57 protein-coding genes and 3 pseudogenes are annotated in these 87443 nt (G+C 65.0%); 20 read left to right on the forward strand and 40 right to left on the reverse strand.

The features are described 5' to 3' along the window. Window positions 1-143 precede the first annotated feature (143 nt). From BM052_RS14090 to BM052_RS14135, 10 genes are all read right to left on the reverse strand, one after another. Window positions 144-599, reverse strand: a complete 456-nt coding sequence (locus BM052_RS14090) for an EF-hand domain-containing protein (protein WP_091147913.1) — start codon at window positions 597-599, stop codon at window positions 144-146. A gap of 75 nt (window positions 600-674) precedes the next feature. After that, window positions 675-1364, reverse strand: a complete 690-nt coding sequence (locus BM052_RS14095) for a hypothetical protein (RefSeq protein WP_091147915.1) — start codon at window positions 1362-1364, stop codon at window positions 675-677. Between the two features lie 43 nt (window positions 1365-1407). After that, entirely contained in the window at window positions 1408-2793 is a 1386-nt protein-coding gene (locus tag BM052_RS14100; RefSeq protein ID WP_091147916.1) for a pyruvate dehydrogenase complex E1 component subunit beta, read from the reverse strand. Then, entirely contained in the window at window positions 2793-3878 is a 1086-nt protein-coding gene (gene pdhA, locus BM052_RS14105) for a pyruvate dehydrogenase (acetyl-transferring) E1 component subunit alpha (protein ID WP_091147918.1), read from the reverse strand. The genes BM052_RS14100 and pdhA overlap by 1 nt, the downstream gene beginning before the upstream one ends. A gap of 134 nt (window positions 3879-4012) precedes the next feature. Then, the gene (locus BM052_RS14110; RefSeq protein ID WP_091147920.1) at window positions 4013-4333 is read right to left on the reverse strand and encodes an FtsB family cell division protein; all 321 of its coding nucleotides are present in this window, start codon (window positions 4331-4333) and stop codon (window positions 4013-4015) included. Between the two features lie 45 nt (window positions 4334-4378). Beyond that, on the reverse strand, window positions 4379-5878 hold the full coding sequence (locus tag BM052_RS14115) for an efflux transporter outer membrane subunit (RefSeq protein ID WP_091147922.1): 1500 nt from the start codon (window positions 5876-5878) through the stop codon (window positions 4379-4381). A gap of 19 nt (window positions 5879-5897) precedes the next feature. After that, window positions 5898-7022, reverse strand: coding sequence for an ABC transporter permease (locus BM052_RS14120; RefSeq protein ID WP_255406152.1), 1125 nt, complete (start codon window positions 7020-7022; stop codon window positions 5898-5900). Between the two features lie 91 nt (window positions 7023-7113). Then, on the reverse strand, window positions 7114-8244 hold the full coding sequence (locus BM052_RS14125) for an ABC transporter permease (protein WP_091147923.1): 1131 nt from the start codon (window positions 8242-8244) through the stop codon (window positions 7114-7116). Then, complete coding sequence (locus tag BM052_RS14130) at window positions 8241-10016, reverse strand: ATP-binding cassette domain-containing protein (RefSeq protein ID WP_218151558.1); 1776 nt, start codon at window positions 10014-10016, stop codon at window positions 8241-8243. The genes BM052_RS14125 and BM052_RS14130 overlap by 4 nt, the downstream gene beginning before the upstream one ends. Beyond that, window positions 10013-11014 carry an HlyD family secretion protein gene (locus BM052_RS14135; RefSeq protein ID WP_091147925.1) on the reverse strand — a complete coding sequence of 334 codons (1002 nt, stop codon included), beginning with the start codon at window positions 11012-11014 and terminating at the stop codon, window positions 10013-10015. Before BM052_RS14135 ends, BM052_RS14130 begins: the two co-directional genes overlap by 4 nt. Before the next feature lie 223 nt (window positions 11015-11237). Here BM052_RS14135 and BM052_RS14140 point away from each other — a divergent pair, with 223 nt between their 5' ends. Continuing rightward, the gene (locus BM052_RS14140) at window positions 11238-13112 is read left to right on the forward strand and encodes an ABC-F family ATP-binding cassette domain-containing protein (RefSeq protein ID WP_091147997.1); all 1875 of its coding nucleotides are present in this window, start codon (window positions 11238-11240) and stop codon (window positions 13110-13112) included. Window positions 13113-13331: 219 nt separating this feature from the next. Here the strand turns inward: BM052_RS14140 and BM052_RS14145 are convergent, their stop codons facing one another. Further along, the gene (locus BM052_RS14145; RefSeq protein WP_091147927.1) at window positions 13332-15170 is read right to left on the reverse strand and encodes a DEAD/DEAH box helicase; all 1839 of its coding nucleotides are present in this window, start codon (window positions 15168-15170) and stop codon (window positions 13332-13334) included. Between the two features lie 229 nt (window positions 15171-15399). Here BM052_RS14145 and BM052_RS14150 point away from each other — a divergent pair, with 229 nt between their 5' ends. The 5 genes from BM052_RS14150 to BM052_RS14170 all read left to right on the forward strand — a co-directional run bounded on the left by BM052_RS14150 (window position 15400) and on the right by BM052_RS14170 (window position 20254). After that, entirely contained in the window at window positions 15400-16173 is a 774-nt protein-coding gene (locus BM052_RS14150) for a DUF2334 domain-containing protein (protein ID WP_177198484.1), read from the forward strand. 187 nt (window positions 16174-16360) lie between these two features. Continuing rightward, window positions 16361-17527 carry a glycosyltransferase gene (locus tag BM052_RS14155; protein WP_255406153.1) on the forward strand — a complete coding sequence of 389 codons (1167 nt, stop codon included), beginning with the start codon at window positions 16361-16363 and terminating at the stop codon, window positions 17525-17527. Window positions 17528-17553: 26 nt separating this feature from the next. After that, window positions 17554-18480 (forward strand): hypothetical protein, encoded by a 927-nt coding sequence (locus tag BM052_RS14160; RefSeq protein WP_091147930.1) that lies wholly within the window; start codon window positions 17554-17556, stop codon window positions 18478-18480. Then, window positions 18477-19022, forward strand: coding sequence for a DUF2141 domain-containing protein (locus BM052_RS14165; RefSeq protein ID WP_369821539.1), 546 nt, complete (start codon window positions 18477-18479; stop codon window positions 19020-19022). The genes BM052_RS14160 and BM052_RS14165 overlap by 4 nt, the downstream gene beginning before the upstream one ends. After that, complete coding sequence (locus tag BM052_RS14170) at window positions 19019-20254, forward strand: glycosyltransferase (RefSeq protein ID WP_091147932.1); 1236 nt, start codon at window positions 19019-19021, stop codon at window positions 20252-20254. The genes BM052_RS14165 and BM052_RS14170 overlap by 4 nt, the downstream gene beginning before the upstream one ends. A gap of 54 nt (window positions 20255-20308) precedes the next feature. Here the strand turns inward: BM052_RS14170 and BM052_RS14175 are convergent, their stop codons facing one another. After that, window positions 20309-20449, reverse strand: a complete 141-nt coding sequence (locus BM052_RS14175) for a hypothetical protein (RefSeq protein ID WP_255406154.1) — start codon at window positions 20447-20449, stop codon at window positions 20309-20311. Window positions 20450-20697: 248 nt separating this feature from the next. On the opposite strand from BM052_RS14175, the gene BM052_RS14180 reads away from it, so the two are divergent. From BM052_RS14180 to BM052_RS14190, 3 genes are all read left to right on the forward strand, one after another. Further along, window positions 20698-22476 carry a tetratricopeptide repeat-containing sulfotransferase family protein gene (locus BM052_RS14180; protein ID WP_091147936.1) on the forward strand — a complete coding sequence of 593 codons (1779 nt, stop codon included), beginning with the start codon at window positions 20698-20700 and terminating at the stop codon, window positions 22474-22476. Window positions 22477-22617: 141 nt separating this feature from the next. After that, on the forward strand, window positions 22618-25005 hold the full coding sequence (locus BM052_RS14185; protein ID WP_369821541.1) for a TonB-dependent receptor: 2388 nt from the start codon (window positions 22618-22620) through the stop codon (window positions 25003-25005). A 31-nt stretch (window positions 25006-25036) separates the two neighbouring features. Continuing rightward, entirely contained in the window at window positions 25037-26359 is a 1323-nt protein-coding gene (locus tag BM052_RS14190; RefSeq protein WP_369821540.1) for an amino acid permease, read from the forward strand. On the opposite strand, the gene BM052_RS14195 is transcribed toward BM052_RS14190, so the two are convergent. After that, window positions 26356-26952 carry a TetR family transcriptional regulator C-terminal domain-containing protein gene (locus BM052_RS14195; protein WP_091147941.1) on the reverse strand — a complete coding sequence of 199 codons (597 nt, stop codon included), beginning with the start codon at window positions 26950-26952 and terminating at the stop codon, window positions 26356-26358. The two genes, BM052_RS14190 and BM052_RS14195, sit on opposite strands and share 4 nt — an antisense overlap. 36 nt (window positions 26953-26988) lie before the next feature. Between BM052_RS14195 and BM052_RS14200 the strand changes: the two genes are divergently transcribed. Beyond that, window positions 26989-28158, forward strand: coding sequence for an aromatic ring-hydroxylating oxygenase subunit alpha (locus BM052_RS14200; RefSeq protein WP_091148001.1), 1170 nt, complete (start codon window positions 26989-26991; stop codon window positions 28156-28158). Continuing rightward, the gene (locus tag BM052_RS14205; protein WP_091147944.1) at window positions 28155-29759 is read left to right on the forward strand and encodes a phytoene desaturase family protein; all 1605 of its coding nucleotides are present in this window, start codon (window positions 28155-28157) and stop codon (window positions 29757-29759) included. Before BM052_RS14200 ends, BM052_RS14205 begins: the two co-directional genes overlap by 4 nt. Before the next feature lie 454 nt (window positions 29760-30213). On the opposite strand, the gene BM052_RS14210 is transcribed toward BM052_RS14205, so the two are convergent. Together BM052_RS14210 and BM052_RS14215 are read right to left on the reverse strand one after the other, a co-directional pair. Further along, entirely contained in the window at window positions 30214-31500 is a 1287-nt protein-coding gene (locus BM052_RS14210; RefSeq protein ID WP_091147946.1) for a DUF3422 domain-containing protein, read from the reverse strand. Between the two features lie 106 nt (window positions 31501-31606). Further along, a complete protein-coding gene (locus tag BM052_RS14215) occupies window positions 31607-33010 on the reverse strand; it encodes a M20/M25/M40 family metallo-hydrolase (protein ID WP_091147948.1) in 1404 nt (467 codons plus the stop codon). 179 nt (window positions 33011-33189) lie between these two features. Here BM052_RS14215 and BM052_RS19565 point away from each other — a divergent pair. The 3 genes and pseudogenes from BM052_RS19565 to BM052_RS19975 form a co-directional block, all read left to right on the forward strand. Then, window positions 33190-33392: pseudogene (locus BM052_RS19565) on the forward strand (ISAs1 family transposase); the annotation flags it as partial. A gap of 307 nt (window positions 33393-33699) precedes the next feature. Beyond that, a complete protein-coding gene (locus BM052_RS19570) occupies window positions 33700-33888 on the forward strand; it encodes a hypothetical protein (RefSeq protein ID WP_177198485.1) in 189 nt (62 codons plus the stop codon). A gap of 65 nt (window positions 33889-33953) precedes the next feature. Further along, entirely contained in the window at window positions 33954-34118 is a 165-nt protein-coding gene (locus tag BM052_RS19975) for a hypothetical protein (protein ID WP_177198486.1), read from the forward strand. Window positions 34119-34286: 168 nt separating this feature from the next. On the opposite strand, the gene BM052_RS14220 is transcribed toward BM052_RS19975, so the two are convergent. From BM052_RS14220 to BM052_RS14240, 5 genes are all read right to left on the reverse strand, one after another. Beyond that, window positions 34287-36392: a phosphocholine-specific phospholipase C gene (locus BM052_RS14220; protein WP_091147950.1), complete on the reverse strand. Its 2106-nt coding sequence runs from the start codon at window positions 36390-36392 to the stop codon at window positions 34287-34289. Between the two features lie 39 nt (window positions 36393-36431). Next, window positions 36432-37430, reverse strand: a complete 999-nt coding sequence (gene phnE, locus BM052_RS14225) for a phosphonate ABC transporter, permease protein PhnE (RefSeq protein WP_091147951.1) — start codon at window positions 37428-37430, stop codon at window positions 36432-36434. After that, window positions 37427-38206, reverse strand: coding sequence for a phosphonate ABC transporter ATP-binding protein (gene phnC, locus BM052_RS14230; protein WP_091147952.1), 780 nt, complete (start codon window positions 38204-38206; stop codon window positions 37427-37429). The genes phnE and phnC overlap by 4 nt, the downstream gene beginning before the upstream one ends. Before the next feature lie 8 nt (window positions 38207-38214). Next, on the reverse strand, window positions 38215-39141 hold the full coding sequence (locus tag BM052_RS14235; RefSeq protein ID WP_091147954.1) for a phosphate/phosphite/phosphonate ABC transporter substrate-binding protein: 927 nt from the start codon (window positions 39139-39141) through the stop codon (window positions 38215-38217). A gap of 157 nt (window positions 39142-39298) precedes the next feature. After that, the gene (locus tag BM052_RS14240; protein WP_091147955.1) at window positions 39299-41467 is read right to left on the reverse strand and encodes a TonB-dependent receptor plug domain-containing protein; all 2169 of its coding nucleotides are present in this window, start codon (window positions 41465-41467) and stop codon (window positions 39299-39301) included. A 320-nt stretch (window positions 41468-41787) separates the two neighbouring features. Between BM052_RS14240 and BM052_RS14245 the strand changes: the two genes are divergently transcribed. Continuing rightward, a complete protein-coding gene (locus BM052_RS14245; protein WP_255406156.1) occupies window positions 41788-42687 on the forward strand; it encodes a MurR/RpiR family transcriptional regulator in 900 nt (299 codons plus the stop codon). Between the two features lie 2 nt (window positions 42688-42689). On the opposite strand, the gene BM052_RS14250 is transcribed toward BM052_RS14245, so the two are convergent. Next, complete coding sequence (locus BM052_RS14250) at window positions 42690-43460, reverse strand: HAD-IIA family hydrolase (protein WP_091147958.1); 771 nt, start codon at window positions 43458-43460, stop codon at window positions 42690-42692. Window positions 43461-43624: 164 nt separating this feature from the next. Between BM052_RS14250 and BM052_RS14255 the strand changes: the two are divergent. Then, a pseudogene (locus tag BM052_RS14255) lies at window positions 43625-44243 on the forward strand (transposase); the annotation flags it as partial. A 42-nt stretch (window positions 44244-44285) separates the two neighbouring features. Here the strand turns inward: BM052_RS14255 and BM052_RS14260 are convergent. From BM052_RS14260 to BM052_RS14290, 7 genes are all read right to left on the reverse strand, one after another. Then, window positions 44286-45158, reverse strand: a complete 873-nt coding sequence (locus BM052_RS14260) for a 4'-phosphopantetheinyl transferase family protein (RefSeq protein ID WP_091147960.1) — start codon at window positions 45156-45158, stop codon at window positions 44286-44288. Next, entirely contained in the window at window positions 45097-46407 is a 1311-nt protein-coding gene (locus BM052_RS14265; protein ID WP_091147961.1) for a lysine N(6)-hydroxylase/L-ornithine N(5)-oxygenase family protein, read from the reverse strand. The genes BM052_RS14260 and BM052_RS14265 overlap by 62 nt, the downstream gene beginning before the upstream one ends. Window positions 46408-46467: 60 nt before the next feature. Continuing rightward, on the reverse strand, window positions 46468-47565 hold the full coding sequence (locus tag BM052_RS14270; RefSeq protein ID WP_218151559.1) for a GNAT family N-acetyltransferase: 1098 nt from the start codon (window positions 47563-47565) through the stop codon (window positions 46468-46470). Between the two features lie 76 nt (window positions 47566-47641). Beyond that, window positions 47642-49312: a cyclic peptide export ABC transporter gene (locus tag BM052_RS14275; protein ID WP_091147963.1), complete on the reverse strand. Its 1671-nt coding sequence runs from the start codon at window positions 49310-49312 to the stop codon at window positions 47642-47644. Beyond that, window positions 49309-52524, reverse strand: coding sequence for a non-ribosomal peptide synthetase (locus BM052_RS14280; RefSeq protein WP_177198487.1), 3216 nt, complete (start codon window positions 52522-52524; stop codon window positions 49309-49311). Before BM052_RS14280 ends, BM052_RS14275 begins: the two co-directional genes overlap by 4 nt. A 4-nt stretch (window positions 52525-52528) precedes the next feature. Beyond that, window positions 52529-53950 (reverse strand): diaminobutyrate--2-oxoglutarate transaminase, encoded by a 1422-nt coding sequence (locus tag BM052_RS14285; protein WP_091147966.1) that lies wholly within the window; start codon window positions 53948-53950, stop codon window positions 52529-52531. A gap of 38 nt (window positions 53951-53988) precedes the next feature. Beyond that, window positions 53989-54204, reverse strand: coding sequence for an MbtH family protein (locus tag BM052_RS14290; protein WP_091147968.1), 216 nt, complete (start codon window positions 54202-54204; stop codon window positions 53989-53991). 241 nt (window positions 54205-54445) lie between these two features. On the opposite strand from BM052_RS14290, the gene BM052_RS14295 reads away from it, so the two are divergent. Genes BM052_RS14295 through BM052_RS14310 form a run of 4 tightly spaced genes read left to right on the forward strand, consistent with a single transcriptional unit; the run spans window position 54446 to window position 72222 of the window. Further along, on the forward strand, window positions 54446-55462 hold the full coding sequence (locus BM052_RS14295) for a TauD/TfdA family dioxygenase (RefSeq protein ID WP_091147970.1): 1017 nt from the start codon (window positions 54446-54448) through the stop codon (window positions 55460-55462). 26 nt (window positions 55463-55488) lie between these two features. After that, a complete protein-coding gene (locus tag BM052_RS14300; RefSeq protein ID WP_091147972.1) occupies window positions 55489-64401 on the forward strand; it encodes a non-ribosomal peptide synthetase in 8913 nt (2970 codons plus the stop codon). Further along, the gene (locus tag BM052_RS14305; protein ID WP_091147973.1) at window positions 64398-66245 is read left to right on the forward strand and encodes a non-ribosomal peptide synthetase; all 1848 of its coding nucleotides are present in this window, start codon (window positions 64398-64400) and stop codon (window positions 66243-66245) included. Before BM052_RS14300 ends, BM052_RS14305 begins: the two co-directional genes overlap by 4 nt. Before the next feature lie 58 nt (window positions 66246-66303). Beyond that, window positions 66304-72222: a non-ribosomal peptide synthetase gene (locus BM052_RS14310; protein WP_091147975.1), complete on the forward strand. Its 5919-nt coding sequence runs from the start codon at window positions 66304-66306 to the stop codon at window positions 72220-72222. On the opposite strand, the gene BM052_RS20450 is transcribed toward BM052_RS14310, so the two are convergent. From BM052_RS20450 to BM052_RS14365, 12 genes and pseudogenes are all read right to left on the reverse strand, one after another. Continuing rightward, entirely contained in the window at window positions 72152-72625 is a 474-nt protein-coding gene (locus BM052_RS20450) for a DUF3325 domain-containing protein (protein ID WP_369821542.1), read from the reverse strand. The two genes, BM052_RS14310 and BM052_RS20450, sit on opposite strands and share 71 nt — an antisense overlap. Then, entirely contained in the window at window positions 72511-72882 is a 372-nt protein-coding gene (locus BM052_RS19985; protein ID WP_177198489.1) for a hypothetical protein, read from the reverse strand. The genes BM052_RS20450 and BM052_RS19985 overlap by 115 nt, the downstream gene beginning before the upstream one ends. Beyond that, window positions 72879-74015, reverse strand: a complete 1137-nt coding sequence (locus tag BM052_RS14320; protein ID WP_091147978.1) for a PepSY-associated TM helix domain-containing protein — start codon at window positions 74013-74015, stop codon at window positions 72879-72881. The genes BM052_RS19985 and BM052_RS14320 overlap by 4 nt, the downstream gene beginning before the upstream one ends. Further along, a complete protein-coding gene (locus tag BM052_RS14325) occupies window positions 74012-74296 on the reverse strand; it encodes an iron transporter (protein ID WP_177198490.1) in 285 nt (94 codons plus the stop codon). Before BM052_RS14325 ends, BM052_RS14320 begins: the two co-directional genes overlap by 4 nt. Continuing rightward, the gene (locus tag BM052_RS14330; RefSeq protein ID WP_218151560.1) at window positions 74293-76479 is read right to left on the reverse strand and encodes a TonB-dependent siderophore receptor; all 2187 of its coding nucleotides are present in this window, start codon (window positions 76477-76479) and stop codon (window positions 74293-74295) included. The genes BM052_RS14325 and BM052_RS14330 overlap by 4 nt, the downstream gene beginning before the upstream one ends. 609 nt (window positions 76480-77088) lie before the next feature. After that, window positions 77089-78156 (reverse strand): hypothetical protein, encoded by a 1068-nt coding sequence (locus tag BM052_RS14335; RefSeq protein ID WP_091147983.1) that lies wholly within the window; start codon window positions 78154-78156, stop codon window positions 77089-77091. Between the two features lie 172 nt (window positions 78157-78328). Then, entirely contained in the window at window positions 78329-80554 is a 2226-nt protein-coding gene (locus BM052_RS14340; protein ID WP_177198492.1) for a TonB-dependent receptor, read from the reverse strand. A 311-nt stretch (window positions 80555-80865) separates the two neighbouring features. Next, entirely contained in the window at window positions 80866-81948 is a 1083-nt protein-coding gene (locus BM052_RS14345) for a FecR family protein (protein WP_091147986.1), read from the reverse strand. Next, window positions 81945-82484 carry an RNA polymerase sigma factor gene (locus tag BM052_RS14350; protein ID WP_091147988.1) on the reverse strand — a complete coding sequence of 180 codons (540 nt, stop codon included), beginning with the start codon at window positions 82482-82484 and terminating at the stop codon, window positions 81945-81947. Before BM052_RS14350 ends, BM052_RS14345 begins: the two co-directional genes overlap by 4 nt. Before the next feature lie 156 nt (window positions 82485-82640). Continuing rightward, window positions 82641-83972 (reverse strand): spinster family MFS transporter, encoded by a 1332-nt coding sequence (locus tag BM052_RS14355; protein ID WP_091147990.1) that lies wholly within the window; start codon window positions 83970-83972, stop codon window positions 82641-82643. A gap of 64 nt (window positions 83973-84036) precedes the next feature. After that, complete coding sequence (locus BM052_RS14360) at window positions 84037-86664, reverse strand: TonB-dependent receptor (RefSeq protein WP_177198493.1); 2628 nt, start codon at window positions 86662-86664, stop codon at window positions 84037-84039. Window positions 86665-87227: 563 nt separating this feature from the next. Continuing rightward, window positions 87228-87443, reverse strand: a pseudogene (locus BM052_RS14365) (IS701 family transposase); the annotation flags it as partial.

Consider the following 87443-nt stretch of genomic DNA (forward strand, 5'->3'; position numbering starts at 1 on the left):
GCGGCTCACGAAAGCAAATGTCGCGATGGGTTCCCGGATACGTCAAACTATGATGGTCTCCCCGGCATAGCCGGGGGATTACCTTTGGGATTTATTGTCTTCAGGGTGATGTCGTCACGTTGCGACGCACTTCCCCCACCCGATCAGCACGAGCACTTTGGCTTCGGCCGGGGCGGCGGCGCGGTGCGGGCGAATTCGCGGGGGGTGAGCCATTGGTCCCGGTCGGCGTCGGCCTGGTCGAACTTGTCGGCCGTCGCCACCGCCCACTCCTCGAACGTCAGCAGGTTGTTGCCGTCCTTGTCGAGTTTGCGGAAACCCTCGCTGCGGGTCGAGAGCATCTCGTTGCGCGAAACCCGCCCGTCCCTGTCACGATCGTAGCGACCGAAGCGGCGCTGTTCGCGGGTCAGCGCGGTCGCCTCTGGCGGGGCGGGCCCAGCGAGATCACCCGCATCGGCGCTCGGCAAGTCCTCGGGCGCGGCCGAAGGCTGGGCTTCGGGCGGCGGCGCCGCGTCTTCCACCGCGGCGCGGCCCTGGAGCCAGAACAGGCCCACGCCGAGCATGACCAGCACCGCCAGGCCACCAAGCAGGAAACGATTCACTTGGGGACTCCTTTCATGAGAGCCCTGATAGAACCGCACCTTTCCCTTGTAGAAATTACATGTTCTTCATCGCCGTCAAAAACCCAGCAATCCCAGCCGCATCGCCTTGAGCAGGGCGGCGGGTGAGAACGCGGCCGCTTCCTCTCCCTTGTCGAGCCGCCGGTGGGCCAGTGCATGCAGGACCAGCAGCGGGCGCAGGCGGCGCGAGAGGCGCGGCCGGGGCCCCTTCCCGGCGCCGGCCAGCGCCGCCGCCTCGGCACGCTCACGCGGATCGCCGAGGCGCACGGCCAGGTCGGCCAGCCCCCATTGCTCGCCCAGCCGGGATGCAGCTTCGGCTTCCGCTTCCCGTCCCAGCGCGCGGGCGAGAGCGGCGAAAGCCTCTCCCCGGCCGCGCGCCATGGCCGCCAGCGCCTCGCCCGGCAGCGGCGCCGGGCCGGTCAGCGCCTCCCAGCCATCGACCAGCGCGGTCAGCGCCTTGTGCTCGCCGTTCCAGCTGCGCAGCGCCGCCAGCAGCGGCTCGCCTTCCGGCCACTCGCCCTGATCGCGCCCCAGCGACTCGCGCCACCACGCCAGCCGCAACTGCGCGAGCATCGGTTCGCGCGAGTGGCGCAGCAGCCCGGCCAGCCGCGCATCGAGCCCCAGGAGCGCGAGCGTCGGCAAGCGGGCCGGCCCAGGCGCATAGGCCAGCGCCAGCCGCGAGATCGTGGGCAGCGACGCGACGAGGATCTGTTCGTTTCCCGGCATCATTTCAGCTGTTTCCGTCATCCCGGCATTCGCCGGGACGACGAGGCGCCCAAGAGGCGCCCGATCAGCGGTAGCAGACTTTCCTCACCGCCTCGATCACGCGCGCGGTATCGATCAGCGCCGCTTTCTCCAGGTTGGCGGCATAGGGCAGCGGCACGTCCTCGTTACAGACGCGCACGACCGGCGCGTCGAGGTGGTCGAAGCCTTCCTCCATGCAGATCGCCGAGATTTCCGAGGCGATCGAGCAGACCGGAAAGCCTTCCTCGGCCACCACCAGCCGGTTGGTCCTGGCCAGGCTGTCCAGCACCGCCTGCTTGTCCAGCGGGCGCAAGGTGCGCAAGTCGAGCACTTCGGCCTCGATGCCCTCGGCCGCGAGGGTCTCGGCCGCTTCGAGCGCGATGCCGACGCCGATCGAATAGGATACGATCGTCACGTCCTTGCCCTCGCGCATGATCCGTGCCTTGCCGATCGGCAGGACGTGATCGTCAAGCTCGGGCAGTTCGAACGTGCGGCCATAGACCAGTTCGTTCTCCAGGAAGACCACCGGATCCTCGCAGCGGATCGCGGCCTTGAGCAGGCCCTTGGCATCCGATGCATCATAAGGCGCGATCACCACCAGGCCAGGGACGCTGGCGTACCAGGGGCCGTAATTCTGCGAATGCTGCGCGCCCACGCGCGCCGCCGCGCCGTTGGGGCCGCGAAACACCACCGGGCAGCGCATCTGGCCGCCGGACATGTAGTTGGTCTTGGCCGCCGAATTGATGACGTGGTCGATCGCCTGCATGGCGAAGTTGAAAGTCATGAATTCCACGATCGGACGCAGGCCGCCCATCGCCGCGCCGGTGCCGATGCCGGCGAAGCCATATTCGGTGATCGGCGTGTCGATCACGCGCTTGGGCCCGAATTCGTCGAGCAGGCCCTGGGTGACCTTGTAGGCGCCCTGGTATTCGGCCACTTCCTCGCCCATCACGAAGACGCGGGGATCGCGGCGCATTTCCTCCGCCATGGCATCGCGCAGCGCCTCGCGCACGGTCGAGGTCTTCATGTTGGTGCCATGGGGGATTTCAGGGTCCGTCCGGGGCCGGACCGCGCCGGCCGGCGGGGCCGAGCCGCCTGGGGGCCCCTTCTTCGTTTCCTGGGCCGCGGGAGCCTCGCTCACCAGCGGCTCCGCCTTGGCCGGCGGGGCCGCGACGCTGGCCGCATCCTCGTCCTCGCCCGCGAGCATGGCGATGACGGTGCCGACCTTCACGCCCTCGGTGCCTTCGGGCACCAGGATCCTGCCCATGGTGCCTTCGTCGACGGCTTCGAATTCCATCGTCGCCTTGTCGGTCTCGATCTCGGCGAGAATGTCTCCGGAAGTGACCTCGTCGCCTTCCTTGACCAGCCATTTCGCGAGCTTGCCCTCTTCCATCGTCGGCGAGAGCGCGGGCATCTTCAGTTCGATCGCCATCAGTAGCGCTCCACCAGCACGTCGGTATAGAGTTCGGACATTTCCGGTTCGGGCGAATTCTCGGCGAAGTCGGCCGCCTCGGCCACTTGCGCGCGCACCCGCTTGTCGATTTCCTTGAAGCTCGCTTCGGAGACGCCCATTTCCATCAGTTCGTTCTTGGCATGTTCGATGGGATCGCGCTTTTCGCGCACGCCCTGCACTTCCTCGCGGCTGCGGTACTTGGCGGGATCGGACATCGAGTGGCCGCGATAGCGATAGGTGTTGAGCTCCATCAGCACCGGCCCGTTGCCGCCGCGCACATGCGCCAGCGCGATCTCCGCCGCCTTGCGCACTTCCAGCACGTCCATGCCGTCCACCTGCATGCCGGGAATGCGGAACGCGGTGCCGCGCCGATAGAAATGGGTCTCCGCCGAAGAGCGATTCACGGCGGTGCCCATGGCGTACTGGTTGTTCTCGATCACGAAGATGATCGGCAGCTTCCACAGCGAGGCCATGTTGAAGCTTTCGTAGACCTGGCCCTGGTTGGCGGCGCCGTCTCCGAAATAGGCCAGCGTCACGCCGCCGTCCTCGTTGTACTTGTGGGCAAAGGCCAGGCCCGCGCCCAGCGGCACCTGGGCGCCGACGATGCCGTGCCCGCCGTAGAACCGGTGCTCCACGCTGAACATGTGCATCGAGCCGCCCTTGCCTTTGGAGATGCCCGAATGGCGCCCGGTCAACTCGGCCATGATGACCTTGGGATCGATCCCGTAGGCCAGCATGTGGCCATGATCGCGATAACCGGTGATGACCGAATCGAGTCCACCCTCGAGCGCGGACTGCAAGCCCACCGCCACCGCTTCCTGCCCGATGTAGAGATGGCAGAAGCCGCCGATCAGCCCGAGCCCGTAAAGTTGCCCCGCCTTCTCCTCGAACCGCCGGATGAGCAGCATCTGCTCATAGAGATGCAGCAGTTCCTCCTTGCCCGCCTTGTGACGGCGATCGGCCGCATGGGCTTGCTGGAGGCTGCGCAGGGCGAAGTCGTCCTCCTCCGCCGGAAGGGCAGCGGCGCCTTCGCCGTTCGGTTCATTTCTCGTGGCCTTGGGCAACGGGGACTCCCCATTCTTGGTGCGATCGATTCACACGCGATATAGCAAGGCCCCGCGAAAGCGGAAGCCGCGCGAGGGGAAATAGGCATGGTAAGCCAAATGCAATAGCCCCTTGACGGGCCATCGACCGGCGGTCAGCGCCCTTCGGGCAGCAGCATCACCATTTCGTCTGGACGCGCGACATTGAGGTTGCCGCGCAGCAACTCGCCCGCCAGGTCCGGATCGACCTTGTTCGGCGCGAGGAGATTGACACGGTTCTTGAGCCGATCGCGCTCCGCCATCAGTTCGACAAGCTTGACCCGGCGCTGTTCCAGCATGCGCTGGTTTTCGCTCCAGGCGATCAGGCCGCTGGGACCGGCGACCACGAAGAGACCCATCAGCAGCAGCACGGCAAGCGCCAAGCCCTGCACGAGCCGCTCCTTCGCCAAGCTGGAATCCTGCCGCATGGTTCTCATCAAATCGATAGAATCACAATTGCTTGCGCATTGCAAGGCGGGGTTTCACGAAGCCGCCGAAGCGATCCGGGGCGGAGCGTTGCCGATCGCCTTGTTGATGGCGACGAAGCGTGTGCGCAGGCGGCCTTCGGTGTCGGCCAGATCGCGCAAGGCTTGCACATGCGCGCGGCGGGCGTCGATGACCGGCAGGTAGTTGGTCGTCCCGGCCCGGTATCGGGCCTCGGCGAGTTCGAGCGCAGCGGCGGTGTTGCCCACCCGGGCGGCCAGGCTATCCCGCTGTTGCCGGTCGGCGGTGTAGCCGCTCAGCGCGTCGTCGATCTCCTGCCATGCCGTCAGCACGGTGCGCTGGTAATTGACCGCCGCCTCGCGCGCTTCCAGCTTGCGCAGCCGCACCACGCTGCGGCGGCGGCCGCCGTCGAACAGCGGGAGGTCCAGGCTGGGCCCGATCGACCATGTGCGGCTGGCCCAGTCGAACAGGTTCTGGCTGCGATAGGATTCGAGGTTGAAGCCGCCGCCCAGGCGAATGCCGGGATAGAGATCGGCCACCGCGATGCCGATGCCGGCGGTCGCGGCGTGGAGCTGCGCCTGCGCGGCGCGCACGTCCGGCCGGTCCAGCGCCACTTCGGAAGGCATCCCCAGCGAAAGGTCGGGCATGGCGCCTTCGACGGGCCCCGCCACCGGACGCAGTTCCTCGTCGATCTCCCCGGGGTGCCGGCCCAGCAGCACGGCGACGCGGTTGACCTGCAGGGCCTCGCGCGCCTGGAGCCCGGGCAGGCCCGCCTCCAGCGCATGGAGCGCGGCGCGTTCGCGTTCGATCTCGGATTCGTCCCCGAGCCCGCCCTTGACCCGGGCGGCGACCAGTTCCGCATGGTCCCGCAGCAGGGCGATGTCCTCGCTGGAAAGCGCGATCTGGCGCTGCGCGGTCCGCAAGTCGAAATAGGCCTGCGCCACTTCGCTGGCGACGCTGAGCCGCGCGAGGTCCAGCAGGGCCTCCTGCTGCGACGCCCGCGCCCCCGCCTGCTCGATCGTGCGCCGCACTTTGCCCCACAAGTCCAGCTCCCACGACGCGTCGAAGCCGCCGTGGTACAGCGTGTAGGGCTGGGACAGGAACTTGGCGAGCGTCGCCCGGTCGGCCCCGAGCACGTCGAACAGCCGCGTCGAGGCGCCATACTCGCTCTGCCGGGTGCGGGCGACGTCGGCCCGGGCATCGACCTGCGGCAGCCCCAGGCCCCCCGCACCCTCCAGCTGGACGCGCGCCTGGGCATAGTGGAGCGCGGCGGTCTCGATGTCGGGACTGGCGGCAAGCGCCTCCTGCTCCAGCCGGTCGAGCACCGGGTCTCCCAGCAGGGTCCACCAGTCGGCCGGCATGCGCGCGCCGGCCGCGACCGGCGAGACCAGCGCGGGATCACCGCTGCGCCAGCTTGACCAGTCGTCCGGCGCGGCCGGCTGGGGAGCGGCGAAATCGGGCCCCACCGTGCACCCCGCCGGCAAGGCGGCAAGACCGAGTGCGAGACCGAAGAGAGGGGCGGCGCGGGCGGCGTTCATGGCGTGGATTCCATCTTCATCAGGCCAGGCGATTGCGGAACAGCCAGGCGGCAAGCGGCAGGGTCACGCCTGCCACCGCCACCATCGGAAGGAAGTCGAAGACGACATCGCCCAGCCCGGCGCCTTCGAGATAGACTCGCCGCACCAGGTCGACGCCGAAGCGCAGCGGGTTCGCGTAAGTCGCGATCCGCAGCACGTCGGGCATGTTGCGCACCGGCGTCAGCAGGCCCGAGAGCAGCGTGAGCGGCATGATGACCAGGAACGTGTGCAGCATCGCCTGCTGCATGTTCAGCGACAACGCCGAAATCGACATGCCGATCCCCACCGACGCCCCGGTGAAACCCAGCAGCCCGAGGTAGAGCAGCCACGGCGAGCCGGCCATCGGTATCTGGAACCAGAAGCGCACCACCAGCAGCACGAGCGTCGACTGCATCACGCCGACCATGATGGCGGGAACCGCCTTGCCGACCAGGATCTGCAGGGGTGTCAGCGGAGTTACCAGCAACTGGTCGAAAGTGCCCTGCTCCCGCTCGCGCGCGATCGAAAGCGCGGCCAGCAGCAGGGTTTGCAGCATGCTCAGCGTCGCGATCATGGCGGGCATGATCTGCCAGCGCGAATCGAGATTGGGATTGAACCAGGCGCGCCGCTCCACGGTGATCGGCGAGGCCGCGCCCCGCGCCTTGTTGAAGGCCATCGTCACCGCGGCGACATAGCCCGCCGCCGCGCCCGCCGTGGTCGAATTGCGGCCGTCGAGGATGACTTGCAGCGGCGCCTCCCGGCCGGCCGCGAGGCGCGTCGCGAAATCGGCGGGAATGCTGATCGCCAGCAGCACCTTGCCGTCTTCGATCACCTCGGCGATCTGGCCGGGACTGGCCAGCGTCGCCTCGCGCTCGAACACGCCGGTGCCATCCAGCCGCGCGAGGAACGCGGTCGAGGCGGCGCTGCGGCTCTGGTCCAGCACGGCATAGGGCACGTGCTTGAGGTCGAACGTGGCGGCGTAGCCGAACAGCATCGACTGGATCATGATCGGGGCGGCCAGGATCACGCGGTTCGCCGGATCCTTGAGCAGCGCGATGATCTCCTTGCGGCACAGCGCGAGGATCTGCGCGAGGCTGGCGACGAGGCGCTCCATCGGCCCGGTCATCCGAATGCGCCGTTCGTCGTCACAATGGATGCCGCAGCACGTTCGGCATGACGGCCCGAAAGTGGCCCGAACTTCGTCACCGCCACCACCTTCAATCCAGCCGCTTGCGCAAGGTGCGCCAGGTCAGGGTGAGCAGGACCAGCGAATAGCCCAGCATGATGGCCCCGTTTCGCAGCACCATCGCCCAGTCGGTCCCTGCCAGGAACAGCGTCTTGACGACGCCCACGAAGTGCGTGGCCGGCACCAGCTGGCTGACGATCCTGACCACCAGCGGCACGTTGCGAAGATCGAAGACGAAGCCGGAGAGCATCAGCGCCGGCATGAAGCTGACGAGCAGCGCCATCTGGCTCGCCGCGAACTGGTTGCGCGTGATGCCGGAAATGAACAGCCCCATCAGCAGCGACACGATCAGGTAGAGCAGCGATGCCGCCAGGATCACCAGCAGCGATCCGCGGATCGGCACATTGAACAGGACCCGCGCCGCGACGATGCACATCGCCAGGTCGATCAGCCCCACCACCAGATAAGGCGCGATCTTGGCGAGCACGAGTTCGAGCGGGCGCACCGGCGTGACGAACAGCGCCTCCAGCGTTCCGCGCTCCCACTCGCGCGCGATCAGCATCGAAGTCAGGAACGCGCCGACCAGGGTCATTATCAAGACCACGAGGCCCGGCACCAGATACCAGGTGCTGTCCCCAGCCTCGTTGAACCAGATCCGCTGCACCAGCACGACATTTCCAACACCTGCCCCAACCACGCCGCCCCGATCCATCCGGCGCTGGACGACCGTGCCGATGGCGCCGTTGACATAAGCTTCCAGGCTGGTCGCCATCGTCGTATCAAGGCCGTTGAGGATCAGCTGGACTCGCGCGTCGCCCTGTCCCTGCCGGCGCGCGAAGTCGACCGGCACGCGCACGATCGCATCGACCTTGCCCGACCGCAGCATCGCTTCCGCTTCGGCCATCGTCCCGACCCGGACCGGCACCATGTATGGCGAGCCTTCGATCCCCGAGACCGCTTCCCGGGCGACGGCCGAATTGTCCTCCAGCACCATCGCCACCGGGGCATCGGTGACATCGAACGAGAGCCCGTAGCCGAACAGCAGGATCAGGCCCATCGGCAGCAGCAGACCCACCAGCAGGTTGCTGCGATCGCGCAGCATCTGGCGGCTTTCCTTGCGGATCAGGGCGATCAGGCGCCTGAGGAAGGGAGCGCCGTTCATGCCGCCACGCGCGCGTGGCCTTCCGCGGCGCGGGCCTGCTCGACGATGGCGATGAAGGCCTCGTTCATATGGCCCGCCGCAGTGCCCGAGCGCGCGCGCACTTCCCGGGGCGTGCCGAGTGCCAGCAGGCGCCCGGCATCCTGGATGGCGACCCGGTCGCAGTATTCGGCCTCTTCCATGAAGTGGGTGGTCACCACGATCGTGACGCCCGCCTGCGAAAGCGCGGTGATAGTGCGCCAGAACGCCCGCCGCGCAAGCGGATCGATGCCGCTGGTCGGCTCGTCCAGGAACAGGATCTCCGGTTCGTGCAGCAGGCCGGCGGCCATCGCGAGGCGCTGCTTGTAGCCCAGCGGCAGGTTGCCGCTGGGGGCCGAGGGATCGAGGTCGAACTGGCGGATGATCTCCCTGACGCGGTCCTGCCGCCGCTTGCCGCGAAGACCGTAGGCACCGCCGAAGAAATCCAGGTTCTCCCGGACCGTCAGGTTCGAATAGAGCGAGAATTTCTGCGCGACATAGCCGATCCGCGCCCGCGCCGCCGCGCGCGCCGTGCGCAAGTTGACGCCGGCCACCCGCAGTTCCCCGCTGCTTGCTGGCAACAGGCCGCAGAGCATCCGGAACGTGGTGGTCTTGCCCGCGCCGTTGGGACCCAGCAGTCCGAAGATCTCGCCGCGCCGGACGTCGAAGCTGGTGTTGGCGACCGCCGTGAAATCGCCGAAGCGCCGCACCAGGTCGCGCACCAGGATCACCGGCGCCCCGTCATCGCCGGGGATCGGCCCATCCGCCCGTCCGGCGGCCAGCGGCGGCGGAACCGAAGCTTCCCGCGCCGGCCCCTCGTGCTCGTGAAGCAGGAGCATGAAGGCGTCCTCCAGTTCCGCCTCGCGCGGCTGCGCGTCGCAGCCGTGCAGCAGTTCCTTCAGCCGGGCATCGTCGCAAGCCGGCTGCCGGATGAAGCGCACTTGCCCGCCGCTCGGCACGGCATCGACGACAAGGCCCGGCGCGTCGATCAGCCGCGCCTGCAAGTCCCGCGCCGGCACGTCCGCGTCCGGCGTGACCACATAAGTCAGTCCGTCCGCCCGCGCCGTCAATGCCGCCGGCGTGCCTTCGGCCAGGAGCGCCCCCCGGTTGAGAACGAAGACCTGGTCGCAGCGCTGGGCTTCGTCCATGTAGGCGGTGCTGGCGATCACGCTCAGCCCCTCGGCCTCGATCAGTTGCTCGATGATCCGCCACAAGTCGCGGCGCGAGAGCGGGTCGACCCCCACGCTCGGTTCGTCCAGCAGCAGCAGGTCCGGAACGCGAACAAGCGTGCAGGCCAGGCCCAGCTTCTGCTTCATGCCGCCGGAAAGCTTGCCGGCCGGGCGCTGCGTGAAGCTGGCGAGATCGGTCATCGCCAGCAGACGGGAGAAACGCTCCGCGCGCACGGCCGGCGGCACGCCGTGCAGGTCCGCGTAGAGATCGAGGTTCTCCTGCACCGAGAGATCCTCGTAGAGGCCGAAGCGCTGCGGCATGTAGCTGATGCGGTTCTGCACCGATTGCGGATCGACCAGCAGGTCGATGCCCAGCACCGACAGCTTGCCGCCATCGGGCCGCAGCAGCCCCGCCATCATCCGCATCAGCGTCGTCTTGCCGGCGCCGTCGGGCCCCACGAAGGCGGTCAGCGTGCCGGGACGGATCGAGAGCGAAATGCCTGCGACAGCGTCGAACGGCTTGCCGTCGGGGCCACTGAACGTCTTGCGCAAGCCTTCGATGACGACGCTCGGAGGTGCGTCGATCACCGCGGCGCCCCGGTCTGGAGGCGGACCGTGACGGGCTGGCCAAGCCGCAGCAGGCCCGCCCGATCATCCACCCGCACCCGCACTTCGTAGACAAGGCTGGTGCGCAAGTCCTCGGTCTCCACCGACTTGGGCGTGAATTCGGCGACCGAGGAGATATAGCCCACTTTGCCGGGCACCGGCCGGTCGGGCGCGCTGTCGGTGGTCACCCGCGCGGCCATGCCCGGCTTTACCCGCCCCAGGTCGGCCTCGCCCACATAGACGCGAATCCACTTGGGGCTGGCCAGGGCCAGCTCGAACACCGCCCGTTGCGGAGAGGCCATGTCCCCCACCTCCAGCAGGCGGGAACGCACCACCGCGTCTTCGGGCGCGCGCAGTTCGCCTTGCGCGATCCGGTGGCGCGCCAGCGCCAGCGCCGCCTGAGAAGCCTTGAGCTGCGCCTGCGCGCCCGCCACGTCTTCCGCGCGCGGCCCCTTGATCGTGAGCCGCAAGGCCTCGCCCGCTTCCTGCGCTTGGGCGCCGGAAGCCTTGGCGGCGCTGGCGGCACGGTCGATCTCCTGCCCGGACACGCCGCGCCCCTGCGTGCTCGCCGCCACCTCGCGCAGGCGCGCCAGGTCGGCGGCGGCGCGCGCGGCGTCCGCCTGCGCGGCGGTAAGGCGTTCGCGCGCCTGCCGCACTTCCTCGGGCCTTGCGCCATTGCGCATGCGCAGGAGATTCTGCTGGTCGGCAGCGGCCCTGGCCTCGGCCTGCTCGGCTTCGAGCCCAAGCGTGCTGGTATCGAGCACGGCGAGCAGGTCTCCCGCCTTGACCAGATCACCCTCCTCGGCCTTGAGCGCCGCGACACGGCCACTGCCGTCGAACGCAAGCGAGACCTGGCGCACGTCGACATTGCCGTGCAGGACAAGCGTGCCCGCATCCCCGCCACCGCGCGACAGCCACCAGAGCGCCCCTGCGGCGACGAGCGCGGCAAGCACGAGAGCACCGATCACGGATTTCTTCATCGACACTCCCGGCCTTGCTGGGTGAAACCTTTACTGCCGCCTGTGCCAAATTCCATTGGTTCGAACTCATGTTCCACGAAACTTGGTATTGTGCTTATACGATCCTGTCATCGCATTGCAGCAGGTCAAACTCCAGGGAAGTTGACCTTCGTCAGATAAAGTTCGCCGGATGGGGGCGTATCGCGGTTTTGCTTTCGCCCGCGTCCTGCTAGGCGCACCCACCATGCTGACGATCCGCGACATCACCGTGCGCCTTGGCGGGCGCACCATCCTCGACGGCGCGAGCGCCACGCTTCCGCAGGGCGGCAAGATCGGCCTGATCGGCCGCAACGGCGCCGGCAAGTCGACGCTGGTCAAGACCATCATCGGCGAACTCGAGCCGGACGGCGGCGCGATCGACATGCCCCGCCGCGCCCGGTTGGGCTACATCGCGCAGGAAGCGCCGAGCGGCAGGCGCACGCCTTTCGAGGCGGTGCTGGAGGCGGACACCGAACGCACCGCGCTGCTGGCCGAATCGGAAACCTCCGTCGATCCCGATCGTCTGGGCGACGTGCATGAACGCCTGATCGCCATCGACGCCTATTCCGCCCCGGCCCGCGCCGCCCGCATCCTGGTGGGCCTGGGCTTCGACGAGGCGATGCAGGCCCAGGCGCTGGACAGCTTTTCGGGCGGGTGGAAGATGCGCGTGGCGCTCGCGGCGCTGCTGTTCAGCGCGCCCGACGTGCTGCTGCTGGACGAGCCTTCGAACCACCTCGACCTGGAAGCCACGCTGTGGCTGGAGAGCTTCCTGCAAGGCTATCCCGGCACGCTGCTGGTCATCAGCCATGAGCGCGACCTGCTCAACACCGTGGTCGACCACATCCTGCACCTCCAGGCGGGCAGGCTGACGCTCTATCCCGGCACTTACGACAGCTTCGAGCGCCAGCGCGCGGAACGCGCCCTGCAGGCCGCCGCCGCGCGCGCCGGCCAGGAAGCGCAGCGCAAGAAGCTGGCGGACTACGTCGCCCGCAACTCCGCCCGCGCCTCCACCGCCAAGCAGGCGCAGTCGCGCGCCAAGATGCTGGCCAAGATGCAGCCGATCGCCGCCGCAATCGAGGATCCATCGATGCGCTTCGACTTCCCGAGCCCGGACGAACTGCGCCCGCCGCTGGTGACGATGGATCTCGCCGCCGTCGGCTACGCACCCGGGGAGCCGGTGCTGCGCCGGCTCAACTTGCGCATCGATCCGGAGGACCGCCTGGCGCTGCTCGGGCGCAACGGCAATGGCAAGACCACCCTGGCGCGCCTGCTCGCCCGCCAGCTCGAGCCGATGGAAGGATCGCTCAGCTTCTCGCCGAAAATCCGCATCGGCTATTTCACGCAGTACCAGGTGGAAGAGCTTCCGGCCGACTCGACGCCGCTGGAACTGATGACCCGCGCCATGACCGGCAAGCCGCCGCAGACGGTGCGGGGCCAGCTCGGCCGCTTCGGCTTCTCGGGCGACCGTGCGACGGCGGAGACCCGGACCCTCTCCGGCGGAGAGCGCGCGCGCCTGGCGCTGGCGCTGGTGACGCGCGATGCGCCGCACCTGCTCATCCTCGACGAGCCGACCAACCACCTCGACGTCGACGCGCGCGAGGCGCTGGTCCAGGCGCTCAACCAGTTCGAAGGCGCGGTGATCCTGGTCAGCCACGATCGGCACATGGTGGAACTGGCCGCCGACCGCCTGGTCCTGGTCGATGACGGCACCGCCACGAACTATGACGGATCGATGGAAGATTACATCGATTTCGTGCTCGGCCGGAACCAGCCCCGGGCCGACGACAAGCCCGCCGGCAACAAGGCCACGCGCAAGGCCGGCGCCCTCGCGCGCGAAGGCCTGAAAGCGCTGCGCCGCAAGGTGACCGAGGCGGAAACGCGGATGACCCGGCTGCAACGGCAGCTCGCGGCCTTCGATGCCGCGCTGAGCGACCCTTCAGCCGCGACCGGGGACCTCAAGGGCCTTGCCATCGGCGAGATCGGCCGCCGCCACACCGCCACCATCGCCGAACTGGAACAAGCCGAAACAGCCTGGCTCGCCGCCAGCGAGGAACTGGAAGCGGCATTGGGCGGCGGCTGACACCGACCAACTCATACCAAGTCTCCTTGTTTTCGTCTTTGCGAGCCCGCGAAGCGGGTGAGTTCTTATCAATGCCGGTCAGTATGAGCCGCAAAATGGATGCTGAACCAGGTTCAGCATGACGACCTTGCGAGGAGTATTCCCATAAGCGATTGCCCATCCCCGGAAGGGGACGGGCTTCACGGGTTCGCGCCAGGCCGGCCCGTCCGCGCTTCGGCGTCACTCCGGCCGCTTGCCCTTTTTCGGCTTCTTGTGGAACGGCTTGCCGCCGGGCTTGCCGGGGCGAACGTCAGGGCGGGTGTCGGGCCGCCCGCCGGGTCGGTCGCCGGTCGGGCGCGGGCGACGGGGGGCGCTGTCGGGACGGGACTCGCCCTCCCCGTGCCCATGCGGGCGACGGCCGCGCCCTTGCGGCCCGTCGCGGTCGCGGCTGCGATGCCTGGCGACATCGCGCGGCGTGTCCGGTGCGCGCTCGATGCGGATGCTCGCCTCGTACTCGCCATCCTCGCGCGCGGTACGCTCGACGGCGCGGGCGAACTGGTCGGCCAGGGCCGCGGGGATCTGGAAATGCGTCTGGTCGGCCGAGATGCGGATCTGGCCGACGGCATCGCGCGTCACGTGACCCCTGCGGCACAGGACCGGCAGGATCCAGCGCGGCTCGGCGTGCTGCTGGCGGCCCGCGTCCATGCGGAACCACACCACGTCGTCGAAACCGGGACGCTCGCGCTTCTGGCGCGCCTCGGGCGAGTTGCCGAGCAGTTCCTCGGGCTGCGGCAGCGCCGCGCGGTGGGCGCGGACCAGCGCGGCCGCCAGGTCCTCGGCGCTGACTTTGCCGAGCAGTTCGGCGGCGATCGCGCGATCCTCCTCCTCCGCTTCGATCGGGGTAAGCAGCTTTTCCATCAGCCGCTCGCGGTCCTTGGCGCGGATCGCTTCGGGATCCGGCGCCTCTCCCCACTCCGCCTCGATCCGGGCGCCGCGCAGCATCATCTCGACCCGGCGGCGGCGGGGATAAGGAACCACCACAACGGCGGTGCCCTTCTTGCCCGCGCGCCCGGTGCGGCCGGAGCGATGCTGCAACGTTTCGGCGTCGCGCGGGATCTCGACGTGGATGACAAGGCTGAGCGAAGGCAGGTCGATGCCGCGCGACGCGACGTCGGTGGCGACGCAGATCCGCGCCCGCCGGTCCCGCAGCGCCTGCAAGGCGTTGTTGCGCTCGTTCTGGCTGTGCTCGCCCGACAGCGCCACCGCGGAAAATCCGCGCTCGACCAGCGTGGCGTGCAGGTGCTTGACGTTGTCGCGCGTCGCGCAGAACAGCATCGCCGTCTCCGCCTCGTGGAAGCGCAGCAGGTTGACCACCGCGTGCTCGATATCGGAAGGCGCGACCGTCACCGCCTTGTAGGCGATGTCGCCATGCCCGCGCGCCTCGCCCATGGTCGAGATGCGCAAGGCATTGCGCTGGTAGCGCTGCGCCAGCGCCTCGATCGGGCGCGGCATGGTTGCCGAGAACAGCAGCGTGCGCCGCCCCTCGGGCGTTGCGTCCAGCAGTTCCTCCAGATCCTCGCGGAAGCCCATGTCGAGCATCTCGTCGGCCTCGTCGAGCACGACCGCCCGCAAGGCGCCGAGCTTCAGCGCGCCGCGTTCCAGGTGATCGCGCAAGCGCCCGGGCGTGCCCACCACGATCGTCACGCCGCGCTCGAGCTGGCGGCGTTCCCGTACCGGGTCCATGCCGCCCACGCACGTCACGATGCGCGCGCCGGTGCGGGCGTAGAGCCATTCCAGTTCCCGGCTGACCTGCTGCGCCAGTTCGCGCGTCGGCGCGATCACCAGGGCCAGCGGGCTTTCGGCCGGCCCGAGGGCACCGTCCGGCTCATCGGCAAGCAGCTCGTCCGCGATGGCAAGGCCGAAGGCCACGGTCTTGCCCGAGCCGGTCTGCGCCGAGACGACGAGATCGCGGCCGCGCGCCTGCGGTTCGATGACGGCCAACTGGACGGGCGTCAGCGCCTCATAGCCATGCGCGGATAGAGCCTCGGCAAGAGGCTGGGGAAGAGGAGGAAAAGTCATGATTTCTGAAAGAATCCTGCCGCGTCGAGCGGTTCGAATGAACGGGGGGAAAGATGCGCGAAAGGCCTGCCTTCGGGCTGGTTGGCGGCGCTATAGCGCAAATCGCGACATTTGGCGCGCACCAATTTCACGGGCCGATTCCATCGGGCGGGCGGCCCCCGTGGGATCCCGGCGGCTGGGGATGATCCGGTGTCGCGGCGCCGTCATGGATCGGGCATAGAGACAAGCCATGACTCCCTCCAATGGCGACAAGCGCCTCCTGGCCAATGGCGACAAGCGCCTCCTGGCGTCGATCCATGACGTCGGCCCCGGCTTCGAAAGCCAGGTCGAGCAATTGTGCGGCCTGCTGGAACGCCGGCTGGGCGGCCCGCGTTTCGCGATGCTGGTGGTGCCCGATCACTGGGGCCGCCATCCCTTGCGCGCGGACCAGGCGTTCCAATCGAAACTGCGCGCGTGGTCCGATGCCGGCGTGGAGATGTTCGTCCACGGCTGGTTCCATCGCGACACCGCCGAACACAGCGGCGCGGCGCGGTTCAAGGCCCGGCACCTGACGGCGGGCGAAGGCGAGTTCCTCGGCCTTGACGAGGCCGCCGCGCTCCAGCGCATGCGCGACGGCAAGGCCCTGGTCGAGGATGTGATCGGCCGCCCGGCCGCCGGCTTCATCGCCCCGGCCTGGCTCTATGGCGAAGGCGCGCGCGCGGCGCTGCGGCAGGCCGGTTTCGCCCTTGCCGAGGATCACTGGAAAGTCTGGGACGCCGGCAGCGGCGCCGTGCTGGCAAGCGGCCCGGTCGTGACCTGGGCAAGCCGGTCGCGGATGCGCACCGCCTCCTCGCTCGCCTTCGCCGCGCTGGCCCGGCGCGTGCTGGCACCGATGCGCACGGTTCGCGTCGCCGTTCACCCCGGCGATGTCACGAAGCCTTCCCTGATCGCCAGCATCGATGCCACCCTGCGCCGTTTCGCACGCACGCACCGCCCCTCCCGATATGCGGAAATCCTCCGCTGACGGGAGGTTCATGGCGGTTCGGGGACGGTTTCACGTCGCCGGCGTGACAGGCAAGGCACCGTCACAAACCCGAAATCCGGACCCCGTAGAGCCCCACGGAATCTCCAGGAAAAAGCCACCGCGCAAGCTGCGGACGGCGATCAACGGCGGCGTCCGATCGAGCATGCAAGGACCACTCAGGATCACGGTGCCAATCCACAGCCTGGAACCGGGCGGCGTCGAACGTGTCGCACTCGGACTCGCTTTGGAATGGCATCGTGCCGGCCACCGCGTGACCGTGGTGCTCGGCCGCTCGGGCAGCCGCAACTTGTGCAGCGCCCCGCCGCTCGACTACTGGCAGATTCCCACCCGGCTGCCGACCGCATCCTGGGAAACGCCCTGGATGGTGCATAGCCTCTACAGCTATCTGGTGGCCCATGGCAGCGACGTGCTGTTCTGCCCGGGCAACACTTACGCCGTGGTCGCCGCCGGGATCAAGCTGCTGCTGGGCGAACATGCGCCGCCGATGGTGCTGAAGGTCAGCAATGCCCTGAGCCGGCCGGACATGCCGCCGCTGATGCGGCGCGGCTATGCATCCTGGCTGCGCGTCCAGGGCGCGCTGTTCGATCGCCTCGTCGGCCTTTCCGAGCCGATGCAGCGCGAAATCCGCGAGAGCACGCTCGCCCGGACGGAACAGGTTCCGGTGATCGCCAACCCCGTAATCACCCGCAAGCGGCTTGGCCAGCTCGCCCGGCTGAAGCGCGCGCCCGGCTCGGCCTGGGGCACGCGCTATCTTTCCGCCGGACGGCTGGTGCCGCAGAAGAACTACGCCATGCTCCTGCGTGCCTTCGCGCGCGCCGCCCGCCCGCACGACACGCTGACGATCGCCGGCGAGGGACCCGAGCACGCGGCGCTGGAACGCCTCGCGGAGCGGCTCGGGATCGCCGCGCGGGTCCGGTTTCCCGGCCACCTTGCCAGTATCGACACGCTCCTGCCCGAAACCGACGTGTTCGTGCTCAGCTCCGATTACGAGGGCCTGCCCGGCGTGGTCGTGGAAGCGCTGGCGGCGGGCCTGCCGGTGCTGGCCACCGACTGCTGCGTCAGCATGGCCTGCCTGCTCGACCACGGCCGCACCGGCCTGCTGGTGCCGCGCGGCGACGAGGCGGAGTTCGCCGAAGGGCTTGCCCGCATCCGCCAGTTCCGGACCGACCCGGAGCGCGCCCGCGCCATCGCCGCGATCTACGAAGTGGAAAGCGCCGCGCGCCGATACCTGGAAATGATGGCCGAACTCAGCCGCAGCCACCGCCGCGAAAGCGGGCGCTGGCCCTGCCTCAACCCGATGTCGCCGCGCACCACCCGCCATCACATGCACTGAACCGCGAAAGTCCCCCGGAGAAATTTGTGCCCGAAACCGCTGCCGCCGTGGCAACCGACATGCCGGCGATCGAACTGACACCGCAGGACCGCAACCCTCATCGCGGCCGCAACGCGGTGTTCTCGATCGCTCTTTCGCTCGCGGTGATCGGCGCCGTGATCCATGAAATGGGCGGGCTCGACGTGCCGCGCCTGCTGTCGATGGTGCCTGCAAGGCCATCCTTCTGGATCTTCTTCGCGGCGGCCTACCTCGTCACGCCGGCCAGCGAGTGGCTGATCTTCCACCGCCTGTGGCGCATCCCGCCGGCCGGGTTCCTCGCGCTGCTGCGCAAGAAGGTCTACAACGAGCTGCTGCTCGGCTATCTGGGCGAGGCCTATTTCTATACCTGGGCGCGCCGACGCGTCTCGCTCGATGCCGCGCCCTTCGGCGCGGTGAAGGACGTGGCGATCCTTTCCGCGATGACCGGCAATGTCGTCACCATGGCGCTGCTGGTGGTCATGCTGCCGCTGCTGGGCAAGACCGGGCTGGGCGTCGACACGCGCATGCTGGCGCTCTCGCTCGGCGTCATCCTGGCCCTGTCGCTGGCGGCCATGGTCTTTCGCCGACGCGTCTTCACGCTGCAGCGAAGCGAACTGGTGATGATTACCCAGACCCACCTGGCGCGCATCATCCTTTCGACCGTGCTTTCGGCGGTGGTCTGGCATCTTGTACTGCCGGAGGTCCCGCTGTCCTGGTGGCTCTACCTCTCGACGCTGCGCCTGCTGGTCTCGCGCCTGCCGCTGATACCGAACAAGGACCTGCTGTTCGCCGGCATCGCCGTCCTCTCGCTGGGGCACGAGCGCGACATCGGCGCGCTGATGACGCTGATGGCCGGGCTGATCCTGGCGACGCACCTGGTGCTCGGCAGCCTGATCGCGATCAACGACCTCGCGAACCCGGAGAAGCGCGCGTGACCTTCACCGGCTGCCCTGTCGTTTCCCTGATCGCGGCCCTGCCGCTGCTGACCGCCGCCACGCTTCCCTCGACACCGGACCTCGGCAAGGCGGAAGGACGCTGCCGTCCGGGTGAGGGCGGGCCGGCGTTCCTGGTCGCCGTGGAGGGCCTGAAGGACCGCCAGGGCAATCTCAAGCTCGAAGTCTATCCGGACAACGACAAGGACTTCCTGGCTGACGACAACCTGCTGATCGGCGCCGGCAAGACCTTTCGCCGCGTGGAAATCCCGGTGCCGCCCTCGGGAACCCCACAGCTCTGCGTGCGCCTGCCCGGGCCCGGCACTTACGCGGTGAGCCTGCTTCACGACCGCGACCGGGACCGCAAGTTCAACTGGCGGATCGACGGCATCGGCTTTGCCGGAAACCCCCGGCTCGGCTGGGGCAAGCCCAAGGCCCGCAAGGCGAGCGCGGCGGCCGGCAGCGGGCTGACGCCGATCGCCATCGTGCTCAACTATCGTAGCGGCCTTGGCGTCGCGCCGCTTCGGACGGGGCTGAACCGATGAAGATCCTCGACGTCTGCGCCTTCTATTCGCCGCAGGGCGGCGGCGTGCGCACTTACGTGGAACAGAAGCTCAGGATCGGCCCGCAACTCGGGCACGAGATCGTGATCGTGGCGCCGGGCGACGAGGACGCGGTGATCGCGCGCGGGCCGGGCGCGCGGATCGTGCTAATCAAGAGCCCGCGTTTTCCGCTCGACCGCAAGTACTGGTATTTCAACGAGGCCGAACGCCTCCATGCGACGCTCGACGCCGAGGCTCCGGATTTCGTCGAGGCGACTTCGCCCTGGCGCAGCGCCGGGCTCGTCGCCGACTGGCCGGGCCGGGCACCGCGCAGCCTGGTGATGCATGCCGACCCGCTGTCCGCCTACGCCTACCGCTGGTTCGGCGACATCTTCTCGCGCCAGACGATCGACCGGCGGTTCTCGCTGTTCTGGGAACACCTGCGCCGCCACAGCCGCCGTTTCGATCACGTGGTCTGCGCCAACAGTGACCTTGCGCGGCGCCTGCGCGAAGGCGGGGTGGCCCATACGGTGACGATCCCGATGGGCGTCGAGCCGGGCTGCTTCTCGCCCGCGCACCGCGATCCGGCCCTGCGCGCGCGGCTGCTGGCCGCCTGCGAGCTGCCCGAAAACGCCGCCCTGCTGCTGGCGGCCGGCCGCCTGGCCCCCGAAAAGCGCTGGCCGATGGTGGTCGACGCGGTGAACGCCGCGAGCCGGGACATGCCGATCGGGCTCGTCATGCTGGGCGAAGGGCGCGAACAGCGCACGATCCTGCGGCACATCGCCGGCAATCCGCACATCCGCCTGTTCACCCCCGAGCGGGATCGCCGGGCCTTCGCCCGGATCCTCGCGAGCGCCGATGCGCTGGTCCACGGCTGCGAGGCAGAAACGTTCTGCATGGTCGCCGCCGAGGCGCGGGCAAGCGGGATTCCGGTGATCGTCCCCGACGCCGGCGGTGCCCAGGACCACGCGCTCGGCGGCGCGGGCCGCACTTATGCCGCGTGCGATCCCGTCGCGGCGGCGGCGGCCATCCGCGACGTCGCGTCCGCGCGCTTATCGGAACAAGGAACGCGAAATCGGGATCAAGGTCCGTCCACCTTGCCGAAGGGTGTTGGGTTCAGCGGGGCGGATTTTCGGCATGGCGCTCCGGCAAGCACCCGCACCATGAACGAACACTTCGAGGAACTCTTCACGACTTATGCGGCCGCGGCCGCAACCTCGCGGCGGGCGGCCTGATACGAGATTCCCTCGGTCGGACCGCTTGCCTCCCTCCCGCCGAGGGACCTGGCATCAGCGCCAATCCGGCCAGAGCGGCCGCGTCACTTGCGGGTGGTTGCCGGGATCTTCGGGAAGCTGTTCGTAGCGGGGCTGGAATCCCAGCAGGACGTACATCTCCCGCTCAAGGTAAGGCGCCGCGTCGCCCGCGCTCATGTCGACTCGGGCGCATTCGCCGAGACCAGGCAATTTCGTCCGGAAAAGTCCCCTGCGCATGACGGAAACACCTCTCGAACAGCCGCCTGGACCGCCCGGCTACTGACAGTGCCCATGGCGATCAAGCTGGCACCATGATTGTCACAAAGCCGTCAATTCCGCAACGGAGCCGGGCAAGGGGAGCCAGGTGCCGTGATCCGCACCCCGCGGCTTGAGGTGAGGCCGCGACTTGCCCATAAGTCCGGGCGATGAATCGTCCCTTCCCCGCCGCGTCGATCGGCCAGATCGTCGCATCGGACCCCGCCCGGGCGGTGGCCGTGCTGCGCGACGCGATCCTGCGCGATGCCGACGATGCCGGGGCCTATCGCCTGCTGGGACGGGCGCTGCGCGCGCTCGGCCGCGACGCGGAAGCCGCCCTTGCCGAAAGCGAGGCGATCCGCGCCTCCACGCGCGACCCCGAACTGATCGCGATCGCCCGGGCGCTGATGGCGAACGACCTGCCCGATGCGGAGGCGCGCCTGCGCCGGCGCCTGCGCGAGGAACCGCTCGACGTGGCGGCGATCCGGATGATGGCGGAGCTTGCCGCGCGCATCGGGCGCCTGCACGATTCCGAGACGCTGCTGCGCCGCGCGCTCGAACTGGCCCCGGGCTTCGCTGCGGCGCGGGCGAACCTTGCCACCGTGCTTTACAAGCAGAACCGCTTCGCCGACGCCGTGAAGCAGCTCGACGCCGTGCTTGCCGCCGAAGGCGCCGACCCGGGCAGTCTCAACTTGCGCGCGGCGGCGCTCGGACGCATCGGCGATTACGAAGAAGCGCGCCGGCTCTATGCCGAACTGACCACGACTTTCCCCAACCACGCCAAGCTCTGGATGAGCCAGGGCCATATCCTCAAGACGCTGGGCGAGCAGGATGGGAGCGTGGCCGCCTATCGCCGGGCGCTGGCGATCGAACCAGGCCTGGGCGAGGCCTGGTGGAGCCTCGCCAACCTGAAGACCTTGCGCTTCTCCGACGCCGACGTCGCGGCGATGGAAGCCGCGCTTATGCGCGAAGGCCTGGACGACGATGACCGGCTCCACTTGCATTTCGCGCTCGGCAAGGCGTTCGAGGATCGCGGCGAACCGGAGCCGTCGTTCCGCCACTACGCCGCCGGCAACCGCCTGCGCCGCGACCAGCTCGGCCACGATCCGCAGGCCGTCTCGGCGCAGGTCGACAGCATGATCGCCACCCTGACGCCCGGGTTGCTGGCCGCCCGCGCCGGCGCCGGCGATCCCTCGCCCGATCCCGTCTTCATCCTCGGCCTGCCGCGCGCCGGCTCGACGCTGATCGAGCAGATCCTGTCGAGCCACTCGCAAGTCGAAGGCACCATGGAACTGCCCGACATTCCCGCCATGGCCCTGCGCGAGGCGCTGGAGACCGCCGGCAAGCCCAGGGACTGGGCGGCGGCCCTTGCCGCCATGCCCCCGGCGCGCTTGGCCGAGCTGGGAGCCGAATTCATCGAGCGCACCCGCATCCAGCGCAAGACCGCCAAGCCGTTCTACATCGACAAGCTGCCCAACAACTGGGCCTACCTGGGCTTCATCGCCCTGATCCTGCCCGCCGCGAAGATCATCGACGCGCGGCGCCATCCGCTCGACTGCTGCTTTTCCAACTTCAGGCAGCACTTCGCCAAAGGGCAGGCTTTTTCCTACGATCTCGATCACATCGGACGTTACTATGCCGATTACGTGCGGGCCATGGCGCATTATGACCGCGTCCTGCCCGGCCGCGTCCACCGGGTGATCCACGAACACCTGCTCGACGATCCCGAGGGCGAGGTTCGCCGCATGCTCGGCTACCTTGGCCTCCCCTTCGAGGAAGCCTGCCTGCGCTTTCACAGCAATACCCGCGCGGTGCGCACCGCGTCGAGCGAGCAGGTGCGCCGCCCGATCAACCGCGACGGCGTGGGCCAGTGGCGGGCTTACGAACCCTGGCTCGGCCCGCTCAAGACAGCGCTGGGGGACCTGCCCGAAACATACGCGGCCGGCTGACCCGAGGCGGCCACGCGATGTGGCAGAAATGCCATACATTGCACTGCACAATAGCAATCCGCCACCAAGCCTATTGTCAATGCCCGGGATTTGTGGCGCCTTTCGCGCAAAGCAAAACATAGGAGATTGCGGGTGATCTCATTGCATCTGGCTTGTCGTCGCGGCCTGGCTATCGCGCTGCTGGGATCCACCGCTCTTGCCACGGCGCAGCCCGCGCTGGCCCAGGACACGCCCGGCGGGACGGATGAGGGCGACGTCATCTACGTCACCGCCCAGAAACGGACCGAAAACCTGCAGAACGTGCCGATCGCGATCACCGCGCTGGGGACGGAAAAGTTGCAGGAACTCCAGGTCAAGGAATTGCAGGACACCGTCAAGTTCCTGCCCTCGGTAACGATCCAGACCACGCAGCCGGGTTTCAGCCAGATCTATTTCCGCGGCGTCGCCTCGGGCGAGAACGCCAACCACTCCGGGCCGCTTCCCACCGTCGGCACTTATCTCGACGAGATGCCGATCACCACGATCCAGGGCGCGCTGGACATCCACGCCTACGACCTTGCCCGCGTGGAAGCCCTGGCCGGGCCGCAAGGCACGCTCTACGGCGCCAGTTCGATGGCGGGCACGATCAAGCTCGTCACCAACCCGCCGGACTATTCGGGCACTTACGGCGCCACCGACCTGGAGCTCAATTCCACCGCGCACGGCGCGATGGGCGGCGTCGCCGAAGCGTTCATCAACCTCAAGCTCTCGGACCATTCGGCGCTGCGCGTGGTCGGCTGGTATCGCCATGACGGCGGCTATATCGACAACGTCCCGGGCAGCCGGACCTATCCCTCTTCCGAGATCACCCAGAACAACGCCGCTTTCGTCAAGAAGAACTACAACGACGTCGATACCTACGGCGCGCGCGCGGCCCTGGGCATCGAACTGGACGATAGCTGGACCGTCAAGCCGACCCTGATGGGCCAGGTCCAGAAGACCAACGGCAGCTTCGCCCAGGAACGTTCGAGCGCGGTCACCGGCAAGCTCCAGACCGTCCAGTACAATCCGGAAAGCAGCAAGGACGAATGGTATCAGGCGGCGCTGACGGTCGAAGGCAAGATCAGCAACTGGGATCTGGTCGCCACCGGCGGCATTCTCAATCGCAAGGATCACACGCAGTCCGACTATTCGGATTACGCGTACTTCTATGATGCGCTCTTCGGATCCGGCGCATACTTCTACGACAACGCCGGAGATCTCGTCAGCCCCAACCAGTACATCCAGGGCAAGGACAAGTATCACCGCCAGTTCGGCGAGCTGCGCATCAGTTCGCCGCAGGAGAACCGGCTGCGCCTGATCGCCGGCCTGTTCGCCCAGCGACAGGTGCACCAGATCACGCAGGACTACATCGTCGACAATATCGCCGATTCGATCACCGTCCCCGGCACGGACAGCGATATATGGCTGACCCGGCAGAAGCGCGTCGACCGCGACTATGCCGCCTTCGGCGAACTGAGCTTCGACATCACCGATCAACTGACCGCGACCGGCGGCCTGCGCGCTTACAAGTACAAGAACTCGCTGGTCGGCTTCTTCGGCTATAGCGACGGCTTTTCCAGCAAGACGGGCGTGGCGGCCTGCTTCGCCGACGCGATCGTCAGCGGATCGCCCTGCACCAATCTGGACAAGGCGACTTCCGATTCGGGCGTGATCCCCAAGGTCAACCTGACTTACAAGATCACCCCCGACGCGATGGTCTATGCAACCTGGTCGCGCGGGTTCCGGCCGGGCGGCATCAATCGCCGCTCCACCTTGCCGCCTTACGGCCCGGACACGCTCGACAACTATGAACTGGGCTGGAAGACCCAGTTCGGCCCGTTCCGTTTCAATGGCGCCGTCTATCAGGAGGACTGGAAGAACATCCAGCTTTCCTTCCTCGGCGAGAACGGCCTGACGCTGATCCGCAACGCCGGCGTCGCGCGCATTCGCGGCGTCGAGTTCGATCTCGGCTATCACCAGGACGGCCTGACCCTCAGTCTCGGCGGCAGCTACAACGACGCGACGATCCGCAAGGATTTCTGCCTCGTCGCCAATGCCGAATTCGACTGTACCCTGCCCGGCGGCGACGGGACCGAAAACGCGCTGCTCGCCACCAAGGGAACGCACCTGCCGATCACCGCGAAGTTCAAGGGCAACGCCATCGCCCGCTATGAATTCCCGGTCGGATCGTGGGAGGGCCATGTCCAGTTCGCCGCCAACCACATCGGCAAGCGCCGCAGCGACCTGCGCGACTACGAGAATTCCATCAAGGGCGAGTTCGGCGCCTATACCACCGCCGACCTCAGCCTGGGCGTGAAGAGCGACAAGTACCGCTTCGAACTCTACGTCACCAACCTGTTCGACAGCAACGGCGTAATCAACAGCAGCGTCCAGTGCCTCGAGACCACTTGCGGCGATCCTGACAATGTGAGCGGAACGGGCGGCGTCTTCTACGATTACGTCATCAAGCCCAGGATCATCGGCATCAAGGTCGGCACGGATTTCTGATCCGCCGGCGGACGGGCTGACGGGAGCCGGATTGGCAGGAGCCGAGCGGACAGGAGCCGGGTCGGCGGGGGCCGGGCTAACTGAGGCGCGGTGCGCGGGGGCCGGGGCGGCGGGGGGTCGCCTCGGCCTCATTGCCGCGATCGCGCTGGTCATGGGCAACATGATCGGCTCGGGCGTCTTCCTCCTGCCCGCGAGCCTCGCGCCTTATGGCTGGAACGCGGTGATCGGCTGGATCGCGACGACCGCCGGCGCCATGGTGCTGGCCTATGTCCTCACCCGGCTGGCCCGCGCCCTGCCCGAAGCCGGCGGCCCCTCCGGCTTCGTCTCGGCGGCTTTCGGACGCGCCGCCGGGTTCTTCATCAGCTGGATCTACCTGGTCTCGATCTGGACGGCGGTAGTCACCATCGCCGTTGCCGCGATCAGCTATCTTTCGAGCATGGCCCCCGCCCTTGCAACCGCTCCAGCCATCGCCGCGGTCGTGCTGCTGTGGCTGGTGGCACTGGTGAACCTGCGCGGCGTTCAGGCGGCCGGCGGGTTCCAGGTGGTGACGGTCGCGCTGAAGATCGTGCCGCTGGTGGTGGTCATCGTGCTGGCCGGCGGGGTGCTGCTGCACGGCCACGCCGCGCTGCCTCCGCTGGCCGCCGGAAGCGTGACGCTCCATGCCGTCAACGGCGCCGCCAGCCTGACCTTGTGGGCGCTGCTCGGTTTCGAATCCGCCAGCATCGCGGCGGCGCAAGTCAGGCGGCCGGAAGTCAACGTGGCCCGCGCCACGCTGTGGGGCACGGGCCTGACCGGCGTGCTCTACCTGCTGGTCTGCTCCGCCGTGGCGCTGCTGCTGCCGGCCGCGGTAGCCGCCGGCTCGCCCGCGCCTTTCGCCACTTTCGTCGCGCGCTTCTGGAACCCGCAAATCGCCGGCCTGGTCGCGGTCTTCGCGGTAATCAGCTGCGTCGGCGCGCTCAACGGCTGGACCCTGCTGGAAGCCGAGATGGTGCGCGCCATGGCCGCCCGCCGCCTGCTGCCCGCCTGGTTCGCCGCCACCGACGGGCGCGGCACCGCGCGGCGGGCGCTGGTGATCTCGACCGTGATCGCCAGCCTGTTCGCGGCGATGAACGCAAGCCGAACCATGCAGGCGCTGTTCGAGTACCTGCTGCTGCTTTCGACCTCGGCATCGCTGTGGCTCTACCTCGCCTGCGCGCTGGCGGCGCTGCGCCTGGGGGTGGCGCGTGTTCCGGCGCTGATCGGCGCGCTCTATTCGCTGTGGGCGCTGTGGGGCGCCGGCATCGGCGCGAGCGGGCTGAGCTTCGTGCTGATGGCGCTGGGCCTGCCGATCTGGCTATGGATGAAGCGCCGCTAACATAGCAACGCGTCGAGCCATTTCTCCGCCAGCGCTTCCGCCTCCTCGGGCGTGAACGGCGCCTGCCCCAGGCTCAGTTCGAGCCAGAGTCCGTCGATCAGCGCGGTCAGCGCCACTGCCGGCAGGCGCGTATCGGCAAGGTCCGGGCGGCAGGCGCGGATCAGCGCCTCGATGCCGCCGCGAAACTCGCCGTAGATCTCGGCATGCAGCGCGCCGATCGCCGGGTCCACGCGAGTCATGCTCCAGAACGCCAGCCAGGTCGCGAGCAGTTCGGGATCGGCGATCGGCGGGCGGAAGCTGGCGGTGACATAGGCCAGCAGCCGCGCGCGCGGGTCCGCGCCGGCCCCGGCCACCGCCTGCGCCAATGCGCCGGCCACGCGGTTGCCGGTCCAGCGATAGGCCTCGCCGATCGCCTCGGACACGCCGCCGAAGTAGTGGCGCAGGAGACCCGCCGAAACGCCCGCCGCCGCGCAGATGGTGCGCACCGAAGTGCCGCCCGCGCCATGCAGCGCCAGGCAGCGCGCGGTCGCTTCGACCAGGCTCTGGCGCCGCTGGTCCGGATCGGCCCGCCGGAAGGATTGCTGCCTGCCCATCATGTTGTTATACGTTCGTACAACAAGGAGCGCACGATGGCAACGCAGGCCGCCGAGACAACCGGGATCGACCCGCTGGAAGGCTGGAGCCTGCCCGCCTGGACTTATTCCGATCCCGAGTTCTTCGCCGTGGAGCAGGAGCGCGTGTTCGCCCCGAGCTGGCAAGTGGTCTGCCACCAAAGCGACCTGCCTTCCCCCGGCGACTGGCACACGCTGGACTACATCGGCGAAAGCGTGATCGTGGTGCGCGGCGCCGACGGGGCCCTGCGCGCCTTCACCAATGTCTGCCGCCATCGCGGTTCGCGCATCCTGGATGGCGCCAGCGGCTGCGCGCGGAAGCTGGTGTGCCCCTACCACGCCTGGACCTACGAGCTCGACGGCCGCCTCTCGGGCGTGCCCGACAGCGCCAGCTACCCCGCCTTCGACCGCGCCGGCCACGGCCTCGCCCCGGTCGGGCTCGAGATCTGGCGCGGCTTCGTGTTCGTGCGCCTGGTCGACGACGGCGGGCCCTCGGTGGCCGCGATGATGGCGCCTTACGAGGCGATGATCGCGCCCTACCGCTTCGAGGCACTCCAGGCGCTCGGCCGCGTCACGCTGCGCCCGCGCGCGGTCAACTGGAAGAACGTGGGCGACAACTACGCCGACGGGCTGCACATCCCCGTCGCCCATCCCGGCCTCACCCGCCTGTTCGGCAAGGGCTACGGCGTCGAGGCGCGCGCGCATGTCGACCGCATGTGGGGCGACCTGATCGAGCGGCCCTCCGCCAACTGGTCCGAGCGCCTGTACCAGAAGCTGCTGCCGCCGGTCCCGCACCTGCCGCCGGAACGACAGCGCCACTGGCTCTACTTCAAGCTCTGGCCCAATATCGCCTTCGACATCTACCCCGACCAGGTCGACTTCATGCAGTGGCTGCCGGTAGGCCCCACCGAGAGCCTGATCCGCGAGATCAGCTACGTGGCGCCCGGCGACGACCGGCGCGAGATGCGCGCGGCGCGCTATCTCAACTGGCGGATCAACCGGCAAGTCAATGCCGAAGACACCGCGCTCATCACCCGCGTCCAGCACGGCATGGCCTCGCGCAGCTTCGCGGTCGGCCCGCTGTCCGACAAGGAAGCTTGCCTGCGCCACTTCTGCAAGCGGATGCGCCGGATCATTCCAGAGGCCCGTCGCGAGACCAGGCCCGCCCCCGGCTGGAGCCATGCATGACCACCCAGTACGACGCCCTGATCGTCGGCGCCGGCCACAACGGCCTTGTCTGCGCCTTCTACCTTGCCCGCGCCGGGCTGAAGGTGCGCATCGTCGAGCGGCGCGACGTGGTGGGCGGCGCGGCGGTGACCGAGGAGTTCCATCCCGGCTTCCGCAACTCGGTGGCCAGCTACACGGTCAGTCTCTTGCAGCCCAAGGTCATCGCCGACATGCGCCTGGCCGATCACGGCTACCGCGTTATCGAACGGCCGATCAGCAACTTCCTGCCGCAGGAGGACGGCGGCTATCTCAAGCTCGGCGGCGGGCTGGAGCGCACCCAGGCCGAGTTCCGCAAGTTCTCCGCGCATGACGCCGCGGTGCTGCCCGCCTACTACGACGCGCTCGAAGGCGTGGCCGAAGTGCTGCGCCACCTCGCGCTCAAGTCCCCCCCGAACCTGGGCGACGGCTTTCGCGCCTTGATCGAGGGCGCGCTCCAGGGCCGCAGGCTCGCCGGCCTCTCGCTCGAACAGAAGCGCGACGTGCTGGACCTGTTCGCCAAGTCGGCGCGCGGCTTCCTCGATTCGTGGTTCGAAAGCGAGGCGGTGAAGGCCGCGTTCGGCTTCGACGCGGTGGTCGGCAACTATGCCTCGCCCGATACGCCGGGCAGCGCCTACGTCCTGCTCCACCACGTCTTCGGCGAAGTGAACGGCAAGAAGGGCGCCTGGGGCCACGCGGTGGGCGGCATGGGCGCGATCACGCAGATCATGGCCAAGGTCTGCCGCGCCGCCGGGGTGGAGATCAGCCTTGAAAGCCCGGTCGCGCAAGTCCTGGTCGATGGCGGCAAGGTTTCCGGCGTCCGGCTCGAAAGCGGCGAGGAGATCGCCGCCCCGCGCGTGATCGCCAATGTCGGGCCCAAGCTGCTCTACGGCCGGATGATCGCCCCGGCCGACCTGCCCGCCGACTTCGCGCGCCGGATGAAGGGCTTCAAGGCGGGCAGCGGCACGTTCCGCATGAACGTGGCGCTGTCCGAACTGCCGCGCTTCGCCTGCCTTCCGCAACCGGGGGAGCATCACCAGTCGGGCATCATCATCGCCCCGATGCTCGACTACATGGACCGCGCCTTCCTCGACGCCAAGCGCCTCGGCTGGTCGCGCCAGCCGATCGTCGAGATGCTGATCCCCTCGACCGTCGACGACAGCCTGGCCCCGCCGGGCCGGCACGTCGCCAGCCTGTTCTGCCAGCAGTTCGCCCCCGAACTGCCCGGCGGCCGGGACTGGGACGCCGAGGAGGAGGACAAGGCGGCGGACTGCATCATCGACACCGTGGAGGAATACGCCCCGGGCTTTCGCGCCTCCATCCTCGGCCGCCAGGTGCTGAGCCCCAAGGGCCTGGAGCGCAAGTTCGGCCTGGTCGGCGGAGACATCATGCACGGCAACATGACGCTGGACCAACTCTGGTCGGCCCGCCCAATGCTCGGCCACGGCGCCTATCGCGGGCCGGTGAAGGGCCTCTACATGTGCGGCGCCGGCACCCACCCCGGCGGCGGCGTCACCGGCGCCCCCGGCCACAACTGCGCCCGCGAAGTCATCGCCGACCGCGGCACCTTCCGCCGCTTCCTCTGACGCGGCGGATTGAAGGCAAGGAACACCAGACCCCCACCAAGGCCCGCGCGTTCCAGCATCCTCCGGCGGGCCCGGGACGAGCGGAGATGGCGCCGATTTTGGGCGCGATATCAATGCTTCACGATTTCAAAGAGCGCGGCAGGCCAACCCGCCGCGCGCATTATGTCATGGGCGGAGGATGTAGGAAAACGTTTCGTCGTTCCCGATCGGGTTCCGAGAGGCGTGGCCGGAAAGCGTAAAATTTCCGCCCAGGTCATTGCGACAATGCGGCTGACGCAGGCGGTGCGGCCGATACCAGGCCTCTTGGACGGAGACTCATTTCCCCTCGTCGCCATCACCGCCACCATGCGAAAGCTCATCACCATCGCTAACGCAAAACTCCGAGATGCAACAATCCTTCTGAGTTGATGACGAGGGGAAGGGGAACAGGAGTTCCGATCAATGATATTGGGTATCAGACCGATACGAACAGACGACGTTTGACGCGGTGCAGCGCCATCGCGGCGCTGATGACGACCAGCGGCGTCGCGAGCGCCAGTATCTCGGGCGCATGGAAGCGGCCGTCCGCCGCCTCGATGCCCTTCAGGACATAGCCCAGCAGGCCGATGCAGTAGTAGCTGAGCGCCACCACCGAGAGCCCTTCCACCAGTTGTTGCAGGCGCAACTGCAACGAGGAACTGCGCTCCATCGATTCCAGCAGGCGCGCGTTCTGGTTCTCGATCCGGGTTTCGATACGGGCGCGCAGCAGGCTGGTGAAGCTGGCGGTGCGTTCCGACAGGTCCGCCACGCGCCTTGTGTGTGCCGCGCAAGTGCGCACCGCGGGAAGCAATCGGCGCTCGGTGAAATCGGTCAGCGACTGGAACCCGGCAATCGCGCGCGGCGAAAGTTCGGCCAGTCGCTCTTCCACCAACTGGGCATAGGCCTGCGTCGCACTCATGCGATAGCCCGTGCCCACCGAAATGCTCATCAGGTCGAGCGAAAGGCCCGAAACCCGTTGGAGCAGGATATCGTCGGTGATCTCGGGGCGGGAGACGTCGCCCGACAATTCGCGCAGCGTGCCCTCGACCTGGTTGAGCACCGCCCACGAAGCATGCGCGGCCGGAAGGCCCAGCAGCGCGAGATTGCGATAGTTCCCCAGTTCCTGCACGCGCTGCGCCAGCCGCGTGAGATCCCTTGCCCCGGTGCCGTTCGCGGCGATGACCATGCGGCCGAATCCCTCTCGATCGATGCGAAAGTCGGTCCACACCCGTGCTCCCGCTCCGATATGGCAGCTTACGAGGTCGGTTTCGGTCAGACCGAGCGCATCGACCACCGGCGTCGCCGCCGCATCGTCGCTCACGATCGCCATGCGCGTGGCCCGTATCGTTTCACCCTGGAGGTGCTTGGCCCATTCCAACGCGGCCGCGGTCGAGGAATCCAGGGCCGAACCGATCAGGTCGGCCGGATCGGCGATGGGCGTGAAGAACGTGAATGCACTCGCCTCCGTGTGGGCTTCCCATACGAAAGCAGTGCCTCCTGGAAGTTCTCCCACCAGATGCTTCGGGTTATCCGTATCGGTGACGCGCGATCCTGCAGGCAGCGAAGCCAGCATTTCGCGCGCGCTGATGCGTTCGTTCTCGGACACCAGCCGCAGGATTTGGATGACCAGCGTCGGCGGCTCGATGGTCGGCCACCGCCGCAGATGCATTTCGCCGACGATCTCGCGCCGGGATGCATGTTCGCGCAGGATATCTTTCTCCATCTATTTGGACGCGCCGAAGTTCATTACCGCGTGCCTATCGATAGTTCGCGACGATGATAATACACCCGTTCCGCCACTGCCCGGGCGCGAGCGAAGGCCCCGCCCCTCACTTGCCCGCAAGATCCTTGTAGAGGCTGAGGTAATAGGTGATGCCCGGATTGATGTTGAGCAGCGGCTCGCGCTCGTTGAGGCCGTGGGCGAAATCCTCCGATTCCTTGATGAGCGTGGCGCTGGCGCCGTAGCTGGGCACGCCGAGCGCGCGATACCACATCGAATCGGATGCCCCGGAAGCCTGCATCGGGATGATCGGGATCGGCCCCCAGGCCGCCGTCACCGCCTTGCGCGCCGCCTTCACGAAGTCGTCGCGCATCGGCGAGGCGGGGGCCGCGACAGACTCGTCGCCGGTCATGTCGGTGAACTTCGCCGCCGGCTCGGCCGCGACCTTTTCCAGCTCGGCCAAGATCTCCTCGCGCGAGTGGCCGGGAAAAATGCGGCAGTTGATATTGGCGGTGGCGCTCTGCGGCAGCGCGTTCTGGGCATGGCCGCCGGCGATCATGGTGGGCACGCAGGTCGTCGCGATCCGGCCGGCCGTCGCGGGGTTGGCGCGCAGCACCCCCAGCGCGCCGTGGTCCTGCGGGTCGGCCGCGAAGGCCTTCATCGCCGCCGCCTGCCGGGGATCGGCTTCAAGCTTGGCGGCCTCGATCCAGTACTGGCGGGTTATGTCGTTGAGTTCGGGCTTGAAATTGTAGTGCCCGATCCGCGCCAGCACTTGCGAAAGCTGGACGATGGCATTGTCCTTGCGCGGCATCGAGCTGTGCCCGCCCGGGTTCGTCACCTCGATTTTGTAATCGACATAAGTCTTCTCGGCCCCCTGCCAGCTCCAGAACAGCGGCTTGCCGGTCTCTTCCGACAGCACCCCCGAAGCGCCATCGACATTGAGCACGATGTCCGCGTTCTTCAGGCGCTGCGCGATCAGCTTCGAGGTGTTCATGGTGGTCTCCTCGTCGCCCGAATAGGCGATCACGAGGCCGCGCCGGGGCTTGAAGCCCTGGCGCCGCAGCTCGATCATCGCCGAAAGCGCCAGTGCCGCGTCGAACTTGGTGTCGCTGGCGCCGCGCCCGTAGAGATAGCCGTTTTCCACCACCGGCGTGAAGGGATCGCGCTCCCAGTCCTCGGGCTTGGCCTCCACCACGTCCATGTGCGCGGAGACCACCACCGGCCCCAGCGAGGGATCGCTGCCCGGCCAGGTGGCGATCAGGTAGGCGGTGTCCTCGTAAGGGACGATCTCGATCTGCCTGGGATCCCACCCGCCCTTGACGAGGGCGTCGCGGAACAGCTGCGCCACTTCCCCGGTCTTGTTGCCCGGCCCGCGCACCGATCGCAGCGCGATCGCCTGCCTGGAAAGCTCCAGCACCTGCCTTTCGGCTTCCGGATAGGGCTTCGCCCAGGCCGGGCCGGAGGCCAGCAGCATCGCGCCAAGGGAAATCGGGATAAGGGTTCCAAGCCGCATCGGAAAATTCCACTGCCAGAAGGGGGGAGGAGAAGCACCGCCGAACCCGCTGGAGAACCCTCCGAATCCGAAAGCCCACCCAGTCTGCCCGCGCGCTTCGCCGACGGCAAGAAATAGCCTTCGCGCGCGTGATTGCCGCTGACGTGCGGCTGGCCGTGTATGGCTAGCAGGACGAGAGGACAACCGATGGCGACCATGGCCGTACGAGGTGCGCCAGCAGTTCGTCAGCCATGACGTGGACTGGCTCATCACCGATCGGCGCTTTCCCGGAGCACTACGTTTCCCCAGCCTCAAAGCCATCGCCGTGACCGAAGCCCAAGTCGAGCGCGCAGGACGAACCTTGGTCCGTCTCCAGTCAAATCCGCTGGGGCACGGAATGAAATTCCTTTCGAACGCCGTCCCGATGCTGTGCGAGCGCTGGAAGCCGGTGCGGATGCCGCTCTGGATCTGCCCCAGGAGTTCGGCGAGGCAGCCAAATCCCAGACGGCCGTTAACTGCTTCTTGCCGACGCACAACTTCCGTTATTGGGAGGAGTTGCGTGAGGATGATCCGCACGCCTATCAGGCGGAAAAGCAACGCGTGGCCGAGGCGGTCATCGCCATCCGCCCGGCATCACGACCGATATCGAAGTCACCGACATCGCCTCGCCCGCCGCGGTCATGCGCTACACGGGCAATTGGAAGGGCAGCATGGAAGGTTGGCTGGTGACGCCCGATACCGGCTTCAAATCCCTGCCGCTGACCTTGCCGGGGTTGGGTCGATTCCTGCGAGCCGGAGAATGGGTGCAACCGGGCGGCGGTCTGCCAACAAGCCTGATGACCGCATGCGCTGCTATTCGGGCCATGTGTCATCAGGATTGCGTGCCGTCTTCAGCGTGAAGCCTTGGCGGGAAGCAAGGATTGCTGACGCGCCGAGAACAATCTATTTCTTAGGGTATTGACTGATGAACAGGCGGCAATTGCTGATTGGCGCGGGCGCATTGACGGTCGGAGGCGCCGGTGCGGCTCTATTCGGTATCTCGCGCACCGACTCGATGGCCGACTATGCCGATGCGGTCGCCATGATGCGGGCGACGCTTTCCTTCGCAGCGAAGTCGCCTGGGAAATAGACGGGAACGAAACCATCCACTGGCAAGGCCGTATCCAGCAATGGGGAGCGCTGAGCGTGTGAGCGCGGTTGATGCGACGCCCGACCGGCCTGGGGGCGGGCCGCGCATCGCTCGGCCTCCCGCTAACAGCCCAGTATACGCCGTATTCAGAATCCGGACGGATGGCGATCAGGTGAACATTAGCGGGTCACTCACGCCGTGCTTGCCATCTTCCATACGGCCGGCCAGGCGAACCGAAAGGCCGTAAGAAGAAATGGTAAAATCGTACCAGTGCTGGGTCTTCGCGACGGGCCAGCGTGCCTTCGCCGATTGACCGGCTACGACGCTGATTCTCTGCGGCTTGTTCACCCGGTACTGATCGTCACCGATGGTCAGATCAATGGAACTGGTGCCGGGATTGGTGATCACCAGATCGAGAGCCTTGCCCTCCGGGTCGTAGCGTGCGGCCAGTGTAGGTATCGAGTTCACGCTCGCGAAGACGAACGACCGCCGGAAGCCATTGGGGCCCAATACCAGAAGATCGAAGCCGCCTTGGCCGTTCGCCGTCCAGTTGTCGTCCAGCGTCCTGCCCGGCTCCACGCAAAAGCGGCGCGAGAGCCGGTCGAGGTGGTGCCTGTCGTAGACGTGGAATACGGCGCCGGCATCGCCTTCGTTGAGAAAACGAAGCGTAAGCGAGCTGCCGTCCGCACCCGGCTCGGCATCGACGTGCAGCACATAAGGCAGCGCGCGGGATCGGCGCAGGCCCTGCTCCTGAAACAGCTCCTCCGGTGTTCGGGGAGGCAGTATCTTTGGTCGCTGCAGATGCCGCGCCAGCGCCTCGTTCGAACCCCTTGTGTCCGGCAAAGGCGGGAAAGCGCCATCCCCTTGCAAGCTGAAGTCGAAGCAGGAAGTCAGATCGCCGCAGATCGCCCTGTGCCATGGGCTGATCGCCGGGATGGTCACGCCGAAACGCTTCTCGATGAAGCGGCCCACCGAAGTGTGGTCGAAGGTCTCCGAACTGACCCAGCCGCCCTTGCTCCAGGGGGAAACGACATACATGGGCACGCGGGGCCCCAGGCCCCAGGCTCGGGTGGTGCCGGTCACGACATCATCGCGTGAGGTATACTTGTCTTCGTGATCGTCGAAATACTCACCGGCGAGGTCGAAGGTCGACTTGCCCGCCAATGTGCCGTCCCTGTTCCACGAAGGCGGCGCGGGTGGCGGCAGATGGTCGAACAGGCCATCGTTCTCGTCAAACGTCTGGAAGAACACCGTGCTCGCCCAGACATCCGGATTGCCGGTCAAGGCATCGAGCACGCCGGCCGTGAATTCGGCGCCTTCGATAGGCGTGGACGCGGAAGGATGCTCGGACCATTCCTTCGGCGGCAGCACCCAGGAGACAGCCGGCAGCGTGCCGTCCTTCACATCCTGAGCGAGCCGCTCGAGCGACCAGTGGCGCATGCCGCGCTCGTAAAGCGGCTCACCCGGTTTGGCGTCGCGAAAGCCCTTGAAGGCAAGGCCGCCGTGCATGGCACCGGTCCAGTTGTCGTTGGGATCCTGATAGATGCGCCAGTCGATTCCGTGGTTCTCGAGCACTTCCGGGATGGTCGGCCACTCCAGCGCATTGCCCGCATACGTGTAACCCGGTGCCGGCAGCGCGCCTTTGATCCAGCAACGCAGGTTGTTCGGCTCCGATCTGTCGTCACGGCAGTTGACTCCGCGCGCTTGCAACGCGGGATCGAAGCTGGACCCCGACCAGAAGACGATGCGGTTTGGGTCCGTACCGCTCGTGATCGAGCAGTGATAAGCGTCGCAGATGGTGAAGGCCTCAGCCAAGGCGAACTGGAATGGGATGTCGTCGCGCTTGAAGTAGCCCATGGAATAGTCGGTCTTGAACTTGGGCCAGAGGCCAAAGCTGCCCTGGTTCCAGGCTGCCTGCGCATCCGCGAAGGAATGCGGCGTACCGGGCACTTTCATCGCGTTGGTGGCCTCGGTGTCGAGATGGAAAGGCGGAAGCACCCTGGCACCGTTGAACTGTTCCCAGACGGTACGGCCGCCCAGCAGCGGCACCGTCTGACGGTCACCGAAGCCACGCACGCCTTTCATCGTGCCGAAGTAGTGATCGAAGGAGCGGTTCTCCTGCATGAGAATGACGATATGCTTCACATCGTTGATCGTGCCGGCGACGCGGCGGGCGGGAACAGCGAGTGCCCGGTCTATGCTGGCGGGAAAGGAGGCGGCCGCGCCGAGCGCCCCCATCACCTTGAGGAATTCACGCCTGTTGTTCGTCACCATGGGACCAGTCTCCTGCGGAAAGAGGCGGAAAAAGTGGAGCTAAAGGAAGCGTCGTCTCAAGCGCGCTGAAAGTTGATCCAGAGCCAGGACGACGAAGAAAATTGCGAGCAGGATCGTCCCGACATGCCCGTATTCGTACATGTCGTAGCGGCCCTTGAGCTCCTGGCCGATACCGCCGGCACCGACGAGGCCGACCACCGTGGCCATGCGGACATTCCGGTCGAGCACATAGAGCGAGGCGCCGATATATTGTGGCAGGACCTGCGGCAGGACAGCCAGGCGCCAGATCGCCAGTTGCCCTGCACCGATCGCCGCCAGCGCTTCCTGCGGCCGTGCATCGGCGTTTTCCATGTCATCCGCATAGAACTTGCCGAGGACGCCAGCGGCGTGAAGGCCAAGCGCCATGAAGCCCGCGATCGGACCGAAACCGTAGGCGATCACAAGGAACAGCGCGCTGATCAGCTCCGGCACCGCGCGCAGGAAGCTGACTGCCGAGCGAGCGAGAAAACGCACGCCGGCGTGCTGCGTGATGTTGCGAGCGCTCAGCAGCGCCAGCGGCATGCCGAGGAGCGCGCCGACCAGCGTGCCCCAGAGCGCGATTTCCAGCGTCTCCAGGATCTTGACCGCGACATGGTGGAGATAGCCCAAAGGCCTGACCAGGTAGGTCCTGGTGACTGTCTGCGCATTGATCTCCAGCATCTCGGGATCGAACACCTTCTCGCTGGCCTGAACTTTCTCCAGATAGGCGAAGGACGGGAGCCGTTCGGGATCAAAATTCTCGATGCGCCCGACTTCCTGCCGGTCCGAAATCTGCAGCGGGAAAAGGCGGGCGAGGACATTGCCCTGCCCGCTTGCCCGCTGCTCTCCGCCGAGCAGCGCCGCGCCGGTCAATGAAAGCATTCGCCCGACTTCGACCCGTTGGCCGGTGTAGGACAGCAGGGCGAAGGCCAAGAGGAGGACAAGCAGGCTTTTCGCGCCGAAGGGCTGCGGATAGGTCCAGCCGACGGCGCTACGCACCGGAGCGGAGGCGGCGGTCATACGGCCTCCTGCAGGCGTACGGGTGCAGGAGCAGCTGCATTTCCGCCTCTGGCATAGATTACCGCCAGATCCCGCGCATTGAGTGCATCGGGTGCACCGTCGAAGATGATCCGGCCCTGATGCAACGCAACGATCCGGTCAGCGAACGCACGGGCGAGGTCGAGCTGGTGCAAGCTGCAAAGCACTGTTGTGCCTTGCTCGCGCGCTTGGTTCCTGAGCAGTTCGAGCACCTCGCGGCCGAGCGTCGGATCGAGGCTGGCCACGGGTTCGTCGGCGAGGATTATCGCCGGATTGAGCATGAAGGCGCGGGCCAGGCCGAGGCGCTGCTGCTGTCCGCCGGAAAGCTGCTCGGCCCGGCGCCGCAAATGAACTTCGTCCAGGCCCACTGCGCCCAGCAGATGGCAGGCCTTGCGTTTTAACGCTTCGGGATAGAGCCCGGTCAGCACGCGCCAGAGTGGCAATGCTGATACGGCGCCGGCCATGACATTGGCCGCGCCGCTCGCGCGGGACACCAGACCGAAATGCTGGTGTACCATGGCAATGCGGCGGCGCAGGGTCGGCAACGATTGGGAAGCGACCGCTTGGCCGTCGACGAAGACCTGTCCCGCAGTCGGATTCTCAAGGCCATTGACGCAGCGCAGCAGAGTCGACTTGCCCGCTCCGGAATGGCCGAGCAGCACACAGAACTGGCCAGCCGGGATGACGAGGTCGATCTCGCAAAGCGCCTTGGTGCCGTCCGGCCAGACCTTGCTGAGCTGTTCGAAGCGAATCTCCACGATGCCCCTCAGCGCTCCGACGATTTCTTGAGGATTTCGCTCTTCAACTCGTCGCTGAGCAGGGCCATCTTGCGCGCCGCGCTCTCGAAGCGCTCGGGCGGGAAGTGCGCGTCATATCCATCGACCTGTTTGCCGCCGTAGCCGCGGATCATTTCCGGGTGGATGCCGGGCGCCTTGGCAACGCCCTCGAACGCCTGTCGGAGCTTCTCCTTGAGAACCTCGGGCAACTTGCTGTTCATAACGAGCGGTGGGTAGGGAATGGGTTCACTGCGCGCGACAACACGGACGTCAGCGGCCCCCGGCACGCCTTCCCGCACGGCCTTCTCATAGGATTCGAACGACAGGGCGGCAGCATCGACGCGGGCTTCAAGCAGTGCCGCAAGACTGTTGGCATGACTTCCGGTAAGCCGTAACGGGCCCAGATCCTTCACCGGGTCGATGCCGGCGTCAATCAGCATGGCAATCGGGAACAGGAAAGAGGACGTCGAGTTGAGATCGCCGAAGGCGACACTCCTGCCGCGCAGATCCGTCAGCGTCCGGATCGGCGAGTCTTTTCGCGCGAAGATGCCGGCAAAGTACTCGGACCGACCGTCCTCGACTGCCACGGCCAGCAGTTCGGCACAGCCGCGTTCCTTCGCCTGCAGGTAAGTCACCGGCCCGACGAAGGCCACATCGGCGGTGCCGTTGCACAAGGCCTCGACCACCGCGCCGTAGGATTGCGCGACCTTGAGGTCGAAATCGAGGCCAGCCGTTTTGCCGACGGCTTGGAAAATGGGTCGATAATCGGCGAGCGTGCCGCTTTCGGTGCCGCCATCAGCCGGAATCAGCAGAGCATGGAGCGGCGCATTCTGGTCCTGGCTTTCCTTGGTCGAACAGGCGGCGAGCCCTGCAAGCGCGAGCATCGCCAGTGCCCAGGCAAAAGTTTCTCGCATCATCGTCTTTCTCCCAATGGCCCGCTTGGGCCCGCTACCCCCGGTCGCTAGAACTCCGGCGTGACAAGGCGGTGAAAGTCGTCCGAAGATGCGGCTGATGAGCATCACGGTTCCTGACAAAAGTCCGGACGGAGAGGACTCCGCCCGGACCGACGTGAAGCTAGAAAGTGGTCGTGTAGGAGAAGAAGACGCTCCGCGGCTTGCCCTCGAACGGGTAGCCGTAGAAGTATTCCGGGCTGCTCGTGGTAATCTCCCCGCGAATGAAGGCCGAACTGAAGCGCATGTTCCCGAACCCGTAGCGTTCGGCATAGTGCTCATCGAAGATGTTGACGAAACGAACCTGGAAGCGATGCTGTTTCTCCTCGCCGGCCCAGTAGCCAAGCGAGCCGTTCACTACGAGGTAGTTGCCGAAATTGTGGCGGAGACTGCTGTTGACACCACCCGTCGAGTATTCCGGCCCTTGATAGCGGGGGAACAGATTGACGTGAAAGCGCTGGTCGGGCGAGTTCCAGGCCAAGGTGCCCTGGATCATGTATTCGGGCGTCTCGTTGATCTGCCAATCGGAGCCCTTGAGATGCGCCTTCTGGCGCGTGAAACCCACGTTGAATGACCACTGCTGACCGATCGCCAGGTTCAGGTCGGCTGTGAGCCCGCGGATCTGCGTAACGGCAGTGTTGTTAAAGTAGGTATTCGGCGTCAGGCCCGAGGTGGATTGGATGCGGTTCGAAATATCGGTGTGGAACATGCCCGCTTCGCCGCTGAAGTTGACGCTGCCGACCGTCTTCGCGAAACCGATGGCTCCATTGTAGGTCTTCGTCGTCTCCGGCTTCAGATCCGGATTGCCGACAAGCGTTGCGCTTTGGGCGAAGAGTTCGTTCGTCTTCGGCAGGCTGTAGGACGTGCCGCCGTTGGCGCGGATGTAGAAGTCGCCGATCGGCTGACGGAAACCGAACTTCCAAATGAACTTGGAACCAAAAGTCCTGGCGAAGTCGACGCGTCCCGCAAGACTTATATTGGTACTCGGACTGAACGGCAGGACCGGCCGCATGTCAAGATAGACACCGGTGGTGGTGTTCCACTCGTGGCTGATCGGAAACACTGAATCGGAATCGTTGCGGTAGGACGTGCGCTGCACGCCGAAAACCGCCTCGCCCACCTCCGGCAGGGTCAGCGTGTTGCGCAGGTTGAGGCCGTACTCCATGAACGCACTGACTTTGGAATCCTCACCGAATCCCTTGTTCGGGTACGGAACGGAGTGGCCAGTCGCTTGCCCAAAGGGAATGGTCCTGCTGGGGTTGCCGGGGTCAACGCAGCCCGTCTTGATTCTGCAGATCTCGGCAAATGTCTCGGTATTGTTGAGCTTGGGGTTGCTCCAGTAGGCAGCGAACTCGGTCAGCAACTTGTCCGACCAACGATGGCTGATGTCGGCGTCGATGATGGGATAGCGCACCCGGTTGGGCGAATAGGTCTCGTTGTCCGGGAAGGCATCCGAGAATTCAATCTGCGTGTACTGCCCATTGAGACGAATCTCCGTGGCGTCGCTCGGCTTGATGAGGAACTTGATGCCGACGTTGTTGCGATTCAGCGGATATTTCTGGATGCCGCCCGCCGCTGCCACGTTGTCCACGAAGTCGTCGGGATTGAAGATGCGCGGACCATCGGTGTTCTGCATGCTGCCGTAGACCATGGCGCTGATCCGGCCTTCATCGTCGAGCGCTCCGCGGGCGTTGCCCCACAGTTCGCGCGAGTTGAAGGAGCCGATGCTGGCGCCCAGTTCCACCTTGTTGGTGCCGTCCGGGCGTTTGGTCACGATGCTGACAACGCCAATGCCGCCATTGCTGCCGAAGAACAGGCTGTTGCCGCCGCGGAAGACCTCGACGCGTTCGATCATATGCGGATCGATCGTCGTCGTGCCCCAGATTTCCTCGAGCGCGGGTCCGCGATCGTAAAGCGGCACGCCGTCGAGAACGACCAGCGTATCGCGATCGCCGCCTCCGTCCAAGCGGATCGTATATTCACCTTCGTCGGGCGAATAGCCGACATTGGCCCCCTTGATAAGGAACTGCGCCAACTCGGCAAAGTTGCTAGCCCCGCTCGCCGCGATCTGCGCCGCGGGGACGACCTGGACGTAGTTGCCGAATTCGACGGCTTCCTCGGCGATTTGCGTGGTCTCGACAGCCTGGCCGGTGACGATGATCGTCGATGGATCGGCAGCTTCTTCCGCGTCCTCGGCCGTATCCGCCGCGTGAGCTGGAACCGTGACCAGCAGCGCCTCAGCCGCCACTGTGGCCAGGATATATGCGATTTGATGTTTGAAGCGCTTCTTCACCGTTTGAGCCCCCAGAATGGAAGAATCATCTCGTGCGGTTCCGGCCCGGTCCTGCTGGCGCTTCCTGGGGCGCACTTCAGTTCCGGCCCGCAGTGCCGACGCGGAGTCACTACTGATTCGATGTGACAGTTGAGTGAATCTTTCTCATTTATAGAAATGCATAATCATGAATAATATACATTTGTGATTGAGCTATGCGCCGCGATGGGCGGGCAAAAGCCCTGTTTTCCCACAAATTCACATCTTGAGTGAATCTCAACTCTGGCCGCCCGTGCCTTGAGCATGCATGGTGATCGCCGTGACGCTACGGAGGTCCGCAAGTGGTAAATTCGCCCAAGATCCAACAAGGTCGGAACAATCAGACCGTAAACAGGCCGGTCGAAAACGCACTCGGTCGAATCAGGGTAGCGCTGCCCTCCATGGCCAAGAGCGCGCAGCGAATCGCCGAATTCATTCTCGAACGGCCCGAGGACATTGTCGGCATGTCGGTGACCGAACTCTCGGAAGCCACTGGCGTCAGCGAAGGCAGCGTCATCAATTTCTGCCGCAGTATTGGACTTTCCGGTTTCCAGCAGATGAAGCTGAGCCTTGCCCAGGAAATCGTGCAACCGGTCCAATTCATTCACGAGGACCTGGACCGGGAAGACGATACGGAAACCGTCTGCCGCAAGGTCTTCCATTCCGGCATCCAGGCGCTGCGGGACACGCTCTCGGTTCTGGATCCCGGCGCGCTCGCACGCGCGGTAGACGCGGTTCGCACGGCCAGGCGAGTGGAAATCTATGGCATCGGCTCATCGGCTCCCATTGCGGAAGATGCGCATTATCGCCTGATTAGGATCGGCCTTGACGCCCGCGCTGTGACCGACAGTCACGTTCAGGCGATCAGCGCGTCGCGGTGCGACCCGGACGTCGCGGTAATCACCATCTCGCACAGCGGAGCGACGCATGAGACCGTCGTCGCAACGAGGCTGGCGAAAGAAGCTGGCGCGCGCACTATCGTAGTCACCAATTTTGCCCGGTCCCCGATCCAGGCCTATGCGGATATCGTGCTGTTCACCATGGCGCGCGAGACGCGTTTCCGGACAGAGGCGATGACCAGCCGGATAGCGCAGCTCTGCGTGGTCGACGCGCTTGTCGCCGGGCTCGCACTTGCCGATTACGACCATGCGACCGACGTCCTCAAGAAGACGTTCGACGTCCTCTCGATCAAACGCTTCTGAGGTTAAGCCGCGATGGGCTCGAGCAGATCTTCCAGCTTGAGCGATGAGGCACCGCCGATCAGGATCGACCGTATACCGAGTCGCAGAGCGCCCTCGCCGTCAGTTTCCGGATTGTCGCCGATCATCACGGCGTGCTGTGGTGCAACGTTAAGGTGTTGGCACGCCCGCTGGAACAGGAGTGGGCCTGGCTTGCCGATCACGCTCGGCTCGAATTTCGCATCGCCAGCGCAAGCCAGCAATGCCGCCAGCAGAGCGCCGGTTTCGGGAACGACCCGGTCAGCAGGGCCGGGATGCGTCCGATCGGCATTGGCTACAACCAGCCGTGCGCCCTGCCGCAGGGCATTGGCTGCTCTTTCCAATTTTGCGTAGGAAAAACGCGCATCACGCATAAGGACCAGGACATCTGGGTTGTCGCGCACGAGAGGAACGCCGAGCGTGCGGGCCAGATCGCGGATCTTCGGCGCTGACAGTAGCATGACCCGCTTCGCGCCGGACTGCGCGACATCACGCACCGCTTCAACGCCCGCCAGGAATATCCGGTCCTGCGGAAAATCCACGTCGTGCCAAGCCAAGATCTCCTTTAGGTCGGCCGGCAGATGGGTGGAATTGTTGGAGACGATCGCCACACGATCGGCATGCTCTGCGATGAGGCGCTTGGCGCACGGCAGAATGCGCCCGCCGACGGCGACGCAGCCATCCCAATCCAGAAGGATTCCTTTCGCGAAACCGAGCACCCGGCGTTCAGCCAAACCGTTCGATATCCGCTGACTCAAGGACAAGCTCCACCCCCATTTGCGATTTCCAGCCAATTCGGGATCTGTCTATACTCAATATTGCGTGGAATTAAAGATGAAATATTCTCATAAATTTGGCTATATCGGAGCATCACCGCCCACCCCGATCCGCACCAGGCCGCGTTCCGTCGGCGCTTACGACCGTCTCGGTCGCGGTGATCGTTGCCGTGGGGATGAACAGCGATGGCCGCCGCGAAGTACTGGGCATGGACACGGCCCCTCGGAAGCCGAACCCTTCTGGAGCGCCTTCTTGCGCAAACTGACACATCAGGGCGGTCGTCTCCAAGCTGCTGAACGCAATCTGGCCGCGCTGCCGCGTTCACTTCATGCGCAACGCGTTGGCACACGCCGGCAAGAGCGGAAGGCGCATCGTCTCCGCGTTCATCGCCACCGCCTTCGCTCGGCAGGCGCCCGAGGCCGCCAGCCAGCAATGGCCTTCCGTGGCCGATCAGGTGCGCCCCAAGCTGCCCCAACTCGCGACCCTGATGTGATGTGCCGGCCTAACTGACCTTCCCCAGAGAACGCCGCGCCAAGCTTCACGGCACGAATCCCATCGAGCGCCTCAACGGCGAGATCAAGTGCAGGACCGAGGTCGTCGGCATCTTCCCCAATGAGGCTGCCATCACCCGCCTGGTCGGCGCCATCCTCATGGAACAGTCCAACAAATGGGCCGTCCAGCGTGCCCGCTACATGACGCTTGAAACCATGGCGCCGGTCAGCGACAATCCCATCATCATGCTCTCGGCCGTGCCCGGCACATGATCGGCCCGAACTGACGCCGGAAGACGCGCGGAACGACCCCAGCTACACCACGCCGTGGGACACGATCTCTGAGCAAGCTGCAGCAGTGCTGGATCGGACGGCTTCCAACGGCCAAGCAGGGGAAGATCGCTGCCCAGACAAAGCGAAAGACAGATGATGGCCCATTCGCACGCCCAGGTAGTGGACGTGGCAAATGGCATCTTCAGCAAGATCTCCTTCATCGCGCATCGTCGTCAACGAGGACGTGACGGGGATTCGGATTGTCCTTAGCATGTCATCGTCGATGCCGCGCCCCTTCGCCTTCAGATATGCTTCGCATTCCGTCCAGAGGCGTCGGACGAGTTGGTCCCGGCCATCGCCGGATAGTTGGCGGACCCTTTCGATGTCGGGCTCCCGCAAGAACAGTTCCGCAAGCGCAAGGCTATCTTCCAGCGACTCCAACGGTTCGATATCGACGCCCAGCGGGTGCGGGCCGACCGCAACGGCCAGCGCAGCTCGGCTATGGCTAACGTTGTAATGAAAAGGTGCCTCAGGCACGAACGGCTTGCCTTTACCCGACCTCACAATATTCACCTCGGTCGGCAAGCAGCCCAACAGTCGCGACAACGCATGGCGCGTCAAGCCAAAGGACAAGCGCCGACGCATGCGATCTTCCGCGAAGCGCTTCGCATCGGCTTTCGCAAGTTCTTCGTCTGAGAGACAGTCCGTCACGGCATCGTGGACCGCCTCCCATTCATCCAATGCAAAAAGGAATACAGCGCCGCCGCCGGTCGGCCAGGCCACATGGTCAAGCGCCGCGCCCGTGAAAGCGAGGGTTGTAAGGCCTCGCCCAGCAGCGATCCTTTCCCATTGCTCACCCGACAGCATAAGCAACAGAACGCTCTGCCTGGGCTTCAATTCCATGATGGAGGGCATCAGTAATCTCGCTCGCCCGCATGGGGAGCACCGACAGCAATGAATCGCTCAAGCCATGCGTGGCTTCGCAGCATCCCTGGAGGTATATGCCCGCATCGCACACTGGCGCGGTAGGTAAGCTATAATCCCGGTTGGGAACCATGGATTCGAGGCAGGACCTCATTGGCTCCAGAAACGCCGCAGACGGTGCGTGCCGGTATCCTGTCGCCAGCACGACACCGCCGAAGCTGCGCGTCTCGTGCGATCCATCATCCAGATTGTGCAGATTGAGTTCGATCCGGCGCCCCTGATCCCCCACACGCACCGCTCGAACCTCATGCCGGGGCGAGAGCCGGTGCCGTTCCGCCTTTACGACCTGCTGCTGATAAAAGGTATCAAAGATCTTTTCGATCAGGTCGGGATCGACGACGGAATAGTTCGTGCTGCTGAAATTCCCGACGAGTTGCCTGCGCTCCTCCAGAGGTCTTCCATAGAAATAATCGGTATATTCCGTGTTGAAGATTTCATTCACGAAAGAGCTGCTGTCGGCTGGCCGCAAGGTCGAGGCCCGGGCAATCAGGTCAACAGCAACGCCCCGGCTGTGTAGGTCCATAAAGATTTCTGCAGCACTTTGCCCGAAACCGATGACGGCGACCCGGTCGGCCGAGCCCAGCCGGTCCACGGCCGATAGATAGCGGCTCGAATGGATGATGGTGGAAACCTCTTCCAACCCTGCGAAAGCTTCGGGGACGCACGGCCGTCCTCCCATACCGATAACGGCATTTCTCGCCAGCCAGTGCCGCTCCCGCCCCTGCCTGTCGCGCGCGTGGACGCGGACATGCCGGACACGGCCGTGGTCCCACACGGGCTCGATTGCCAGAACTTCCTGACCGTAAGTACATTGCGCCTCGAAATGGCCGGCGGCCCAGCGCAGGTAATCGTTGAACTCATGACGGCTGGGATAAAACGTGCGCGTGTTGATGAAGTCCTCGAATCGTCCGTGAACATGGAGGTAGTTCAGAAAGCTGAACGGGCTGGTGGGATCGCGCATGGACACGAGATCCTTGAGAAAGCATATCTGCATCCGGCTGCCATCCAGCAGCATGTCGCCGTGCCAGACGAAGCTCTCGCGCTTTTCGAGGAAATGGCAGGCAAGGCGACTGCCTGCTTCGCGCATGGCAATGGCAAGGGCCAGGTTCGAAGGGCCGAATCCGATTCCCACACAATCCAGGGGCGCGGAGATTTGGGGCGAAGTTGTAATATCGGTCATGATGGAATCCTTCCTGTTCTGCTGGCACGGGGTTGCCGGGCGCGGTATGCTGGGAACTGCTCAGATCCGGGGGACCCACAGCCGCTCCGCGAAGAATCGCGCACGAGAGAGGGAGACGAGAAGCGCCCGCTTGTGGGGAAAATCGAACTCCTTGACCTTGGCGAAACCGCCCCGGTCGAGGTTGCGGATCTGTTGGTGATGATTGGCTGCCGGTTCACCCACGATTCGCCGTGTCCTGGGATCGGACAGCAGCATGTAGTGGACGATCGACGGCATCCAGGCCGTGATATACTCGCGCCCTCGCACGTCCTCCTCTCCGATCAGAACGTGCCAGCCGCGATCGTAGTCATCGGCATCGTAGTGAGGGCCGAGCCGGTTCTCCTTTGCCCAGTAGACCTCGAAATAGCCGAAAGGCCGGTTATCGAGGCTGACAATGAGCGGAATAACGTGAGGATCGTCCAGCAGCGCCTGGAGATAGCGACGATGATAATCGAGATCGCCCTCTTCCAGCCAGAAAGGTGCGATACGCGGATCGTTCTGCCAGCGGTGGAAGAGCGCGATATCGCGATCGAGATCGACGAGACGAAGGGACAAGGTCTTGTCAAGCCAGGGGATGTGGCGGGCATAGACCTTACCCTGCCGGGTGGGCGGACGCCTGGGGTGATATCGCCCTTCGGTCACCGTGTAGCGGGCGGGATAGGCGCTGCCGGATTGTCCCAGTGGACGCAGCCAGAGGTCCGGAAGCTGAAAGAGGGCCGACGCGAAGACCCTCCATCCTGCCCCCTCTTCGGCTGCGATCACGCCGTCCTGCCACAACCGGTGCCGCAGCCTGTCCTCGATCGCCACTGCCAGATCGGCTGGATTGCCCGCCCGGGCGAGTGCCGCCTCCAGCGCCGCCAGGGCGCAGATCCGGTCGCTCATGTCCGTGCCCAAGCCCTGCTCCCGCAGGGTCTGTTCCAACATCAGAACAGGCTCTCCACACCGATCGGCCAGTCGCCAGCGTTGAGCCCCACCATCTTGCAGGATCACCGACAATCGCTCGCCATCCCACCGGGGCAGGGGCGTGTCCCGATCGTCCGGATGGGAGCCGCCTTCAGGCGATGGCACCGCGTCGGGCATATCCGCACGCATCGCGGTGACCAGCACGTCGTCATTCATTCTTCGGTTCCTTTGACAAGGTCGGTTGCTGGCAAAGCCGATTGCATTCATCGCAGGATCGACGCTGCGCCGTCCGTTACAGGACGGCTCCCATGCGATGCGACACATCCTCCGCCCGCCATGCCGACAAGATCCCGGCGTCGCATTGCAGGACACGGTCGGCCACGTGGAAGAAGCGATCGTCGTGGCTCACTGCGATGATCGTACGTCCTTGCGCGCGCAGTTCGGGCAGCAGTTCCTCATAGAAAAAGCGGCGGAATACGGGATCCTGGTCCGCGGCCCACTCGTCGAGCAGCAGGACCGGCCGTTCCTCCACCAGTGCACCGAGGAGGGCGAGGCGCTTGCGCTGTCCCTGCGACAACTGGATGTCGGACAAGCGGCTGTCCTCGATGGAGACCTTGTCGTCGAGGCGCAGGCGGCGCAGGAAAGCCTGGGCAAGCGTCTCGTCGAGCCTTCCGCCCGGGCCAACCAGGCGGTCGAAAAGGAAAGGCAAGGAGAAGACAGCGCTGATCTGTTCCCGCAGCACGCGCCGCTCCGCGTCGGTCACATATTCGCCTGCCAGGCGGATGCTGCCGCTCGTGGGCCGGCGCAATCCGGCAAGGATCGACATCAGCGTTGACTTGCCGCTGCCGTTTCCCCCGACGATGAAGACCGTCTCTCCCCGCTCGATTGACAGGTCGAGGGGCCCCAGACGAAAGCCTGGTTCGCCGTTGGCCGGAGAATGCTGGAACACGATGTCCCGAAGCTCGATCAGAGGAGAATGCTCCTTCCGGTGATCGTTCGCACGCCCGGGAAGCACCGGACGTGCGGATGCATGAAAATCGCTGCGATGCTCTTCCAGCCGCAGCGATTCCACCCGTGCGAGAGCGACATTACCCGCCAGCAGGATCGGCAACGTGCCGACCAGTTCGTTGAGCGGCATGCGCAGGAACATCAGCACCAGCACGAAAGCCGCGATATTTGCCGAAGGCAGGCCCAGCATTGTTCCGACGATGAAGATACCCGCCATGACGCCGAGGACGAGCAACGCCGTCCAACTGAGACTCAAGGCCCAATAGCCATCGGCACGGGTTTCCGTTACCCGGGCATGTTCCGCTGTCGCGGTCACGTCCTCGCGGTGGAATATCTGCCTGCGCCACCCGTTCAGCGCCAGTTCGTGGCGGCCTTCGATCGCACCACGATAGGCCTCCATCAGGCGGTCGTCGGTCGCGCGCACTTCCATCATCAGGCCGCGCATCCGCAGCACCCATCGGTAGGCGACGGCCACAGCGGCCCCGATCAGGCCCGCGCTGAAGGCGAACAGGGGCAGCGAAAGCCAGGCGAGGTAACAGAAGCCGCTGAGCAGCATGACGGCATTGGCAAACAGCAATGGCAATCGATTGAACGCCTGCCCCACTGCGACGATGTCCTTGGCCAGCGTGGCATAGAGAGCAGATGCGCCGATCTCGTCCAGCCGCTCCAGATCAGTGTCCATGATCCGCTTGACGGTCTTGACCCGCATGTCGCTGACGACGCGATGGCCAAGGGCGGTCAGCATCGATTGCGACACGAAGCCGCATACGAAAACCGCCGCAAGCAGCGCCGCGATGAGGAGTACCCGATGGGTGTCGAGCGGCAAGGTGCCGGCTACAAGCGCGTTGATTGTGGCGACTAGCGCCAGGCCCGATACCGCACCGCCTGCGCCCAGAAGCATCGCCAACGGAATACGCCAGCGGAACTGGCGCAGGAGAGACAGGAGCAAGCTCATAGCGTCTCCAGCAGATTGCGCATGAAGGCGAGATCTCCCGCGGCATCGACCGGAGCCCGCTCATCGATCAGCGCCGCCATGTCGCGCACGGTCGGCGCGCGGAACAGCATCTGAAGCGGCAGTTCGTGGCCGAATTCCTTGCGTATCCGGGTTTGCAGCCGCGCCAGCCGCAGCGAATGGCCGCCCAGCGCGAAGAAATTGTCCGTCATACCGAAACTCGTGCGATCCAGCACGTCATGCCAGAGCGCCAGCAGCCGCGCTTCGGTCTCGCTGGCCGGACCAGCTTGTTTGGCGGCGAGCGCCTTGTCCGGCGGGATGGCGGACAAAGCCGCCCGGTCGATCTTTCCGCTGGCGTTCAGCGGTAGGCTGTCCAGCACGGTCCACCGTGCCGGTATCATATAGCAGGGCAGATAAGAGGCTGCATGAGACCGCAGAGCAGTCGAATCCGTCTCTGCCGCACTGAGCACATAGGCAGCCAGCGTCATGTCCTCTTCCGCCTCTTTGCGGGGAACGACGACCGCCTGCGACACGGCGGGGTGTCGTTCCAGAACGGCCTCGATTTCCGCCGGTTCCACGCGAAAGCCACGTATCTTGAGCTGGTGGTCGCGGCGGCCCAGGAACTCGATCGCACTATCGGACCGGCGGCGGACGCGATCTCCGGTCCGGTACAGGCGCGTGCCTGCTGCCCCAGCGGGATTGGCAAAAGGATCGGGCAGGAACGCCGCCGCGGTCAACGCTGGCGCGCCCGCATAGCCGCGCGCCAGCCCCTCACCACCGATCCATAGTTCGCCGACGGCGCCCGGCGGTACGGGCTCCATATGTCCGTCAAGTATGTAGAGCCGAGTATTGGCAACGGCTTGGCCGATCGGCACGGTCGCGCCCTCGCCGAGCTGATCGACCTGGAATGCGGAAGACCAGATCGTCGTTTCGGTTGGGCCGTAAACGTTTGTGAGATCGATGCCCCGTTCCAACATGCGCGCGGCGAGCGATGCTCCCAGAGCTTCTCCACCGCAAAGGCCCCGCATGCCCGGCCAGCGCGCCTCGGTGCCGTCGAGCAGAAGACGCCAGCTCGCCGGCGTGGCCTGCATCACATTAATGTCATGACGGCGGATCAGGTCGGCCAGCGCCAGCGGATCGCCGACGGCGTCCTGTGGGGCGACCACCACGGTTCCACCGCACACCAGCGGCAGGAACAACTCCAGCCCGGCTATGTCGAAGCCCAGCGTCGTCACCGCCAGCAGTCGATCACCGGGTCCCATCGGCACCAGCTGCCGCATCGCCGCCAGGAAATTGGCAAGGGCATGCCGTTCGATCGCGACGCCTTTGGGAACCCCAGTCGACCCGGATGTATAGAGCACATAGGCGAGCTGCCGTTTATCTGCAGGCCGCGCGGGATTTTCTTCCTCCCCTTCCGCAGCATCGCCAAGAAGACGGTCGAGCGGACTGTCAATCGTGAGGAGAGGCTTTGCGTGGCTTCGGATCAACGCGGTGCGCGCCTCTGGCTGAGCCGGATCCAGCGGAAGATAGGCACCACCCGCCTTGCCGATCGCCAGCAACGCAGCAATCATGTCCAGCCCCCGCGGGAGGGCCACGCCGACCAAGCGTTCCGCCGCCACACCGACCTTGCGCAAAGCATGGGCAAGGCGGTTTGCCCGCGCGTTCAATGCGGCGTAGCTGATGCTCTCATCCCCGCATACAGCGGCCAGGGCATCGGGTTGGCGCGCTACCATACCCTCGAACATCGCGATCATGTCATGCGAACCATCGACAGACACTTCCGGCCCCGCCCCGCCTACCAGCGCAACGTGCCTGTCCGCCGCCTCCCACATCGGTAAAACATCCCACGCGCGCCCGGCCTCCGCCGTGATCGATGCGAGCAGCACTCTGAATTGCGCGCCCATGGCCTCGATCGTCGTGCGGTCGAACAGGTCCGTCGCGTATTCGATGGAGCAGCGCACGCCTGATGCCGAATAGGTTACGTCAAGGCTGAGCTCGAACTTTGCGGTATGCTCCGGAATCGAGACCAGCTCGACAGCCAATCCCGGCAGGCTCAAGGCCGCATTGGCATCCATCTGCACATTGACCATCGTCTGAAATACGGGCGTGCGCCCATTGCTCCGGTCAGCGGCGGGCAAGCGTTCCAACAGCCGCTCAAAGGGCACCGGCCCATCGTCCAGCATCGCCCGGGCATCCGCACGCAAGGCCTGGATCAACTCGCGCCCCGTCATGCCAGTGCGTAGCCGCAGCCGATATACTTCGGTTTCAACGAAGAAACCGACGACATCCTCGAAATCCTCGTCTCCGCGTCCGGCATTGGGCACGCCGATGGCGAAGTCGTCCTGGCCGGACCAGCGGCCCAGCAGTATCGCCCAAGCCGCCAGAAGCACAATGAAGGGCGTACACCCCTCGGAACGGGCGAAGATTTTCACGCCCTCCGCCAGTTCCGCGCTTAGGGGAAAGTTCACCCGGTCTCCCGCGCTGGTCCTTTGCCCGTCGCGCGGCCGATCGACGGGTATTTCCAGAACGGGGATCACCGTTCTGGCATCCGCCGCGTTCTTGTCCAGCCGGTCGGCTGCCCTGTCCAAGGCCTGCGACACGCGGCCGGAGCCCAGCGCATCGCGCTGCGCCTTCACATAGTCGGCATATTGCGCGACGGCCGGTGGCAGAACTTCGGCAGCATCCCGCCCGGGTGCGGCCACTGCCGTGCGATAGGCATCGAGCAGGTCGCGTACCAGTATCGCATTGGATGCTCCGTCCGACACTATGTGGTGCATTGACAGGACGAGCACGGCCTCATCCTGCGCGATATCGAGCAGCAGCGCGCGATAGGGCGGTTCGGCGGCAAGATCGAAGGGCCGCGCTGCCTCCGCATCGATGCGCCGGGCGATGCCCGCTTCGTTGTCATCGAAGCCTTGCCCGCCATCGAGCCGTTCGCACTGCAGGTGCAGCACGGGGCGATCCAGCACCTCCTGACAGGGCGTGCCGTTCTCTGTCGCGGGAAAGCGGCTGCGCAACAGCTCGTGCCGCCATGCAAGGGCCGTCAAGGCAGCTTGCAGCGCGGCTTTGTCGAGCGTGCCGCGCAGTCGGAAGGCGCGCGTCAGATTGTAACTCGTATCCTGCGGTGCCAGCCTATGCAGGATCCACAGGCGTTCCTGCGCGAAGGAGAGCGGCGACCGCGCGAAGGGCCCGTTTTGCGGTAGCTCGAAGGTCATCGGCTTACTCCGCAGCTTCGGGGATGTGCATGGCGCAGGCCATGCGGATGGCGGTGCGGAACCGCTCGGCAATCTCATCGATCTCATCGGCCGTGACGATCAGCGGACACAGGAACCGGAGCACGGCACCGTGGCGACCACCGACTTCGAGGATCAGCCCCTGTTCAAGACAAGCCCGCTGCACGGCCCGAGCCAGGGCCCCGTCGCCCGGAGAAGCGCCTAAGCCCGAACCGACTCTTGGAGCCGTTTCGACTCCTTCAACGATTTCCACGCCGATCATCAGCCCCCTGCCCCGCACGTCGCCAATGAAAGAGCAGTCGGCCTGAATAGAGCGCAGATGTCCGGCCAGCCGCTGACCCATCGCCTCCGCATGAAGGTGCAGCGCTTCTTCCCGGACGTGCTGGATAGTCGTCAGCCCCGCTGCCATCGCCAACTGATTGCCACGGAATGTTCCGGCATGAGCGCCTGGCGCCCAGCGATCCAGATCCTCCCGGTAGATTATCACTGCCATCGGCAAGCCGCCTCCGATCGCCTTGGAAAGGACAACGACATCAGGCTCGATACCTGCCCGTTCGAACGCGAAGAAAGTACCGGTCCGTCCCACACCCGTCTGGATCTCGTCGATCACCAGCGGCACGCCGGCGGCCCTGGTCAGGCGGCGGACACCCTGCAGCCAGCGAATCGGCGCCGGTATGACCCCGCCCTCCCCCTGCACCGCTTCCAGAAGGACCGCCGCCGGTGCCGGAACGCCGGACTCGGGATCGTTGAGCACCTGATCCAGCAGATGCAGATGCACATCGATCGCGCGCTCCCCGCCGAGCCCGAACGGGCAACGGAATTCATAGGGATACGGCATGATGTGCGCGTCCCCCATGGCTCCGCCCAGGGGCTGCCGAACGGCCAGATTGCCCATCAACGACAGAGCGCCGGCGGTCATGCCGTGATAGGCACCGGAAAAACCCACGACCGCCCGGCGTCCGGTAGCCGTGCGCACCAGCTTCAATGCTGCCTCCACGGCGTCGGAGCCGGACGGGCCGCAGAACTGGATCCTGCCCTGTCGCAGGCCGGCGGGCAGGCTCGCGAAGAGAGCCTCCACGAACGCATCCTTGAGCCGCGTAGGCAAGTCAAGAGTGAGCAGGGGGGCACCCGAATCGACCGCATCACGCAGCGCCGCGATCACCGCAGGGTGGTTATGTCCCAGCGCCAGGGTACCCGCGCCAGCCAGGCAATCGATATAGAGTTGCCCCGCCGCATCGCGCACATAGATGCCGCGAGCCTCACTCAGCACCAGCGGAATACGGCGCGGGTAGGATCGCGCACTGGATTCGCGCTGTTCCTGCCGCGATAGGATGGGATCCGGCCGCAAATGAATCGGTGGCTGGGCGCGAAAAAAATCGAGCGCGAACGCACCTGAAGCGATGTTCATCGCATGCTCCCGTTGATGGTGTCGAAAGGAGTGCGGCCTCAGCCGGCACTCGCCCCGTCAAGCGCGTGACGCAGACTTAGAGGACGCATATCCGTCCAGACCTGTTCGATATGAGACAGGCATGCCTCGCGCGTGCCCGAAGCGCCGACTTCCCGCCATCCTGCGGGGAGCGCGCGCGATTCAGGCCAGATCGAATATTGTTCTTCTCCGTTTACGACGACGACAAAACGCGTGTTCGGATCGTCCCAACTCATGTGGATTATTCCTTCTCACAATCACATTATTGCAATTGATAATCAGACTCATTATCTGATTCGCAGCGATGGTCGTAGATTTATGGATATTTTGCAATAGGTTATGGAAAATCACCGGGCTGAACGGTGCAACCGCAAGACTGCCGCCAGGGCAATACGGCGTCAACACCTTTTTTAATAGTGACTCGCATTAGCATTTATGGCTATCCATGCGAGCATCGGAAAAATGGAAAACATCTGAATGAGCCTGGCCACCGAACACGCCGACCGCGTTCTCGAAATCGCGCCTCTTTTTGGTGGAGATTCGACCGCGCTGCTGATCGCACCCCGCACCGGACAAACGTCTTGCGCATCGGACTGGCGTGACCTGTGGACGTCAGCCCATGCGCTCGCCGCCGCGCATCTTCCCCAGGCCGGCGCCTTGCTCTTCAGGAACTGCGCGCCGCCGGACGAAGCGCTGTTTCGCGCATTCGCAAGCTCCTTCGGCTCTCCTCTGATCGGATATGATTTCGCATCCACTCCGCGCAAGTCTGTCGGCGAGGGCATATACACTTCAACTGAATACCCGGCACATCAGACGATCCCGCTGCACAACGAACAGTCCTACACCCTGACCTGGCCGCGGCGGATCTGGTTTCATTGCGCGGTAGCTCCGGACGGTGGCGGAGCGACGCCCATCGCCGACAGTCGACGGATTTTCGCAATGATCGACCGCGCGGTCCGGGAAGAATTCGCGGCCAAGGGTCTGACCTACACCCGCAACTACGGCAACGGGCTGGACCTGCCCTGGCAAGAAGCCTTTGGCACCAGGGATCGGGGTGCAGTCGAACGCTACTGCCTGGAAAATCGCATCGCCTGCGAATGGAAAGCGGACGGGGAACTGCGGACGCGGCAGACCTGCCAGGCCGTGGCCCGCCACCCGGCGACAGACGACTGGGTCTGGTTCAACCAAGCCCATCTATTCCATCCCTCCAATCTTCCGGAAGCCGTCAGGGAAACGCTCTTGACCATCGTCGGCGCGACCGATGCATTGCCGCGTCACGTCCGTTTCGGCGATGGCACCGACATCTCCGAGCAGGCCATGAGCCATATCCGCCATGTGCTGGATCGATGCGCCCTGTCCTTTCCGTGGCGCTCCGGTGACATCCTGATGCTCGACAATATGCAGACTGCGCATGGCCGCGAGCCCTTTTCCGGTAGCCGCCGCATCGTGGTCGCCATGGCCGATCCTGTGCGCTCCGCGATCCTGCCTTCCTGACACATTCGTTTTTGAGGATCCCCGCCATGGACGATCTGACGCCTTCAAGCGCCGCCCGTCGCGCACTGCCGCCCGAAGCAGAACGAATCGGTTCCGCCCCGGGCCAGACGAGCATGGAGATCAGCGAGCTGCAGCACCCGATCTGGGCCGCCTATCGCCTGGCACCGGAAGACCCCAGCTACCACATGGTGCTGGGCGGGCGGCTCGCGGACGATGTGGACCCACTTGCCCTCGCTGCGGCATTCCGCGCCGTGATCCGTGGGCATGAGGCGCTCCACGCTGCTTACAGGGAAGATGGGACCGGTCGGGTCCACATGGTCTGCGACCCGGGTTTCGCGCCCGATATCACCATCACCACGAAGCCGCCCTTTTCGGAAGCGGATCGCATGCGCTGGCTGGAAAACGCCATTGATGCACCCTTTGCACTGGAAACCGGCGTATGCTGCCGCGTGCGCATCCTTGTAGAGGAAGGCGGCGCCGACTTTCCACCACAGAGCCATATCGTCACGGCCGTCCACCATATCGCCGGTGATTTCGTTTCGGTGGAGATGCTCTGCGAAAGAGCCTTCGCACTCTACGAGGCTCAACGCGACGGCAACTGCGCGTCCCCCGGAGAACGCGGAAAATACTGGCGCTGGGTTGCTCGCCAGCGCGCGGCCGAACGATCGCAGAACCGGACCGGGCAGGAGGATTACTGGCGCGGCTACCTCACCGGGGCGGGCGGCTCACCGGCATTGTTTCGCGATCCCCTTCCCGACGCGACAATCGCCATGGCCGAAGAGACGGACATAGCCCTCGACCCCGTCCTGGCGGACAAAGTGCGCGAAACGGCGAAACGGTTGGGCGTCGGCCTCTTTCCGCTACTGACTGCCGCCTATCAGCTTTTCCTGCACCGCTGGAGCGGACAGGACCGGTTCCTGATCGGAACGCCAGTATCGGGCCGCAGCGGCGCGGCCGAGCGCGACATGATCGGCTATACGCTGAACACCCTTCCCTGGACCGCCGATTTCACGGGAAATCCAAGCGGCGCCGATCTGGCGCGTGCTGCACATCGCAACCTGATGACAATGCTGCGGAACCGGCATCTTCCCAGCGGCCGTATAGCCACGCTTTCCGGCGAAGACCGGTTTCAACCGCGCCATATGACGACCTTCGTGCCGATCGGGGAGCGCAAGGCCATCCGCCGCGTCATGCCTGTCGAGATGTTCGCCAATCAGCGTGGTGCGGCGCAGGAAATCAACCTTCGCTGGGTCGATCACGGTCACACGATCATTGGTCAATGGCGCCACGATCCAAGGTGCTTCTCACCGCAGACGGCGCAGCGCATGCGGGCCGGCCTGCTTTACGCGCTCATGCGGATCATCGACGCACCGGAGTTGCCTATCGCGGCGCTCCCCGCCGATCCCATGGACCAATCGATACTGGCCTCGGTGCCGGTGCCGAAGGATCAGCAGACGGCGCTCGGCCGGTTCGAGGCTTTGACGGCACGGCAGCCGAGCGAAGTGGCCGTGGAGGATCGGTTCGGGCATCTGACCTACGGCGAAGTAAACGAGCGGGCATCCCGCTTCGCCCAGGAACTCGTCGCCGCAGGTTGCCGACCGGGTGATGTCGTTGCGCTCCATCTGCCGCGAAGCGTTTCGATGGCCGTCGCCATGGTCGCGGCCTGGAAGGCGGGTGGGGCTTTCCTATGCCTGGACCCGGCGCAGCCTGCCGCGCGCAAAGTGATGCTGGCCGCGGATGCGCGGGCAACCGCGGTAGTCGGCCAAGGCCCCATGCCCCCGGCCGGCATGGAAGGCATGAAGTGGATCGACATAAGCGCCAACCCACTTGGTGATTCCTCTTTATTCTCCTGCCTGCGTCTGCCCACGCTCCTCGCCCCACGTCACGAATACGGCGCCTATGTCATCTACACGTCCGGCTCCACAGGTAGGCCGAAAGCCGTATCGGTCACCCAGGGCAATCTGCTGCACTACGTCGACGGGCTCCTGGACAGACTACGGCCGACACCGCCAGCCCGTTTCGCGACGCTTGCTTCGCCGGCGGCGGATCTGGGTTTCACGGCATGGTTCGGTGCGTTGCTCGGCGGCCATGCGCTCCATATCCTGGACGACGAACTGGCCGACGATCCCGCCGCGCTAGCCGATCATTTGGGCCGGCATTCGGTGGACGTGCTCAAGATCGTCCCGTCCCACCTCGCCGCGCTAATGGCGGTTCCCGATCCCGCGCGTCTGCTGCCACGCCAATACCTGGTGCTGGGCGGTGAGGCTCCCGCCGCAACGCTCGTCGAAGAGGTTAGCAGACTGGCGCCCGATTGCCGGATCCTCAACCATTATGGCCCCACCGAGACCACCGTGGGTTGCCTTGCGGGAGAAATCGGGGTCGATGCGGCCGGCGCTATTCCGCTCGGATCGCCCCTTCCCGGTAACCATGTGGCCATCGTCGACGCCCATATGCGACCCGTTCCCATCGGAGTGGCCGGAGAACTCGTGATCGGGGGGGACGGTGTGTCCGCCGGATACCTGCACAGCCCAGCGGCAACGGCAGAGCGGTTCCTGCCCGACCCCACATCGCCCGGCCGCCGCCTGTACCGTAGTGGAGATCGAGTCAGACTCACGTCCGACGGGAAGCTCCTGTTCCTCGGGCGGATCGACGATCAGGTGAAGATCAGGGGCTTTCGGGTAGAGCCGGGCGAAGTGGAAGCATGGCTCTGTCGTCAGCCCCGCGTCAGGGAAGCGACCGTCGTAGTCCGGCCAGGTGGAATCGGCGGAATGGGTCCGCTGCGCCTCATCGGCTTCGTCGCTCCGGCCGGGCTCGATACGGCCGAGTTGCTCGCCGCCATGGCCGACGAACTTCCGGACGCCATGGTGGTCAGCCACCTTGTGGCGCTGGATAGCCTGCCTCGCCTTCCCAACGGCAAGATAGACCGCAAGGCATTGCCCGATCCTTCCTCCGTGGCGGGAGAACCACGCCCAACCGAGCCTCTCTCGCCGCTGGAGGAACAAATCGCCGCGCTGTGGCGCGAGACGCTCAGCGTGGAGGCGGTTGGGCCGGAGGATGATTTCTTCGCCATCGGCGGCGACTCCATTCTCGCCCTCCAGATCATCGCCAAGGCCCGGCCAGCGGGGCTTGCCCTTACTCCCCGGCTCTTCTTCGACAAGCGAACCCTGCGCGCGATCGCCGCCAGCCTTCCCAAGGAGGCTGTGCCTGAAACGGCCGCGCAGGGAGAGAAGAGCACCGCCGCAGCACCGTTATCGCTCGCCGCCCTCGACGATGAGGAAATTGCCGCAATTAAGGCCGAGGGGGCAGAAGACGCCTATCCACTCACACCGCTTCAGGAAGGCTTGCTGTTCCACGGCCTGCGGGAACAAGGCAGCGGCTCCTACATCAATCAGCTCGTACTGGATCTGGAAGGCCCATTCGAAGCGGGCCATTTCGTCACGGCCTGGTGCGAGACGATGGCTGCCCATGCCGTCATGCGGACAAGTTTTCGCCGGGATGGGCGCGACATTCCGTTTCAGATGGTTCATCCCATGACCGCGGATGCGCTGCGGGGAAGCGTCCGGGTTCTCGATTGGTACGACCAGAGCGAAGCCGATCGGCACACAAAACTGGATCAGCATCTGGAGGAGGATCGCGAGACTGGCTTCGCGCTCGACACACCCCCGCTGACCCGCCTGATCCTTGTCCACATGGCGGAAAACCGGTGGACGCTTGTCTGGACCCGCCATCACCTGATCGTCGATGGCTGGTGCTCCATACTGCTGCTGGACGAGATGCTGGAGCGCTATCGCGCCAAAATCGCATCCGTACAGCCGGTACTCGCGGAGCGCCGGCCGTTCCGAGACCATCTCGCCTGGCTCGCGCGGCAGGATCGCGACGCGGCGACCGCCTATTGGAAGGAGGTGCTGGACAACCTGGATGACCCGGGCCTGTCCATCACGCCGGAAGACCATGCCTCGCCGGGCGAAGCCCCGCCGCATCTCTCTCGGGAGATCGTGCTGGACCGCACGGAAACAGTCCGGCTGGTCGAGGCGGCGCAGCGGCACAAGGTGACGCTCAACACTTTGGCGCAGGGAGCCTGGGCACTGACCCTCTCGGCCCGCTCCGGCAGGCGCGACGTGATCTTCGGCGTCACCTCTTCCGGGCGCCCGGCCGGCCTTCCTGGTGCCGATGCCATGATCGGTCCGTTCATCAATACCCTGCCGCTGCGCGTGCGACTGGACAGCTCTGCGAAGGGGCGAGGACCGCGCGATCTCCAGGCCTATCTTACGGACTTGCAGACGAGCAGTGCCGCGATGCGCGATCATGAACATATGCCGCTCGTCGACGTTGGCCGGATCGATCCACGGGCCGTCCAGTTCGACACTATCCTGGTATTCCAGAACCTGCCCAAACTGGAGGGCCGCAGCCGGCAGGTGGGCGCCCTGTCCTTGCGGCAACGCGACAATGTCGAACGGACCCACTACGGCCTGACCGTCGAGGTGTTTCCCGGCGAGACACTCAGTATCGCAATCGATGCGAAGGGATGGGAAGCCGAGGCGCTGCACCGTCTCGCCGAAGGATTCCGGACCGCCCTGCTGGCCATGGCAAATGATGGCGCGACGCCCATCGATACCATCGTGTCCATGGGAGAGGCCGAGACACGGCTGCTGGCCGATTGGAGCGGCAATCCACCGTTCTACGACTTGCAGCCCGACTGGGTTGAACGAGTGGCCGCAAATGTCGAGGTACACCCTGATCGTATCGCGGTGCGCCATGAGGAACACTCGCTGACCTACCGCGAGATGTGGCACCGCTCGGCGATGTTCGCTCGCGGCCTTATCGCTGCGGGCGTCCGGCCGGACGAACCCATCGCCCTCCTCTTGCCTAGAGGCATCGACCTGTTCTGCCTCATGATCGCGACGCAGCGGGCGGGATGCGCATGGATGCCCCTCGACCCCAGCCACCCACCCGCACGCTGGAGAAAAGCGCTGACGCAGGCCGGCCAACCTCTGGTCGTGCGCGCATCCGGTATCGCCTTCCCGGATCTGTCGCTTACGCCCGAAGACCTCGCTGCAAAGGGAGAAAGCGCAGACGGCACCAGCATCGCCATCGATCCGCCGGCTCGGGGCGACCAACTGGCCTATGTGCTGTTCACCTCCGGTTCGAGCGGTGAGCCGAAAGGCGCGATGGTCACGCGCGACGGCATGCTCAACAACATGCTCGCCAAGATCGACCCGCTGGGTCTCGGGGCGGACGACGTCATCGCGCAGACCGCGCCCTCCTGCTTCGACATATCGGTCTGGCAGACGCTGATGGCGCCGTTGATAGGCGCCTGTACGGAAATTATCGCCGACAGCACCGTCCGCGATCCGGACAGCCTTATCGCGACCCTGGAGCGGAGCGGAGCGACCATCTTCGAGCCGGTGCCCTCACTGATGCGTGCGCTTGTCGAAGCGAGCGATCCGGCCGGCGGCTCGCTAACCCGGCTGCGCTGGACTCTTCCCACAGGCGAGGCGCTTTCATCTGCCGATGCGCGGCGCTGGTTCGCCGCCTTCCCTGCCTGCCGGCTGATGAACGCCTATGGCCCCGCAGAATGCGCCGACGACGTCGCGTTCCACGCCATCGAAAGCGCCGAAGCCATCCGGCATCCCGTGCCGATCGGCCGTCCCACGCAAGGGGCCGTAGTGCGCGTCATGGACGAAGCCCTACACCCCGCACCCATCGGCGTGACGGGGGAGATCGTGGTCAGCGGTATCGGCGTAGGGCGTGGCTATGCCGGAAACCCGCGCCTAACGGCCGCGTCGTTCCTGCCCGATCCCGACGGCCCGGCCGGGTCACGCCTCTATCGCACCGGCGACCTCGGCCGCTGGACCAGCGAAGGCCTGCTGGAGTGGGCCGGCAGGCGCGACTTCCAGATCAAGGTGCGCGGACACCGGATCGAGGCCGGCGAGATCGAGACATGGCTGGAGCGCCATGACGCCGTGGCTCGCGCCGTTGCCATGGCGCATGACGGCCGACTTGCGGTATGGTGGCAACCGGCCGCAACGATTGCCGGCGAGGACGCCCAACAAGCCGTCACCAGCACGTTGAAGTCGTATCTCGCTGCGCTGTTACCGCATTACATGATTCCCGACTTCTGGGTCATGTTGTCCGACTGGCCGCTCAACGCCAATGGGAAGCTCGACCGCAAGGCGCTGCCCTCGCCCGGGGATGCCGGTATCCGGCCAAGTGCCGAGCCGCCCGTGACGCCGACCGAGCTCCGGCTGGCGACCCATTGGCAAGAGCTGCTGGGGACAGGCGTGGCCGACCGCGCGGCCAATTTCTTCGCAATGGGCGGCCATTCGCTTACTGCTGCGCGGCTCGTTTCGCGGCTGCGGCGGGAAGGGTGGCACGCGCTGCCCCTGTGCGCGATATTCGATCGGCCCGATCTCAAAACCCTTGCCGCGTTTCTGGACGAATGCGGCCCCGACAGCACCGGAACGCTGGCGCTCCAACCGCTCCCCCGCGCGGCAACCATGCCGATCGCGCCGCTGCAGCACCGGCTATGGCTGATCGATCGACTGGGCCAGGCAGGAAGCGCCTACGCCATGGCAGCCTCTTTCGAGATCATCGGCGAACTCGATCCGGCCGCCACCCAGTCCGCGCTCAATGCGATTGTCGCGCGGCACGAGATCCTGCGGACATGTTATCCGGAGAATGACGATGGCGACCCCGTCACCGTCGTCGCGCCCTCATTGATGCTGGACATCCCGCTGCACGACCTGACGGGATTTCCCGAAGCGGAGCGGGAGGCCCAAGCGCAACGCCTGGCGGCCAGCCATGCCGCCCGGCCGTTCGATCTGGCGTCAGGTCCGCTCGTGCGCGCCGAACTGATCCGCCTCGACGCGCAGACCTGGCACATGCCCATCGCGATGCATCATATCGTTGCCGATGGTTGGTCGGTAGGCGTTCTCGCCCGCGATCTGGCCGCTGCCTACCGCGCCGCGCGTGCCGGAGAGGCCCCTACGTGGCAACCCCTTGCCGTGCAATACGCCGACTATGCGGCCTGGCAGCACCGACTGCTGGCCGGCGCAAGGCTGGAAGCGGAGCAGAATTTCTGGCGCGAGTACCTTCGCGGAGCGCCTTCGGTGCTCTCCCTGCCGACCGATCGTCCCCGCCCCGCCATAGCCTCGACTACAGGTGGCTCGCTGCAGTTCGAAATACCGGGCGATCTGGCCTCCCAGGTCGAGAATTGGGGAAGGTCACGGGGCGCGACGCCATTCATGGCGTTGCTGACGCTCTTCCTGGTCCTGCTGCACGAGGAGAGCGCGTATGATGAACTGATCGTCGGCACCGACACGGCAGGGCGTTCTACACCCGAACTGGAAGAGCTGATCGGTTTCTTTGTCAATGTCGTGCCGTTCCGCTCTCGCGCAGCTCCCGAGAACAGCTTCAACGATCTTCTCGACCGGACACGGCGGACCGCGCTTGACGTCCTCGAGCATGACATCTTGCCGTTCGAACGGATCGTGGACGTGTCCGGGGCCGCAAAGGACCGTTCCCGCAATCCGCTGGTCCAGCATCTGTTCGTGATGCAGAACGTGCCCGGCGGGGCGCTGCATCTCGATGACTGCACCATCCGCCAGCTTCCACCAGCCGAACGCCATTCGAAATTCGACATCGCCCTGTTCGTCGAGCCGGCGCGCGCCGGTTCGACGGAGGCGGCACCGATGATCGCGGACTGGGTGTTCGCGACATCCCTCTACGACACAGAGACGATCCGGCGTCTGCATGCGCGCTGGATCGCCATCATCGAGAGAGCCATGACCGATCCCGACCAGACAGCCGTGGCCGGACAGACTCTTCCCGCCCTTGGAAGCAAAACGGAGGCAAAGTCCATGGACGGCCCCTCATCGCCCCCGGACATGATGGCATCGAAGCTCAGCATGTTGGGCAAGAAGGCACTCAGCGGCCCTGCCCGCGCCACAGTAAGCCAAACCCTGTTGGCGGATGGCGCCACCATGCCGATCGTCCTTTCTCCCTCGGAGCCGGATATCGATCCCGCGAGTTGGGCTCACGACAACCAAGCGCTCATCGCAGCCCTGCTTTTAAAACATGGCGCCGTATTGTTTCGGGGCTTCGATCTTCCGGGTGCGCACGCTTTCAGGGCCTTTGCCGACGCGATGCAGCCGGACGGGCTCTACGGCGCCTATGGCGACCTGCCGCCAAACAAGGACGCGGAGGGACTCTACAACTCCACGCCCTATCCAGAACAGGAAATGATCCTGTTCCACAACGAAAGCTCACATCTCGACCGCTGGCCCCGCAAGCAATGGTTCTTCGCGGAGGAAACGGCGGTCTCTGGCGGGTGCACGCCCATCGTCGATTGCCGGGAAATGCTCCGCCGTTTGCCTGCGGACGTTGTCGCGCAGTTCGAGCGGCGCGGCCTCCTCTACGTGCGCACTTTCATCCCGCATCTGGACGTGGGCTGGCGCGACTTTTTCCGTACCGACAATCGCGAGGTCATCAATGACCGCTGCGCGCGCGAAGGCATGGACTGCCGCTGGCTCGACGATGAGACGCTCCAGACCCGCCTGTGGGCACCGGCCGTCATCCGCCATCCCCTGACCGGCGAGACGAGCTTCTTCAACCAGGTGCAGCTCCATCACCCCCATTGCCTCGATCCGGAGATACGATCCGACCTGCTCGAAATCGCCGGCATCGAGCGCTTCCCGCGCAACGTCCTGTTCGGCGACGGCGCGCCCATTCCGGACGAGATCATGGCCCTCATCGGCACCACGTACGAAGACTGCGCCGTCCGCTTTACCTGGCAGCGCGGCGACACGCTGATGGTGGACAACATGATGACTGCCCATGCGCGCGATCCCTTCGAGGGCAGGCGGCGCGTTCTGGTCGCCATGGCCGGACTCGTGAGCCGTTCGGAGCTTGTGTTTGCCTCAGAGGAGAATGCTGGATGAACACACCGCCGGACTATCAGGACACATCGCCGAGCGCCCTGCCCCGCCTGACCGGGACAGAGCAGGCGCTGCACGAGGCCCTCGCCTCGCCCGGGCCCGTGCGGGGCGTGGAGATGATTCCCGACCTGCTGGTACGATGGGCATTGCAGAGGCCGCTAGCCTCGGCCCTGGAGCATCGCGGGACGGTATGGACTTACGGCGATCTGGAAGAGCAGACGCGCCGCCTCGCCTGCCATCTCATAGCAAAGGGCATACGCGCGGGTGACCGGGTGGCCCTCGTCATGCCGCGTTCACCCTGTCTCGTTTTGGCGCTCCATGCCGTCCTGCGGGCAGGCGCGACCTTCGTGCCGATCGATCCGGACTGGCCGGAGGCGCGGCGCGCCACGATCATCGAACAGGCCGCCCCGGCTTTCATCTGGAATGAGGCGGCGGTTGACGTCATGCTCGGGCACGACACACCGCTCGACCCCATCCCGCTACCCTCTCCAAGCATGATGGGCGCGGCATATATCCTGTTCACTTCCGGCTCCACCGGCACGCCCAAGGGGGTCATCGTGGAGCATGCACAGCTTGCCAGCTATGTCGCGGCCGCGCGGGACGCACTCGGCCTCGCGCAGTGCAGCCGCTTCGCGCTCAGCTCGACAGTGGCCGCAGATCTCGGCCACACGACCCTCTTCGGATCGCTCGCGGTCGGCGCAACGCTGATTGTCGCCGGCAACGAAGACATGGCGGACGGCCAGGCTTTCGCTTCATTCATCACGGAGCGGGCAGTGGACTGCATCAAGATCTCCCCCTCCCATCTCGCCGCGCTTCTCGAAGGGTCCGAGTCCCTCCTGCCGGCGACGATCATTCTGGGTGGGGAACCGCTGCCCCGGCGATTGGTGGACGATATCCGGCGCCGGTCGCCCGAAGCGCGGATATTCAACCACTACGGACCGACCGAAACCACAGTGGGCGCGATGATCCACCGTGTTCCGGCAGCGCCGGCGTCTTACAACGCCCCGCCACTCGACCAGCCACTTCCCGGATGCCGGATCCTGCTGCGTGCGCCCGATTTCACGCGCACGCCTGTCGGGGATGTCGGCGAAGTCTATATCGGCGGACCGCAAGTCGCACGCGGATATCTGGGCCAGCCAGCGAATTGCGCCTTCCTCGACGATCCCGAGAGGCCGGGGGAGCGCCTCTACCGGACCGGTGACCTTGCCCGCCTCAACCGAGATGGCTCGCTGTCGCTCGTGGGCCGCACCGACGATCAGGTGAAGATACGCGGCTTTCGCATCGAACTGGCCGAAGTGGAGGCAGCGCTGCTGGACCTGCCTGAAATCGCACAGGCCGCGACGATCCTCCAGGGCGAAGAGGATGCGCGCCAACTCGTCGCCTATGTCGTCGCGCGCCAGGGATGTGTGACGGACCCAAAAATGATCGGCGAGAAGGTGCGCGGCAGATTGCCGGAAGCCGCCGTGCCCTCCGCCATCCTGACCCTGCCGGACCTTCCGCGGCTTGCAAACGGCAAGATCGACCGCGAAGCACTCAAGGCCAGGCCGATGACGGACAGTCATCCCTTGGACAGTACACCTGCCGGAGCTAGCGCCGATCCGCTGGAGGCACTCATTATCGAACTGGTGTCGGACCTGCTGCGAACGGTCCGGGTCGGGCGTGAGGACAACATCTTCGATCTGGGCGCACATTCGCTGATCGTGATCAAGCTGGCGGCCCGACTTCGCAAACGCCTGGAGATGGCGGTCGCGCCGAGTGCGATATTCGATCATCCCAGCCCAGCCCTCCTTGCCGAGCGGCTGCGCAGCGAAGGCGTCACGCCCGGCAAGATCCCCATGCCCGCCTGAACGACGCCTCACGGCCTCCACCATCCCTTCCATCTTGCTGCAAGCAGGAACCAGACCCATGGCCACGCAAGCCGCATCCCTCCTCGATATCGCAAAGGGCTTTGCCACCCTGCCCCGAGACAAGCAGCGCGCCTTTCTTCATGCGTTGGAAAAGCAGGGTATTCCGTTCTCCCGTCTGCCCACCCCCCCACGCGAAGATGTCGAGGGAGCCCACGGGCTATTCGCCGGGCAGCAGCAGATATGGCGGGCCAGCCGTCTCGATCCGGATTCGACGGCCTACATCATGCCCGGTCTGTTCACGCTTTCCGGCGCGCTTGACGTCGCCTCGCTGGAAACCGCGCTGGAAACCATAGTTGCCCGCCATGCCATTCTTCGCACCTGTTTCAGCGAGCGCGACGACGGCAGCGTACATGCTCTGACGAGGCCGGCAGGACCGATCCCCCTCCCTCTGATCGACGTGTCTGGCCAGCCGGAAAGCCAACGCACCGACGAGGCCGAACGACGGATCGCCGCGTGGAACAGCATTCCCTTCGATCTTTCGGCGGAGCCGCCCATGCGCGCATGCCTGATCCGCCTTGCCGGCGACCATCACATGCTGCTGCTCGCCGTGCACCATCTGGCCGCCGATGGTGGTTCGATCCCGATTCTGATGATGGAACTGGAAGAAACCTATCGCGCCGCGCTGGAAGGGCGTGCGCCGAATTTGGCGCCATTGCCTGTGCAATATGCCGACGCGATGGCCTGGCAAACGGCCTGGCTCGACGCGGGCGAAGGCGAAAGGCAGCTTGACTACTGGCGTGCGAAACTGGCCGACGCGCCGCCGCCCTCGCTGCGCGGCCCGGCCCAACAGGCCGATATAGCGGGTGACGAGGGCGGGGAGCTGAGTGCAGTGCTGCCGCGCGATCTCAGTGAAAGCCTGCGCAGCCTGGCGACAGAGCGCGGCCACGCGCTGTTCCCTGTTCTGGCGGCGTCCTTCTTCCTGCTTTGCGCGCGGCTTGGCGATCAACCCGATCTCGTGCTCGGCATCCCGGCGGACAACCGGCGCGGGGCGGAGGCGGAACGGCTGATCGGATGCTTCGTCAATTCCGTGGCGATCCGGCATCGGATGGACAGCCGCCTTTCCTTTGCCGCGCTCATCGACGACCTTGCGCAGACTGTTGCCGAAGCGCTCGATCATCGCGACATCGGGTTCGGCGAGATCGAGGCCTGCCTGCGCGCGGAGCGCGGCGGCGCTCCTCTCTTCTCCATGATGTTCGATCACACGCCGGAACGCCGTCTGGCGCCGATCCAGCTTCCCGATCTGGTCATGACACCCCTCGAACAGCCGGTGAGGACCGCCAAGTTCGACCTCGCCCTTGCCACATCCGATCTGGCGAACGGAACCATTCTGGCCCGCATCGCCTATCGCACCGCAGCCCATAGCGCTTCCGAGGCCGGCGTCATCCTCGATCGCTGGATACATCTGCTGAGACAAGCCGCCGCACAACCGCACGCGCCGCTCGACCGGATCGACGTGCGCACGGAAATGGAGGCGGAAACGCTCGCGCAGTGGGGCCGAGGACCGGAATATGGCCTGCCCATGCCAGAGGCTGTGCCCACGACACTGGCGCGACTGGCGCGCGAGAAGCCCGACGCACCGGCCGTGATCATGGACGGCGGGGTCCTCACTCGGGGCGATCTGGACAGAGCGTCGAAAAGACTGGCAGCCAGGCTGGTCGCACAAGGCATCGGCCCCGAAATCCGCGTCGGCATCTGTCTCGATCGGTGCTTTGACATGATTATAGCCCTATTGGCCGTCATGCGTAGCGGTGGCGCGTTCGTTCCACTGGACCCCAACGACCCGCCGGCAAGACGGCGCGCCATCGCCCACAAAGCGAAACTGGCACTGCTGATCGCGCGGGAGGGGATCGACGATATACCCTGGCTGCTGCCGGCAGACCCCTTCGGCGAAGGGGACATCCCAGGTGAAGAGGAACCACCCGCCATCTTCATCCATCCGTCCAGTCTGGCCTACATCATCCACACTTCGGGCTCTACCGGCGAACCCAAGGGCGTGATGGTAGAACACGGCCCGCTAGCGGCGCATTGCCGCGCCACCGGCGCGCTCTACGACATGGACGAGAGCAGCCGGGAACTTCATTTCATCTCGTTTACTTTCGATGGCGCGCATGAGCGGTGGATGACGGCGCTCTCCTTTGGCGGCGCCATCATCCTGCGTGACGACGAACTCTGGTCGCCCGAAAAGACTCTTTCGATCCTCGCCGGACAGGAAGCAACCCATGCCGGGTTCCCGCCCCGCTACCTTCAGCAAGTCGCGTCCTGTGCCGAAACCCAAGACTCGCCGCCGCCTGCAGTGCACCTTTATTCCTTCGGCGGGGAAGCGATGCCCAAAGCGGGCCTGGAAAGCGTGCTCCGCACCCTGAAGCCGCGCCACGTCATCAACGGCTATGGGCCGACCGAAACGGTCGTCACACCGATGGTGTGGAAGGGAGACGGCAGGTCCATTCCGGACAGCCCGGTCGTACCGATCGGCCGGCCGGTGGGTGACAGGCTCGCCCACATCCTCGACCGCGATCTCAACCCCGTGCCGCCGGGCGTGGCAGGGGAATTGTGGATTGGCGGCGGCGGTGTGGCGCGCGGCTATGCGGACAGGCCCGGTATGACGGCCGACCGCTTCCTGCCCGATCCCTTCGGCGCGCCCGGAGCGCGCATGTACCGCACCGGCGACCTGGCGCGATGGCGGAATGACGGCGAAGTGGAATTCCTCGGCCGCCGGGACGATCAGGTCAAGGTCCGGGGGTTTCGCATCGAGCTGGGCGAAGTGGAAGCGCATCTCGCCGCGCTGCCCGGCATTCGGGACGCTGCCGCCGTGGTCGACGAGCGTGACGGGATCACGCGGCTGATCGGCTATGTCGCGCCGCATGCCGGACGCACGGTCGATCCGGCAAGTCTGACAGGTGCCCTGGAAGCCGCCCTGCCGCCGCACATGGTTCCCGCCCGGCTGATCGTCCTCAACACCCTGCCCGTAACCCGCACCGGCAAGATCGACCGTGCCGCGCTGCCCGCGCCGGACTGGTCGAGCGGAACGACAGGCGTGGCGCCACGCAACGCGGCGGAAACGGTGCTGCTCGAAATCTGGCGCGGCGCGCTGGGCGTCAACGCGATCGGCATTACGGACAACTTCTTCGAAATCGGCGGCGATTCCATCCTCGCCCTCCAGATCGTCGCCCGCGCCCGCGCCGCCGGGTACAAGATCACGCCCAAACAGTTGCTCGAAGGGCAGACGGTCGAAGCGCTGGCACGAGCCGCGCTGCCAGTCGATGCACAGTTGCGAAAAGCGGAGATCCTGCCCGACGGCCCGTTACCATTGACCCCGATTCAAACCTGGTTCTTCCGCCAGCCGCTCGCCAATCGCAACCGCTGGAACCAGTCGGTCCTGCTGGAAGCGGTCAAGCCGATCGCTTTCGCGACGCTGCGGGACGCGATCACCGTGCTGGGTCAGACGCATTCCGGCTTCCGCCTGCGCTTCCGTCTGAATGCGAACGGGCAATGGTTTCAGGAATACGCCCCGGAACCCGGTATCGTCTGCGATGAACGTGCCGCCGAAACGGCTGAAGACATCGCGCGCCTGTGCGACGAAGTGCAGGAAGGGTTGAACCTGGAACATGGCCCGTTGATGCGCGCACGGCTCATAACTCTGCCGGGTGGCGGGCAAAGGCTGTTCCTGGCGGCCCATCATCTCGTGGTCGACGGCGTTTCGTGGCGAATCGTGCTCGATGATCTGCGCGGCCTGCTGACCGCGCCCTGCCAGCGGATCGCGCCGGAACCGGCAACCACCCCGTTCGGTCGCTGGGCCTCCCTGCAGGCGAAAGCCCTGCCCCGCTTTCTTGACGAACGCCCGTTCTGGCGATCCATGCTGGATGCACCGGCTATTCCTCTCGATCACGAGGGCCATGCCGCGATCCGCGGCGATGCCGAAACAGTATCGCTTCGGCTCGACGCGCCCACGACGCAGGCCCTGCTGACAAGGGCCCCGGCTGCCTACCGCACGCGGATCGACACGCTACTGCTCGCCGCTCTCAATCGGACAGTGGCCCGGCATTGGAACCTTGAAGCTGTCTCTGTTCATATGGAAGGCCACGGACGCGAGGAAGGCCTGTTTCCCGACACGGACCTGAGCCGCAGCACGGGCTGGTTCACCAGTGTCTATCCAGTCCGCTTCACGGCTTCCTCCGCGGACTGGGGTGGCGCCATTCGGCATGTGAAGGAAACGCTTGCAGCGATTCCCCTCGGCGGACTGGGATTCGGTATGCTGCGCCATCTGGCACCCCCCGACGTTCAAGAGACACTTGACAGCGGGGGACTTCCCTCGCTGTCGTTCAACTATCTGGGACAGTTCGACAATGTCGTCGACGGGAACTGGCGGCTGGCGGCAGAGGACTGCGGAAGCGGAACCGACGCCGGCGCCCCGCTGGGCGCGGCGATCACCATCGACGGTCAGGTCGCGGAAGGCAAGCTTGTCCTCCACATGCGCTATAGCCGCCAGCAGTTCGAGGCCGCCACCATCTCCGCATTGATGCGTGCCTACGAGGCTGCTCTGCACGATCTGGTCGCACACTGCATGACGGTCACGCCGGGGCAAGCCACACCTTCGGACTTTCCGTTGGCCGAAATCGATCAGCGGCAGATCGACACACTGTCCCTAGCCGCTCCAGCCATTCTGGACATCGTTCCGCCCTCGCCCCTGCAGGCGGCCATGCTGCGCCACAGCGCGGCACATCCTGGCTCCACGGCATATCGCGTACAAGTCTGGGCAAGCATCACCGGCATGGACCCGGACCGCATGCGCGCGGCCTGGGCAAACTTGGCCGCGCGCCACGACATATTGCGCAGTAGCGCCGGATGGAGAGATCCGGACCAACCCCTGCTCGTCATCAAGAAGGAAGATCGCAGCACCGCGGACATTCTGGACTTCAGCGGACAGGCGGACAAGGAAGCCGCATGGACCGCACTGCGAGACAGCGAATATGCACGCGGCTTCTCATTCCATGACGGATCAGCGCTAAGCCGCCTCAACCTGGTCCGCATGGGGACCGACGACTGGCGGTTCCTGTGGACCTGGCACCACGCGCTGCTCGACGGATGGTCCATGTCGCGGGTTCTGGGCGAATTGCTGCGGCTTTACGACGGGGAAGCCCTGCCGCCGGCCGGCAGCGGGCCGCGGCAGGTCGCGCTATGGCGCAGCCGGCAGGACGAACGGATTCACGCGGCCTACTGGCGCGAACGCCTGGAACGGCTTCCGCAGCCGAGCCTGCTTCATCGCGCGCTTGGAAACGAGCCCCGCGACGCCGATGACCTGACGGCAGGCGCCGTCGAACATGTCGTTGCCGAGCCGGACGTGCAGGCCCTGCGCGCCGTTGCAGCAAGGCACAAGGTCACGCTCAACACACTGGTGCAGGCAGCGGTTGCTCAGGTGATCGCCGACAGGACCGGCAGCGAAACCACCTCCTTCGGCGTGACGGGATCGGGCCGCTCGGCGGACATGCCGGGCATAGAGGACATCATCGACCTGATGGTAGGCACCCTCCCCCTGATCTGCGACGTATCACCGGGGCAGGACCAGGGCGCATGGCTGCGCGGCCTGCTGGCCGACAACATCGCCATGCGCCAGCATGAACATGCGCCGCCGCCCGCCCTGCAATGCTGGACCAATGCCGCCACGGCGCCGTTCGACACGCTGCTGGTGTTCGAGAACTACCCGGTCGATGAGGCGCTGTGGCACGAAGTGCGCGGCGATCTCGCCTTCTCGGATGTGGGCAATAGGGGCGGCACCAGCTATCCGCTGACCGTCGTCGTGGTGCCGCGCGACACGCTGACCTTCCGGCTCGAGTATCGCCGCGCCTACTTTACCGATTTGGGGGTGAGAAGCATTCTGTCTGCGCTGATCGAGAGGCTGACCGCACTTGCTCGCGAGTAAACGCGCGGGGCGACCTTGCCTTCCCGCCCGGCCGCTGCCGGAGGACAAACGCCGTGGTCGCCAGCGCGACGACCGCCAGGGCAGCCAGGCTGAGTTCGCCCAGCCAGCGCACGACAGGTATGGCCCCGCCTGACAGAGAGATCACGAACGACAGCAGCAGCAAGCCGTAACCGGTCCATTGCAGGCCGCGCCGCCAACCCGGAGACAGCTGGCGAGATAACAGGTCACGCTGATGACGAACCATCGACAGGCAAAGGCATGCCATTCCCGCCAGTGCAGCCAGAAAGCTCATGTTGCAACGTTCCGCCACCGCCGGGGCATCGTCACGGCCAGCATGGTAATTCCCGTCAGGATGAGGGCGAGATCGACACCGGCGCGCACGTGATCGCCCGTGCCGATCCATGTAAACAGGCCGCTGCCCGATACGAACATCAGCGGCATCGGAGCGGCCAGACACAAGAGCCCGGTGCAACGGACTTGCCATATCCACGCCCTCCCGGGCCGCATGCATAATGCGTGAACCAGCGCCGCAAGCCAGGCCAGAAAGAACGCCGTCGCTTCCCAGACCATCCTGCCCGGCAAGGCGACGGGCAAGAGACGGTTGGCCAGCAGCAGCGCTGCTATGGCAAGCGGCAGCCCCGCAATTATCGCGACGTTCATCCGCTCCGCCGCCAGGGGCCGGCCGGCCCCTCGGGCAGACGGCGCTTGACCGCCCAGAGGATCATCCCCGTCGCGATCATTCCCGTGCCCAGCAGCCCCGACAGGAAGAACAGCGCCCGCAGCCCGGCATCGGAGAAGCGGCCCAGGTGCAGGCCGTAAAGCCAGCCCTGTGTCGTTACGGCGGGTCCTCCGCCGTCATAGCGGGCCATAAGGTGCCCGTCGGCCCGGAACCGTACCCATTGCTTGTCGTATGAGACACGGTCGGAGTCGAGCCGTTCAATCGTGACCGTCGCCCCATCGGACAGAGGAGTATCGACGAGAATTCGGCCCGCGCTTCCCCCGTGCCATGCCTGCCGCGCCCGATCGACCATGGCCTGAACCGTGGCACCGGAAAGATGCGAAGTTCCCGGCGACGCGGCGGCGGCCATGGCGATTGTCCGCCCCTCCCCCGACAAATCGCGCGCATAGGCCGCCAAGTCGCCCGAATAGACGCGCTCAATCGCCCAGGGCATGAACATGCTCGCCAGCGTCACCAGCCCGGTAAAGCTAATCATCAGACAAAAAGGCAAGGCCACCACCCCGGTGACGTTATGCGCGTCCAGCCAGCTCCGCTGTCCCTTGAGCGGGCGGAAGGTGAAGAAATCGGCGAAGATCCGACGATGTGTAATGACGCCGCTGATAATCGCCACCAGCATGGCGATGGCGGCAAAGCAGACCAGCCAGCGACCCAGACGCCCCGGCGCGTTCAGGTCGAAGTGGAAGTAGTAGAGAAAATCCCCGCCCATCGTCTCGCGGCCTTGCACCGTGCCGCCGGTACGCGGATCGAGCAGCTCCGACCGGAAACCGCCCATAGGGCCCTTCCACATGATTTCGGTCACGGGATTGCGCGCGGTGGGCTGTTCGATGCGCCAGAGCTGCACGTGGCCGCCCTTCTGCCGCAATCGGTCGATCGCATGGTTTACCGCCTGCCGATCGGCGACCGCGCCGCTCAGCTCCGGGCGCATCCACTGGTTTATCTCCTGCCGGTAATAGGTCAACGTTCCCGTCAGGAACACGGCATAGAGCAGCCAGCCGGGGATCAATCCGGCCCAACTATGGAGAAACGCCATGGTCTGGCGAAAACCATCCTTCATGCAGGTCGTCCGCTCGTGGCTCCGATCATCATGAATACGCCGATCAGCGCGAGGACACCCGCCCAGACGGCCCAGCCTCGCTGCGGCACGAACGACCAGAGCGCGACGAGGACGAACAGCGCATAGGCGATCAACTGCGCCGTCACGGCTGCCTCGACCGGAGGCCCCGGCAGCGCGGCGGCCAGCCCCGAAGCCGCAGCGGCCGCGACGGCATAGCCGCCGCCAAGGCCCGCCGCGATCCGGTTCAGCACCGCCTTCCGGGCAGGCGGCGCTGACCTCACCACCGCCATGCCAGATCGGCGATTACGTTGCGCGCCTGGCCATAATAGCAGCGGTCGATGCCGACGCAGGACGAAACGTACTTCTTGTCGAAGACATTGTTCGCCTTCACCGACAGCTCAAGCCCCTCCAGATTGGCCAACCATGCGCCTAGATCGAAGCGGACAGACGCATCGAACAGCGTGAAGGCAGGCACGCGCGACAGGTTCGCCGCATCGCCGTATGTCGAGCTCGAATAACGCACACCGGCACCCAGCGCGATACCGATCGGGTTCACGTAGTTGACCCAGAGCGAGGCGTTGTGGCGCGGCACCGCCTGCAACCGCAATCCCTGCTGTTTACGGCTCTCGACAGCAAGCGTCTCCGGATTGATGCCGGAGACGGTATCGGCGCTTTCCGTCACCTTGGAATCCAGGAGCGTATATGCCCCCATTAGCGTCAGATCGGCCTGCAGCGCGACGTTGGCTTCCAGTTCGAGGCCGCGCATCCGAACCTCGCCATTCTGGCGGGAGAAGCCGGGATGATCGGCGTCGGTCGTCAGATAGTTGCGACGGCGCAAGTCGAAGATCGAGGCCGTCAGGAAGCTCTGTGTCCCCGCGGGCTGGTACTTCACGCCGGCTTCATACTGCCGGCCTTTTTCGGGATCGAAGCTGTTGCCTTCGAAATCCGAACCATATTGCGGCGTGAAGCTTTCCGAGTAGCTGACATAGGGCGCCAGCCCGTTGTCGAACGCATGGAGCAGGGCGGCCCGCTTGGTCAGCGCCTTGTTCTTGGACTTCTGGCTGACGTTGCGAATGAGATCGGATGCCTTAAACGATGCCCAGTCCTGGCGCATACCCAGGAGCAGCCGCGTTCCCCCGAGTGCGATCTGGTCCTGCAAGTAGAGGCCAGTCTGCTCGTTGCGGTATATGCGGTGCTGGAAGGGGGCGGGCTCAGGAATGGCCTGGTTATAGACCGGCGCGAAGACATCGAGCGTCGGCGCGATCGCGAAGACGCGATCGGTGCTGTATTTCAACTTCTGCCAGTCGAGGCCCGCCAGCACCTGATGCGAGATCGCACCGGTAGTGAACGTGAACGCGGCATGATTGTCGATTGTGAGGTCGTCAGAGTTTTCCTGAAGACCGAAAGCCTGGCGCCCTGCGGTTCGAAGGTCGGCCGAAAGGCGGCTGATGTAGATATTGCGATTGTCAAGCTGGGTGTCGGTATAGCGGAAGTTCTGCCGGAAGGTCAGAAAATCGCTGAAACGGTGCTCGAACTGATAGCCCGCCGATGCGGTTTGCCGGTCCCACCGCTGATAGTTAGGATCGCCGGTAAAAAGCTTCCGTGAAATTTGCCCATTGGGATTATCGATGACCGTACCGATCGTCGGCAGCCAGTTCAGCGTGGAACCCGCGAAATCGTCCTTCTGATAATGCGTCAGGATGGTGAGGCTGGTGCTGTCGCCGAGGCTCCAGGTCAGCGACGGCGCGAACAGCACGCGCTCTCTGTCGGAAAAATCATAGATGTCATGAGTCTTGAACCAGGTGCCCGTCACCCGGGCGAGCAGGCCGCCATCCGACGTCACCGGGCCGGTAGCGTCCAGCGCGAACTGCTTGCGGCCGAACGTACCGTACCGCGCGATCACTTCGCCGTCGAAATCGGCCTGCGGCCGCTTGCTCACCATATTGATGAGGCCGCCGGGGACTGACTGGCCGTAGAGAACGGAGGCAGGACCTTTCACCACTTCGACCCGTTCGTATAGATACGGATCGAGAGCGCCGCTCACATAGCCGGTGCCGCTCAGGCGCAGGCCATCGACATAAGTGTTCCCGGCTGTGCCGGTCGTGCCGTCGTTGCCGAAGCCGCGGATGGCGATGGCATCGCCGCCATAGGTCACGCCCTTGGTGTTGGTGAACACGCCGGCACTGTAGGCCACGGCATCGCCGACCGACAGGATGCTGCGCGACAGCATGTCATCCATGCTGATGACCGAAATGGACTGCGGCGTCAGCAGCAGTGGCGTGTCAGTCTTGGTCCCGCTGATCGATTCCTTCTCGGCGCGCAGGCCGGTAACGATGATGGCATCCCTGTCGCGGTCATCCGCAGCTGCGCCACCGCCGTCGTCGCTCGAGGTGACTTCGGCGCTCGCCCGGCCGGGCGTCGATGCGGTCGCCAGGACTGGCGATGCAGGCACCAGCCCGGTCAAGGCCGATGCCATAAGTATTTTGCGCAAAAACTTTTCTGAAACCATCTGTTTCCCCCTTCAGCGCTCGCCGAATCTTATTGCAACCAATAATCATTAGCGCTGTTACCAAGAGAGAATCGCCTTGGCTATAGGGGCAGGAAAAATACCTGAAAGGCCGTTGCAGCGCCCGGCACTTGTTCCTCCCGCGCAGTCCGAAGGCCATCCCAGCCTTCACTCAAGACCTTGAAATCACCAGAAAATACTGAAACATCGGGAAGCAAATGGCCATCCGGACCAAACAAAATTGGTTTGTTCCAGGAACGGAGAGACGAACCACGGTCCGGCGGTAGCCAAACCCGCGTATCAGAGTCTGGTCAACCCTCGCCTTGCGGTCGCCGCGCCCGACCCTGCACAACCTATCCCCCTCAACTGAAGATCGGCTTCGAAGTGGAGGCCCGCTTCAAAGCCGATTCACATCCCAGGCGCTGGATGAAGGACGGAAGGTGCGCCCCGCGGCAAGCGCAGCAAGATCGAGAGCGGATAGATTGGCTTCGACGTGCATCGCTCGATCCTCACAGGCGTCTGTCGGCGCGGCGATCACGCCGTTCCGAACCTTCGCTTTCGCCGGGATCAGTTCGTCGCGGCGGTGGCAGGATGGGCCCGCCTTTCCGCAGCCTGCCTGAACTTCTCGGTTCCCTTCCGCCGCGCCTCGTCGAACACCGAATTGCGCTCGATGAAATAGTTGAAATAGCCGGCAGGCGTGTCGGGTTCGACTTCCCAGAGCCGTACTTCGGTCATGCCGGCTTCGGGCTTGAAGGCGCCGCGGTTCACGAGCCGGTTGATCCGCTTCATCGCATCGGCCTCGGCCTTGTAGCTCGCCGAGAACCACATCTCGGTATTCCAGTCCTGCACGTCGAAATAGTTTTGGGGCAGTTGGTCTTTGCACCAGCCATTGGCCAGTGGCCGGCAGACAAACACGTCCTCGAAATTGTGCAGTTCGGACAGAATGCAGGAGCGATGGTAAGCACCGTCGATCAGGCCGCCTGGCATGCCGGCAAAACCGTAGAGCGAAAGCCACAGCGCAGCTTCGATGGCCTGTTCGTCGATCTTGTGGATGACTTCCTCGTCGGCGCCTTGCTTGCCGGCCCTGGGATCGGCGCTTCGCTGATCTTCGAGCACGGGAACACTGCTTTTTTGCTTCATTCGCTGGCGCGCAGCATTGTTGCCGTAAAGCTTGCCGCGCCCGGTGGAGGGATCATAGGCATTGAACACCACGCCGATTTCGTGGCCGTTGAAGGTGTCCTTGATGCGTTTGATCGTCGCGGCGGTGCGCGAGGGTCGATAGATCTGGGCCGGCAGGAAGCGATCGGCGAAAAAGTCGAACCCGAGCCCGAGATAGGGCGGCTTCAGGAGCCGCGCGACCGCGTCGGAAAGCGCGGGCTCGAAGACGCCGTCATAGCCGAACAGGGCAATCTGCAACTGGGCGAGCGGATTGCCTTCGATCGAGGGATCGATGAGGCCGGCCTTGAGATCGGGAACCTCGCGCAAGTAGGCCTCAAGGACGACGATCTGGCCGCTGGTGGCAGTCACCAGGTCGGGCACGACATCATTGTCCCGCGCGGCCTGGAGGAACCCGGCGCCGTGAGCGTTGAAGCCGCCCAGGCCCGCCAGCGCAAAGGCGATCTTGGTTTGAGCCATGTTCGACTCTCCCGCAGTGAGAATCGGATAATCGCATATTTTGGTGCACTGCGATATCGCATTCGCGAACGGGCGCTTGAAACGATGCGGCCGGGCAACGGCTCACATCGCAAACCCGGGCTTCCGCGTCTCATCGCGGCCGCAAATCATGGCGTAGAGCGTTTCGTATCCATTAGAACATGTACTCGATCTTGACACCATAAGTTGCGGGTTTCGAGTACGTCACCGCCGTGGCGGTTCCCGAGATCAGGATGCCGGCGATATAAGTCTCGTCGAAGATGTTGTTTCCCCAGATGCTTGCGCGCCAATGCTCGTCGGGCGTGGTATAGGCGATGCTGGCGTTTACCACAGTAAATGCCGGTTGGACCGTGTTGCTGGAAACATCGTGGTACATCTTGCCGGTGCGCGAGGCGGTGAGATTGAAATTGAGCTTGCCGCCGTTGGCGACCCCCGTCTCGTAGGCGACGGTTCCATTCACCTGCACGCGCGGCGTGCGGATCATCGGATGCCCCGATGCATCGAAGATGAAGGTCGCGTTGCCGCCGATCGGAACGCCGCTGGCGTTCGTCGCCGGAATGAAGCCCTGCGCGCCGGGGAAGCTCTTGTACTCGCCATGGACATAGGCAAAGCCGCCGCGCAACGTCAGCCCCGGCAATGGCAGGGCAGTGGCATTGGCTTCGAAGCCGTAGATCTCCGCTTTGGCCGCATTGCGCAGGATCAGCGTCGTGGGGGTCGTGCCGAACGAAAGCTGCTGAAGGTTCTTGTAGTCATAATAGAACGCCGAGGCATCGAAGGAAAAGGTCGGCGACACTGCGCCCTTCATGCCGGCTTCGAAGGCATCGACGGTCTCCGGCTTCACCGCAGTCGCCTGAAGGCCGTTGGAGTTGAAGACGCCCGACTTGAAGCCCCGGCTGTAACTTGCATAGGCATTGAGCGTGGGCGTCACCGCGTACCGCATCGCCACGCGGGGCGTGAAGCTGGAGAAGGAGTCCGAGGGGCTGACCCGAGTGGCCGGATTGGGCTGACCGGTGGCGACGACGACGGTCGATCCCGTGTAGGAGGGCTTGTCGTTGCTGAAGCGGCCGCCGACGATAACCGTCAGCCGATCGGTCAGGCTGTAGGTCAATTCGGCGAAGGCCGCGTAAGCCTTGATGTCGACTTCGGGAACGTAGCGTCCCGCGGTGAGCGGAGGTGCCGCCGCCGGCGTGAACAGCCCCCCGTAGGTATAGCTTATGAGAAAGCCCTGCTCCCGATAGTAGGTCCCGCCGAGCAGCCACTTCAGCGGACCCTCGTTCGTCGATGTGAGTGTCAGATCCTGCGAGATCATGTCGGTTCCGAAATTGATCTTGGTCTGCAGGTTCGCGGCCGGGGTGAGATCGGAATCGGTGAAGACGAACTGCCGGGCGTTCGCAAACGCGGTCAGCGACGTCAGCTTCGCAAAGCCGAGATCGCGTTCGATGCTGAGACTGCCACCGTAAACCTTGACCTTGTTTACCGTTTCGATGCTAAGCGCCGAAGTATTGGGTTCGGTGGCGAGCAGGATGTCGGGCACCGTCCGGCGGATCACGGTATTGCCGTCAAGCGGCTGATTGCCGAAGCTGCCGAGATCGTTGCTCCAGCGATAATGGCCGGTGAGCAGGATGCTCGTACGCTCGTCCGGTTCGATCAGGAGCTTGGCGCGCCCGCCGTATGAGCGCAAGTAACCCACATCCCTGTTCAGGAAAATGTCACGGCGGAAGCCATCGTTGCGTATGAAGTTCCCGGACAGGCTGGCGGCGACCGTGTCCGAAAGCGGCACCGAGACGAAGCCGTTCAGTTCCACTTCGTTGAAGCGGCTGTAGCCGGCGCTGAACTTGCCCGTGGCGGCATCGAGCGACGGCTTGAGCGTGGTGATGCTGATCGCGCCGCCCGCGGCGTTGCGGCCGAACAGGGTGCCTTGCGGGCCCTTGAGCACCTCGATCCGGTCAAGATCCCCAAAGCGCAGGAAGTTGGCGGCCTGGAAGGGCTGGTAGACGCCATCGATATAGATCGAGACATTGGAACTGTCGCCGACCGAGCCTCCTGTCGAGCCGATGCCGCGGATCAGCGGTTGCGCCGAGGATCCGAACTGCTGGAAATTAAGCCCCGGCGTGATTTGCATCAAGCCGCGCGCATCGGTGACGCCGGTCTTGGCCAGGCTTTCGCTGTTGAACGCGGTGATCGAGATCGGCACGTCGCGCTGCAGCTCGTTGCGGCGCTGGGCGGTCACGATGATATCGCCGAAAGTCTGACCCTCGGGGGGTTGTTCCGCCTGCGTGGAGGGAGGCGCGGACTGCCCGGATGTCTGCGCCGCAGCACTGTGCGAAATCACCATGACCGACGCACACGCCAGCATCCCGATCCTCGAAAGCCTCAACATCATGCTCCTCCCAATTTATTGTTTGTATTTTATGCGCCGTTGAGCGCCGGCGTCCCATCGCCAATGGCTGAGCGGCCACATCAATTCGACCGATGTTCCGCGATTGAACGGATGTCGTTTCGACGGCCGCCGGCGATAAAACCGCCACGCCGGTCCGCAGGCTCTTCCGAACCCTCAAGGCTTCGATGCCCTTCATCGCACACCCCCGTGCCCTCGCGCCGGAATTCCCCGGTCACCACGCTCTGGAACGCGACTGAAAGCAAAACCCGCATCAGGCAGGGCAAAAATTTACGTGTGTCCCCGCGAGGGCATCAACGGGCTGGTTCGCCCACCATGCTCAATTCAATGTTGTCGTCCGGCAGTGGGCGAGAGCGAACAGGGAGCAATTCGCCGACTATGGCGCCGAACCGTTGCGGATTGCCGGTGCGGAAAACACCACTGATACGCAGGTTTCCGATGACATCGTCATGAACGATGAGCTGCCGGCTCGAATAGCGGTTCATCTCCCGGACGGCGGCGGCAAGTGGAACATCGTCGAACTCCACGAAACCTTCGCGCCATCGAAGCTGCTGATCGACATCGACATGGGCAAGCTGGGGGGCAGAGCCAATTGCCGCGACGAACTCTTGCCCCGGTGCCAACACCATCGGCTTGATAATCGCAGCGTTCGCCGGACGGTCGCTGGCAGCGTCGACCACGACCTTGCCCTCAACCAGCGTTACTTTCATGCGATCCCGATCCAGCATGACCTCGAAAACCGTGCCGAGCGCGGTTACCTGGCGATCGGCCGCTTGTACGACAAAAGGCCGACGACGATCCCTGGCCACTTCAAAAAGAACCTGGCCTCGCAGAAGACGAACGAAGCGCCGTCCTGGTGCATATGCCACGCGAACAGCGCTGTCGGTGTTCAGCGTAAGCACGCTTCCATCGGCCAGATCTATGGCACGTCGACCTCCTCTTCCAGTCGCGAATTCGCCTTGACTGGGCTTCAAGGCTTCCATCGCCACCGGTGCGGACGCCACAGCGACATCGGCAGCTTCCTTCGGGGATGGCAGGAGGAGATCGATGTTGAAAGCGGCGGCAGCCAGCAAGGAGGCGGCGATCCCCGCGCCTGCCCCCAGCCAGATTCCCCGCCGGGATTCCGGGCCAACTTCGAGCGCCGATTCGCGCAGGGCCTTCGAATGGGAATCGCCTTCCGCGCTCTCGAACAGGTTCCAGGCCTCCTGTGCGCGTTCGAAGGCGGGGGAATTGATAGGGGACCCCGCATGCCACGCCTCAAATTCAGCCTGCTCGCGAGGGTCGAGCGGCCCGGAATCGAGACGAACCAGCCAATAGGATGCTGCCTCGTCCGGTGCGAAGCCACGCTTTGAAAATCGTTGTTTGCGCAGGATCATTCCTGTTCGATCCGCCGCATGAGATGGGTAACGGCGCGCTGCATGTGCTTCTCGACGGCGCTGACGGAAATGCCCAATCGCGCGGCGATTTCGTTGAAGCGCATGCCTTCCAACCGTCTCAGCACAAAAATCACCCGCGTTCGTTCCGGCAGCTCCAGCAGCACGGCGGTTGCCCGCGCAAGCCGCTCCTTACCCAACAGAACGTGTTCGGGTGAGAAATCCACATCCGAATGTCTATCGCTGTCGAATGGTTCATGAGCTTCGACGCGGTGCGTTACATGCTTGCGCAACCGATCCTTGAGAACACTGCTGGCGGTTTCGAAAACATAGCCGCTCAGATTTTCGTGCGCGAGCGCGGAGGTGCCGCCCCGGCGAATCAATCGCACGAACACTTCCTGGACCATGTCTTCCCGATCGGCCATGTCTTTTGTACGCCGGCCAAAATAGCGTAGAAGCGAACCACGAAAATGACGGCTCAATTGTTCGAGCACCATTTGATCTTCATCACTTAAGGCGATCGCGAGCTTTTTCTGCATCCTGCGGCTCCCGTATCGAAGTGTGAGTCAAATTCGCAGCCACTGCAAGGGCGAGGGAACAATCCCCCCAACGGATTGGGGCAGGACGCAATCGGACCGACGCCGCCGGTTTATTGTCGGCAAGTACAGTCAGGTCTCCGCACTTGGCCCGGCTGCTCAATTCACGCGATCCCGTTCGCTGGTACGCGCCGCCAGCAGGTAGTGGACGATGGCCCAGATCAGCATCAGGCAGGAAGCCAGCAGCGCATATCGCAGGCTCTCGCGCCCCACAGCCGGCATCAACATATCGCTGGCCGTGCCGATCAGGAATGGACCAAGACCCTGGCCGAGAGCCGACGACATAAAGAAGACCAGCGCCACCGCAGTGGCGCGCCGGTGGGGTTCGGCGAAGGACTGAATGGCCGCAAGCGCAACGCCGCTGGCGATCGCCGCCATGTAGGTGGCCAGCATCTTCATCACGATCGCCAGCCCCGCCGTCGGGCTCAGGGCCATCAGCACGAACATCGGCGTGGCGACCGCCATGGTGATCGCGGGAAGCCACAATTCCCAACGCGGATCGCGCTTCATCAGCCAGGTCACGAGCAGGCCGCCGGTCAACAATCCCGATACCGAACTCAGCAGTGAAGCAAGCCCTGACAAGGCGCCGACTTCCACCAGCCCCAGCCCGAAGCTGCGGATGAGAAAGCTGGGTAGCCATTGCATGATCCCCATGCTGCAGATCGAGCCAAGCGAATAAGCGAGAAGGAGATGGACGAAGGCGCGTCTGCCAAGCAACGCGACCAGTGCCTGGCGAGTCGATTCCTGGCGTTCGGCGCCGGGCTGCCGCGCGCGCGGATCGCGCACGGTCAGGACAAGGATCAGCGCCAGCGGCAGACCGGCCATGCCGATGATCTGAAACGTCGCCCGCCAGCCGAAATGCTCACCCAGCCAGCCTGCCACCAGCAAGCCCGCGCTGACACCGACCGTTGCCCCGCATTGGAATATGCCGATGGCCAGCGCCCGCTTTTCACGCGGGAACAGTTCGCCGATGAGCGAGTGCGCGGGCGGTACGCAGCCGGCTTCGCCCACACCAACGCCCATCCGGGCAACGAACAGTTGTGCGTAGCTTCGCGCGAGGCCGCAGACCGCGGTCATGACGCTCCAGGCCACGAGACAGGCGGCCAGCATCCGGGGCCGCGATGCCCGATCGGCAAGGCGGGCCAGAGGAATGCCCAAGGCCGAATAGAACAGAACGAAAGCCAGGCCGAGCAGGATGCCAAGTTGCTGATCGGTCACATGCAGCTCGGCCTTGACCTGCTCTTGCAGCATCGACAGGGCCATCCGGTCGACATAGCAAAACATGTTGACCAGGAAGAGGACCGCCAGAACATACCAGTTGGCCATCGGAATGCCCGGGCGCGAATCGTTTGGCACCGCGACACCATCCGTTTCGAAACCGGCTTCGCCCGGAAGCGGCCTTTCGCCCTGCGCCAGAATTGTTCCGCTCATGTCGTCATTGGCCCCATCCCCGATCGCTGGACGAACCGCCGCCTTGCTCCATCGCAGAGGGCGGTTATTCGCCGAACCGGTACTTCGCACGCAGGCCAAACATGCGTGGTTCGCCAAGCAGGACGAAATCTGCACCGATGTTATTGAGGTTGTTGGTGGCCGCCACGGTGTATTTCCGATTGGTGACGTTGGTTGCGAACAACGCCAGATCGATAGGGGCGCCGCCAACGTCGTTCCAATTGAGATTGAGTGCCAGCAGATCGGTTGCCGGCACGACGCTCGTATTGATCGGAACGATGCCCGCGGCAAAGGCGTGGTCCACCGTGTGAGACACAAATTGACGGTCGGTATGGGTGAAAGTGGCGCCAAGTGAAATCCGCCCGAACCCCTCGTTCAGTGGCAGCCTGTATGTACCGGTCAGCGTGACGCGGTTTTTCGGCGCGAACGGCAATGTATCGCCCGCCTTCAGAAAGACGCCGTCGATGCAATTGTAGGCGGTGTTGTCGCAAGGTGCCGCTTCGGTCGACTTCACCTTCGCATCGAGATAGGCATAGCCGATCTCGATGCGAAGGCCGTTTGCCGGTTCGACCATGGCGTCCAGCTCGAAGCCCCTGATACGCGAGTGGCCGATGTTCTGGATGCCGGCAACAGGCACCGCCGCGCAGGTCGGACGGCCCGTACAGTTCGGGATCGAAAGGCTGACCTGTTGGTTGCGGAAGTCGTTGTAGAAGGCGCTGATGTTCAGTGATCCGCGCAAGGCACCGGAAAAGCTGGACTTCAAGCCGGCCTCATAAGTGTCGAGCTTTTCCGGATCCCAGGTCTCATTGTTGACCGCGGTCTGGTTGACGCCGCCGCCACGATAGCCGCGGGCATATTTCGCATAGAGGAGAACATCCTCGGTCGGCCTGAAATCCAGCCCGGCAAGCCAGGTCGGCCTGCTGGATTCCTGGACGAACCGGCGGAAACAAGTCCCGTCCGTGTCGAAGTTCGGACCGGATAGGCGCGCGTTGTTCGCATCTCGTTTCTGGCTGCAAGTAAAGTTGCCGACCCGGCCCGTCGGTGAGGGTACGGCGGAAAAACCGTCGCCGGTCGTCATGGCCCGGTCATGGGTATAGCGAATGCCGCCCGTGAGGCTGAGCTGCGGACTGAACTTGTAGGTAGCCTGGGCATAGCCGGCATGGTTTCTGAAGAAGTAATTGTTCCGCGCCACCGAAATGCTGCTGCCGGCAACCACCGTGCCGACCCGGTTCACGCCGCAGACGTAGTTGTAGATGTCGGAGCAGCGCGAGAAGATCGAGGTCCACTGCTCCTGCCCCCCCAGCGGATTGCTGCGCTCCATGTAGAATCCCGCCTGCCAGACGAAACGGTCGTTCGCGCTGCGGCCCTGGAACTGAAGCTCCTCGGTGAAGGAATACTGGCTGCCTTGTGGTTTGCCGATGCCGGGATAGGTGGTGACGAAGGGCGTCGCGATATTGTCGCCGGTGACATTGACCGAATAGGATTCCTGCGCTTCTCCATAACTGACGATGTTCTTGATCGTCAGCCGATCGTTTGCCTGCCAGGTCGTCGTATCGATAATCTGCCAGATGCGGCCCCTGACATAGGGATCCGGATTGGAATTCTCCGCCTCGTGATAGCCATAGGACGCCTGTGCATCCAGCTTGGCGCAATTGGCTAGCCGGATGCCCGACAAGGCGATATTGCCGTCGATGCCTGTCCCGGCCCCCGTGCGATTGCAGATGGCGACTTTCGCCAGCGGACCGTGGGTGTCATATTTGCTGTAAGTGGCGATGACGTAGTTTTCGAGATTCTCGGTAAGCTGCCCAAGGATGCTCAGCCGCGCGGCGAAATAGTCGATGTCGTTGAAATCCCTGGGACCGATGCCCGAACGGCTTTTGACATAACCGTCGCGCTTGTTGCGATCGATGCCGATGCGGACACGAAAGGTGTCCGACAACGGCAGGTTTATCACGCTCTGCACCCGATGGGCATCGTAGTTGCCGATCGTCCCTTCGACGTAGCCTTCCAGCCGGTCCGTCGGCCGCTGCGGCACGATCAGGATCGCGCCGCCGGTGGTGTTACGGCCGAACAGTGTGCCCTGCGGCCCCTTCAATACCTGGATGTTCTGAAGATCGAACAACGAACCGACCCCGGCGCCGTTACCGCTGGTGGTATTGGAAACGAGACGCGGAGAAACGACATCGGCAAAATAGACGCCGACCGTCGGCAATGTGTTCAGGTCCTGCGAAAAGCCCCTGATGGCGAAACTGGCCTTGTCGGGCCCGAAGCGGCTGTTGACTGCCAGCGACGGGGTGTAGCTGGCAAGCTCGACGCTGCTGGTGACGTTACGGTTCGACAGTTGCTCCTGATTGAAAACGGTGATGGAAATCGGCACGTCTTGCAGCCGTTCCTGGGTACGGCGAGCGGTGACGATAATATCGGCACTATCAGCGCTCTCGCTTGACGTCGCGGCGCTTCCGACGTTTCCTTCCCCCGTATCGGGCGCCTGCTGGATCAGATAGGCTCCTTGCGGTGTCCGCCGCACGTTTAGCGAGGTGCCTCGCAGCGCGACTTGCAGCGCTTCTTCCGGCGTATAGTTTCCGCGAACCGCTGGAGCACGTCGTCCTTGCACATCCTCGGAGGTGAAGATCACTTCGGAGGAAGTCTGTCGCCCGATCTGGTTCAAGGTCATCGCTAGTGGCTGAGCCGGCACGTTGACTTGGCCGACGCTCGCAGACTGCGCAAGTGCCGTCTCGGCAGCCGACAGCGACAGAGCCGCTACCCCCATCCACAGGCGCCTACGAAGCTGCAAAGCCCTGTCTCGCGTCATCGCTACATCCCCCCTTTGTTCTTGCACGGAATTTTCCGGTCACCCCCGCCAGGAACGCGACCGAGTGCAGAACCCACATCAGGCGGGGCAAATTTAGTCGCCGTTACTCGCCGGGCCTCGATTTGCGGGCATGAACGAGGCCTGCCGCTTCATATGCCGCCAAGGCGAACTAACAATCTGGCGCTTGACCTCACCTTCAACCCGCGGAGAAGGCGATACCAGAGCTCCGCAGGCATTTCGGTGGGTCAGGCTGCTGGGAATCGGATCTTAGCATTACAGTTGCATTTTAACCCTCAGATGAGCGCGTCTTGCGGCGGCTTGGTGAGCGCGTCGCCAACATGACCACGCGATGATACGTGCGGGCTGGATCTGGCGCATGGCCAGCTTGTTGGCGATGCGTCGGACTTCCTGGATCGACCAGCGGATCAGATCCCGATGGTCGGCATCCTCGGTCTTTTTTGGGGTGTTACATCATTGGCGCGGTAACGGATCACCGCCATCATGGCGAAGGCGAGCATGACGAGCGATACATGGCGGTGCCACCCGTGCCACGACCGGGTTTCGTTGTGGTCGAGGCCGAACTCGTTCTTGGCGGTCTCGAAGCTGTCTTCGATTGCCCAACGATGGCCTTCGACAGCGAC

It is taken from the genome of Novosphingobium sp. CF614, from assembly GCF_900113255.1.
Lineage (GTDB): Bacteria > Pseudomonadota > Alphaproteobacteria > Sphingomonadales > Sphingomonadaceae > Novosphingobium.

What these genes read in the sequence shown, in the direction of transcription:
- BM052_RS14095 (WP_091147915.1), bottom strand. Translation starts at nt 1,364, where the DNA reads ATGACGGAAACAGCTGAAATGATGCCGGGAAACGAACAGATCCTCGTC.
- BM052_RS14100 (WP_091147916.1), bottom strand. Translation starts at nt 2,793, where the DNA reads ATGGCGATCGAACTGAAGATGCCCGCGCTCTCGCCGACGATGGAAGAG.
- BM052_RS14110 (WP_091147920.1), bottom strand. Translation starts at nt 4,333, where the DNA reads ATGAGAACCATGCGGCAGGATTCCAGCTTGGCGAAGGAGCGGCTCGTG.
- BM052_RS14115 (WP_091147922.1), bottom strand. Translation starts at nt 5,878, where the DNA reads ATGAACGCCGCCCGCGCCGCCCCTCTCTTCGGTCTCGCACTCGGTCTT.
- BM052_RS14120 (WP_255406152.1), bottom strand. Translation starts at nt 7,022, where the DNA reads ATGACCGGGCCGATGGAGCGCCTCGTCGCCAGCCTCGCGCAGATCCTC.
- BM052_RS14125 (WP_091147923.1), bottom strand. Translation starts at nt 8,244, where the DNA reads ATGAACGGCGCTCCCTTCCTCAGGCGCCTGATCGCCCTGATCCGCAAG.
- BM052_RS14135 (WP_091147925.1), bottom strand. Translation starts at nt 11,014, where the DNA reads ATGAAGAAATCCGTGATCGGTGCTCTCGTGCTTGCCGCGCTCGTCGCC.
- BM052_RS14140 (WP_091147997.1), top strand. Translation starts at nt 11,238, where the DNA reads ATGCTGACGATCCGCGACATCACCGTGCGCCTTGGCGGGCGCACCATC.
- BM052_RS14145 (WP_091147927.1), bottom strand. Translation starts at nt 15,170, where the DNA reads ATGACTTTTCCTCCTCTTCCCCAGCCTCTTGCCGAGGCTCTATCCGCG.
- BM052_RS14150 (WP_177198484.1), top strand. Translation starts at nt 15,400, where the DNA reads ATGACTCCCTCCAATGGCGACAAGCGCCTCCTGGCCAATGGCGACAAG.
- BM052_RS14170 (WP_091147932.1), top strand. Translation starts at nt 19,019, where the DNA reads ATGAAGATCCTCGACGTCTGCGCCTTCTATTCGCCGCAGGGCGGCGGC.
- BM052_RS14175 (WP_255406154.1), bottom strand. Translation starts at nt 20,449, where the DNA reads ATGAGCGCGGGCGACGCGGCGCCTTACCTTGAGCGGGAGATGTACGTC.
- BM052_RS14180 (WP_091147936.1), top strand. Translation starts at nt 20,698, where the DNA reads ATGAATCGTCCCTTCCCCGCCGCGTCGATCGGCCAGATCGTCGCATCG.
- BM052_RS14195 (WP_091147941.1), bottom strand. Translation starts at nt 26,952, where the DNA reads ATGGGCAGGCAGCAATCCTTCCGGCGGGCCGATCCGGACCAGCGGCGC.
- BM052_RS14200 (WP_091148001.1), top strand. Translation starts at nt 26,989, where the DNA reads ATGGCAACGCAGGCCGCCGAGACAACCGGGATCGACCCGCTGGAAGGC.
- BM052_RS14205 (WP_091147944.1), top strand. Translation starts at nt 28,155, where the DNA reads ATGACCACCCAGTACGACGCCCTGATCGTCGGCGCCGGCCACAACGGC.
- BM052_RS14210 (WP_091147946.1), bottom strand. Translation starts at nt 31,500, where the DNA reads ATGGAGAAAGATATCCTGCGCGAACATGCATCCCGGCGCGAGATCGTC.
- BM052_RS14215 (WP_091147948.1), bottom strand. Translation starts at nt 33,010, where the DNA reads ATGCGGCTTGGAACCCTTATCCCGATTTCCCTTGGCGCGATGCTGCTG.
- BM052_RS19570 (WP_177198485.1), top strand. Translation starts at nt 33,700, where the DNA reads ATGGAAGGTTGGCTGGTGACGCCCGATACCGGCTTCAAATCCCTGCCG.
- BM052_RS19975 (WP_177198486.1), top strand. Translation starts at nt 33,954, where the DNA reads ATGAACAGGCGGCAATTGCTGATTGGCGCGGGCGCATTGACGGTCGGA.
- BM052_RS14220 (WP_091147950.1), bottom strand. Translation starts at nt 36,392, where the DNA reads ATGGTGACGAACAACAGGCGTGAATTCCTCAAGGTGATGGGGGCGCTC.
- phnE (WP_091147951.1), bottom strand. Translation starts at nt 37,430, where the DNA reads ATGACCGCCGCCTCCGCTCCGGTGCGTAGCGCCGTCGGCTGGACCTAT.
- BM052_RS14235 (WP_091147954.1), bottom strand. Translation starts at nt 39,141, where the DNA reads ATGATGCGAGAAACTTTTGCCTGGGCACTGGCGATGCTCGCGCTTGCA.
- BM052_RS14260 (WP_091147960.1), bottom strand. Translation starts at nt 45,158, where the DNA reads ATGCCCTCCATCATGGAATTGAAGCCCAGGCAGAGCGTTCTGTTGCTT.
- BM052_RS14265 (WP_091147961.1), bottom strand. Translation starts at nt 46,407, where the DNA reads ATGACCGATATTACAACTTCGCCCCAAATCTCCGCGCCCCTGGATTGT.
- BM052_RS14270 (WP_218151559.1), bottom strand. Translation starts at nt 47,565, where the DNA reads ATGAATGACGACGTGCTGGTCACCGCGATGCGTGCGGATATGCCCGAC.
- BM052_RS14275 (WP_091147963.1), bottom strand. Translation starts at nt 49,312, where the DNA reads ATGAGCTTGCTCCTGTCTCTCCTGCGCCAGTTCCGCTGGCGTATTCCG.
- BM052_RS14280 (WP_177198487.1), bottom strand. Translation starts at nt 52,524, where the DNA reads ATGACCTTCGAGCTACCGCAAAACGGGCCCTTCGCGCGGTCGCCGCTC.
- BM052_RS14285 (WP_091147966.1), bottom strand. Translation starts at nt 53,950, where the DNA reads ATGAACATCGCTTCAGGTGCGTTCGCGCTCGATTTTTTTCGCGCCCAG.
- BM052_RS14290 (WP_091147968.1), bottom strand. Translation starts at nt 54,204, where the DNA reads ATGAGTTGGGACGATCCGAACACGCGTTTTGTCGTCGTCGTAAACGGA.
- BM052_RS14295 (WP_091147970.1), top strand. Translation starts at nt 54,446, where the DNA reads ATGAGCCTGGCCACCGAACACGCCGACCGCGTTCTCGAAATCGCGCCT.
- BM052_RS14300 (WP_091147972.1), top strand. Translation starts at nt 55,489, where the DNA reads ATGGACGATCTGACGCCTTCAAGCGCCGCCCGTCGCGCACTGCCGCCC.
- BM052_RS14305 (WP_091147973.1), top strand. Translation starts at nt 64,398, where the DNA reads ATGAACACACCGCCGGACTATCAGGACACATCGCCGAGCGCCCTGCCC.
- BM052_RS14310 (WP_091147975.1), top strand. Translation starts at nt 66,304, where the DNA reads ATGGCCACGCAAGCCGCATCCCTCCTCGATATCGCAAAGGGCTTTGCC.
- BM052_RS20450 (WP_369821542.1), bottom strand. Translation starts at nt 72,625, where the DNA reads ATGGATCGGCACGGGCGATCACGTGCGCGCCGGTGTCGATCTCGCCCT.
- BM052_RS19985 (WP_177198489.1), bottom strand. Translation starts at nt 72,882, where the DNA reads ATGAACGTCGCGATAATTGCGGGGCTGCCGCTTGCCATAGCAGCGCTG.
- BM052_RS14320 (WP_091147978.1), bottom strand. Translation starts at nt 74,015, where the DNA reads ATGAAGGATGGTTTTCGCCAGACCATGGCGTTTCTCCATAGTTGGGCC.
- BM052_RS14335 (WP_091147983.1), bottom strand. Translation starts at nt 78,156, where the DNA reads ATGGCTCAAACCAAGATCGCCTTTGCGCTGGCGGGCCTGGGCGGCTTC.
- BM052_RS14340 (WP_177198492.1), bottom strand. Translation starts at nt 80,554, where the DNA reads ATGTTGAGGCTTTCGAGGATCGGGATGCTGGCGTGTGCGTCGGTCATG.
- BM052_RS14345 (WP_091147986.1), bottom strand. Translation starts at nt 81,948, where the DNA reads ATGATCCTGCGCAAACAACGATTTTCAAAGCGTGGCTTCGCACCGGAC.
- BM052_RS14350 (WP_091147988.1), bottom strand. Translation starts at nt 82,484, where the DNA reads ATGCAGAAAAAGCTCGCGATCGCCTTAAGTGATGAAGATCAAATGGTG.
- BM052_RS14355 (WP_091147990.1), bottom strand. Translation starts at nt 83,972, where the DNA reads ATGAGCGGAACAATTCTGGCGCAGGGCGAAAGGCCGCTTCCGGGCGAA.
- BM052_RS14360 (WP_177198493.1), bottom strand. Translation starts at nt 86,664, where the DNA reads ATGACCTTGAACCAGATCGGGCGACAGACTTCCTCCGAAGTGATCTTC.